Raw genomic sequence first — 112,607 nt, forward strand, 5'->3', positions numbered from 1 at the left:
CCAATGCGCGATCTAGGTGAGGACCCCCGGCCCGTCCGGGGCGCGGTACGCGAGATCCACTCCCTCGGCGACTCGGCCACCCTGTCCTACTCCCCCGACCTCGACGGCCTGGCCGACCCGGGGGAGATCGTCTGGGCCTGGGTTCCTTACGAGGAGGACCCGTCCCGCGGCAAGGACCGCCCCCTGCTGGTCGTGGGCCGGACCGGGCGCCGGCTCCTCGGCGTGATGCTCTCCAGCAAGGGCGACGACGGGCCCGACTGGGTGGAGCTCGGCGCCTGGGGCCGGGACGAGCGGGTGTCGTACGTACGGGTGGACCGGGTGTTCGTGCTGGACGAGGACGACATCCGGCGCGAGGGCGCGGTGCTCGACGGCGACCGCTTCGCGCGGGTGGCGGCCCGGCTCATGAAGGCCTACGGCTGGGACGCCGGCCGGTAGCCCCCGTCACAGCGCGTCAGCCCAGGAAACCCGCCTGGCCGAGCCGGTCGAGATACCGGTCCGTCCACGAACCGCTCGGAGGGCCGGGCGGGGCCCCGGCGAACCTGTGGCCGCCCGTGGCGTAGACGTGCATCTCGGCCGGGTGGCCGGCGGCGTGCCAGGCCGCGTACAGCGCGAGGGGATGAGTTCCATGGCGGTGCCTGCTCTCGAATGAAGATCAGGAGCGGACGGGGGTGACGGTTCCCGCGTCGCCGTCGACGACGACCCGCCGGCCGTCGGCAAGGCGCCCGGTGGCCGCGCCGGTGCCGAGGACGGCCGGGATGCCGTATTCGCGGGCGACGATCGAGCTGTGGCTGAGCGGGCCTCCGACGTCGGTGACCACGGCGGAGGCGAGCGCGAACAGCGAGGTCCACGCGGGGGTGGTGATCCTCGCGACCAGGACGTCACCCGGGCGCATCCGGTCGAACTCGTCGGGGCCGTGGATGATCCGCGCGGGCGCGGGCGCGGGCGCGGTCACGTGTCCCGGGCTGCCGGGCACGCCCTTGATGACGTCGGAGGAGCCGTCGTCGTGGTGCCCGGGCAGGAGCCGGGAGAAGTCGATGCCGAGCAGCTTCGTGCCGCCGTCGGCCGGGAGCGCGTGCGGCGGCGCGATCGCCTTCTGCGCCCGCCACGTGGCCCGCCGCTCCGCCACGACGGCACGCGAGTCGGCCGGGGAGCCCCGCCCGGAGTCCAGCACGCCCACGGCGGTTTCCAGCTCGTCCAGCCGCAGCCAGAACACGTCGTCCTGATCGGCCAGGGCCCCGGCGGCGACGAGGCGGCGGCGAGCTCGACGATGCGCTCCTGCAGGCCGTACGCCGCGACGAAGCGGCAGTAGGCGGCCGTCGTCACGTGGAAGCCCGGGGGCACGGGCAGCCCGGCCCCGGCCAGGCGGGCCGGCGAGGCGCCCTTGCCGCCGGCCCGGTCCAGGTCGGCGCGGTCGTCGTCCAGCGTCAGGACGAGTAAGTCGTCCTTCATGATCCCTCTCCTTCTTCCTCCACGTCTTCTGGGCCCAGCTCGGTGGCGAGCTCGGCGCGTACCTGTCTCAGGCCGCCGAGCAGCACCGCCTTGCCCTTCTCGAGGTCTCCGCCGTCCGCGGGGGCCAGAGCGCGATCGAGCAGGTCCGCGAGCGCCTCCAGCAGCTCGTCCGACGTCGGCTGATCGGGGTCCTGCGAGCCCGCCCGGTCGGCCGCGAACGTGCGCCGCAGGGCCGGGGTGAGGGCGTCGAGGATGTACGCCACCGCGCGGGTGTCCACGTCGTGCCGCACGGTGCCCGCCTGCTTCATCACTCGAGGAACTCGCGCATGCCGAAGGTGCGGGGCAGCCGTTCGAAGAGGTTGCCGGGCTTGCGCAGGTACTTGCCGAAGACCTCCGGATCCCGCGCGGCGATGGCGGCGGTCAGGGGGCGCTCCTTCAGCACGCCGCGATGCGGCGGCGGTGGTGGTCGTAGTCACCCGTGAAACGGCGAGCAGGCGGCAGCGCCGCTCATGCGCGCGGCCCCGCTGACGGGCGAACCCCCGAGCCGATCATGCATGCGGCCCCACTGATGGGCGCGCCGCCGGGCCGATCACGCGCACAAGGGGCACCCGCCTGCTGCGACGCCTTCGGAGGGCGGTGCGCACTGCGGCGCGGTGGGGTTACCTGGTGGAGGCGCGTGCCACCAGATCGGGCTGGAAGATCACCTGGCGGTGCTCGTGGCCGACCGGCCGGTTGGCCTCCTCCAGCAGCATCACGGCCGCCGTGTGGCCGAGCTGCTCGCGCGGCTGCCGGATGGACGACAGCGGCACGGCGGCCGCCGCGGCGAAGTCGATGTCGTCGTACCCGAGGATGGCCAGGTCGTCCGGGACCCGCAGCCCGCGCTGCGTCATCTCCTGCAGCACCCCGATGGCCACCAAGTCGTTGGCGCAGAAGACCGCGGTGGGACGCTCGGACGGCGGCCGGGTGGCGATCTCCTCGCCGGCCAGCCGCCCGGTGGCGATGGTGAGGTCGGGCAGGGGGATGACGGTCAGCCGATCGTCCGGCGAGAGCACGGCGGACAGCCCCTCGTGCCGCTCCCGCACCTGGCGGACGGTGAACGGCCCGCCGGCGAAGGCGATGTGGCGGTGCCCCCGCTCCCGTAGGTGCCGACCGGCCAGCCGCCCGCCGAGCACGTCGTCGACCGCGACCGCGCAGCCGTGGCTGTGCGGGGCCGAGCTGTCGAAGCGCACCACCGGGATGCCGCGCGAGACGAGCCGGCGCAGCCGCTCCTCCTCGGCGCTGTCGTTGACCGGCGTGATCAGCACGCCCAGCGGACGCTGCTCCTCGAACGTCTCCAGCAGCCCCGCCTCGCGGCCGGCGTCCTTGTTGCTGTTGAAGACCATCACGGTGAGCTCGGCCCGCTGCGCGGCGGTCTCGACGCCGCGCAGCACGTCGATGAAGAACGGGTTGGCCAGGTCGAGCGCGACCACGCCGATGGTCCGGCTGTGGCCGGCCCGCAGTTGCCGGGCGGAGCCGTTGCGGACGTAGCCGAGGCGGGCGATCGCGGCCCGCACCCGCAGCCGGGTGTCGGGGGCCACCATGTCGGGCCGGTTGAGCACATTGCTCACCGTGCCGACGGAGACCCCGGCGAGCCGGGCGACCTCTTTGATGCTCGACATCGTTCCTCGTCGCAGGCGTAATGTCGCTTTGATCATAACGCCTTCGACCAGGGGTTCGACACCAGATGCGACAACCTCCGTCCGGGGCCGCGGCCGGGTCGGTCGAGGAAGCCGGTGCACGGAGCCAGCACCTTGCCGTCACTGCCGTCCGACATCAACCAGGTCGTCGTCGAGCCCGGTAGCGGCGGCGGATCGCGATCACTTCCGGCACAATGGGCATGGTCCTGTCCGGGGGCGACATCTCCTGGACCACGTTCCGGTCGCCGGTCGGCCGCGCAACCGCTGCTGGGAGAGATGGTGGGGTGTCTGGCCTGCACGCCCGGAGCGGGCAGCAGTCAGCAGGCAGTTCATGAGGGTGTCACCCTGTACACCCAGTACATGAGCGCAGATCGGATCGGCGCCATCGTCTACGACGGAGCCGATCCCGCCGACGATCCACGATGGCGCCTTTCGGGAGCACACACCCGGGCGGAGTACGGCCGCTGGTGCCGGCACTGCTGCGGGATGGCCTGCCTGCACATGGCCCTTGATCATCGCGATGGCCACGCGCCGCCCCTTCTGGAGCTTCTGCGCGGCTGCCGCGACTACGGCGGTTATGTCGAGGACGACGACGGCCAGATCAAGGGCCTGATCTACGCCCCGTTCGCCGACTACGTGCGCGCCGAGCACGGCATGCCCGCTGACGTGCATCCGCATCTCGCCGCGGCCGAACTGCCCGACCTGCTCGCGGACGGGCACCTGGTGATCGCCTCCGTCCACAAGGAGATCCGCCGGCCCGAGGTGCCCGCACCCGGCCGCGGCGGGCACCTGGTCCTCATCACCGGCCACGACCACGGGCTGCTACATCTGCACAACCCATCCGGACACACCCCCGACGCCCGCCGGGCGAGGCTCCCCATCGAGGTGTTCGCGTCCTTCTTCGCCGGCCGGGGCATCGCCTTGAGCATGCGGCGCGTCTAGCCAGATCGCGTCGCCCGGCAAGGGGCGTTCTGCCAAGCCGGCCGCACCGCTCCGGAAAAGGCGCAGTGCGGCCGCGCGGCTATGACAGCGGTGGTCAGGTCATCGCCTCGAAGGAGTAGTGCAGGCCGTATTGGGTTCTGTCGTAGGCGTGCACGAGCATGGGCTCCCCCGCACAAGCATGGTCGGAGTAGACCAGGATCGGGCCGTCGGTTTCGTTGATCACGGCATGGTAGCCCGGGCCGAGGTCGTGGCAGTCGCCGGGCCGTGGGTCCCCGATCCCCCACGCAGGCTCGCCGAGGTTGCTGATGATCACGGCTCCCGAGGCGGCGGTGGCCGGGGTGGCGGTGAGCGTGACGGCCGTGGCGGCCACGGTCAGCAGGGCGAGGATGGAACGCATAGCGGATCCCTTCTGAGAAGACAACCCCCTAATCATGCACAGTCAGTAGTTGATTAGTCACTTAAGGCGAGCGACACGGCGACACGGCATGGCCCCAGATGGCGGGCAGAGGAACGCCTGCCGGTCGGGAGAGAGCGCGACACATGCCGCGTGGCGCGCCGGGCGCGAGGGGCGATCGCCGGGCTTGCGGTCGAAGCAGCCGGCGGGCCTGAGCGTGAAGCCGGTGTACTCCACGGGCATTACCAGGACGCGAGGTCGGCGATCAGCTCGGCGAACTGGCGGTCACGCACCGTGGCGGTGGTGCCGCCGCTCCAGTGGTGCGACTGCACGCCTTATGGCTCGGACCCGGACATTGGGGTCCCAGCCATAAGGCGGAGCGGGTCACCTTCCCTGGCGGGCGGCCTTGCCACCGGCACCGAAGAACAGGATGGTCGCGGCCACACCCAGCACAGCGACGAGCACGTCGGCGACCAGCGTGAGGGTGGGCAGGGTGATGAACAGGCTCACCACCTTGAACAGGACGGAGAAGATGACGATGACGGTGGCGAAGATCCGGACGGCGGTGCCGCCGCGCAGCGCCAGCCAGGCGAGCAGTACGAGCACGAGCGACCAGAAGATCGTGCTGTAGGCGAGCCCGGAGTAGATCATCTGGAGCCCCTCGAACCGGTCGCTCTGGATGTCGACCTCGTCGAGGCTCACGGGGGCAGAGCCCATGTCCGAATTCGCGGCGATCTGCTTTTTGATCGCCTCCGTGCCGGAGACGAGGATTCCGATGGCGCTGATCACGTTGAGCGCCGCCGTGGCGATGGCCGCGTACACCGCTCGGGTTAAGTTCGCCGGCCTCTGGGGGGCCATGGCGGCGCGCCGGTCTTCGAATTGGGTGGGGGCTTGCCGTTCGTACATGGACATGCGGATCCCTTTCCGGAACGTTGTGTGTCTCGACGACGCGGTGATTACTGACCTGTGTCAGGCACTCCGCGACCGTTAATGCCACGCGCATTTCGCGCGGCCTTGAGAGGTATAGCAGATTCGCCCGACATCTGCGGGCGGCGGCGAATTCTGGAACCGCTCCGATAGCAATCTTCTTCGTTCGCTCGGCGGATGAAAGCGGCTTCCGAGACGGTAATTCCATCGCTCACCTGCGACGGAAGACGGACAGAAGAAAAGCGGAAGAGTGGCACTCTAATGTCCTGCGACGTCAGCCGGGCTCACCCCAACGCCTCTTTGGAGCCGAATTTTTCGCGGCATCTCCGCTGAGTCGAGCTCACGGATGAATGACACGCAATAAATGTCTCTTAGGGCGTTCTGTCGAGGGCCTTGCAATCACGGGCAACGGCAAGAGCTATGACGCGACGGCGAGAACTCGGTCGGCGGCATCGTCGAGATGTGGCGTGCTGAGGGCGGGCAGGTGAGGGTCGAGGAGGGAAAGTTCCCGCCTGATCGTCCGGCTCGCCGCGCAGCCCCTGGCCGGCACCGACCTCACGAGTCGGCGCCTCGTGCCGCACACGCCGTCGGCCTGGCAGTGGGGGCGGTGAGTGTGACCCGGTGTACGTACTCGATGACGCCGCCCTTGGAGACCTCCCGGGCGCGGCGGAACTCCGGATCGAGGTCTTCGACGTTGAGGGGGAGATTTCCTCGGCCCGGGCGGCCGTGTCGTACAGGAGCCTCCAGAGCGCCCGCTCCCGCAGGGCGTGAGCAGGGTCGGTGAAGAGCGTCCCCAGTCCGGTCGCCGCGGCGGGCCGGGCCCGCCTGATCCGCCCGCCGGGGGAACGGGCGGCTCAGGAGGCGAGCGTCATGCCCGTCAGGGTCGGCCGACGCTGAGGTAGTGGTAGCCGGCGGCCCGCATCGTCGCCGGGTCCAGCAGGTTCCGGCCGTCGAACAGCACCGGCCGGCGCATCGTCGCGACGGCTTGCGTCCAGTCGACCTGGGTGAGCTGCGGCCACTCGGTGACGATGATCGCCGCGTCCGCGCCCTCCAGCGCCTGCTCCACGCTCGCATGGCGCGTTGTCGACGTCCAGGGCTCGGCCGCGGCCGGGCGGGCCATCGGATCCCAGCAGTGCACCTCGGCCCCCTCGGCGAGCAGCCGGGCCGCCAGGACGGTGCTGGGCGCCTCGCGCATGTCGTCCGTCCCCGGCTTGAACGTCAGGCCGAGCAGCGCCACCCGCGCACCCGCCAGCGTGCCGAGCTCGTCCTTGAGCTTCTGGATCGCCCGCCGCTTCTGCAGATTGTTGACCTCGATCACCGCTGACAGCAGCTGCAGGTGGTAGCCGGTGTTGTTGGCCAGCTGCCGCAGCGCCTCGCTGTCCTTGGGGAAGCACGAGCCGCCCCAGCCGATGCCGGGCCGCAGGAAGTGCGGTCCCAGGCGATGATCCAGTCCGACCGCGTGAGCCACCTCCTCGACGTCGGCCCCGGTCTTCTCGCACAAGGTGGCGATCTCATTGATAAAGCTGATCTTGGTGGCGAGCAGTGCGTTCGCCGCGAGCTTCACCATCTCCGCCGAGCGCACGCTCATCACCGCGACCGGCCCGTCCACGCCCTCGTGCAGCTCGGTGAGCAGCCGGGCGGTCGCTTCGTCGGACGTCCCGATGACGATGCGGTCGGGATGCATGAAGTCGGTGACCGCTCGGCCCTCAGCGGTGAACTCCGGGTTCGCGGCATAGCCGACGTGGCCGAGCCCGGCGGCATCCAGCGCGGCTCGCACCCGGCTGCCGGTACCCACCGGCACGGTGGATTTGACCACCACGGCCCGCAGGTGAGCGGCGTCCGTCAGGGCCGTCACCACCGACCAGACCCGTGACAGGTCCGCATCACCGGAAGCCGACGGCGGCGTGTCCACGCAGACATAGGCGATCTCGGCACCGGTGACGGCCTCATCCAGGTCCAGCGTGAAGCTCAGCCGCTCCTTGTTCCGGGCGATCATGTCGCCCAGGCCCGGCTCGTAGATCGGCACATCGCCGGCCTGCAACAGCCTGATCTTCTCCGGGTCGATGTCCCGGACCACCACCCGGTGGCCGAGGTCGGCGAGGCAGGCACCGGTCACCAGACCGATGTATCCCGCCCCGAACACAACAACGCGCCGGTAGTGCGGCTTTCCCACCATGCGGCAGCCCGTCCCCTTTCTCCGCAACGCGTGGCCGAGTAGAGCCGAGCGGCTCGGGCCCTGCGTGCCGGTGTCCCTTCACAAGCTTCACAAGGAGGTCCCACCATAGCCGCCAGCTCCTGCACGGCCCGGGCTGGCCCGTGTGACTTCGCGGGACCCGGCGAAGCGGCGCGGGTGGGCCTGACGCTCCATGTCGTCTTCATCGCCGGGTCGGCAGCGGAGGCGTTGGGAGGGTGGCCAGATGGTCTTGGAGTTCGGCGTGCCGGAATTGGTAGAGCGGGCCGACCGTGCGGAGCAGTCCGAGCCGGTGAGCGTCGTCCAGGAAGGACATCAGCGCGCGGGGAAGGATGCCGGCCAGGGCCAGGCGGGCGGTGGCGATCTGGTAGGCCATCCAGGCGTGGTGATGTCCGGCCGCGAGCCCGGCGGTGACGCCGAAGGTGAGCGCGTAGGTCAGCCCGACGGCGACTCCGAAGGCGGGGGTGTCGACGAGCCCGGCGGCGAGCCCGCCCGCCAGGCCGCCGGTCAGGGCGGCGGTGGCGCCGACGGTGGCGGCGCGGACGAGGTTGAGCGTGCGGTCCGCACGCCAACTGGTCAGGGGGGTGCTGGCCCTTCCGGCCGGGGACGGGGCCTCGGCCCATGCGGCGAATCCGGCCGCGAAACCGTGGACGAGGCCGACCGCCAGGCCGGAGGAGACCCCGGCGATGAGCACGGCGGCGAGGGAATCGACGGTGAGCCACATCATGACCACCATCGCCAGCCCGGTGGCGAGGCCGAGGAGCAGCCCTCGTACCGGCCTGAACCTGGGTCTGAACCGGCGCCCGCGTAACCGCAGGTCGGCGAAACCTGGTGACTGCCGCGCCCAGGAGCGCGCCGCGAACGCGATGACGAGGCCCGCGGTGAGTCCGAACGCCAGCCCGTAGACCAGGCCGAGGACAGGGAACGGTGCGAAGCCCTCGGCGAGCCCGGTCGCGACCGTGGCGACGGTCGCGATCATGAGCGCGACGATGAGCCCCAGGGCGAGCCGGATCACGGGGGTGACGGTACGGGTGCTGCCGGCCAGTCGCCACCAGGCCAGATCCCGCGTACGAGGGGTGCCGTCCGGGTTGCGGGGATGCGTGAGATGGTGGGCGAGGTAGCCGAGCACGTGCCGGACCTGGGCGGGGTCGTGGCGGCGCCGAGGCCGGAACAGGTCGGTCGGATGGGCACTGGGCGGGCGGGTGTCGATCAGCGCCGGGATGAGCCGGTCGAACAGGTGGGCACGCAGCGTGGCAGGTTCGGGGAACCGGGCGGCGTCGAGCAGGGCGGCCGGGTCGGCGTGCGGGGCGATGTAGACGGCTCTGAGCAGCCACAACCCGAGCGGGGTGGCGGTGACCCCGGCCAGCGTGCTGATCGGGTCCGCGGTATCGGCGGGGGCGCCGGCCAGTGTGCTGACGGGGTCCGCGGTGTCGGCGGGGGCGCCGGCCAGCGTGCCGACGGGGTCCGCCGTGTCGGCGGGGGCGCCCGTCAGGCCGGTGAGAATGTGCTCCCACGCCGGGTGTGGCCGGCCCGGCAGGCAGCGCCGCAGGTATCCGGCGGCCACGGCGGGGTCCAGCGGGTCGGGCTCGATGACCACCGCCGAGGTGAGCACGTCACCGGCGCCCTCGACGGCACTGCGGTAGTCGCGGGTGCGGCCGGTCACGATGAGCTGGTCGGTTGCCCCGAGTGAACGGTTGAGCGTGGTGATCACCGCCGCCCGGGCCGCAGCGGGGAGCTCGTCCAGGCCGTCCAGCACCGGCAGGATGTGTCCGCGTGCCGCCAGAACCGCGGACGCTTCGGAGCCCAGGCCCGTGGCGCGCAGCGCCGGGTAGTCCTGCGCGAGCCGCGCCGCCAGCCAGTCGTGCATCAGCGGGAAGACCGCGGTGTCCCAGTCGGCGACCGGCAACAGCACCGGCACCGGCTCTTCCTCATGATCGTGGCGGGTGGCCAGGAGTTCCAGCAGCAGCTGAACGGCCAGCGTGGTCTTGCCCGTGCCCGGGCCGCCCAGGATCACCAGGCGTTGGCGGCGCATCGCGCGTAACCGGCCGGCCAGTGCGGAGACGTCGTCGCTCGAGGCGGTCAGCGGCAACGAGGCGGGGGTGAGGTTGGCCGGATGGTCCATCAGCCGTAGGTCGTCGGTCAGCCGCCAGCGCACCGGGATGGGGTCGGGGTCGTCCAGCGACCGCAGCGTCGCCTCCACGCGCCATTGCTGCCCGACCAGCCCGGCCAGCACCTCCTTGGCGGCCGCTATCGCCTGCGCCGTCACCGGCGCGGGGCCCGTCCTGCGCCGGACGCGGAACGGCGGCGACGGCGCGGGCCACCACGCCGCCTCGGCCGCCGCGCGAACGGAGGCCGGACCGGCTGAACCGTGGCCGTCCCGGATCCGCTGCCCTGGGCCGTCGCCGACCGGTTCACCGGCGGGCCGCGCGGGTGCCTCCGGCATGGAACGCAGCCGCTTGGCGGCCTCGCCGGCCAGCCGCCTGTCGCTGCGGGTTTCGGCCAGTCGCACCAGCAGCTCCCAGTAGGCCGCGTCCCAAGCCTGGGGCTCGCTCAGCTCGGCGGGCAGGCTCCGGCCGGATTGCCGGGCGAGGCGCAGGCAGGTGTCGACGAAGACCTCGACATGCTCCTGCTCCGGCCGAACGGGGCGGGTCTGGCTGATCATTCCGGCGATCGTGCTGCGTTTCAGCGTCAACGGCGGCTGCCCGGCACGACGGCGCGGCGTTCGGCCGCTGGCCGCCTCCAGCTCGCGGACCGAGACCGCGGCGGCGTCCTTCAACGCCCGCAGCCGCCGCGCGAACGGCAGCCGGGGATCCGAATCGTCGAGCACCCGAGCACCTCGCCCCAGCCGACCGCCGACCCCACCAGGTGTCCGGCGGCACCGGACACCCCTCGTGCCTTGAAGCGTAGGCCATCACCTGCGGCTCCACGGCTCGCTCGGACGAACTGTCCGCGTCCGTTGCCGGACAACCTTCCGGACGCCGAATGTCACTTCACACCCCGGTCGCGGCCGTCGGGCGATCCCGCGGCCCTCACGGAAGGAACAACGCCATGAAGCACCCCGCTCCCTGGCTCATCATCGGCGGCCTGCTGCAGGCTGCGGCCGCCTTCGTCGCGGTCCTGGTCTCTCCGCTCGGTTTCGACAGCCGTTCACCCGCCTGGTGGACGGTGTGCCTGGCCGTCATGCACGTGCCCCAGGCGGCCGGGTTCTTCCTGCTGGCACGATCGGCATCCGGCCTGGTCGCCAGGGTCGGCTTCCGGACGACCGCCGTGGCCGTGGCCGTGTTCGTTCCGGCCGAGCTCGCGGCCCTCGTCTCGGCAGACGCGACCGGCATGATCTTCGCGATCGCCTCCCCGCTGTCCGGTCTCGGCCTGCTGGTCGCGGGCGTGGCCACCGTGCGCCGCCGCGACTGGCCGGGCATCGGGCGCTTCACCCCGCTGATCACCGGCCTGTACGTCTTCGTCGTCCTCACACCATCCCTGGCGATGCTCGGACCGATCGCCGCCGTGCTCGCCATCGGCGGCTGGGGCCTGTGTTTCGCCCTGCTCGGCGCCGCCACCCGCCGGCGGCTCCTGGCGGACCGCCTTTGCGCGGACCCGTCCGACTCGCCTCAGTCAATTGCTCGACCGGCCACGGAAAGCGAGTGATCTCTCATGCTTCGCACTCTCTCCGGCAAGGCACTCGCCGTCCTCGCGTCCCTCGCTCTGATCTTGACGCTGCACAGCCCCCGGCTTCCCGCGGCGACCGCCCGGGACACGGCCGCCTCCGTGGGGCTGCAGTGCCGGGATCTCTCCTGCCGGTACTACTTCAGCCGGGCACAGACCGCGAAGATCAAGACCACCCTGGATGCCAGGGAGTGGACCGCCCAGGCCGGGGCCCAGCTCATCTGCTCCAGGATCCCGCACAAGGTGGTCGCCGTCTTCTGCCTGCTGGCCTTCGCCTATCTGTACGACAGCGCTCGGAGCCGGCTCGTCAACGCGTACGAGATGGGCGGATGCCTCGTCGTGCGGGCCCGGTTGAGCTGGCGCAAATCGATCACGTTCGCCGGCGTTCCCCCGACCCACAGCAGATGTGTGTGACCGACATTTCCCGACGCCGCGCCGGTGAAGCACCGTCCGCCCGCCGACCGTCTCCGGCATCAAGCGTGAGCTGGGTGCCGGGGATGCTCTTGCCCGGACAAATCCGTACTCTCCCGAAATGCCAGTCGATGCGGCACGCACACCTCGTGCGCCTTGTCCGTCCCGCCGCTCAGCCGCTCGGCCAGCAGGTCCACCGCCGACTGCGCGATCAGCGCCTTGTCGGGCGCCACGGTCGACAGCGTGGGCGTGGCGAACCGGCCGTCCTGGATGTCGTCGAACCCCATCACCAGCACGTCGCCCGGCACCTCGTACCCCCGCTTGAGCAGCGTCCGCAGGGCGCCCAGCGCGAGCGTGTCGTTGAAGCAGAAGACCGCGTCCGGCGCGCCGGAGTCGAGCAGGCGGCTCATGGCCTCGGCGCCGTCGGCGCGCCCCCAGCGTGCGACCGGCGCGACCAGTGACGGGTCTGCGGGGAGGCCCGCCTCGGCGAGCGCCTGCCGGTAGCCCTTCAGCCGCAGGCGGCCCGTCGCGGCGACGGCCGTGCGCTGCACGCCGATGGCTGCGATCCTGCGCCTGCCGCGCTCGGCCAGGTGCAGGGTGGCCGCCCGCGCGGCGGCCACGTTGTCGATGCCGACGTGATCGTACGGCGAGCGGCCCGTCCCGATGCGCTCCCCGAGCAGCACCATCGGCGTACGCTCGTCGCGCCCGGCCAGGTCCTTGCCCGTGAGCGCGAGCGGGCTGAACAGCAGCCCGTCGATGAGATGGTCGCGGATCCCGGAGATCACCACGCGTTCCTTGGCCCGGTCGCCCTGGGTCTGGTCGATGAGCACGGTCCAGCCCCGCCGGTCGGCCGCCTCGATGACGTTCGTGGCCAGTTCGGCGAAGTAGGGGTTGTCCAGGTCGGGCACCGCCAGCGCGACCACGCCGGAGCGGCCCGCGCGCAGGCTGCGCGCCGACAGGTTCGGCCGGTAGGAGAGCTCGGCTATCGCCGCCTCCACCCGGGCCCGCGTCTCGCCACTGACATGGGGATAGTCGTTGACCACGTTGGACACGGTCTTGATCGACACCCCGGCCAGTTCGGCGACGTCCTTCAGCCTCGGCCGCACCATGCCCCCTTCGCCACCGGAACCCTACCTGGTTTACAACGATGTAACGAACTGGCGCCAGGCAATTTACAACGTTGGAACCAACGATGTAAAACGTCCGTAACCTCACGGGCAGGAGTGATCTGGCATGTCCCAAAACGACCTTTCCAGGCGGCGCGTACTGGGCCTGAGCCTCGGCGCGCTGGTCATCGGCGCCGCGGGCTGCGGCGGAGGCGGCGGTCCCAAGCAGGCGCAGGCGCCGGCCACCGCGCCGGCCACCACGGCGGCGCCCACCGAATACACCGGGCCCTCGGTCTCGCTGACGTTCTGGAACGGATTCACCGGCGGCGACGGCCCGGTCATGAAGAAGCTGGTGGACCAGTTCAACACCGAGCACCCGAACATCAAGGTGTCGATGAACGTCTACAAGTGGGAGGACTACTACGCGAAGGTCCCCGCAGCCGTCTCCGCGGGTCAAGGCCCTGACCTCGGCATCATGCACGTCGACAGCGTCGCCACCAACGCGGCCCGGCAGGTGGTCCTGCCCCTCGACGACGTGGCCAACGCGCTCAGCCTCACCGAGGCGGACTTCTCCCCGCCGGTCTGGAAGGCCGGCGTCTACAAGGGTGCGCGCTACTCGATCCCGCTCGACGTGCACCCGCTCGGCATGTTCTACAACAAGACGGTCATGAAGAAGGCCGGGCTCGACCCGGAGCAGCCGCCCAAGACCGGCGAGGAGTACATGGCGGCGCTGGAGGCGCTGAAGAAGGCGGGCATCCAGGGGCACTGGGCCACGCCGTTCCCGTTCACCGGAAGCATGCAGTTCGGGACGCTGCTCTACCAGAACGGCGGCCAGCTCTTCGCCGACGACGCCAGTGTCTCGCGCTTCGCCGAGGACCCCGGCGTGCAGGCCCTGACCTGGCTCGTCGACCTCGTCAACAAGGGCTACAGCCCCAAGAACGTCGGCCAGGACGCCGACTTCATCGCCCTGCAGAACGGCAAGGCCGCGTTCAACTGGAACGGCATCTGGTCCATCAACACGCTCAAGGAGATCAAGGACCTGGAGTGGGGCGTCGCGCCGCTCCCGCAGATCGGGTCGAAGCCGGCGGCGTGGGCGGGCTCGCACCAGTTCGTGGTGTTCAAGCAGCGTACGCCCGACCAGAACAAGCTGACCGCGGCCAAGGTGTTCATCAACTGGATCAGCGGCCACTCGCTGGAGTGGGCCAAGGGCGGCCAGGTGCCGGCGCGCAAGTCGATCCGCGACGGCGCGGAGTTCGCGGCGCTGAAGGAGCAGGCCACGATCGGCACCCAGATCGACTACCTGTACTTCCTGCCGTCGGTGGCGGGCATCGGGGACGCCTCCGCGGTCGTCGACCAGGCGATCAACGCGGCGATCCTGCTCAAGAAGAGCCCCAAGGACGCGCTCACGGAGGCCGCCGCCAAGGCCGACAAGATCCTTGAGGCCAACCGGAAGAAGTACGGCGCCTGATGGTCGCGATCTCGGCGGAAGAGACGCTGGAGCGGGAGGTGCGCGTTCCCCGATCGGGCAAGGCGACGCCGTACCTGTTCCTGGCGCCGTACCTGATCCTGTTCTCCGTGTTCGTGCTGGCCCCGGCCCTGTTCGGGATCTGGGTGAGCCTGCATGACTGGGACTACCTGCTCGAGGGCAAGCCGTTCGTCGGCCTGGACAACTACACGGCGCTGTTCGACGACCAGTCGCCCGTCTACGGCGACTTCTGGATGTCGATGCGGGCGACCGGGATCTTCACCGTGTTCAGCGTGCCGTTCCTGGTCGTGCTGCCGCTCGGGGTGGCGTTGCTGCTCAACCGGCCCTTCCGGGGCAGGACGCTGTTCCGGGGGCTGTTCTTCGCGCCGTTCGTGCTGGGCGTGGCGGTGGTGTGCCTGATGTGGCGGCTGCTGCTCGACCCGAACCTCGGCCTGGTCGACTGGATACTCGGCACGCCGATCCCCTGGACCACCGCGACGCCGTGGGCCTGGATCGCGCTGGTCGGGGTGACGGTCTGGTGGACGCTCGGATTCAACGCGGTGATCTACCTGGCCGGGATGCAGGACATCCCGCGCGAGCTGTACGACGCGGCGAAGGTGGACGGCGCGGGACGGTGGGGCGAGTTCGTCCACGTCACGCTGCCGGGGCTGCGGCCCGTCGCGCTGTTCGTGGTGACGACGACGATCCTGGCCTCGGCGAACATGTTCGGGCAGTCGTACCTGCTGACCCAGGGGGCGCCGGGCGGGGACACGCGGACCGCGATCATGTACATGCTCCAGCAGGGGCTCAGGGAGTACAAGATGGGCAGCGCCTCGGCCATGAGCTACCTGCTCACGCTGCTGCTGATCCTGGTCAGCGTGGCCAACTTCCGGCTGTTCAGGACCCGGTCATGAAGCGCTACACGGGCCTGGTGGCCCTCGCCGTGCTGTTCGTGGGGCCGCTGGTGTGGGCCCTGGGCGTGTCGTTCAAGACGCAGACCGAGGCCACCCGGGTGCCGCCCACGCTGCTGCCGGCCGAGCCGACGACGTCCGCGTACGGGACGGTCTTCCAGGGCACCACGGACACGCCGGTGCTGCGCTGGTTCGCCAACAGTCTCATCGCCGCCACCGGGCACATGCTGCTGGTGCTCGCGGTGTCGTCGCTGGCCGCGTACGCGCTGGCCAGGCTGGAGTTCCGCGGCAAGAAGCTGATGTTCGGGATGATCGTCGGCACGCTCCTGGTGCCGGGGTTCGTCTTCCTCATCCCGCAGTTCCTGATCGTCGACCAGCTCGGCTGGCTGGACAGCCTGACGGCGCTCATCGTGCCGGGGGCGGCGGGCGCGTTCGGGGTGTTCTTCCTGCGGCAGTTCTTCCTCGGGCTCCCGCGCGAGCTGGACGAGGCCGCGCTGATGGAGGGCGCCAACCACTGGCACATCTTCTGGCGGGTCACGCTGCCGCTGTCGCGGCCCGCGCTGGCCACGCTGGCCGTGCTGAGCTTCCTGTCCAACTGGAACGACTTCATCTGGCCGATCTACGTGATCTTCAGTCCCGAGTACTTCACGCTGCCGCCGGGCCTGTCGATCCTGCAGGGGGCGTACACGATCCACTATCCGGTGATCATGGCGGGCGCGGTGCTGGCCAGCATCCCCGTCCTGATCCTCTTCAGTCTGACCCAGCGGTACGTCATCGAAGGCATCTCTCGTAGTGGCCTGAAGGGCTGACACATGCACTTGGCTGTCATCGCCACACTGATCCTCTCCCTCTTCACCAATCCGGTGTCCGGCTCGTTCTCCGACACGTTCGCCGACCCGTCGGTGATCCGCGGGCAGGACGGCTACTGGTACTCCTACGGCACGTCGGACCCGCTGCGCGAAGGCGAGAAGGTCCTGCACAGGCTGCCGATCGCCCGCTCCGGTGACCTGGTCAACTGGACCTACGTGGGCGACGCGTTCGGGCCGGACAACCTGCCGTCGTACGCGGCGCCGGGCAGCCTGTTCTGGGCGCCGGACATCCGTTACCTCGACGGCCGGTACGTCATGTACTTCACCGTCACCGACACCGCCACCACGCCCGCCAACTGGGACTACTCGATCGGCGCCGCCACGGCCCCCACGCCGACCGGGCCGTGGACGCACATCGACGCCCCGGTCGTCGCCCCGCGTCCCTCGGGCAACTCGTACTGGAACACGATCGACCCCTCGCAGTTCACCGACGTGGACGGGCGCAAGTACCTGTACTTCGGCGGGTTCTTCGGCGGCCTGTGGGTGACCGAGCTGTCCGCCGACGGGCTGCGCGCCACCGGGCAGCCGCAGCAGGTCGCGATCGACAACAAGTTCGAGGGCGCGTACGTGGTGCGCCACGACGGCTACTACTACCTGCTCGGCTCCTCGGCGAACTGCTGCGCCGGGCCGACCACCGGCTACTCGGTGCTGGCCGGGCGCTCGACCAGCCCGCGCGGGCCGTTCGTCGACCGTGAGGGCGTGCCGCTGCTGGCCTCACGCGCCGGTGGCACCCCTGTCCTGGACCAGAACGGCAACCGCTTCATCGGCACCGGCCACCACGCCCAGCTCACCGACCTTTCCGGTCAGGACTGGATGCTCTACCACGCCATCGATCGAAGCGACCCGTTCCTGGACGAGCCGTACGGGATCAACGAGCGGCCCATGCTGCTGGACCGGCTGGACTGGGTCGACGGCTGGCCGGCCGTGCGTGCGGGGGCCGGGCCTTCCGAGCAGTCGCGGGAGACGCCGGTGACCCGCGGGGTCGTGGACGATCGGTTCGCGGGCGATCTGTCGGGCTGGCGGAACACGACCGGCTGGACCGTACAGGATGGATCTGTCCGTGGCCAGGGCACGCTCATCAGCCGCAAGTCGCTCGGCGGGGACGTCCGCGTCGAGACCGACCTCAAGACGGACAAGTCCGCCGGGATCCGCATCGGCGGCACGACCGCGGTCGTTTCGCCCGACGGGTTGACGCTCACCTCTGGCGGCGCGTCCCGTACGGTGGCGCTGCCCGGAGGGGCCGCGACCTGGCACAACCTGGCCGTCACCGTCAAGGGACGGACGATCACCGCCGAGGTGACCGAGGCCCGGCTCCGTGACCCGCAGGCGAGCGTCACCGTCACGGGCAGCGCGAACGGCCCGATCGGGCTGGTCTCCGACGGGGGCGCCGACTTCGACAACGTCTCCGCCGCCCCGCTGTTCAAGGCCGTCACCAAGGCCGCGCCGACGCCGCGCACGGGCAGGCTGCTGGACGCCGACGAGTTCGACGGGCCGCTCGACTCCCGCTGGACCTGGGTCAGGCAGGACGCCGCGGCCAAGAACGAGGAGGGCGTGCTGCGCTGGCCCGTCCAGAGCGCCGACCTGGTCGGGACCGGCAACAAGGCGTCGGTGCTGCTGCGCGAGGCCCCCAAGGGCGACTACGTCGTGGAGACCAAGGTCACGCTCGACCTGGGCGAGGACGCCGTACGCAACTACCAGCAGGCCGGGCTGGTCGCCTACGCCTCCGACGACGACTTCGCCCGCCTGTCCCAGGTCGCCATCTGGAACACCCGCCAGGTCGAGTACGGCCGCGAGCTGACCTTCGCCGGCCGCCTGTCCTACGGCGGCAACATCGTCGGCCCGCCCGCGAAGACCACCTGGCTGCGGCTGGCGCACCACGTGGACCCGGCCAACGGGGAGCACGAGTTCCGCGCCGGATCCAGCCGCGACGGCAAGACCTGGACCTGGGGCGGCGTCTGGACCTTCCCCAAGGACACGGCCGTGCGCATCGGCCTGGTCGCCCACGGCGGGGCCCAGCCGGCCGTCAACGCCGACTTCGACTACGTACGCGTCTACCGAGGAGCCTGACCTGTGCCACAAGCACACCTGACCCTTGACCCCTCTTTCCGCATCGCGCCCGTCAACCGGCGCCTGTTCGGCTCGTTCGTCGAGCACATGGGCCGGTGCGTCTACACCGGCATCTACGAACCGGGCCACCCGGCGGCGGACGACAACGGCTTCCGCACCGACGTGCTGGAGCTGACCCGCGAGATGGGCGTGAGCGTGGTCCGCTACCCGGGAGGCAACTTCGTCTCCGGCTACCGCTGGGAGGACGGCGTCGGCCCCGACCGGCCCTCCCGGCTGGACCTGGCCTGGCGGCAGATCGAGACGAACGCGTTCGGGCTCAACGAGTTCATGACCTGGACCCGGGCCGCCGGGGTGGAGCCGATGATGGCCGTCAACCTCGGCACCCGGGGCATCCAGGAGGCCTGTGACCTGCTCGAATACGCCAACCACCCCTCGGGTACGCGATGGTCGGACCTGCGGGTCAAACACGGAGTGACCGACCCGTACGGGATCAAGCTCTGGTGTCTCGGCAACGAGATGGACGGACCCTGGCAGATCGGCCACAAGACCGCGCACGAGTACGGACGGCTCGCGAACGAGACCGCCAAGGCCATGCGGCTCGTCGACCCCGACATCGAGCTGGTGCTGTGCGGCAGCTCCAACAGCGGGATGCCGACGTTCGGCGCGTGGGAGGCCACCGTGCTCGAACACGCCTACGACGCGGTCGACTACCTGTCGCTGCACAACTACTACGAGGAGAACGGCGACCTGCCCGGCTTCCTCTGCAGCGCCGTGGACATGGACCGCTACATCTCGGCCATCGTGGCCACGGCCGACCACATCGGGGCGAAGCTCCGGCGCAAGAAGAAGATCAACCTGTCCTTCGACGAGTGGAACGTCTGGTACCAGAGCCGGTTCGCCGGGCGCGAGCGCTCGCCGTTCCAGGAGGCGCCGGAGCTGATCGAGGACACCTTCACCGCCGCCGACGCCGTGGTGGTGGGGGACTTCCTGATCACGCTGCTGCGGCACGCCGACCGGGTGAGCATCGCCTGCCAGGCGCAGCTCGCCAACATCATCGCGCCGATCAGGACCGAGCCCGGCGGCCCGGCCTGGCGTCAGACGATCTTCCACCCGTTCGCGCTGACGGCCCGGCACGCGCGCGGCACCGTGCTGCGGGTGGAGCCGTCCGGGCCGCTCCTGGAGACCGAACGGTACGGCGAGGCGCCCGCGCTGTCGGCGGTGGCCACCGTCGACGGGTCCCGGGTGGCGCTGTTCGCCGTCAACCGGTCGCCCGACCAGGACCTCGACCTCACCGCCCGGCTCCCGGCGGCGGTCAGGCCGGTGTCGGCCTCGGTGATCGCCGCCGGGGACGACCCGCACCGGGTGGAGGCCCTTCCGCAACCGCTGACCGTGCAGGCTGACGGTGACCGGCTGACGGCGCGGCTGCCCGCCGCCTCGTGGACGATGATTCTCGCGGAGAGTGACGTGTAGACGGGAGACCTGCCCGGCTCGCTGCTGATCACCGGCGAGCCGGGCATCGGCAATCCGACGGCCTTGAGCGCCAGGGAGCCTGGGCGGACGCGGCAGAAGGGCCTTCATGCGATGGGCAGGGCCGTAAGCCATTCGGTCAGGAGAAGGTTGACCTCCTCGGGACGTTCCTGCTGGATCCAGTGGCCGCAGCCGTCCAGGAGGTGGGAGGAGACCAGCCCGGGAAGGGTGGCCGGGTAGGCGTTGATCGCGTCGGCCATCCAGGTCGTGGAGGCGTCCAGGCTGCCGCCGATGAACAAGGAGGGCTGCTTGATGGGGGCGCCGTTGAAGTCGGCGAGGTCCTTCCAGTCGCGGTCCATGTTGCGGTAGCGGTTGAGCGCGCCGGTCATGCCGGTGCGTTCGAACTCCCCGGCGTACACCTCCAGGTCGTCCTCGGTGAGCCAGGAAGGCAACCGGCCACTGGGGAACCGGTCGCGTAGCGTTGCGCCGGGGCTGACGAAGTGCGGGTCGGGGGCATCGGGGCCGGGCATGGTCTCGGCCGACAGCGCCGCGTAAAAGCCCGCGAGCCAGCCCCGCACGTCGGGTTCCATCTCGGCCTCGGCGCGGCCGGGCTCCTGGAAATAGGAGACGTAGAACTCCTGGTCACCGCCCAGCTGAGCGAAGATGCCGGTGGGGCGGGGGCCGCCGGGTGGCGCGTAGGGCACACTCAGCAGCCCCACCGCGCGGAAGACCTCGGGGTGCAGCAGGGCGGACGTGGCCGCGATGTTCGAGCCCCAGTCGTGGCCGATGATCACTGCGGACTCCTCGCCCAGGGCGCGCACCAGCGCGATGTTGTCCTCCACCAGAGCGAGCATCCGGTAGCCGTCCTCCGTGGCCGGCTTGGAGGATCGGCCGTAGCCGCGGACGTCGAGCGCGACCGCCCGGTAACCGGCCTGCGCGAGCGCCGGGAGCTGACGGCGCCAGGAGTACCAGGACTCGGGGAAGCCGTGGACGAGCAGCACCAGGGGTCCGCTCCCCTGCTCCGCGACATGAATCCGGCCGCCCGGCACGGGCACCGAACGATGCGTGATCTCTGCGACATGTTGCGACATGGGTCTCCTCCAGATGGCGTGCCGCTTCTGCCGGCGGCACCCGCTCCGCGTCCCCTTTTGCTCCGCGGGCGCTACCACCGATCATCCCGCCGACCTGGTCAGTCGCCTGAATCCTGTTGCCGGATCAGCAACTTCCACGATGCGACCCGCCCACCGTGCGCGATGCGACTGCCACCCGGCGGGGACGGCGCCGCGCTCCCGAAGCTTCAAGCTCGCACAGTAGCTGTGAGCCAGATCACGGTTGAGGTTGACCTTGGGTCAGGGTGGAAGCTCGGCGCAGCGGCGCGACGCCGACATAACAGATTCAAAGGACAAACCACCATGACGATCACCCTTTCCGACCAGGACAAGAGCACCCTGCGGATCGCCGCGTACGGCGCCGTGGCGTTGATGGCCGCGGCCGGCGCCGCCGGCAAGCCCCACAAGATCGCCACCTCCGGCAGCATCGCGCTGGGCTCGGCCACCGGCCTGATCGGGCATGTGCTCGCCGACTACCCTGAGGGCACGGACCTGGCCGGCAGGTCCGTGGCCGAGATCGCCGACCGCGTGCTGCCGGCCCTGACGGCGGCCATGAACCTCCTGAAGCAGCAAGATCCGGCCGAGGCCGGCAACTTCCGTGGCACCGTCCTCGTCGCTGTCGAGACCGCCCAGACGCACCAGGGTCGGCCGAGCCCTGCCACGGCCGCGATGGCCCGCAAGATCACCGAAGCCCTCGACGCCGCCGGGGCAGCCACCGCGGACAGCGGGGCCGTGCAGGAAGCCGCGGCCGGGCAGGATCGCCCGGAGCTGCGGAAGGCGATCGAGGAGATCGTCGAATCCGGATTCGTCGGGGTGTCGCTGCGCGTGCACGATGAGCGCGGCGAGTGGGCCGGCAGCGCCGGGGCACGCGCGCTGGGCGGGACCGCCAAGCCGCCGATCGACGGGCATGTCCGGATCGGCAGCAACACCAAGACCTTCACCGCGACCCTGGTGCTGCAACTGGTGGCCGAGGGCAGGCTCGGGCTCGACATCCCGGCGGCCGACTACCTGCCCGAGTTCGGGCTGGACCGGCGGATCACGGTGCGGATGCTGCTGCAGCACACCAGCGGGCTGTTCAACTTCAGCGGCGAGGTCTACGACGACGGGACGGTCGTGCCGGGGATCCCCATCCCCTACGGCACCACGGGCAAGGAGTGGGTGGACAACCGGCTCAAGACCTACCGGCCGCAGGAGTTGCTGGAGCTGGCGTTGTCCAAGCCGGCGCGGTTCGAGCCGGGGACGGGCTGGAGCTATTCCAACACCAACTACGTGCTGGCGAGGCTGCTGATCGAGAAGGTCACCGGCCGCTCGCTGGCCGAGGAGATGCGGCGGCGGATCCTGGGGCCGCTCAACCTGTCGGGCACCGTGGTGCCGGACGCCTCGCCGGAGATCCCCGAGCCGCACGCGCACGCCTACTACCGGTACGAGGACGCCGGCGAGCAGCAGACGATCGACATCACCCGCCAGAACCCCTCCTGGATCTCCACCGGCGGTGACATGATCTCGACCACCCAGGACCTGCACACGTTCGTCTCCGCGCTGCTGGGCGGCAAGCTCCTGCCGGCCCCGCTGCTGGCCGAGATGTGCACCCCGCACCCGACGGGCATCCCGAACATGGACTACGGCCTGGGAGTGTTCGTGGTGACCACGGACGACGGCGGCACGGTCATCTCCCACAACGGCGCCGCCGTGGGCCACGCGGCGCTGATGTACAGCGCCCCCGACGGCAGCAAGACCCTGACCGCCGCACTGAGCTGCGTGGACGACGCCGGCTTGTCCATCGCGGCGGCGTTCCAGAAGGCCCAGCAGAGGCTCCTCAACGAGGTGTTCGGCCGACGAGCTGAGCACCTGTGACCCGTACGCCTCAAGGGGCCACGCCGAGCTCGACGAGCTCGGCGTGGCCCGTCCACATGCTCGGCCGTGGCCTGCTTGGTCGCCGAGCTCGAGCGCAAGGCAGGATTGCGCAGATGAACGGAGTCACGATCGGGCAGGCGGCGGCGTTCGTCGGCGTCACGGTGAAGACGGTGCGGCACTACCACAAGCTCGGCCTGGTGAAGGAGCCGGAACGCGACAGCTCCGGCTACCGCAGGTACGGATCGGCCGAGCTGTTGCGGCTGGTGCAGGTCCGGACGCTGGCCGGCGCCGGAGTGCCGCTGGCCGAGATCGCGCCGATGCTCGACGCCGACCCCGCGCTGTTCGCCGCCGCGCTCGCCGACGTCGAGCGGCAGCTCACCGAACGGATCGAGGAGCTGATCGCGCGCCGTGACACGCTGCGCCGGCTCGCCGACGGAGACCGGGCCCTGCTGCCCGACCGTGCCGTGGCGCTGCTGGAGCGGCTGTCCGGCCTCGGCTTCCCCGCGGAGGAGGTGGCGGCCACCAGGGAGGGCTGGGTACTGGCCAGGGCCCTGGTCCCCGAGGGCTTCGACGACTACCTCACCCATGTGGAGCACGCCCTCGACGACACCCGGTTCATCGCCTTGATCAAGCGCGGCGCCGAAGCCGCGGCCTGGGAACCGGACGACCCGCGCATCGCCGAGCTCGCCACCGCCATGGCCGACCACTTCCTCGCCAACCCCGCACACCTGAAGATCGTGACCGGCCTGCAAGCCCGCACCGACGCCGCGACCCGGTACAAGCTGATCGCTCTCCACGGCGAAGGGCAGGGATCGGCTGCGGCCCGGGGAGTCGCGCTCGTCGAGGCCAAGCTCCGCGCCGCGGGCATCCATATCCCCAGACCAGGCACCCACTGACCGCGCCGTGCCGCAAACGTCGTCCGCCGTGCCTCAGGACGCGGGCACGCCGGTGACCCGGCGCATGAACGCGTCGAACGTGCGGTTGGGCAGCACACCGTGCAGGAAGATCATCGGCTTGGCGGCGAAGCCGACCGCGTACCGCGTCCTGGGACGGCGCGCCTTGACGGCCTTCACGATCGTCTTGGCGATCAGCTCGGGTGCCGAGAGGCGGCCCTCGTTGGCCTCGGAGCTGAGCGAATCGGCCACGGCGTTGCCCTGCGGCGCGTAAGGGCCGGTGCCGGAGACGGCGCGGACCTTCTGCGCGGCGATGCCGCCCCACTCGGACTTGACGCCGCCCGGCTCGACCACCACGACGTCGATCCCGAAGGGCTTGACCTCCATGCGCAGGCAGTCGCTGATCGCCTCGAGCGCGAACTTGGTGGCGTGGTACCACGCGCCGAGGGAGGTGTAGATCTTGCCTCCCATGGAGGTGATGTTCACGATCGTGCCCGACCGCTGCGCGCGCATGTGCGGCAGCACCAGCTGGGTCAGGCGCGCGGCGCCGAAGACGTTGACCTCGAACTGGTCGCGGGCCTCGTCCATGGGCACGTCCTCGAGCGCGCCATAGGAGCCGTAGCCGGCGTTGTTGACCAGCACGTCGATCCGGCCGGTCGCCGCGATGATCTTCTCGACCCCGTCCTGCATGGAGGAGTCGACGGTCACGTCCATCGCGAGCAGGCGGATGCCCGACTCGGCGAGGTGTTGCATGCGCTGCACCCGCCGCGCTGCGCCGTAGACGGTGTAGCCGGCCTCGTGGAGCTTGAGCGCGGTGGCCTCGCCGATGCCGGAGGAGGCGCCGGTGACCAGTGCGACCTTGGTTGCCATGGTGGTTCCTTCTAACGTGTCGGAGCTCGGTTGTCGTCGGCGCGCGGGCGCACCCGTCGTGCCGCTCCCGCCGGCCTTCCGAGGGGATCTCGACCTTCGCCACCAACGCTAGGAGCCCATCCGGGCTCATCGACTAGCACACCGCGCCGATCCACTTGCATCTGGCGCCACTGCACACCGTGACGTGATCGGCAAGCACGGTGGCGTGATCCGTAAGTACCATCGGAGCTCGCGGCCTCTAGGCTGGACCGATGAGCGGCCGGCGATTCACCCTCGACCCGAGCATCAAGGCGCTGCTGAACGATCTCGGCGTATCGCCGACGCGCGTGCTGCGCCGCGCCCAACTGCCGACCGACCTGTTCGGCCGCGGGCCGATCGCCCTCGCGCCCGAGGAGTACTTCCGGTTCTGGGAGGCGCTCGACGCCGAGGGCGGCGATCGCGATCTCGCTGTCGCGATCGGCCGGTCGATCTCGGTCGAGATGTTCAACCCGCCCATCTTCGCCGCTCTGTGCAGCGCCGACCTCGCGACCGCCGCGCAACGCATCGCGACGTACAAGCCGCTGATCGGCCCCATGCGGCTGGAGCTCGACCAGGGCGGCGACGGGTTGACGATCACCTGCCACTGGCCCGCGGGCATGACCCCGCCGCAGCTGCTGGCCACGGCCGAGCTGGTGTTCTGGGCCGCCCTGGCCCGGATCGCGACCCGCCACCACGTACGGCCGGTTGACGTCAGCGTCCCGCAACCACCCGCAGACCGCCTCGCACTCGAGGGCTTCTTCGGGGTACGCGTACGCACCGGGCCCGCCCACGCCATCACCTTCGACCGCCACGAGGCGCACCGCCCGTTCCTGACCGAGAACGAGCAGATGTGGCGCTTCTTCGCACCCGAACTGCGCAGACGCCTTTCCGACCTGCAGGCCGCGGCCAGCGTCGCCGACCGCGTGCGCGCGGCCCTGCACGAGACGCTGCCGGCCGGCGGCGCCTCCATGACCGAGGTCACCCGCCATCTCGCCGTCAGCGCGCGCACGCTGCAGCGACAGCTGCAACTCGAGGGCACCACCTTCCAAGAAGTCCTCGCCAGCACTCGCGAGGACCTCGCCCGCCACTATCTGAGCCACAGCGCGATGCGCACCGCCGAAATCGCCTACCTCCTGGGCTATGACGACTCCAACTCCTTCTACCGGGCGTTCCGCACCTGGACCGGGACAACCCCGGACACCCTCCGAGCCACCGCCGCCACCGGCGCCTGACCGGATCCGGTGCCGCCCGGCCAGGAGGCATGAGTTCGGCTACGGAGGCACCGGCCGCTCACAACGGCACGATCAGCGCCTGGGGACGGCCGGCGGGGAAGGCCCAGATGTGCTTGCCGGCCGCGACCACCAAGGCCAGGCGGGCCTTCAGCCCCAGCCGGACCACGCGGAGGGCGGGCCCCACGGCCGGGTCCAGCACGAACAGGTCGCGTTCCCCGCCCGCCAGCACCCCGTTCGCGCAGACCAGGAACGGCACCGGCCCCTTCGGCACCTTCACGAACCGGCGCTGCTCCCCCGACCAGGCGGACACCCGCTCCAGGCCGCCCGCCACGCTGATCCACAGGGAACCCGCGCAGACGGTCATGCCGCCGCGCTCGCGGGTCCAGAGGTCCACCTCCCGCGGGCCGCCGCGCAGCCAGGTGTCCCGCTTCGACGTCCACCACAGCCGCTCGCCCTCGACCGCGCACTGGTCCAGGCCGGGTAACTCCACCGGCTCGCCGAAGTCGCCGGGCGCGGTCAGCCTGCGTGCCCGCTCCGCGCCGACGGCCCAGATCTCGCCGCCGCCCGCCAGCACGCGGCCGTCGAAGGACGCGTCGGCGAGCGGGGCGCCGGTGGGATCGAGCCAGTGGACCCGGCCCTCCGCGGTCCCCGCCAGCGTTCCCCGCAGCGGGCTTTCGGATAACGAGCCCAGGTGGGGCGGCCCAGCGAACGTCCTGGGCACGACCACGGTCTCGGGCAACGTGCCCGGCAGGCCCGCCGTGCGCGGCACGGTCGCCGGGACCGCCGCCAGGGAGCTCAGCTCCGGCAGCCGCACCGACTCGCCGCCGTCCAGCGGTGTGCCGGAGGCGGTGTAGACCCGCATCCGGCCGGCCGCCGAGCACCAGACCGTGGTCCCGTCCGACGCGGCGACCCGGGCGGGCCACGGCAGGTCGATCCTCGTGACGGCGACATCCATGCGCTGACCATAACCGTCCGGGCCCCCCGCGCCAGCCCCCGCCCCGAGCGACATGCCCGAGCACTGAGAGGCCCGCGCGGGGGTATGCGGTAGGTAAGGGGGCGATCCCCGTATCAGCCGAGGCCAGGCGGACTGGGATCATGGGACGCATGCGTGTTGTGGTGATCGGGAGCGGCATCGTCGGGGCCGGTGCGGCCTACTACCTGAGCCGGCGGGGCGCCGCGGTGACCGTGGTGGACGGCGGATATCCGGGCGAGGCCACCCAGGCGGGGGCCGGCATCGTGTGCCCGTGGGTGGACCACCCGGAGGACGACGACTGGTATCAGCTGACCCGCGAGGGCACCCGCCGCTACCCGGGGCTGGTGGAGGCGCTGGGCGAGGACATCGGCTACGCCAAGGTGGGCGCGCTGCTGGTCGCCGCCGATCCGGTCGATCTGGAGCCGGTACGCGCGCTGCTGCGCCGCCGGCACGCCGGCGCGCCCGAGATGGGCGACGTCGTCGACGTGGCGACCCCGTCCGAGCTGTTCCCGCCGCTGTCCGACGACCTGAGCGCCATCCTCGTGCCGGGCGCGGCGCGCGTGGACGGCTGCTCGGTCCGCGACGAGCTCCTGCGCGCCGCCGTGGCGCAGGGGGCGGAGGTACGCGTGGGCGCCGCGCGGCTCACCCCGGGCGGTGAGGTGTTCGTGCACGCCCCGGCCGGCGAGGCACACGCCGAGGGCGAGCCGTGGATCCCGGCCCACGCGGCCGCGGGCGTGCCCGACGAGCCCCTCGATCAGGGCGGGTCCTGGCGGCAGGGCGCGCCCACCGCGCGGGCGGCCGAGCCTCCCGTGCCGACGGGGGCGCGCCGGTTCGCCGGCGAGGGCGAGCCGCTCGACGCCGACATGGTGATCGTGGCCGCCGGGGCCTGGACGGGCGAGGTGTGCCGGCCCTTGGGCGTGGAGCTGCCGGTGTTCCCCCGGCGGGGGCAGATCATGCACGTGACGCTGGAGGGCGTGGACACCGCGTGGTGGCCGATCGTGCTGCCGAGGGTCGGACCGTACCTGCTGGGTTTCCCCGACTCCCGCGTCGTGATCGGGGCGACCGTGGAGGACGTGGGGTTCGCCCCGCGGGTCACGCTGGGCGGGCTGGACGAGGTGATCCAGGCGGGGCTGCGGGTGGCGCCCGGGCTGTTCAACGCGACCGTCGCGGAGACCAGGGTCGGCCTGCGTCCCGTGTACGCCCCCGGCTCCCCCCTCATCGGGCCGCTGACCGGGCGCGTGGTGGTGGCGACGGGCCTGAGCGCGTACGGGCTGACGGCGGGCCCGTTCACCGGCGAGATCGCGGCCGCGCTCGCGCTCGGCGAGGAGCCGCCGATCGACATCACGCCGTACGCGCCCGCCGTCGGATAATCACAGCAAGCACTCACGTAACATCAGATTCCTCCCCACCGTGACGCCGTGGGGAGGCCGCGTTGCCGCTGCTCGCTCTCTGGATGTTGCTCCTGCTGGTGACCTCCTGCGCCTCCGCGCCGCCCGCCCCCCTACCTGCGCCCGTGCCCTCGCCCCCACCGAGCCGTCCTTCCCCGACCCCGAGGAAGCGGCCGCCCGCCAAGGAGGTGTGGGTCCCGTACGCCGCCTCGGGCCGGTACGCGGTCGTGCCCGGCGGCGCGCCGGCCCGGCCGGGGGCCGGGGAGGTGGTGCGGTACCTGGTGGAGGTGGAGTCCGGCCTGCCGTTCGAGCCGGCCGCGTTCGCCGCCGACGTGCATCGGGTGCTCAACGACGTACGCGGCTGGGCGCGCTTCGAACGCGTCGACCACGGCCCGGTGCAGGTCCGCGTCGCCCTGTCGAGTCCCTTGCTCACGACCCTCCAGTGCGAGCCCCTGCGCACGGGGGGCGAGTTGTCCTGCTGGAACGGCACCCGCTCGGTCATCAACGCCCTGCGCTGGGCGAAGGGCGTCCCGCAGTACCGCGGCGACCTGACCGCGTACCGGGCCTACCTGATCAGCCACGAGGTCGGGCACAGCCTGGGGCACGGCCACGAGCCCTGTCCCGGGCCCGGCCGCCTCGCCCCCGTCATGACCCAGCAGTCGAAGTCGCTGGACCGCTGCCGCCCCAACCCGTGGCCCTTCCCCGACCGGGGCCGTGAACCCGGGTGCGGCGACACCCCGCCCGGTGACGGCAGGGGCTGCCGCGAGGCGCGAGGATGACGACCGGTAGGTTCTTCCGGTCGATGAGGTCGCCGCACGCTGGGGAGCGTCGGCGAAACGATCGAAGCAACCTGACCTATCGCGATATATCGTAGGACGGGAACACCGGGGAATCCCGCTCGGTTGAGCGGGATGCACAGACTTTCCAGGGGAGTGTGGCTGATGGCAGGAATGCGTACGGCACGGCGGGTCCTCGCGGGCGGCGTGGCCCTGGCGGCTGCGGGCTGGGCGTTGCGCGATGTCCCCGCCGAGCTGGGCGTACGGCCTCTGACGTCGGGGCCGGACCGGGCGGCGCGGATGCGCCGCTCGCGGCAGTTCAGGGACGGCACGTTCTTCAACCCGATGCCGGAGCCGACCAACATGATGACGGCCCCGCCCGCCGGCCTGCTCGGCGAGCTGGCCAAGAACAAGGAGCAGCGCCGCCCCGCGGGCCCCATCCCGCTGCGCGTCCCGCCGTCCGGCCCGCCGCCGGCCGACGGCGTGCGCGCGATCTGGTACGGCCACGCCTCGACGCTGGTGGAGATCGAGGGCAAGCGGGTGCTGTTCGACCCGGTGTGGAGCAACCGGCCCTCGCCGTCGCAGTTCGTCGGCCCCAAGCGGCACCACCCGGTGCCCGTCGAGCTCGGCGAGCTGCCGATGGTCGACGCCATCGCGATCTCGCACGACCACTACGACCACCTCGACCTGGCGACCGTGCGCACGCTGCTCAGGACGCAGAAGGCCCCGTTCCTGGTGCCGCTGGGCATCGGGGCGCACCTGGAGCGGTGGGGCGTGCCGGCGTTCCGGATCATCGAGCTCGACTGGGAGGAGGAGGCCGAGGTGGCGGGGCTGCGCTTCGTCGCCACGGCGGCCCGGCACTTCTCCGGCCGGGCCTTCACCCGTAATGACACGTTGTGGGGTTCCTGGGTGGTGGCCGGGGCGAACAAGCGGGTCTTCTACGCGGGCGACTCCGGATACTTCGAGGGCTACCGGGGCATCGGGTCGGCGCACGGGCCGTTCGACCTGACGCTGATGCCGATCGGCGCCTACAGCCCCGCCTGGCCCGACATCCACATGAACCCGGAGGAGGCCGTCAACGCCCACCTCGACCTCGGCGGCTCGCTGCTGCTCCCCGTCCACTGGGCGACCTTCACGCTGGCCCTGCACCCGTGGTCCGAGCCGGTGGAACGGCTGTGGCGCGAGTCCAAGGCACGCGACGTCAAGATCGCCGTCCCCCGGCCCGGCGAGGCCGTCGACACCTCCGCCGCCCAGGTGGTGGAGGGCTGGTGGGAGATCCTCGGCTGAGCCCCTGCCCGTCGGCGGCGCCCCCGCTGCCCGTACAGTCATGGCGTGAGCAACCTGGAGCTTGACCCGCAGGAGATCCGCTGCGGCGCCGAGGCGGGCGCGGACGGCGAGGTGCTGGTGGGGCGCGAGGTGCCGCTGGGCGGGCCACGCGCGATGATGGTGAGCAGGACGCTGCCGGGCGTGCACCGGCGCATGATCGGCGCATGGTGTTTCGTGGACGCCTACGGGCCCCAGCGCGCCACGATGCGGGTGCCGCCGCACCCGCACACCGGGCTGCAGACGGTGAGCTGGCTGGTCGAGGGCGAGGTGCTGCACCGCGACAGCCTCGGCAGCCTTCAGGAGATCCGCCCCGGCCAGCTCAACCTGATGACCGCCGGCCGGGGCATCTCCCATTCGGAGGAGTCGCCGGAGACGGTGCTGCACGGGGTGCAGCTGTGGGTGGCGCTGCCCGGCGAGCACCGGCACACCGGGCCCGCGTTCGAACACCATCCGGCGCTGCCCGTGCTCGCGGGGCCCGGTTTCGAGGCGATCGTCGCCATGGGGTCGCTCGGCGGGGTCGAATCGCCGGCCACCGCGTTCAGCCCGCTGGTGGGGGCCGAGATCGCGGTGGACGGCACGTGCGAGGTGCCGCTCTCGCCCGGGTTCGAGCACGGCGTGCTGCTGCTCGACGGCGCGGTCGAGCAGCTGGAGCCGGGGCCGCTGGTGTACCTGCCGCCGGGGCGCTCCGCGCTGCGGCTGTCGGGGCGCGGCCGGGTCCTGCTGATCGGCGGCGAGCCCTTCGGCGAGGAGATCGTCATGTGGTGGAACTTCGTCGGCCGCTCCCACGACGAGATCGCCGCGTTCCGCGAGGACTGGATGGAGGGCGAGGGGTTCGGCGCCGTCGAGGGGTTCGACGGGGCGCCGCTCCCCGCGCCCGTCCTGCCCGCCATCCGGCTGAAGCCGCGCGGGCGGGTGCGCTAGCCCTTGCTGAACGTGTAGACGACCTCGATGTCGTCGCCCCTGGTCGGTACCTCGGCCAGGAGGCGCACCATCTTCCCGGTGAAGTCGATCACCTGGACCTGCTGCTTGTCGGAGCTGCCGTCCGGGCGCACCCAGCAGAGCAGGTGATCGTCGTCGAACCAGGCGGCCAGGCCGCCGCAGGCCGACTCGATCCGCTTCACCTCGGCGCCGGTGCGGCTGTCGTACACGCAGTTGTTGCCGCTCTCCAGACCCGGGCAGTCGGTGACGAACCGCCTGCCCGACGGCGAGAACAGCTCGTCGGCGATGCCGGCGCCGACGTTCGGGATGCGGCGGACGCGCAGGCCGCTCGCGTCGAAGAAGCGCAGGGCCTGCTGCTCGGCGTCGATCGACATGGCGACCACGCCGGTGTCGGTGTCGTCGAAGCCGTACCTGATGTCCTTCAGCGAGCTCTCCCTGAGGGAGGCGACCGTGGCCTTCCTGGTGGTCACGTCCACGATGGCGAAGCCGGTCGACTGCCAGGTGTCCTTGACGGGGTTGCCGACGTTGAGCAGCACGCGGGTGCTGTCGCGGGACCAGGCCTGGATGTACGCGCTGAGCGGCTGCCGCGAGGTCTTGACCGAGAACCGCTCGCCCGTCGTCTTGTCGGTGACCTCCACGGAGTCGTAGTGGTCGACGAAGTTCTTGCCGCGCTGGGCGAGGTAGCGGCCGTCCGGGGAGAGCATGCTCTCCCACTGGTCCTGATATTTCGTGAAACCTCCCGTCAGGGAGTCGCGGGCGTAGTACACCCAGTCCTTGGTCTTGGTGTCCTTGACCATGTACGTCGTCAGCCTGACCGGGTCGTCCGGGCTCTCGTACACGGTGGCGTCGGTGTCGGGGAGCCGGACCGGGGTGAGGTTCGCGGTCGGGACCGGGGACACGGTGGGGCTCGGGGACGCGGTCGCGGTGTTCGGAACGGGGGTGGGGAGCGCCTGCGGCTTGGGCGGCAGGTTGATGACGGTCACCACTACGATGGCGATCGCCGCCACCAGCGCCACGCCCGCGATGGCTCCGCCGATCAGCCAGTTCCTCCGGTTGCCGCCGGACGGGCGCGGGGGCGGGCCACCGTACGGGATGCCTCTGGGTGGGGTGCCCGGCTGCCGGAAGGGGGCGGGCGGCTCGAACCCCGGCCGGGCGCCGGGCGGCGGCGGCTGATCCCCGCCCAACGGCCGATACTGACCCGGGGGCGGCGGCGGGGTCGGCGGGGGATACGGCGGCTGAGGGTAGGGCTGCTGGGGGTACTGCGCCTGGGGATACGGCGGCTGGGGGTACTGCGCCTGGGGGTGCGGCGGCTGGGGGTGCGGCGGCTGCCCGGTCCACGCCTGCGGCCCAGACCCACCGGCCCGATCACCGCCCGGCGCCCGCCACGCAGACCCCCCACCCCCCGAACCCCCGCTTCCCACCGAGCCCGCACCACCACCCGGCACCTCGCCACTCGCCGAAGGCGCCCCGCCCGCCTGGGACCACCCACCCGGCGGGGTCGCGCCACCCGGCGGGGTCGCGCCACCCAACGGCGACCCGCTCGAAGGCACGCCGCCCGCTGAGGGCCCGCCACCCGCGGAAGGCCCCACCTCCGGCGAGTACGCGCCACCCGCTGGAGAGCCGTCACCCGGCGAAGCCGCGCCACCCACCGGCGGCCCGTCCCCGGCCGAAGGCTCGCCACCCGTCGGAGGGGTGGCGCCGAAGGCGGCGGCGGTCTGGTGGAGGGCGTCCGGGTTCGAGGTCGGGTGCTCCAGGAGGCGGTGGATCACCTGCTCGGCAGTCGGCCGCCGCCCGGGGTCCTTGGACAGGCAGGCCGCGACCAGTTCGCGCAACGTCCCCGCCAGCCGCCCCAGGTGCGGCTCGGCGTTGAGGACGCGCTGCACGGTCGCGGGCAAGGTGCCGCCCGCGAACGGCCCCGCACCGGAGGCCGCGTAGACGATGGTGCACGCCCAGGCGAACATGTCGGCCGCCGGCCCCGCGGGATCCCCCAGAAGCTGCTCGGGCGCCAGGAACGCCGAATCGCCCACGGGCACGGTCGTGTCGCCCGAGGTCACATCGAGCGCCCTGGCGATCCCGAACCCGATCACCCTGGGCCCCTCGCTGCCCAGCAGCACGTTGCCGGGGCTGAAATCGCGGTGCACGATGCCCGCCTGGTGGATCGCGGCGAGGGCGGTGGCGGTGCCGATGGCCAGCCGGTGCAGCGCGGGCCCGGTGCGCGGCCCCTCCTCGCGCACCGCGCGCTCCAGCGCCAGGCCGTCCACGTACTCGCTGACGATGTACGGGCGGCCCTCGTGCACGCCGCTGTCCAGCACCTTCGCGGTGCAGAACGGCGCCACCCGCCGCGCCGCCGCCACCTCCCTGGCGAACCGCTCCGCCGCCGCCCCGTCACCCGCCAGCTCAGGCCGCAGCCATTTGACGGCCGCCTGCCTCCCCTGCTCGTCGACGCCCAGATAGACGACACCCTGAACGCCTTCTCCCAGCCGTCCCCGGATCTCGTAGCCTCCGAGACCGGAGGGATCTCCTGCTCTGAGTTCAGTTATCGGCGGCATGCGCGCATTATGAGCGCCGAATCTTGCAAACGGCTTACATCAATCGTGAGCCTTCCTCCCGTCCGCGTGGCGGCAGAACGGCTCGCCTCACGTCAGCCGCTGCGCCTTGCTCAGCAGTCGCTGCGCCACCACGACCAGCGCCAGGAACATCCCGCTGACCACCTGCTGGAACGCCGACGTCAGGCTCCCGACCTGGTTGATCAGGCTCTGGATGACGCCGAGCAGCAGCACGCCGGCCACGGTCCCGGTGATGCCGCCCGCTCCCCCGGTCAGCAACGTGCCGCCGATCACCACGGCCGCGATGGCGTCCAGTTCGAGGCCGATGCCGAGGATCGTCACCCCGGAGGAGAGCCGGGCGGCGTTCAACGCCCCCGCGAGGCCCGCGAGGAGGGCGGACATCACGTACACGTAGACCTTCGTGCGCACGACCGGGACGCCCATGAAGGCCGCCGCCTGTTCGTTGCCGCCGATGGCGTAGACGTTCTGGCCGAAGCCGGTGCGTTGCAGCAGGACCATCGCCAGCAGGGCCAGGATGATCGTGATGTAGACGGGATACGACAGGCCGAGAAGCTCGCCCTGGCCAAGGGTGGCGAAGGCCCGATTTTTCACGAGATAGGTGGTGGCGCCCTCGTTCGAGATCGCGAGCATCAGCCCGCGCACGCCGAGCAGCCCCGCCAGGGTCACGATGAACGGCGCCATCCCCGTACGCGCGATGACCAGGCCCTGGAGCAGGCCGACCACCCCGCACACGGCCAGGGGCAGCAGCAGCGCCACGATCAGCCCGTACTGCGACCCGTACGCGGCGAGCACGCCGCCGAGCACGAACAGCGACCCCACCGACAGGTCGATCCCGCCGCTGATGATGACGAACGTCATCCCGATCGCGATGATCGCCAGGAAGGACGAGGACACGACGACGCTGGCCGCGTTCTCCGGCGTGGCGAACGAGTCGAACGCCAGGCTGCCCACGATCACCAGCAGGCCGAGCACCATCATGGCGCCGTGCTGCTGGAGGATGCGGCTCACCTGTTCACGGTTCATCGGCGCTCCCGGGTGGCGTAGACGGCGGCCAGGATGATGACCGCCTGTACCATCTGGGTCCACGACTGCGGCAGGTTGTGCTTGATCAGCGTGGCCGACAGCAACTGCATGAGCAGCGCGCCCATGACCGTGCTCAGCACCCTGATGCGGCCGCCGGTCAGCGGGGTGCCGCCGACCACGACCGCCGTGATCGCCGACAGCTCGATGAAGAGCCCGAGCGAGGTCGGGTCGCTGGCCTGCAGCCGGGCTGTGGCCAGCACCCCGGCCAGCGCCGCCAGCAGCCCCGAGATCACGTAGACGGTCAGGAGCACGCGTTTGACCGGCAGCCCGGACAGCTCGCTGGCCGACCGGTTGCCGCCGATCGCCACCACCTGCCGCCCGAACGTGGTCCGCCGCACCACGAACAGCACGACCACCGTCAGCGCCGCCGCGATGAGCACGATGACCGGGATCCCGGCGACCGAACTGCTGCCGAGCGCGATCAGGTCCGGGTTGCGGAACTCGACGAGCTGCGGCACCAGGACGTTCGCCAGCCCGCGTACACCGACCAGCAGCGCCAGGGTGGCCACGATCGGCTGCACCCCGACGTACGCGACCAGCGCCCCGCCCGCCGCTCCGACCACGGCGCCTCCGGCCACGGCCACGATCAGCGCGGGCAGCCAGCCGTACCCGAGGTAGAGCACGACCAGCGCGGCCGCGAGTGCCATCACCGAGCCGACCGACAGGTCGATGCCCTGGGTGCCGATCACCAGCGCCATCCCGAGCGAGACGATCACGATGGGGGTGACCTGGACGAGCTGGGTGCGGAAGTTCGCGGCGTCCAGGAAGTGCGGGGTGAACAGCACGTTGAACAGCAGCAGCGCCAGCACCGCCGCGTACACGCCGTAATCCTGGACCCAGGCGAACACGCGCGGTTTGAGCACCGCGACGCGCCCCTGCACGGTGAGCTCAGCCATCGCCCCGCTCCTCGCCCGCCTGACCCACGGCCGTGTGCTCCGCGATCGTCGCCATGATCCTCTCCTCGGTGACCTCGTCGCCCGACAGCTCCCCGACGACCGCGCCCTCGCGCAGCACCAGGATCCTGTCGGCGCCCTCGACCAGTTCCTCCAGGTCGGAGGAGATCAGCAGCACGCCCAGCCCCTCCTCGGCCAGCTCGTCGATCAGCGCCTGCACCTCGGCCTTCGCGCCGACGTCGATGCCCCGGGTGGGCTCGTCGAGCAGCAGCACCTTGGGCCGCACGGCCAGCCAGCGGGCGAGCAGCACCTTCTGCTGGTTGCCGCCGGACAGCTCGGACACCAGCTGATGCGGCGACGCCGCCTTGATCCTCAGCCTCCGCATGAAGATCCCGACCACCCGGTCGATCTTCGCATCGGACACCACGCCTGCCGTACCCAGAGTGGGGAGGGCGGCCAGCGCGATGTTCTCCCGTACCGAGAGGGTCGGGATGATGCCCTCGGCCTTGCGGTCCTCGGGCAGCAGGCTCACCCCCGCCCCGATCGCCGCCTTCGTCCCCTTACGGACGGGCCGGCCCGCCACCAGCACCTGGCCGCCGTCGAGCGGGAGCGCGCCGACGATGGCCTTCGCGGTCTCGGTCCGCCCCGCGCCGAGCAGTCCGCCCAGCCCGACGACCTCACCGGGCGCGATGGCCACGTCCACGCCGTCGAGGACGTGACGGCGGGTGAGCCCTCGTGCCTCGACCACAGGCGCACCCACCCCGACGCCCAGCCCATCGGACTCGAGCGGCGGCTCAGCCGAGGCGCCGCCGGTCATCGAAGCACCGGAACCGGGCACACCCGCAGCCCCCGCCGACACCGCAGACCCCTCGGAGGCCGCCGATGCTGTGGGACCCGGTGGGGAGGATGTAGACGATGCAAGGGTGGTGGTGCGGTGGCGGGTGCGGGAGAAGCGGGTGAGGCCGCCCGTACGGACCTCGTTCAGGTCGCGGCCCAGCATGAGCGAGATGAGCCGCAGCCGCTCCACCTCGGCGAGCGGCCCCGAGTGGGCGACGCGGCCGTCCCGAAGCACCGTCACCTGGTCGCACACCCGGTACAGCTCGTCCAGCCGATGGCTGACGTACATGACGGCGATCCCCGCGTCCCGCAGCCGCCGGATCACCCCGAACAGCGTCTCCACCTCCCGCGGCTCCAGCGAGGAGGTGGGCTCGTCCATGATGACCACCCGCGCGTCCACCGAGACCGCCCTGGCCAGGGCGACCATCTGCTGGGCCCCGACCCCGAGGGTGCGCAGCGGCCGGCGGACGTCGGTCGCGACCCCGTACCCGGCGAGAACGCGTTGCGCCTCCCCGTGCATCGCGGCCGCGTCGATCACCCCGAAGCGGCCGCGCGGCTCGCGGCCGAGCAGCAGGTTGCGGGCCACGCTCATCATCGGGACGAGGTTGACCTCCTGGTAGATGGTGGAGATCCCGGCGCGCTGCGCTTCCATGGGGGTGCCGAAGACGGCGGGAGCGCCCTGGTAGCGCAGCTCGCCGCCGTCCGGCCGGTACACGCCGGTGAAGACCTTGATCAGCGTGGACTTGCCCGCGCCGTTCTCGCCGACGAGGGCGTGCACCTCGCCCGGGCGGAGGGCGAGGGACACACCGTCGAGAGCGAGCACACCGGGGAAGCGTTTGCTGACCGCCCGGGCCTCGAGAACCGGTTCCAAGTCAGTACGCCTCACCGAGGGAGTCCTTGGCGTTGCCCGTGTCGTAGTCCCGGTCGGAGATGACCACCTTGTCCGGGATGGGCTGCCCGTCGAGGAACTTCTGCGCGGTCTCGAAGGCGAGCGGCCCGAAGCGGGGGTTCGACTCGATGACCGCGTGCAGCCAGCCGTCCGCGATGCCCTGGACGGCGCTGCGGGTGCCGTCCACCGACACGATCTTGATGTTGCCGGGCTCCTTGCCCGCGCCCTTCAGCGCGGTGACGGCGCCCAGGGCCATCTCGTCGTTCTCGGCGTAGATGCCGTTGATGTCGGGGTTGGACTGGATGAGCTGCTCGGTGACCTGCTGCCCCTTCTCACGGGCGAACTCGCCGGTCTGCTCGAACGAGATCGTGATCCCGGGCGCCTTCTCCTTGACGCGGTCCTTGAAGCCGTTCGTCCGCTCGGTGGTGACGTTGTTGCCGGGTGCGCCGAGGAGGATGGCGACCCTGCTCTTGCTGCCCTCGCCTCCAAGCGCCTCGATCATGCGGTCGGCGGCGCGCTTGCCCTGCTCGTAGAAGTCCGAGCCGATGAACGTCAGGTAGTCGCTGCACGCCTTGGCGTTGATCTTCCGGTCCACCGTGATGATCGGGATCTTCTTGGCGGCGGCCTGCTGGAGGACCGGCTCCCAGCCGTCGGAGTTCAGGGGCGCGATGACCAGGAGCCGCACGCCCTGGGCGATGAGCTGCTGCACGTCGGTGATCTGCTTGGAGAACTGCGACTGGGCGTTGGTGACCTTGAGGTTCGCGATGCCGAGTTTGGCGGCCTCGTCCTTGATCGATTTGGTCTCCGCGATGCGGAAGGGGTTGGCCTCCTTCTCCGACTGGGAGAACCCGACCGTGGCCGTCTTGAGGTCGAACTTCGTCCCGCCGAACTGATCCAGCGTGCACGTCGGCCCGGCCGAGCCGGAGGGCGACTGCACGACCTGCTGCCCCGCCGTGCTCGCGGCGGCGGGCGCGCTCTGCGGCGCCTCCGCCTTGGCGCACGCGGTCGCGGTGAGGAGGACGGCCAGTGTTAATGCGGCTGTCCGGATATGGGGGGTCATGGCGTTCCTTTCCTATCAGTCCCGGCGCCCGGGCCACAGGGGCCCGGGCGACCGGCGTTCACCCGTGAGCGCCGTATCCACGCCCGCGGTTGAGGCGGGGGTCGGCGCACGCGGTTCGAGCAGGATCTGCGCACGTGGCTCCCAGACGCGGTGTCCCACGCACGGTCTTCCACGCACGGTCTTCCACGCACGGTCTTCCACGCACGGTCTTCCAGGTGCGGTCTTCCAGGTGCGGCGTTTCAGGTGCGGCGTTTCAGGTGCGGCGTTTCAGGTGCGGCGTTTCAGGTGCGGCGTTTCAGGTGCGGCGTTTCAGGTGCGGCGTGTAACGGGTGCGGTGGTCCAGGTGGGGTGTTTCAGGTGCAGGTTGGGTTGATAGCGCTCGTCAGGGCCGTGTTGGCGTCGTGTACGCGCTTCACGTCCGGCTTCGTGACCGCCCGGTCGTATGTCATCAGGCCGTTCAGCTCGGTCTCCACGTCGGTGGTCTGGGTGTAGATCGCGGCGCTGAGCTGCTCGCAGGCGTGCAGTCGCTCGAGTTCCTTGACCATCCCGACGTACCGGGTGGTGAGGGCCTCCGGGTCGGGTTCGACCGCGTAGCCCCAGCCGCCGCCCGACCAGGTGTGGCCGATCAGCGGCAGGCCGAGCCCGCCGTACTCGCCGAGCACGTTCGCCCGCGTACCCGACGGCTTGCCGGGGTTGCCGGGGCCGGGGTAGATGTGGAAGTCCTTGACGTCGCCGTTGCCGCCGTCGACCGCGCCGCAGCAGTTGATCCCGCTCATGTTGTTCACCAGGCGCGACGGGTCCCAGCTCTTGACCAGATCGGCGATGCGCGCCTGGTCGTACTGGCCCCAGCCCTCGTTGAACGGCACCCACATGATGATCGACGGGCTGCTGCGGTGCTGTTCGACGAGTTCGCGCAGCTCGGCCTCGAACTGGGGTCTGTCATCCGTACGGAACGCCGCCGGCATGTCCTGCCAGACCAGCAGGCCGAGCTTGTCGGCGTGGTAGTACCAGCGGTCGGACTCGACCTTGACGTGCTTGCGGACGGCGTTGAAGCCGAGCGCCTTGGTCTGCTCCAGGTCGTACCGCAGCGCCTCGTCGGTCGGCGGGGTGTAGATGCCGTCCGGCCAGAACCCCTGGTCGAGGGGGCCGAGCTGGAAGACGGGCTGTCCGTTCAGCAGGATGCGGTTGCCGGAGACCGCGATGGAGCGCATCCCGAAGTAGGACTCGACCTTGTCATCCTTGAGTTTGACCTCCAGGTCGTACAGGTGCGGGTTGTCGGGGGTCCAGAGCTTGGGATTGGGCACCGGGAGTCTGAGCTCGCGGCCCACCGGGCCGGTCACCTTGCCCACGACGCGGCGGCCGTCCCTGGCGGTGACCGTCGCGTTGCCGCCGGTTCCCTGGATGGTCACGTAGAGCGCCTGGCCGCGCAGGTCGGGCACGGTGTCGACGCGGTCGATGCGCTGCTTGGCGACGGGCTCGATCCAGACGGTCTGCCAGATGCCGGAGTTCGCGGTGTACCAGATGCCGCTCGGGTCGAGCCGCTGCTTGCCGATGGCCTGGGTGCCGGCGTCGGTCGGGTCGTACACGCCGACGATCAGCTCCTGCGGGCCGCTGCGCCTGAGCGCGTCGGTCACGTCCACGGTGATCCGGCCGTAGCCGCCCTTGTGGGTGGTGACCTGCTTGCCGTTCACGTACACCGTGGACTGCCAGTCCACCGCGTCGAGGTGCAGCAGCAGCCGCTCGCCGCGCCACGAGCGGGGCACGTCGAACGTCCTGCGGTACCACATGCGCTCCTCGTGCCGGCCGATGCCGGACAGCTGCGACTCCACCGGGTACGGCACGACGATGCGCTCGGGCAGGTCGCGGCCGACGGGCGCGGCCTCGTCCGCCTTGGCGGGGGCGAACTGCCACTTGCCGTTGAGGCTGCGCCAGCGGTCCCGGACGAGCTGGGGCCGGGGATACTCGGGCAGCGGGCCGGCCGGGTTGACGTCGTCAGACCACTTCGTCCGCAGGATGTAGGCGGAGCCGTTGGCGACGTAGGCGTACGGGAAGGCTTCGACCGCGCTGCCGTCGGCGTAGGTGAGGCCGCCGGTGCCGTTGTAGGCGGCGCGGATGCTGCTGCCGGCCTTGGACGGGATCGGATATTTGAGCTTCAGCTCCACCGTTTGCGGATTTTTCAGGATTACGGAGCTTGTGGGCCACTTGGTGCCTGCGACCGTGATGTCCAGTTTGCTGAGGGCGTCCGCCGGCAGCGCGCCGAGGGGCTTGGCGAACGTCAGCGCCGCGACGTCACCGGCCGCGTTCACCCTGGCATCGGACGGTCCGGGCGGCGCGAACCCCCCGGGCAGCGTGAACGCCTCCGCGGGCACGATCTGCTTCGGCTGGCTCGGGCTCTGCCAGCGCAGCCGCAGGTTCGCGCCGCCGAAGTGCTCGAAGTACTCGACCTTGAAGTCGTACTTCTTGCCCGCCTCCAGGGCGATCGGGGTGCCGGTCTGCTCCCGGTCCCAGTCGTCCACCCAGTGGTCGATGATCGGCTTGCCGTCCACCCAGAGTCGGAAGCCGTTGTCGCCGATGATGGAGAAGGTGTACGTCTCGGAGTACTTGGGCTGGATCTGACCCGTCCACCGTACAGAGACGTCGTCATCCCTGCCGGCCAGCAGCCTGAACGTCGGATTCAGGTCTGTCAGCTCCAGGTTGGGGTCGACGACGCTGGCTTTCAGCTCGGCGAAGTCGAACTTCCCCGCCCCGGAGGCGAGGTAGTAGTCACCGCGCAGCCCGTTCGGGGCGGCGGCGGCCTGGTCGGGAGCTGCGGCGGTGGCGGGGAGCGACGGCTGCCATAACAGTGACATCAGTACGGCCAGCGGGAACGCGAGGCGCTTGCGCACGGGGGGTCCTTTCAAAACGCGGCGATCAGGTTCGGACAGCTTTTGACCCTGACACGCTCTCAAGTAAGCACCGATGGACCGAGCCGGTCAAGAATTCCGATCAAATTCGTTCTCATACGATCAGAGGTGAACTCATCTTGGCCTGTCCACTATGATCGGGACGTGAGCGACACGCAGAGCGACGGACGCCGACCCGTGTTCGCCGCTGAGCGCCGGCAGCGCATCCTGGAGCTGGTGCGCGCCAACGGTGCGGTGTCGCTGCGCGAGCTCGCCCAGGCCGTGCACTCCTCCGAGGTCACCGTCCGCCGCGACCTGCGCGCGCTGGAGTCGGAGGGCCTGCTCAACCGCCACCACGGCGGCGCCACCCTGCCCGGCGAGCTGTCGCGCGAGGCCGGATACGCGCACAAGGTGTCGCTCGAGTCGGCCGAGAAGGCCGCCATCGCCGACCTGGCCGCCGCCCTCGTCGAGGACGGCGACGCGATCGTGATCGGGCCCGGCACCACCACGCAGGAGTTCGCCCGCCGCCTGACCAGGCACTCCGAGCTGGCCGTGGTGACCAGCTCCCTGCTGGTCGCCCAAGTGCTGGCCGGGACGCCGCGGGTGGAGGTGATGCTCACCGGCGGCACGCTGCGCGGCTCGATCCTGGCCCTGGTGGGCAGCGCCGCCGAGCACTCGCTGGCGGGGCTGCGGGTGCGCCGGGCGTTCATCTCGGGCAACGGCCTGACTGCCGAGCGCGGCCTGTCGACACCCAACATGCAGGTGGCGGGTGTCGACCGAGCGCTGGCGGCGGCCGCGGAGGAGGTCGTGGTGCTGGCCGACCACACCAAGATCGGCGTGGACACGATGGTCCAGACGGTGCCGCCGGACCGGATCGACCACCTGGTCACGGACGACGCGGCACCCCGGGACGTGCTCGACGACCTGAGCGCCCGCGGCGTCCGCCTCCACATCGCCCAGTTCTGACCCCCTTCCGGCCGGCCGACCGAGCGCCCCGACGTCGCCCGTACACCGCCCCGGCCCCGGTGGGGGACATACGCGGGCGGAGGATCGGCACGGAGCAGGCGCGGCGACCATGGCCCGGCGAACGGCCGCGCCCAACACGGGCGCAGGCGGGCGCACGAAAGCGGACGAGCAAACGCAGCCGAACGCAGGCCGGCAAACAGGCGGACCGGGGACGGTTAACGCCCTGCTGGCGAACGGGCGCGGGCCGGCGGCAGGTGACCCAGGCGGGCGTGCGCGAGGAAGCGGACATGCGGGACGGGCCCGGGCGACGCTGCGGGCGAGCGCGGACGAACGGCAGGCGACCTGGGCGGGCGCGAGCGGAGGCGCAGGCGACAAGGTGGGCGGGCGCGGTAGCCGAGCGCAGGCGGACAGGCGCGGGAGGCGAGCCGGCGCGGTAGCCGAGCGCAGGCGGGCAGGCGCGGGAGACGAGCACAGGCGGGCAGGCGCGGGAGACGAGCACAGGCGGGCAGGCGCGGGAGGCGAGCGCAGGCGGGCAGGCGCGGGAGGCGAGCGCAGGCGGGCAGGCGCGGGAGACAGGCGTGTGGGCGCCGAGCAACGGCGGCCGGACAGCCTGCCGACGAGGCGACCGAGCACAGGGGCATGAGCAAGGCAGCCGAGTACAGGGGCGGGCAAGGTAATCGAGCACGGCGGCTGCCTGGAAACTGTACCGGTCAGCCGGTATAGTTTCCTCCATGCCGCGACCCAGCTCGAAAGAACGACTGCTCGACGCCGCGGCCGAGGTGTTGCTGTCCGAGGGGGCCGAGGCCCTGACTCTGGAAGCGGTGGCACGGCGGGCAGGCGTGTCCAAGGGCGGCTTGTTCTACCACTTCCCCACCAAGCAGGCATTGGTCGCCGCCATGGTCGACCGCCTGACCAAGGCTTTCGACCAAGCACTGGCCGAGACCGGTGCCGAGCCGGGCGACTTTCTGCGCGCTTACCTGAACGCGACGATCCCCGAACACCACACGGCGGCCAACGCTCCGGCCGACCGGGTGACCGCCGCGTTGCTGGCCGCGGTGCTCGTGGATCCGGCAGGGCTTGCGCCGCTGAGAGAGCGGTTCGGCGCCTGGCAGGCCAGATTGACCGACGACGGCATCGACCCGGCCGCGGCGACGGCGGTACGGCTGGCCATCGACGGCTGGTGGGCGGCCAGGCTTCTCGGACTCGGCGAACCGGACGCGGCCCTGCACGAACAGACCAGGCGCTACCTGATGGAGGAAATCGACCGTGCTACGCGTCACTAAGGCGTTGATGCTGCTCACGGATCTGGCGTTCGTCATCTACTTCACCATCACCGGGCTGGGCCTGATCCCGCCCGAATGGGCGTTCGCCGACTACACCAACCCGCTGATGGCCGATTGGAACTGGTCGTTTCTCTGGATCGACCTGCTGGCCAGCGCCACCGGCCTGGCCAGCCTGTACCTCCTGCGCCGAGGCTCGCCGTCCGGGCCGGGACTGATGCTGGTCTCGCTCGTGCTGACCATGGCCTCCGGCTTGATGGCGATCGCGTTCTGGACATTGCGCGGCGACTTCTCGCTGGTCTGGTGGCTGCCGAACCTCTACCTCATGCTCTTCCCGGTCCCCGCGATCCTCTCTCTCACGCGGTCCCGACCAGGCTTCACCGCCTCATAGGGATAGCCGCACGTGGGTGCCGGCGTTCGCCGAGCAGGTGGCCGGGTTGATTGGCCTGCCTGCCCGACCGATAACACGCCAGAGCCCGGGTTGGAGGCGCGGCTGGGGCTGCCGGTGGTCAAGGGGACGCCTTGCTAAGGATCGTCCGCATGCTGCCGAAGGAGCGAGCCCGGCGGGCCGGTGTGGGTGGTGGCAGTGGATGACGTGCGCTGTGCCGACGGGGTTCGGCCGTCGACCTTGGGACTCCGAGGGTGGACGGTTGGCGTCGTGGGGCCGGAGTGGGTGTGACGGGTTGCGCTCGTTTCTGATCGAATGTGACAAGGCCGTTACTGTAATGTTTCCTTCCTCGACCACGATCGAGGCGGAGGCAACCGTGCTACAGGTGGCAGGCGTTCTCAAGACGTTCCAGGGTGTCACCGCCCTCGACCACGTCACCCTGTCCGTACGCCCCGGCGAGGTGCATGCGCTGATCGGCGGCAACGGGGCGGGCAAGTCGACCCTGGTGAAGGTGCTCTCCGGGGTCCACCAGCCGGACGCGGGCGAGCTGCGCCTCATGGGTGAGCCGGTCAGGTTCGCCAGCCCGGCCGACGCCAAGCGGGCCGGGATCGCCACCGTCCACCAGGAGACGAACCTCGTACCGACCATGAGCGTCGCCCGCAACCTCCTCCTGGGGAGGGAGCCCAGGGGGCGGCTCGGGTTGATCGACTCCGCGGCCGTGCACGCGCAGGCCGAGCGGGTGCTGGCCACGTACGGGCTGGAGGTGGACGTGCGCCGGCCGCTCGGCGCGCTGGGCGAGGGCGCGCGCCAGCTCGTCGCGCTGGCCAGGGCCGCCTCGGCGGACGCGCGGGTGGTCATCATGGACGAGCCCACGTCGGCGCTGGCGCACGGCGAGCTGGAGACGCTGTTCGGGGCCGTGCGGCGGCTGCGCGAGGAGGGCCGGTCGGTCGTGTACGTCACGCACCGGCTGGAGGAGCTGTACGGGATCTGCGACCGGGTCACCGTGCTGCGCGAGGGGCGGGTCGTGCACACGGGACCGCTGGCGGGGCTCGACCGGTTACGGCTGGTCTCGCTCATGCTGGGACGGCCGTTCCACCCCGTGGAGCCCACCCTGAACACCGGCGAGCCGGCCGAGTCCGCCGACCTGCCCGTGCTCGAGGCCAAGGGGCTGACCCGCCATCACGTACTGGACGGGGTGTCGCTCGCGATGCGGGCCGGCGAGGTGGTCGGCCTGGGCGGGCTGCTCGGCGCGGGGCGCAGCGAGACGGCCCGGGCCATCGCGGGCGTGCTGCCGGTGGACGCGGGCCAGGTGACGGTGGCGGGGGCGCGTTCCCGCAAGTGGTCGATCAGGAACGCCATCCGCGCCGGCGTCGGCCTCGTGCCGGAGAACCGGAAGACCGAGGGCATCGTGCCCACGCTGTCGGTACGCGACAACATCGCGCTGGCGGCCCTGCCCCGGTTGTCGCGGGCGGGGATCGTGTCGGACGCGCGGGTGGACAGCATCGTGGCGACGTTCATGAAGCGGCTCGGGATCAAGGCCGTCTCCCCCCGGCAGCCCGCCGGGGAGCTGTCGGGCGGGAACCAGCAGAAGGTGCTGCTGGCGCGGTGGCTGGCCATGCACCCGAAGGTGCTGCTGCTGGACGAGCCGACCCGGGGCGTGGACGTGGCGACGAAGGTGGACATGCAGGCCCTGCTGGACGAGCTGGCGGTGGACGGGCTGGCGATCCTGCTGATCTCGTCGGACGTGAGCGAGCTGGTGGAGAACTGCGACAGCGTGGTCGTGCTGCGCGACGGGGCGATCACCGATCAGCTGGTCGGGCCCGAGGTCACGGAGGACCGGCTGCTGGCGGCCCTGGCCAAAGACGCCGAAGACTAGCTCGTTCTCCACGATCCGCATGTCTCATGGTGGGCTGGAGGGATGGCGGCCAAGTCCGGCTGATCGCGCTGCTGGCCATGATGACCGTCAACACCGCCTCCGGCACCGTGAAGCTGACCGTCACGATGATCGCCAACAACGGCTCGTACGGGGCGGCCTGGTGGTGGTATACGGCCAGACAAAGATACGAGGCCGTGGTGCGCAGCGACCACCCGCTGGCGGGCGAGGAGCCGCGACCGCGCCTGGAACGCCGGCTTGTCCTGACCGGCCCGGCCGGCTCTGGCACCCGAACGTCACCGCGATCCGTGACCTGTGCGAGAAGCACACCGCCGGCGTGTCATCTCCTGCGGCGAGCCTGCGGTAGGACCAGCCCCGGTGGACTTGCCCCTTGCCAGGTGCCGTCGGGCCCTCGATATCAGGTGCGGCCGAAGGTGGCGACGCGCAGTTCGAACGGGACGCGGCAGCCTCAACGCTCACCCGGCGAGACGCGTTTGCCGGGTTCATATGGTTGCATACGCTGGCTAACGCAGGAATAAATAGCACGCGTATGCAATTATTATGAGTGTTCTGCACAGCGCCGCGTGCGGGTGACGCGCCTCTCGCCCGGCGGCCGACCTCTCAGGCGCGTACCAGGAGTTTCGGCATGGCCTCTCTGTTCACCCCGGTCACCCTCAGATCGCTGACCATCCCCAACCGGATCTGGATGGCGGCGATGTGCCAGTACAGCGCGGAGCCGGAGGGCGAGACGGTGGGCGTCCCGACAGACTGGCACTTCGCCCACCTCGCCGCACGCGCCTCCGGGGGGACCGGCCTGATCGTCACCGAGGCCACCGCTGTCAGCCCCGAGGGCCGCATCTCCCCCTATGACCTCGGCATCTGGAACGACACTCAGGTAGCCGCGTTCCAGCGCATCACGGCGTTCCTGAAGTCGCAGGGCACTGTCCCCGCCATCCAGCTCGCCCACGCCGGACGCAAGGCGTCCACCGAGCGCACCTGGGTCGACGGCGGGCGCCCGATCACCCCGGACGAGCCGTACGGCTGGACTCCGCTGGGCCCCAGCGCGATCTCCTTCGCGCGCGCGTCGACGACGCCTGAGGAACTCACCACGGACCGCATCCGTGCGATCGTCCAGGAGTTCGCCGACGCCGCCCGGCGCGCGCTCGAGGCCGGATTCGAGGTCGTCGAGATTCATGGAGCCCACGGTTACCTGATCCACCAGTTCCTCTCCCCGCACAGCAACCACCGCACCGACGAATACGGCGGCTCGTTCGAGGGCCGGACCCGCTTCGCCCTGGAGGTCGTCGACGCCGTACGCGCGGTGTGGCCCGAGGAACTGCCGGTCTTCTTCCGCGTCTCCGCCACCGACTGGCTCACCGAGAACCCCGAGGATGACCGCGACGGCTGGACCGCGGCCGACACCGTCCGTTTCGCCAAAGAACTCCACGCCCGCGGCGTGGACCTGCTGGACGTCTCCACCGGCGGCAACGCTCCCGGCGCCAAGATCGTGACAGGCCCGCATTACCAGGTGCCCTTCGCCGAGCAGGTCCGCAACGAAACCGGAATGCCCACCGCGGCCGTCGGCCTGATCACCGACCCTGCCCAAGCCCAGCAGATCATCACCTCGGGCCAGGCGGACGCCGTCCTGCTGGGCCGCGAACTCCTGCGCAACCCCTACTGGGCCCGTCAGGCCGCAGCGGAGCTCGGGGGCCAGGTCACCACCCCCGTGCAGTACCACCGCGCTTGACCGCCCCGCGGGCGGGGCCGCGCTCGGCGTGGCGCGTCCACCCCGCCCTGCGCCCCGAACGTCATCGCCCCGAGGAACAGCTCCGGCAGCCCGTAGCGCATCGCCCGAACCCCCTAATAGACCGAAATATGGGGATGATCGTAGTGGTTCGCCGTCGTGCCACCCCGGTCCGACATGGTGCGCCAGGAGCCCGTTCTGGCGTGCCAGATCCGCTGCCGGTAGATGATGTACATGATCCCGAGCCGCTTCGAGTTCTTGATCGCCCACTCCGCGATCTCGTTGCCGCGCGCGACCTCCGCCCCGGACGGCATCGCGCCGCCGCGGCTCAGCATGAAGTCGCAGGCCCGCCCGAGCGGATGCTCGCCGCCGTCCTGGATCGCCCGGTAACACCCGATCCCGTTCGGGACGCCGAACCGCTCCTGGACGAGCTGCTTGACCAGCCGCATCCGGGGCGTGATGTTGTCGGCCCCGCCGGGCAGCTGCGGCACCCACGTGCCGTCCGGCCGCCGCACGCCCGGCCCGACGTACAGCTGGTCGATCTTCTCCTTGATCCGGTCGATCTGCTTCTCGGCCTTCTTCTTGCGCTTCTCCAGCTCGTCCACCGTCTCGGCGAGCTCCTTGGCGCGCGCGTCGGCCTCGTCCTTGGCCTGCTGGTGGGCGTCCCTGACCTGGGCGTAGCCGCGCAGCCGGGTCTCCTGGAGCACGACGAGGTGCTGGTTGAGCGCCATCCGGCCGAGCAGGGACGTCGGGTCCCGGTCGGAGGTGAGCATGGAGATCTGGCCGGGGTCGCCGCCGATGTACTGGGCGACGGCCATGGCGCGGAGCTCGGCGGACTCGCGGTCGTAGACCGCCTGGGCCGCGGCCAGCTTCTCCCGCGCCGACTTTTCCGATTTATCGGCCTTTTGCTGGGCGATTCTGCTGCTGTAGTAGTCGGTGATGAGCTTCTCCGAGTCCTTCTGCAGCGCGGCGAGCTCCTTCTTGAGCTGCTTCACCGTGGGCTTGGGCGCGGCCTGCGCCGGAGCCCCCGCCGTCAGCAGCGCCACGGCGAGCGTCGCCGCGGAGAGCGTACGGACCAGTCCGCGTAGCCGGTCGGCGCGGGACGCAACCGCCACACTTCTCCTCACCCCGAGCCGCAGGGCAGGTTCCGGTCAGCAGTAATCCAGGCCGGGGGGACGCCCTCTATCCGACTGCTGATAGTAGGGGATCATCCCGCTCCGCACACAACTCACAACTTTTCGGTATCGCGCGGCCGTCGTACCCTCCGCGCCACGATCTGCCGTCCGACCAATACCGAGCCCGGCACGACCACCATCCCCAGGAGGCTCGACCCCAGACCGAGGTCGATGTCGGCGTCCAGCAGCCCGTCATCGCCGCCGCCGCCGAGGATCGGCAGGTTCACCGACACCTTGACGGAGACGGAGATGAGCGGCTCCCGGTTCCTGGTCGCGGGCGGCGTGCCGGGGTCGGGCGGGCTCGTGGCCGGAGGCCGGGTGGCGGGCGGCTGGGTGGCGGGCGGCCTGGTCGCCGGGGGTCTCGTGGCCGGGGGTTCGCCGGTGGACGGCCGCGTGGTGGGCCGCTCGGTCGGCCGCTCGGTCGGCCGGCCGGACCGCGTCGGCTCCCGGGTCGGCTCCCGGGTCGGCTCCCGGGTGGCGGTGGGCGGCCGCGAGCCGGGGCCGCCCGTGGGAAGAGCCGTGGGAGGAGCCGTAGGGGGAGCCGTCGGCTGACCGGCGTACGTGACGGGCGGCGTCCCCGTGATCGACCCGCTCGGGGTGGGCTCGGCGGAGGTGGGCGGCGCGGAGGTCGGCGAGGCGGGCGCCGGGGTCCGCGACGGCTCCGGCGCGGCGGACGTGGCGGGCGGCAGCGCGACGCCCGGCCCAGGCCCCGGCTCCGGCGAGTCCCCCAGGATCACGAACGCCGACACGACCGCGGCGGCGGTCGCCAGCACCAGCCCGCCCGTCACCGCGAACTTGGCCGCCGGCGCCAGCGTGCTCTGCACCACGCTGGTGGTGCTCTCGGCAACCGGTTGCGGCTTCGGTAACAGCGCGGCCAGCGGCAGCATCAAGATGCCGAGCCCGGCCCGCCCGCGCGTCTCCCATTCCTCGCCGTACTCGGCGAGCGCGGCCCCCTCCAGCTCGGCCAGGAACGCCTCCGCCGACGCGGGCCGCCCGGCCGGGTCCTTGGCCAGGCCGTGTTCGAGCAGCGGCCGCAGCGGCTCCTCGACCTCCCCCAGCGGGGGCAGGATGTGCTGGTGCTGGTAGGCGAGCGCGGCCACGTTCTCACCCTGGAAGGCGCGGTGGCCGGTCAGGCACTCGAAGAACACCAGCGTGGCGGCGTACACGTCGGTCGCGGCGCTGGCCGGCCCGTCGTCCCACTGCTCGGGCGCCATGTACGGGGGCGTGCCGACGAGCGCGGCCGTCTCCCCGAAGTGGGCCGCCACGCCGAAGTCGACGAGCTTGCTCTGGCCGTCCTGGGTGATGATGACGTTCTCGGGTTTGAAGTCCCGGTGGACGACACCGCGCCGGTGCGCCTCGGCCAGCCCGAGCAGCGCGCCCTTCAGCACCACGAGCGCCGCCTCCGGGCCCGTCGCGCCCTCGTGCTCCAGCAGCCGCCGCAGCGTGACGCCGTCGACCAGCTCCATCACGATGACGGCGTCGTCCTGGCCCTCGACGTATTCGAGCAGGCGGGCGGTGTGCGGGCTGTCGATCTCGCGGATGACCTCGGCCTCCGCCCGGAACCGCTCGACGAACCCCGCGTCCGCGCGCAGCGGCTCGGACAGGTGCTTGATCGCGACGGCCAGCCCGTCTGAGTCCCGTACGGCGAGCATCACCCGGCCTGTCCCGCCGTGTCCGAGTTCCCGGATCTCGGTGTAGCCGGGAACTTCCATGTGGGACCTCCTGACCGGATAAAGATCCTTATGTCAGGACGCTAACCTGGGGTCACACCCCGTGTCGAGTCCCTTCGCGGGAGTAACCGGACCGCTGCCGCAATCGGTATTCTTACTACTTCGCATAGTAGGTTCGGTCAGGCCGCCTGCCGCGCCAGGTAGCCGTGGACGTTGCGCGCCGCCGCGCGTCCGGCGCGGTTCGCGCCGATGGTGCTGGCCGAGGGGCCATACCCGACCAGTTGCAGGGCCGGCTCCCTGACGGCCTGGGTGCCGTCCACCTTGATCCCGCCGCCCGGCTCCCTGAGCCGCAGGGGTGCGAGGTGGTCGAGGGCCGAGCGGAAGCCGGTTGCCCAGACGATCGTGTCCGCCTCCAGGTGGAGGCCGTCGGACCAGGTGACGCCGTCCGCGGTGATGCTCCGGAACATGGGGAGGCGTTCCAGCGCACCCTTGGCCAGGGCCTCGCGTACGACCGTGCTGTAGCCGAGGCCGGTGACGCTCACCACGCTCTGCGGCGGGAGCCCCGCGCGCACGCGCGCCTCGACCAGCGCGACGGCCTCGCGCCGGGCGTTCTCGCCGAAGTCGTCGTCCCGGAACACCGGCGGCCGCCGCGTCACCCAGGCCGTGGTCGCGGCGACCCCAGCGATCTCCGACAGCACGTGCATCGCCGACGCCCCGCCGCCCACCACGACCACGCGCCGCCCCGCGAACTCCTCCGGCCCCCGGTAACCCGCGTAGTGGAGCTGGCGGCCCGCGAAGTCCGGCGCGCCTGGGTAGTAGGGCCAGTGGGGCCGGGTCCAGGTGCCCGTCGCGTTGATCACGGCGCGGGCCGACCACTCCCCCGCGTCCGTGCCGATCACCAGCCGGCCGCCGTCGCCGTGCCGGACGGAGGCGACCCGCACCGGCCGTACGACGTCCAGCCCCAGCTCTTCCTCGTAGGCCGCGTAGTACGCGGGGACCACCTCGGCGGCGGGACGGCGCCCGTCCACGCCCGGGGGACGGGCGATGCCGGGCAGGTCGAAGATGCCGTGCACCTTGTCCATGGTCAGCGACGGCGACCGGTGGCGCCACGCCCCTCCCGCGCCGTCGGCCGCGTCCAGGACGACCGGCTCGAACCCGTACCGGCGCAGGAAGTACGCGCCGGACAGCCCGGCCTGCCCGGCGCCGATCACCACCACTTCGGTCTCTTCCACGATCAGGTGAAACCGCCGCCGGGCCCGCGCTCTTCCCTCACGTCTTCGCGCACACGTCCCGGTACGGCGTGGCACCCAGATACTCGTGCCACTCCTGGACACTGAGCGTGCGGCCGGCCCGCGCGCACACCTGGCCCACCATCGCCTCCGGCGCGACCGGCAGGTCATGAACCCGCTCCGACACGTCGACCACCCGCAGCAGTCTCCCGTCGCCGGTGAAGGCCATGAGGTGCACGCTGCCGTTGCTGTCGAGCCGGATCTCCCCGCCCAGCGGCTGCCGGGTCGCCACGTCCCACAGATGGATCCCACCGCCCGCGTCGGAGACGGCGACCACGTCCCCTCGGGGGGCGAACACGACGGCGTCGAACTCCTGGCCGGGAACGCGCAGGTCGGGTACGAGCAGCTGCCGGGCGCTCAGGTCCCACAGGCTGAGGCGGTGCCCGTCGTGCGTGGCCAGCCGCCGCCCGGCGGGATCGACGACCATGAAACCCTGGTTCCGCGCCGCGCCGAACCCGGTGCCGACGGGCTGGCCGGTCATGATGTCGTAGAACCGCCCGCTCGCCGACGCGATCGTCCTGCCGTCGGCGAGGAAGACGAAGTCGCGGGTGACGAACGGCAGTTTCACGCTGCTGACCTCCTTCCCGGTGCGCGCGTCCCACACTCGCAGGCGGAAGTCATCCTGTTTCTGATTGTTCTGGGCGAAGACCGCCGCGAACAGGCGGCCGTCCCTGCTGTAGGCCCCGCCCGTGGGGAGGAACGCCGGAATGCCCCCGAACGACCACAGCCGCCGCCCGTCGGTGAGGCTGTACGCGATGACCGCCTCCCCGTCCTGGAAGACCAGGCTGTCGTTGGCGGGGCTGAACAGCCACGGCGTCGGGTTGCCGGGATTGGGGTACGACGCGATCGAGCGCCGCGCGGCCACGTCCCACGTCCGGTACGCGGACGACGTGCTGATCAGCAGCCGGCGCGCGTCCGGGCTGATCGCTTCGATCCGCGCTCCGGAGGGCGCCCGGGCGCTCGCGGTGCCGGACCGCAGGGCGAGGCTGACGATGCGCTCGTCCACCCGGTAGCGCAGCGTCCGGCCGGTCGGGTCGAACCACACCTCGGTGACCTCGCCCGGCGCCTCGTATCTGAGGATCTCCTGGTGCGTGGTCACGTTCCAGACCCAGACGCGCTGCCCGCGCGCGCCGGCGACCAGCTGGTTGTCGGCGCTGAGCCGGACCGCCCACCGGGTGCCGGGGGCCGCCTGGCTCACCGCATCCCCCCAGGTCAGGCCATCCTCCTCCGCCTCCGAGTCGGCGACCAGCCTGCCCGAGGCGGTGTCCCGGAGCTGGAACCGCTCCCCGGCGCAGTACATGAGCCGGCTGTCCGCGCTGAATCCCACGACCGGTTCCATGCCGCAGCTCTTCTCGAGAGCGGGCACGCGCCGCATGCCCGGCAGCCGCCACACGCGGATCGTCTGCCCCGGGGGCGCCACGCTCGCGACCAGCCTGCCCGACGAGGCGACGGTGAACTGGGTGACCTCGCCCCACTCCCTGGTGGGGATCTCGCGGCCGCGCTCGGCGTCCCACAGGTCCGTCACGCCGTCGGTGACGCTGATCGACAGCAGCGAGTCCTGGTCGCCGAAATCGGGGCGGAGCAGCTCCGGGTCATCGCCCGGCTTCTTCTTGACACCGACGAGGCGGCCGGTGCGCGTCTGCCACACGGTCACGGCCTGGCCGGCCGCGACGGCCAGCAGCCGGCCGGTACGGCTCAGCGCCACCTGGTTCACGCCCTCGGCCAGCCGCGGCGAGGTCCAGGAGGCGACCTGGCGGCCGGTCGCGACCTCGTACACGCGCACTCCGCGCTCGCTCACGGCGGCGAGGACGCGGCCGTCGCCGCTGACCGCCCGCGTGGCCGCGCCCTTGTCGGCGGGCGGGCTGAACGACGTGGTCTCGCGCTGGTAGACGGCCGAGGTGAGGCTGGAGCGGGTGTCGGTGCCCGGGGCCAGCCGCCAGGCGGCGACGCTGAGCAGCATGGCCCGCACCGGGTTCACCGTGCGCAGGTCGGCGGCCTGGTGGACCAGCTCGCGGCCACGGGCGCGGTCGCGTTCGGCCGCCACCTGGTCGCGCTGCTCGGCGGCCTGGCGTCCCTGCTGGACCGCTACCCCGGCGCCGATCACCGCCACCACCAGCAGTCCCGCCAGCGCCACGGTGAGCAGGCGCCGGCGGCCGGCCCGGCGCCGGGTGACGCCGCTCGCGGCGCCCAGGAAGTCGCGTTCCAGCGGCGTCAGCGTCACCTGGTTCCGGCCGGTGGCGGCCCAGTCGAGCACGGCCTCGAGCCTGCTGCCCTGGAGCAGGTCGCCGTCCTTGCGGCCGTGGTCGTGCCAGGCGTGGGCGGCGCGGGAGATCTCGGGCAGGACGCCGAGCCCCTGCCGGTCGGCCTCCACCCAGCCGCGCAGCCGGGGCCAGGCGCGCAGCACGGCCGGGCGGACGATGCTCACCTCGCCGTCGCGTTCGGTGAGGATGTAGCCGAAGACGTCCAGGATGCGCCGCCGCTGCGCGGGCCGCTCGGGGAGCAGGTCGTCCACGGACGCGCGCCGTACGGTCTCCGTGCCGTCACCGTCGATCGTGATCAGCCGCAGCAGCAGGTCGGGCACCAGCTCGCGCTCCTCGGGGGCGAGCAGGTCGTACGCGTCCTCGGCCAGGGTGCCGAGCCCCGGGTCGGCCGCCGCGGCGCGCAGGCCCTCGCCGCGCTGGCTGCCCTCGCCGAGCGGGTCGATCGCGCCTCCGACCAGGGCGAGCAGCAGCCCGCGCGCGCTCGGCCGCCGCCCGGGGTCCTTGCTCAGCGCCGCCGCCACCAGCGGCCGCAGCGACGCGGGCAGCGTGTCCAGGTCGGGCTCGAAGGTGAGCACCCGGTGCATGACCCCCGCCAGGGTCTCCGCCCTGAACGGGTCCTGCCCGGTGGCGGCGAACACCATGATCCCGCCCCACGCGAACACGTCGGCCGCGACGCCGGCCCGGTCTCCGGAGAAGACCTCCGGCGCCATGTACGTGGGCGTGCCCGCGATGTAGTCGCCGGCCGTGCGCGACATCTCCTCGGTGCGGGCGATGCCGAAGTCGATCACGCGCGGCCCGTCGGGTCCGAGCAGGACGTTGTCCGGTTTGAGGTCCCGGTGCACGACCCCGGCCTCGTGGATCGCGGTCAGCGCGGTCGCCACGGCGGTGGCCAGCCGGTGCAGGTCGTCGCCCGCGAACCGCCGCCCGGCGCGCCGCAGGTCCACGCCCTCGACGTATTCGCTCACGATGTACGGCGGGGTGGCGGCCGGGTCGGCGTCGATCACCCTGGCGGTGCAGAACGACGCGACCCTGCGGGCGGCGGCGGCCTCCTTGGCCAGCCGGTCGCGTACCTCCGCGTGCAGCACCTTGAGCGCGTACCGGCCGCCGTCGTCGTCGTAGGCCTCATAGACGACACCCTGGCCGCCGGAGCCGAGCCGCCCGGCGAGCCAGTATTTGCCGATCTTGACCGGATCACCCGGCGCCAGACTCTCCACGTGACTTTTGATGCGGATGGGGCTCGATTGGTTGGCCTCACCCGGGCACGGGTGCCGTGGACCTGCGGACGATCAGCTCGGTGGCCAGCTCCACATGACGGGAGTCGATCCTCTCGCCGGCCGCCAGCCGCAACGCGGTGCGCAGCGCCATCCCGCCCATCTCCCGCAGCGGCTGGCGGACCGTGGTCAGCGGCGGCGAGGCCATCCGGGCGACCTGGGTGTCGTCGTAGCCCACGACGCTGAGGTCCTCGGGGATGCGCAGCCCGCGCGCCCGGGCGGCCTCCATGACCCCCAGGGCCAGCTCGTCGCAGCCCGCGAAGATCGCCGTCGGCGCCCGCGGCAGATCGAGGACGGCCGCGCCGCCCAGCAGCCCGTCGTGGTAGCGGAACTGGCCGGTCCACACGTAGCCGGGGATCACCGGCGCGCCCTCGGCCTCCAGGGCGGCGCGGTAGCCGTGCAGCCGGGCCTGGTTGCAGGCGGCGGTCGCCGGGCCGCCGACGTAGGCGATGCGGCGGTGGCCGAGCGAGAGCAGGTGGCGGGTGGCGGCCAGCCCGCCGGCGAAGTTCGTGGAGCCGACGCTGGTCACGCTGGCGCTCTGCAGGTTGAGCGGGTCGATCAGCACCAGCGGCAGACGGGCCCGCGCCAGCGCGGCCACCTGCTGGGCGGCCAGTTGTTCGCAGGTGACGGCGATCAGCGCGGTGCGGCCGGCGGCGACCAGGTCGCGGACCCAGGCGGTGCTGTGGCCGGCGTCCTTCTTGATGCTGACGACGATCCCGACGCCGATCTCGGCCCCGGCCTGCACGGCGCCCTGGATGATCTCGATGGAGTAGGCGTTCAGGTCGTCGTCGAACTGCAGCTCGACGCTCCCGCACGGCTCGCGCCGCGCCGTGGCCGGGACGTACTCGTGCTCCCGCAGCAGTGACTCCACCAGGGATCGGGTGGCGGGAGCGACGTCGCTGCGGCCGTTGAGCACCTTGGAGACGGTCGCGACCGACACGCCGGCCGAGGCGGCTACGGTGGCCAGAGTGGCGCGCCTGGGGGTGTCCGGCATCGTGCCTCCTCGCCTCGACGGGCGTGCCGCGGCCGGCCCGATCATCGGGGTGTCACAAGGGCGGACCGGAACGCGGGCTCGCAGCGGGCCAGGTGCGCCATGTCCGCATCGTAGAACCGGCCACAGCCCCGGACCACGTGGTTGACGCCGCCACCGGTCAGCACCTCTTCGTCGGCCACGGCCGCCTCCCGATCACCGCCGGGCCCGGACGATGATCTCCGGGGCCCGGCGGTCAGTGTGTCACGTGGCACCGGGACAGGGCATCCGAATAACGGCTCAGCGGCGGGAGCGGAAGGCCACGGCCGTCGTCGAGGTGATCGCCGACACCACCACGGTCATCACCAGCACGGTGTTGAGCGGGCTCTTGCGCCGGGCCGGGCCTGCCGCGGCCCGCTGGTAGCGCGTCAGCGGGACGGCCGCCTTCGGCTTGGGCGTCGTCTTCGTGGGGGTGGGCGTCGGTACCGGCACCGGCGCCGACCAGGGGGCGGACGGGCGCACCCGGCCCGCTCTCCTGCGCGGGCACTCCCCCACCTGAACATCCGCCGTGCACACGCCGTCCCGGTAGACCGTCACGTGCGGCAGCACGACCGCGGGGGGCGCCCAGCGCTTGCGGGGCGGCACCGAGATCGACACCTTGGGCCTGGGTGAACGCCGCGTCCGGACCCGGGGAACCGTCACCGTGGGGCCGACGGTCACGTTCTTCGGGGGCGCCGGCGGCGCCGGGGGACGTACGGTCACCCGCGGCACCGGGCGCGGCCACGGCACCCCGTCGGCCGCCGCGGGGCCCGCGACGGTCACGGCGGCCAGGGCGACGGCGAACAGCAGCGGAGCACGCCGGACGCCCACGCTCACACTCCCCCGCCGATGCGGGTGAACTCCTGCAGCGCCCCCTGGAACGCCTCGGGCCCGACGGCCAGCGGCCCGGCGAAGGCGTGGGAGATGTCCCACGTCAGGTAGATGCCGAAGCCCAGCAGCGCGGCCGTCGCCAGCAGCGGCAGCAACGCCAGCCCTCTCGGCCTGGCCCCCGCCAGGAACGGGAAGATGGTGACCAGAACCCCGGTGAGGATGGTCAGGTGCAGCAGCCCCGCGGGAGGCGTGGCGGCGGCGTCGGCGGTGCGCTGGGCCCGCGCGGTGGAGATCGCGCTGAGCTTCTCCAGCACGGCGCTCTTGGCGTCGTCCTGCTTGTCGCCGGTCACCTGCAGGTCGGTGACGCGGCCGCGCAGCTCGTCCATCCTGGCGGCGCCGACCGGGTCCATCCTGCCCTCGCCCATGAGCGGCCACTCGTCCCTGACCACGAACGTGATGTAGTCGCGCAGCGCCCTGCGCACGTCCTGGGGCGCGGTGCCCGGCAGTGCGTCGGCCGCCCAGTAGGCGTCGACGGCCGCCTGGCTCTCGGTGTGGGTGTTGAGGCGGGCGGCGTCGGCCGTGGTCCAGGGAACGATGATCGCGATGGCGAAGACCAGCAGGAACATCGCCGACAGCATCGCTCCCGCGTGCGCGACCGACGGCCCGCCGGGGTCGCGGTCCTCTTCGGCTCGTTTGACCTTCCTGAAGATCAGCGCGGTGAGCGCCACCGCGCCCACCGCCGCCACGACTGAGAGCGTGTACGCCACCATGAAGAATCTCCCGAAACTCATCGGATACGCAACGTCACATTACTATCACACAGTGCAATGATGGCGCGAAGCACAGATCGGTAAAGGCCCGGGCAACCGCGGGCCCGCGGCCGGGTCTGGCGCGAGTCGATGAACGGGATCGGGGCGGCCACCTGTGGCTACGCTCGTGACCGCCCCGCCGGGCCTCCCGTGTGGCGATGGTGACACGGGTCCGGGAGGCGTGCCCTCCTGCGCGGCGAGGACCGTGACCGCCCTGCGCGAACCGTCGGCAGCCCTCGCCCGCACCCCTCCCGATGAGGCCCGCCTCACATGATCCGCCGCCCCGGGGGCCCGCGCTTCAGGGAGCGCCCCGGGGATTTCCCCTGGAGTACGGGCCTTCGCGCCCGCGCGGCAGATCCGGCCACCCGTACGACGGCGGCGGGGACCCGGACCGGCCCCGGCGACCTGGGGATAACCCCTGGTTTTCGCGCGAACTCTGGACAAGGGGACAGGCAAGTCTTACTTGAGCCGCCCGCCCTGCCGCGCAACGTTGGATTTCCCAGCGTGCGGAGGCCGGTATGACGTTCGTCGGACGGGATCAGGAGCTCCGATGCCTGGCCGCGGAGTTCGAGCGCGCCCGCGCCGGACTGCCCAGGCTCGTGGTGGTCGAGGGACCGGCGGGGATCGGGAAGACGACGCTGGTCCAGCGGTTCCTGGAGACGTGCGGGACGGGCAACGTGCTGTTCACCGACGGCGACGAGGGTGAGGCGCTGCTGCCGTACGGGACGCTGACCAGGCTGTTCGGCGGGCTCCCCGCGCAGATCGAGGCGCCGGCCACGGCGGAGCCGCCCGATCCGCTCGCGGTCGGGGCGGCGCTGCTGCCGGAGCTGAGCGAGCGGCAGGCGAGCGAGCCGCTCTGCCTGGTCGTGGACGACGTGCACTGGGCGGACGCGCCGACGTTGCGGGCGCTGACGTTCTGCCTGCGCAGGCTGCGCGTGGACCGGGTCATGGCGGTGCTCATGCTGCGCGAGGCCGCCACGTTGCCGGGCCCCGAGGGGCTGCGGCGGCTCATCGCCGCCGACACCACCCACCGGCTGCGGCTGCGTGGGCTGCGGGAGCCGGAGGTGGCCACGCTGGTCGGCGGGCGGGTGTCGCAGCGGGCCGTGGCCAGGCTGGTCGCCCACACCGAGGGCGTGCCGCTGCACCTGCGGGCGCTGCTGGAGGAGGTGCCCCTGGAGGCGCTGGACGACCTGGCGCAGCCGCTGCCGGCGCCCAGGTCGTACACGATGCTGGTGCTGGCCAAGGTGGCCCGGTGCGCGCCGCCGGTGCGCGAGCTGGTCGGCGCGGTCAGCGTGCTGGGCATGTCGTGCCCGCTGCACCTGGCGGCGCGGGTGGCCGGGGTGGCTGAGCCGCTGCAGGCGCTCGAACAGGCCGTGCGCGAGGGCGTGCTGCTGGAACGGTCCTCTTCGCGCGGGCCCGTGGCGGCGTTCGCGCATCCGCTGATCCGCGCGGCCGTCTACCGCGACCTCGGCCCGGCGCAGCGCTCGGCCCTGCACGCGCGGGCGGCGCTGGTGGCGGAGGGCGAGCAGGCGCGGCTGCGGCACCGCATCGAGGCGGTGGCGGGCCCGAGCCCGGAGCTGGCCGCCGAGCTGGCGGAGCTGGGCCGGGCGCAGGTACGGCTGGGCGCGTTCGGCGGCGCGGCCGAGCATCTGAAGGCGGCGGCGGAGCTGTCGGGCGACCCCGCGCCGCTGGCCGCCGAGGCGGTGGAGGCGCTGCTGCTGGACGGCCGGGTCGACGAGGCGGCCGGGCTGACCGCGAGCCTGCCCGAGGACGCGCACCCGGCGGTGCGCGGCTACGCGCTCGGCCACCTGGCCATGGTGCGCGGCCAGGTCGAGGAGGCGCGGGCGCAGCTCATCACGGCATGGGAGCAGGCGGGGCCGCCCGAGTCGGGCCTGGCGGCGCGGGCGGCGCAGCAGCTCGCCATGCTCTGCCTGGTCAAGGCCGAGGGCGGCCAGGCCGCCCGCTGGGCCGAACGCGCCCGCGACTCCCCCGGCTACCGCCTCAGCATCGACTACAACCGCTTCACCCAGCTCACCGGCCTGGCCGTCTCCGGCGAGATCGACGCGGCGCTGGCCGCGACCGCCGACCTGCCGCCGCCCGCGTCGGCCACGATCGCCGACCTGGACGCGCTGCTCGGCCGCGGGCTGCTGCGCACCTGCTCCGACGACCTGGCGGGCGGGCTGGCCGACCTGTCGGGGGTGGTGGCGGCGTGCGGGGAGCGTTCGGTGCCGTTCCGCATGCTGGCCATGGCCATGCTGGGGCAGGTCGAGTACCGTTCCGGCCGCTGGGACGACGCCGCCCTGCACACCGAGACCGCGGCGTCCGTGGCCGACGACGCCGACCAGCGGTGGCTCTCGCCCATCTGCCACGGGCTGGCCGCCCTCGTCCCGGCCTCGCGCGGCGACTGGCCGCTCGCGGAGTCCCACGTCCGGGCTGCCGTCGCCGGCGCGGACTCGATGGCGGCGCTCGCGCACGGATGCAGCGCCGCCGCGCACCTGGCCGCCGCCAGGGGCGACCACGCCGCGACAGTGGCGGCGCTGGAGCCGCTGCGGGCGGTGGAGGTGCACGACATCGTGTACGAGCCCGGCGTCGTGCAGTGGCTCGACCTGTTCATCGACGCCCTGGTGGGGCTGGGCGAGCTGGACCGGGCCGAGACCTGCCTGGTCGCGGTCGAGCGGCTGGCGGGGCGGCGCGGCAGGCGTTCGGCGCTGGCCACGGCGGCCCGCTGCCGGGGCGGCCTGCACGCGGCCCGCCACGAGAACGCCCTGGCCGACACCGCCTTCACCACCGCTCTCGCGCACGCCGGGGCGGGGGCCGGGCTGCCGTTCGACGAGGCCCGGCTGCGGCTGGCGTACGGGCGGTTCCTGCGCCGGCTGGGCCGCCGCAGGCAGGCCCAGTCCCACCTGGAACTGGCGCTCGGGCTGTTCGCCAGACTGGGCGCGGCGCCGTACGTGGGGCGGTGCGAGCGGGAGCTGAGCGCGTGCGGGCTGCCGCGCGCCGGGTCGGGCACCTCGCCGCTGCTGCGGCTGACCCCGCAGGAGCAGGCGGTGGCGCGGCTGGTGGCCACCGGGATGACGAACCGGCAGGTGGCCAGGGAGCTGGTGCTGAGCGTGAAGACGATCGAGTACCACCTGGGGAACGCGTACGCCAAGCTGGGGGTGAGCTCACGCGTGGCCCTCACCACCAAGCTCATGCGCTGACCCCGGTGCAGGCGTTCGCCGGGGCCTCGCCCACCCGTCGGTGGTCGGGGTTCCGCTACGAGCGTTCCATGAGCAACTCCGACAGGCGATCCGCGAACTCGACGAGCCAGTCCAATCGCGGTCCACCGCGGGCGATGCGGAACCCGTGACGCCGACCCCAGAACGCGGCCTGGACGGCGTGGAACTGGGCCCAGCGCCGAGTGCGTTCGCGATCGAGCTCCGCCTCCTCGGCGAAGACGTCCAGCGTACGGTGGAGGGCCTTGCGCAGGTCGTCCGCTTCGAGGAGGGTCAGCGCGCGCGACTTGAGCAGCGTGCCGCCGTCGTAGGCGGGGTCTCCCGCGTGCCCCTTGGGATCGACGGCCAGCCATGGCTCGCGGTCGGCGCGCAGGATGTTCCTGGGATGGAGGTCCCCGTGGATGAGGACGTCCGGCTGGACGGAGCCCAGCTCGCGTACGGTCGCCACCGCGGCGTCCACCACGTGGCGCGGCAGTGTGTGCGGCAGCTCCTCGGCGTCCTTGCGCAGCTGCTCCTCCCAGGAGCCGGCCCGCTCCCGCAGCCGGGGCAGGCCAGGGGGCGCGGGGATGGCCAGGCGGCGATTGATCTGCCCCGCGACCCTGACGACCTCGTCGCCGTCCTCGGCCTCCGCCAGGGTCGACGCCTGGACCCGTTCGAGCAGCATGGCGAAACGCTCGTCGTCGCGCTCGTACAGCCGGACGGCTCCACGCCCGTCCCACGCCGCGAACGCGTCCGGCTCATGAACGTTGCCCGGGTGCGGGAACGACACCTTCAGCACGGCGTCCACCTCATCACCACGCCGCCGCACCGGGACGACGACCCCGACACCCCCGTGCATGACCTCGCCGTCCGGCACGCATCCCCAACGCTCCAGCAGTTCGTCCACGATCCCCGGCAGTTCGGCGAGCCACGCCGCGCCCGGGTCTCCCTCACGCTCGGCCGTGCTCCGCGCGAACACCTCCGGTATCCCGATCATCCGGGCACCCTACTCGCCGCTGCCACCACCCGGCGCGAGCTCGGTCGGGGTATAATCAGCTTGTCCTGAGCGGTTGGCCGCCCGGGATTTTGCTTTTCATGCCCACTCCTCATCGCATGATCCTGAACGCGGCCGCGCCTCTCTTCCTGTCCATGAGCGCCGGGGTCATCGCCCAGCTCGTCGGCACCTCCCTGCTCGGACACCAGGCGACGGTTCAACTGGCGGCCTTCGCCCTCGTCGGCGCGGTGCTGACCCCCGTCACCGCGGCCGTGTCCGGCGGCCTGCGCGGCATGGCCCCGTTCGTCGCGGCTTGCCGCGATCGTCCCGCCGAGGCGCTGCCCATCCTGAAAGATGCGCGTTGGCTGTCCCTCGTGCTCGGGGTGATCGGCGCAGGCGTCATGCTCGGCGTCCCCCTGATCGCGCGGGTCGGCGGGGTGTCTCGTGAGGTGACGGCCGAGTTCGGGGCGGTGCCTCAGCTCTTCGCCCTCCAGGTGCTGCTGGCCGCCGCGGGCGGAGGCGCCAACGGAGTGCTGATCGCGCTGGGACGCAGCCGGCTGGTGCTCTGGTCCAGCCTGTCGAGCACGGCCGTACAGGTGACCCTGCTCCTCCTCCTGGTGCCCAGGATGGGCATCCACGGCACCGCCATCGCGCTCCTGACCTCCACAGCCCTGGCCGTCACCGTGTCCAACGTTCTCCTGCTGCGCCTGCCGGGACTGGCGGGAGGATCGCCGTGGCCCGGACGCCTCCGCCCGCGGGAGATCTGGCGCATGGCCAAGGTGGGCCTCCCGATGTCGGCCACGGTGGTCATCAAGTTCACGGTCATGGGTGGCGCGGCCTACGCCGCCGCCCGGACAGGGGTTCAGGGCGCTGCCGCCCACGCGATCCTCACGTCGCTGGCCGGACCCCTCGGCCTGACCGCCTTCGCCGTCGGGCAGGCCGCGACGCCGGAGATCGCCAGAGCGACCTCCCCCGGCGAGGCCCGCCGCGTCAACCGGGCGGCCCTGACGGTCGCGGCCATCGGCGTGCTCACCAGCGCGCTCATCGTCCTCTCGCTGGGCGAGCCGGTGTTGGGCCTGTTCACCTCCGATGCCCGGGTGCTCGCCCTGACCCTGCCCCTGTTACCGCTGCTGGCGGCCTACACCCTGGCCGACAACTGCGGGATCGTGATGGCCACCGGCCTGACGGGTCTCAAGCGCTCGACCTGGACCCTGGGCTCGGCCATTGTGGGGAACGGCCTGCTCGCTCTGGCCATGACACCGGTGACGACGGCCTGGGGCCTGGCGGGCCTGTGGATCGCGTTGACCGCCAGTCGCCTGCTCGTTCTGGTCACGCAGACCGTCGGTTTCATGCGGCACAGCGCACGCGATCGATGACAGACTCAGCGGCTCGACGGCACGTCGAGGCCCATCAGGGGCAGGCAGGGCTCAAGCCCGTCGATCTGGACGGGAACGGTGCGGTGCCGCTCCCACGCGTCCCTGGTCAGGCGCAACCGGTGCTCCACGACCATCTTCCCGTCCAGCGCGTGCCGCCAGTGGCCGTCGGGCTCGTAGCCGAGCTTGCGGGAGACGGCCAGGGAGGCGACGTTGTGCTCGAGCGCGCCTGACAGCGCCACCTCGGCGTCCAGACCGGCGAAGGCGAGGTGGAGTACGGCCGCCCGCATCTCGGTGCCGATCCCCTGCCCCTGGTGGCGGCGCCCGAGCCAGGAGGTCGTGCGTACCTGACGCGTGATGCCCAGGTCCCGGGCAGAGAGGCTCTGCTGCCCGGCCACCACACCGTCCCGGAACACGGTGAGGTCGAGCGACCACTCCTGCGGCGTCCACGCGCCGAGCTGCCGCCAGTGGTGGTGGACCACGCTGCGGGCGGCCTCGGCGGGCGGCGCGTCGGTCCACCGTACGAGGAACGGCGAGGCGTCGGGGTCATGGACGCCGTCGGCGGCCAGCCCGGCCAGCTCGGCCAGCTCCTCGGGCGAGGGCAGCCGCAGCTCGAGCCGCGGCGTGGTCAGCCGCAGCCCGGCCGGCGGAAAGTGATCGACCAGCATGACCCCTATCGTGATCGCTGACCGGGCGGCACGTCATCCGAGTTTCCGCCCCTGCCGACACCACGTTCGGCGGCACCTTCATTCGCCTCGAGGGGCCAGGGGCCATCATGATGGTGGTGTCCGAGCTGACGGCCGGCACCGATGGGCTCGGCTGCCGGCTCACAAAACGCTGCCGGAGCGTGGCCCCGTCCTGGCCTGACGCTGACAGGCGGCCCTCGCCGCGGCTTCTCTTCGACACGGAAAGCATCGCAGCGAGATCCGCCGATACTTCAGGTTCCGGGAGTGCGCACTCGCCGGCTTGGACAAGGCGGCCTCGCGGCTGGCCGCGAACGTGTGCGACAAGGAGCGGCAGACCGACCGGGTTCGGGAGGCGCTGCTGGTTCACCCGCGGGAGGAGAAGCTCGGACAGCCCGCTCCGGATCGGATCCGCCGCGGTTTCGGGGCTGTGGACAGGTCTTTCTGCACGCGATCTGCACCTCCCGCCCGCAGGGTTCTGCTCGCAGACGTGCAAGCATGCCCGGCGTGCGCAGATATGTGATGATCGCCGTGTTGGCGCTGCTGGCGGCGGGTTGTGGTTCGGGAGCGAAGACCGCTCCCGAGGTCGCCGGATATGTCGAGACGTATTTGCAGGCGCACCCTGACGTCAAGCGGATGGCGAAGAAGGGGGCCCAGAGCGCCACCGTGGTCATCAAGGGGCAGGACCAGGATGTCTCCGCCGATCTGGGCGATGGCTTGCGCGGACGGCTCATCCGGACGGGCGGTGCCACGTATATGCAGATGCTGGAGGAGGAAGTGGCACCGGGCAAGACCTGGGACAAGATCACCAAAGAGCACGAGCCGTACAATCTCTTGGGCATCAGCGTGGCGACAAGCCAGGCTACGACGCTGGTGAACAGTCACCGGGTGCATGCACTGCTGGCAGCGCGGGGACGAGCGAGCGGCCCCGTACTCGATGGCGGGCTCGACCGTTACACGGTCACCATCGACGTGCGGGCGGCACTCGACGGATTGGACCTCAGCGCGTTCCTGGAGGTGTACGACCCGCTGCCGATGCTGCAGGACACCGAGGACGAGTACGCCATGGTCCGGGCCGGCGACAAGGCGGCGCAGGGGCGGCTGCTCGACAAGTTGCTCGAGGAGTTCGGCGCGCAGGCCACGTACGAGCTCTGGCTCGATGGCCAGGGGCGGCCAGTGCGGCAACGGCTGACCGCGAAGACGCCGATGGAGATCACCTTCTCCAACTGGGATGACACGACGGTGGCCGCTCCTCCGGCCGATCAAGTCCGGGTGCTGGCGAAGTGACCCCGCACCAATGTGACGGTGTCCCGATGCCGGTGAGCTGGGTGGGCTGGCTGACGAGTGCCGGGTTGAGCGAAGCCATGAAGCAGCACCGGTTCATTCCAGATGGGCAGGAGGCGCTCCGCCGGTACCTCGAGGCACGTTCGGCTTCACCTGGCTCGGCCCGGTGACGCTCCCCTACGCCATCGCCCTGGCGAACGAAGGGGTTGGGGAACGCCCTCACCGTCCCCCGAGGCCGGGCGATCTGCTCACACCGTCGCCGAGCGGCCCGGTGCGAATTGCCGGATACTGGCCTCGGTGGCACCGTCCGCCAGGAGGTCGCCCAGGGCCTCGCCGATCGCCGGTGCGTACTTGAATCCTCCGCCCGAGAATCCGACGGCGACCGCGACGTGCGCCGCGCCCGGGAGCAGCCCGACGACGGGGCGGCCGTCCGCTGTGTACGACTCCACGTGCACCGAGGTCTGCACCGGACGCGGGTTGAGCCCGGGTAGCCGGCGCCCGACGACATCGCGGATCTCCGCCAGGTGGTCGGCGGCGAGGTGGGGATCCGGGCGCGCCGGGTCGGCCACCTCCGGGTGCGGGCGGCTCTTCACGCCGATCTTCACCGTTGCCCCGTCCAGGCTGGGAAAGCCGTAGATGGAGGCGCCGTCCGGCATGGCGACGCGTTCGAAGACCGGAAAGCGTTCCGCGCCGTACAGCGAGAGGTCGTCCGGTACGAACCAGGTCTGCGCCAGCCGGCGCGCGGTCAGCCCGGCCACTCCGATCGCCTCCCGCAGCCCGTCCGGCAGCAGCGTGGCCGCCCAGGCGCCGGGGGCGACGACCACCGCGTCGAACGTCTCGCTGTGCGGTCGGTCCGCGCCGCTTCGGTAGGTCAGCCCGACGGTCTCGGACCTCACGTCGATGTCGAGGACCTCGGTGTCGTGGCGCACGGTCGCCCCGAGCGTCGTGGCCTGTTCGATCGCGGCGAGGATCGCCGGCTCGGGACGGAGAAAGCCGGTCGCCGGGTCATGGACGGCGATGTCCTCATCCTCGACGGCGTGCTGGGGGAAAGCCTGCCGCACGTCGTGTGCGTCGAGGACGCGATGGGCCAGCCCCCAGTTCTCGCAGCTGGTCACGGCCTTCCGAACGGAGGTGCTGCCGGCGGGGCCGAGGATCAGTCCGCCGGTCTGCTCGAGCAGCCGCCGTCCGGTCGCCTCCTCCAGCCGGCGCCACAGCTGCTCGGCCCGGAGGACCAGCGGCGGCAGGTCCGGGTCGCCCATGCTGATGACCGCGAACCGGCGGCTCTGCCCGCCGGAGGCCCCGCGGTGGTGCGGGACGCCCCAGCGATCGAAGGCATGCACCTCCAGGCCGCGCTCGGCCAGCTGCCAGGCGGCCATGCTCCCCACCGCTCCGGTCCCGATGACCGCCGCCCTCCTTCGAGCGGTTCCGGCGAGTCTCATGAGGCCAGCGCCGGGGCGGCGAGGTACTTGAGGTTCTGGTATTCGACGAGTCCTTCGGCGCCGCCCTCCCGGCCGAGCCCGGACTCCTTGATCCCGCCGAACGGCGCGGCCACGTGGGACAGCAGCCCCCGGTTGATGCCGACCATGCCGCTGTCCAACCGGCCGGCGACCCGGGCGATCCGGTCGCTGTCGCGCGCCACCAGGTACGCCGCGAGCCCGAACGGGGTGTCGTTGGCCAGCGCCACCCCCTCGTCCTCCGTCCGGAACCGGCGGATGCCCGCGACCGGGGCGAAGACCTCCTCCTGCTGCAGGAGAGCGTCGGCGCTGAGGTGGTCCAGCACCACAGGGGCGAACCAGCTGCCGGGACCGCCGGGTGCGTCGGCACGCCCCAGCAGCGTCGCCCCCTTCGCGACGGCGTCGTCGACCAGCCGGTCGGCCTTGGCCACCGCGCGGTCGTCGATGAGCGGGCCGAGGTCGACGTCCGAGGTTCCCAACCCGACCCTGATCGCGGTGAGCGCCTCGGTGAGGCGGGCCGCGAACTCGTCGGCCACCGGTTCCTGGACGAGGAACCGGTTGGCGGCCACGCACGACTGGCCCCCGAGGCGCATCTTGGCGATGACCGCCTCACGGACCGCGAGGTCGAGGTCGGCGTCGTCGAAGACCAGGAACGGGGCGTTGCCGCCGAGTTCCATCGACGTGCGCAGCACGTGCGCGCCGGCCTGCTGCAGCAGCAGTTTCCCGACGGGGGTGGACCCGGTGAAGGACACCTTCCGCAGTCGTGGGTCGGCGATGAGCGTGCCGCAGACCGACCCCGGGTCCGTGGTGGTGACCACGGTGAGGACTCCTGCCGGGACGCCCGCGTCCCGCGCGAGTTGTGCGAAGGCCAGCGTGGTGAGCGGGGTGAGTTCGGCCGGTTTCAGCACGACCGTGCAGCCGGCGGCCAGGGCGGGCGCGACCTTGCGGGTGGCCATCGCCAGCGGCACGTTCCACGGGGTGATGAGCAGGCAGGGGCCGACCGGACGCGGGGCGGTGACGATGTGCCAGCTGCCGTCGGGGGTCGGGGTGCTGCGGCCGGAGCTGCGGACCGCCTCCTCGGCGTACCAGCGGACGTACTCGGCGGCGTAACGGACCTCGCCGCGCGCCTCGGCGAGAGTCTTGCCGACCTCGAGGGTGATGAGGGCCGCCAGGCGCTCCTCGTCGGCGAGCATCGCCTGGTAGAGCCCGTACAGGATGTCCGCCCGCCGCCGGGTCGGGGCGGCCGCCCAGGCGGGGAACGCGTCGTTCGCCGCGGTCAGCGCGAGCAGGGCGTCACCCGGCTCGCAGTCGGCGACGGCGGCGACCGGCCGGCCGAGCGCGGGATCGGCGACGTCGAAGGTCCGCCCGGAGCGCGGCGCCGTCCACTCGGCGGCCAGGAAGCCGCCGGGCAGCGACGCGGCCGCGGTCTCCGTGAGGTCGCGGTGCCGGGCGATGTCAGCCGGCCGCAGCGCCGACGCCTGCGCGGGCTCAGGCGGATTCGAGGGTACGGGCACGGTCGAGAGCGGACTTGAGGACGTCGGCGGCACGGGAGATCTCCTCGGCGGTGATGACGAACGGGGGACTGACGTGCAGGGAGTTGTCGGCCAGCAGCCGGGTGAGGACGCCCCGCTCCCGCGCGGCGCGCAGTACGGGCCGTGCGTCGACGTCGGGGGCGAGCTGGACCGCCGCGAGAAGTCCGGCACCGGCCCGGACGTCGACGACGGCTTCGTGGTCGCGCAGCGGGGTGAGGGCCTGGGCCAGGACGGGCTCGAGGTCCAGGACGCGCTCCAGCAGACCTTCCTCCTCGAGGATGCTCAGGTTCACCTCGGCGGCGACGCAGGCCGCGGCGTGGCCCGAGTACGTCAGACCGTGGCGGAACGTCGGGGCGCCGGGGGTTTCGGCGAAGAAGGGCTCCCAGACGCGCCGGGACACCAGCACGCCGCCCAGCGGCAGGTAGCCGGAGGTGATGCCCTTGGCCATGGTGAGGAGATCCGGCTCGATGCCGAAGCGCTGGCAGGCGAACCACTGCCCGACCCGCCCGAAACCGGTGATGACCTCGTCGGCGATGAGCAGGATGTCCAGGCGGCGGCACAGTTCGGCCAGCCCGGTGAGGTAGCCGGGCGGGGGCAGCAGCACGCCCCCGGTGCCGATGATCGGTTCGGCGATGACGGCGGCGACGTTGTCGGGTCCGAGCCGGAGCAGCTCCGCCTCGGTGGCGGCCAGGTCGTTCCACGGGACGCGGGCGGTCTCGGGGATCAGCGAGTCGCTGCCGTACCCGTCGCGGTTGCTCTGGATGCCCGTGATGCTCGTACCGAACCCGTGCAGACCGTGGTAGGCGTGCTGCCGGGAGACGATGACGCGCTTGCCGGGCCGCCCGGCCAGCTGCCAGTGCCGGCGCGCGAGCTTGCAGGCGGTGTCGACGGAGTCGGAGCCGCCGCTGGTGAGGAAGACCTTCGCGTCGGGGATGGGGCTCAGCTCCGCGAGGCGCTCGGCGAGCCGGATGGCGGGGCGGTTGGCCATGCCCTGGAACAGGTGGTACGTCTCCAGAACGTTCATCTGCTGACGGACGGCGTCGGCGATGCGGGTCCGGCCGTGTCCGACATTGGCGTGCCACAGGCCGGCCGGCAGGTCGAGCAGGTCCTGGCCGTCCTCGGTACGCACCGAGGCTCCCCGCCCCGACGCGATGACCGTGAGGGTTTCCTCGATGGTGGACATCGCGGTCTGCGGATGCCACAGGCTGGTGCTCGTCAAGAAAGGCTCCTCATCACATCGGGGTGGGGACTACGGGTGGGGAACGGTGCAGGTCAGGCGGCGACCACGACGTCCTCGACGACCTCGGCGTGGATGTGCAGCATCCGGGCCACCAGGCCGTTGCCGCGGGTGAACCGCAGGTCCTCCGGCGCCACGGGAGCGTCCGCGCCGGTGAAGAACGCGGCACCCTGGTCGATCGACTTGTCGGACTTGTCATCGGGGTAGAGCGGGTTGATCGTGTTCTCGATCTTCGGCCACAGGGCCCGGGCGGCCTCGGTGCTCTCGAACTCCAGCGTCATCACCAGCGTGTTCGGGATGAGCTCGCCGGCGCACTCGCGCAGGACCGAACCCCCGAGGTAGCCGGGGTGGCCCTCGAGGCTGCGCAGCCAGTCGACGAGGCTGGTGCGGGCATCCTCGATCTTGGTGGGCTCGGCAACGAAGATGAAGACGTCACGACGCTTGGACATGGTGTTCTCCTGTCTCGCCAGTGCGGTGGGGGTGGCTGTGAGGACTGCGCGGCAGGTCGTAGAAGACCGCGCCGCTGGCTCCCTGCGTGTCGTCATGGACGAGCCGGGCGCCGAAGGACTCCCAGAAGGCGATGGCGCCCGGGGAGTGGCGATAGGTGTGCAGAGCGATGGCCTCGTAGTGCCTCTCCTGGTCCGCGCGGTCGAGCACCGCGCGGACCAGGGCCCTGGCGATGCCGCCGCGGCGGGCCTCCTTGCGGACGTAGACGCGTACGAGCTGGCCGTGCCGGCCGTCCTCGTACCGGTCGACGACGTGTTGCGGGGTGAGGCCGGGCTTCAGCCGTCCGCTGCGGATGCCGCCCGTCGCCAGGACCTCACCCGTGCCGTCGTCGGTCACCACCAGGAGGAAGGGGCCGTTTCCCGGGGCGTAGTGGGTCATGGGGTCGTCGACGTCGGCGTGGATCCGCGGGTCGTAGGCGTCGCCGAAGTCCTCGGCGATGCTGCGCCGCATCACCGACTGGGCGCCGGGCAGGGTGCGCTCGCTCAGCGGGTGGATCGACCATTCCACGGGAGTCACCCCGCTCCCTGCGTGGCGAGCTTCGCCCGGTACGCCTCCCTGGCCTCCTTCGAGGCGTGGTGGCCGGACAGCTCGTGGAGGTCGTCGGGGATCACGCCGTCGAAGGTGGGGTGGACGTGGACGGTGACCCGGTCGAGGTTGCCCACCGCGTGCATCAGGGAGTGCTGCACGTTCTCGGCCACGGCGTGGGCCTCGATCATGCTCAGCCCGGAGTCGAGGCCGATCTCGGCGTCTCCCTCCATGCGGTGACCCGACCAGCGGACGCGGACCTCGCCGACGGACACGACGCCGTCGACGCCCGCGATGGTGGTGCGCATCCGGTCGATCGTTTCCGGCTCCACACCGTCCATGAGGCGGCGGACGATGATGATCAGGGAGTTGACCAGGATGCCGCTGATCGCCACGGCGATGAGGAGGCCGACGATGGCGTCGGCGCGGTCGAACCCGAGCCACACGCCGACCACACCGGCGATGACGGCGATCGAGGTGTATCCGTCGGCGCGGGCATGCTGGCCCTCGGCGATCAGCGCGGCCGAGCCGATGCGACGGCCGGTCCGGATGCGGTACACGGCCACCATCTCGTTGCCGAGGAAACCGACGAGCCCCGCGGCGAAGACCCACCACAGGTTGGTCAGCGGGTGCGGGTTGATCAGCGCGTCGATCGACTCCCAGATGATCAACCCGATCGAGGCGACGATGACCAGGGAGATGAACAGCCCGACCAGGTCCTCGGCGCGCCGGTAACCGTAGGAGTACTTCTTGGTCGCCGCGCGCCGGCCCAGCCGGAAGGCGATGATCAGGGGGATCGTGGTCGCGGCGTGCCCGAGGTTGTGGATGGTGTCGGCCAGCAGGGCGATCGAGCCGGACACCGCGACGATGACCATCTGGCCGATCGCGGTGGCCATCATGCCGGCCAGCCCGATCCAGGCCGTGCGGATCCCGTCCTGGGCCGACTCCTCGGCGCTCTGGATCGCGTCGTTGGCGTCGTGGGCATGCGGGATCAGCGTGTGCTTGACCCTCGCCCACAGGCCGGTGCCGTGGTCGTGGCCGTGGTCGTCGCCGTGGCCATGTCCGTGCCCATGTCCGTGGCCGTGCCCGTGGCCGGTGGCGGCCGAAGCCTCGGGCTCGTGGTGGTCGTGCCCGTGCCCGTTCACGGCGGCGGCGGGAGCGTCATCGTGCGGGTGGTCGTGCCCGTGCCCGTGGCCGTGGCCGTTAACGGGGGCGGCGGGAGCGTCATCGTGCGGGTGGTCGTGGCCATGTCCGTGTCCGTGGCCGTGGCCGTGATCGTCTGGGGTCGTGGAAGCTCGCATCGAGAGTCCGTTCATGCCGGCGGAGGGTGAGTCGCGGGACTGGGTGAGTGAGTCGCGGGGGCCGGGAGGGGGGTCGCGGGGCCGAGAGGGTGAGTCGCGGGACCGGGAGAGGGGCGGTCGGCTGCCGAGTGGCGTCTGCCGCGCCATCACATCTTGTCCACAACAGCCAGCGACGGTCAACTGTTGTCAACAATCTTCCGGAGACGAGGAGCGTACGGGCAGTGAAAATCAGCACCAATACCAGGCAATCAGCTCCTGAAGATCGACAGAAGCTGGGGAAACATACTCTTTACAAGCAGGCGGCTCGGAATTGTTGACAGCAGAGAATCGGATGCTTAGCGTTCCAGACACCACACGGCCAGTCGCCTCAGGCGGCTGACACCGAGCGTGACATCTCGCCGCTCGCACCGACGCTCCCACTCCCACCGGACCGACCCCCACCGGAGGAACTGCTCGTGGACCTGACCAGCGTGCGCCCCAAATACATCACCTTCGACTGCTATGGGACCCTGACCAGCTTCGATCTCAACCTCACCGTCAAGCCGCTGGTCGCCGACCGGATCTCCGAGGAGGACATGCCGCTCTTCCTCAAGGACTACCGCGCGTACCGGATGGACGAGGTGCTCGGCGAGTTCAAGCTCTACCCCGACGTGCTCAAGGACTCCTTCAGGCGCACCTGCGAACGCTGGGGCATCGGCTACCGCCCCTCCGACGGCGAGGCCATCGTGGCCTGCGTGCCGACCTGGGGTCCCCATGCGGACGTACCCCCGGCCCTGGCCAAGCTCGCCGACGCCTACCCTCTGGTGATCCTCTCCAACGCCGTCGACGAGGCGCTGCGGCACAATGTCGACCAGCTCGGCGCCCCCTTCCACAAGGTGTTCACCGCCGAGCAGGCCAAGGCTTACAAGCCGCGCTACCAGGCCTTCGAGTACATGCTCGACCAGCTGGGCTGCGAACGCGACGAGATCGTGCACGTCTCCTCGCACATCTGGTACGACCTGATCCCCGCCCACGAGCTGCGGATCCCGCACAAGGTCTACGTCAACCGCGGCTACGACCCCTCCACCCCCTTCTACCGGTACGCCGAGACCGCCGACCTGTCCGGCGTCCCCGCTGTGCTGGGTCTCTGATCGGGAGGAGGACGTCGTGAAGCTGACCAGCTACTGGCTCGACACCGCCGAACCGGCCGGCGACTTCCGCCGTGCCGAACTCCCCGAGCAGGTCGACGTCGCGGTCATCGGCGCCGGGTTGACCGGCCTGTCCGCCGCGCTGCACCTCGCCCGCCGCGGCGCCAGCGTCGCCGTGCTGGAGTCGCACACCGTGGGCTGGGGAGCCTCCGGCCGCAACGGCGGCATGGCCACGACCGGCCTGGCCATCTCCTTCCCCGCCGCGGTCAAGCGGTACGGCGCGGAGCGTGCGACGGCGATGTTCACCGCCTACGACGACGCGATCGACACCGTCGAGAAGATCGTCACCGACGAGGAGATCGCCTGCGACTTCGTGCGGTCCGGCAAGCTCACCCTGGCCGCCAAACCGGCGCACTACGCCGCGCTGGAGCGGTCGGCGGAGATGATCGAGAGACTCATCGGCCGCTCGGTCCAGCTGGTCCCCCGCGGCCGCATGCGGGACGAGCTCGGCAGCGACCGCTATCACGGTGCGCAGGTCGACCCGAACGGGGCGGGCGCCCACGTCGGGAAGCTGGTCATGGGGCTGGCCCGCGCCGCGGTCGGCCACGGGGCCCTGGTCGCGGAGAACGCCGCGGTGACCGGCGTCCGCCGCGTCGGCCCGGGCAACGGGCATCGGGTGCAGACCACGCGCGGCGTCCTGACCGCCTCCGACGTGCTCATCGCCACCAGCGGGTACACGGGGTCGCTGACCCCGTGGCTGCGCCGCCGCATCGTGCCGGTGGGCAGTTTCATCGTCGTCACCGAACCCCTGCCGGACGACCTCGTCGCCCAGCTCATGCCGCACCGGCGGATGGCGTCGGACACCAAGAACCTGCTGTACTACTTCCGTCCCACGCCGGACAACAGGTTGCTGTTCGGCGGGCGGGCCCGGTTCGCCCTGTCGGACGCCCAGTCGGACCTCAAGAGCGGCGAGATCCTGCGCAAGGCCGTCACCGAGGTGTTCCCGCGGCTGCGTGACGTCCGGCTGGACTACTGCTGGGGCGGGCTGGTCGACATGACGATGGATCAGATGGTCCACGCCGGCGTACGGGACGGGATGCACTACTCCGTCGGCTACAGCGGCCACGGGGTCCAGATGGCCACCCACATGGGCAAGGTCATGGCCGACGTCATCGGCGGCGACCCCACGGTCAACCCCTGGAAGGGGCTGGCGTTCCCGCCGGTTCCCGGCCACTTCGGGCCGCCCTGGTTCCTGCCGGCCGCCGGGGCGTTCTTCCGCGCGCTCGACGCCGTGCGCTGATCGATCCGCGAACGTGTGACGACCCGGAGGTACCCGAGTGTTGTACGTGCTGAGACGGTTCGCCGTCCTCGTGACGACCCTGCTGGTCGCCTCTTTCCTGGTGTTCCTCATCCCCTACGTCACGCCCGGCGACCCGGCCGCGCGGATCCTGCGGGCCAGGGTGGGCGACCTGGTCCAGGACCCGCAGACGCTGGCCCGCCTCCGGGTCGAGTACGGGCTGGACCGGCCGCTGCTCCAGCAGTACCTGTCCTGGCTGGGCTCGGCGCTGCAGGGTGATCTCGGCCGGTCGTTCACCAACGGCACGGAGGTCCTCCCCCAGCTGATGCGGGCGTTGTCGGTCACCGCCTCGATCGCCGTCATCGCCCTCCTGCTCGCCCTGTTCGTGGCGGTCCCGCTGGGAGCCGTCTGCGCGGTACGGCGCGGGACCCCGCTCGACGGGGCGATCACCGGCGTCACGCAGGCGTTCGTGGCCGTCCCGGAGTACTGGCTCGGCCCGGTCCTGGTCCTGGTGTTCGCCCTGCAGCTCGGCGTCCTGCCCTCCTCCGGCTGGCACGGGGTGGAGTCGATGGTGCTTCCCTGCCTGACCGTGGCGCTGCGGCCGATGAGCTACTTCACCCAGGTAGCCCGCTCGTCGATGATCGAGGTGCTCGAGGCGCCCTACATCACCGCCGCCCGCGGGCGCGGGCTGAGCTTCGCCCAGACCATGCTGCGACACGGGCTTCGCAATTCCGTTCTGCCGGTCCTGACCCTGTTCGCGGTCTGGCTGGCCGGCCTGCTCGGCGGGTCGGTCGTCGTCGAGGTCATCTTCGCCGTACCCGGAGTCGGGCGGCAGATGTACGACGCGGTCATCAACAACGACGTCCCGCTCATCCAGGGTGGGGTCGTGGCGGTCGTCGGCCTGGCCGTGCTCATCACCACCCTCACCGATGTCCTTTACACCGCCATCAACCCGAACGCGAGGACGAGCCGTGTCCGTGCTTGACGTCTTCGGCGACGACGCCCGTCGCGACGAACCCGGCGCCGCGCCTCCGCCGTCACCGGCCGAGACCGCCACCGCCCCGGCACGCCGCGGGCGCGGAACGTGGCCGCCGGCACTGCTGGCCGGGTCCATCCTGTTCGGGGTCATCGCCACGCTCCTGCTGCTGGCACCGTGGCTGGCGCCCTATCCGCCGGCGCAGCAGGACCTCGTCGCGCGCCTGGAAGGCAGCTCCGCGGCCCACCTGCTCGGCACCGACCACCTGGGCCGCGACGTGCTCAGCAGGCTGCTGGACGGGGGCCGGTTCTCCCTGGCCATCGCCTCGGTCACGCTGTTGATCTGCGCCGTCACCGGCACTCTCGTGGGGTTCGTCGTCGCGCGGCGAGGTGGCTGGCTCGACACCGTCGTCATGCGCGTCACCGACATCCTGCTGGCCTTCCCCGAGATGGTGGTCGCGCTCTTCCTCGTCGCGATCCTCGGCACCGGTGACCTGACGCTGGTGCTCGCCCTGACCATCGGCGGGTGGACGCCGTTCTGCCGGCTGGCCCGCGGCGTCGCGCTGGAGATCAACGGCCGTGACTTCATCGAAGCGGCTCAGGCTCTGGGGTGCTCGGGGTGGTTCATCATCCGCCGCCACCTGCTTCCCAACGCCCTGCCTCCGTTGCTGGCCCACGCGGCAGTGCGCTTCGGCCACAAGCTCATCACCGTCGGCGCCCTGTCCTTCCTGGGACTCGGCGTCCAGCCACCGTTCTCCGACTGGGGGTCGATGTTGTCCGAGGCCATCCCCTACCTGGACCGCTTGCCCATGCTGGTCCTGGCCCCAGGTGCCGCGATCTTCATCGCCGCCCTCAGCGTCACCCTCGCCGGTCGCGGCCTGGAGACGCGCCGGGCCCGGGCAGGGCGGTCCACATGAGCTGCGGAGTCCCGCCGCACCCGCGCGGCGGTCACACTGGAAACGATCACGCGCTCCTGCGACTGGAGAGCGCGAGCGGTGGGAACGGAACACGAACCCGGAGAAGCACACTCATGAGCCAACAGACCCCGGCCCCGGCGGGCAGGACCTCGAAGCGGACGCTGACGGAGGTGGTCACCGGGCTGTTGCGGGACCGCATCCTCGGCGGGGAGTTCCCGCCAGGGACCCAGATGAACGAAGTCGAGCTCGCGGCGTACTTCGAGGTCTCGCGCGGCCCGTTGCGCGAGGCGATGCAGCGTCTGGTGCAAGAAGGCCTGCTGGTCAGCTACCCCCGCCAAGGGGTCTTCGTCCCCACCCTGACCGCAGAGGACCTGGAGGACATCTTCGTCGCCCGCCAGGCGATCGAGCGGGAGGCACTGCGCCGGGTCACCGCCCGAGGGGTTTCCGCGGGCCTGGTCGCCGACCTCGAGGTGATCGTCGCGCGGATGAGGGACGCCGTCGGCCACGCGGACGAGAGCGCGCTGGCCGCCCTGGACCTCGCCTTCCATCGCCGGCTGGTCAGCGCCGCCGGCAGCACCCGGCTGGACCGGCTGTACGGCCTCATCGCCAACGAGATGCAGCTGTGCTTCCGGATGATCGTCGACAGCTACAGCGACCGTTCCAAGCTGTGGGCCGAGCACGAGCAACTGCTGCACGTCATCGCCAGCGGTGACAGGTCCGCCGCCAAGGCGCTTCTGGACCGTCACTTCGCCGAGGCCGGCGAGCTCCAGCCGGGGGCATCGGACCAGCCGCCCAAGCAGCGCCTTCGCCCTCACTCGCATCGCCACCAGGATGCGTCGGCCTCTCACGAACACGCCGACGGCTACCGCCACGGCGACGACCAGGAAGCCCCACCGCATCCCCGGGAGCAGACATGAGCGCGCGTCTGGAGGTCCGCGACCTGACCGTTCACGCCGGGCGGCCCGGACAGGCCCCACCCATCCTCGACCGCATCAGCCTGACCCTCGATCCCGGCGAGGTGCTGGCCGTGGTCGGCGAATCGGGGTCGGGCAAGAGCATGACCGCCCACTCGGTGCTGCGCATGCTGCCGGCCGGGTTGCACATGCACGCCGAGGGCCTGCGGCTGGGCGACCTGGACCTGCTCGCCGCCTCCTCACGGGCGTTGGACGGCGTACGCGGCCGGCGGATCTCCATGCTCTACCAGCAGCCCAAGCGCATGCTCGACCCGACCGCGACGGTCGGCAGCCAGGTCGCCGAGCCGCTGCGCAGGCATCTCGGCATGAGCAGGCAGGCCGCCCGCCGCCGGGTCGTGGAGCTGCTCGCCGCGGTCGGGATCCCCGATCCCGACCGCCGCGCCGGTGAGCATCCACACCAGATGTCCGGCGGCATGGCCCAGCGCGTCATGATCGCCATGGCGCTGGCCGCCCACCCGGACGTCCTCATCGCCGACGAGCCCACCACCGCCCTCGACGTCACCGTCGAAGCGCAGATTCTGCGGCTGATCGCCGCCATGCAGGTCGAGACCGGGATGTCGGTCCTGTTCATCTCCCACGACGTCACCACCGTCGCCTCCATCGCCGACCGCATCGCCGTCATGTACGCGGGCCGCATCGTCGAGGACGGACCGGCCGCCGAGGTCATCACCGCCGCCGAGCACCCTTACACCCAGGCGTTGTTGCGCTGCTCCACCCTGCAGACCGACGACACCGGCCATCTGCACACCATCCCCGGCAACGCCACCGCGGCACGCGCGGTCAGTCATGGCTGCCGCTTCCGCCCGCGCTGCGACGTCGCGGCCAGTGACGGGGAACTGGGCTCCCACTGCGACACCGAGGAACCCGATCTCGCCGGCTGCGGCACCCGTCACAACTCACGCTGCTGGGTCACCATCGACCCCCGACGACAGGTCCCGGCATGAACGACCCCGCGCAGAACTCCGGCATGAGCTCCGACATCGCCGTCATTGACCACGTCACCAAGCACTATCCGTTGGCGCGGAACGGCTTCGGGCGCCGGCCGCACGTGCACTCCGTCGACGACGTCTCCCTGACCATCCGCGAGGGGGAGGTACTGGGGCTGGTCGGCGAGTCGGGCTCGGGCAAGAGCACGCTGGCCCGGCTCCTGCTCGGCCTCGTCCCGGTCGACTCCGGACGGATCGAGGTCGATCGGCTGAGGGTCGGCAGGCTGCGCGGCGCCCAGCTCCGTCAGCTGCGCCGGTCGGCGCAGCTGGTCTTCCAGGACCCGCACTCCGCGCTGGACCCGCGCATGACGCTGCGGGAATCGCTGCTCGCCCCCCTGCAGCAACACCGCATCGGCACGCCGCAGGAACGCCTGCGACGGGTGACCACCGCGCTGGCAGAGGTCGGCCTGGACCACAGCTTCCTGGAGCGCCGGCCGGGCGACTGCTCCGGAGGGCAGCTGCAGCGGGTGGTCATCGCCAGAGCTCTCCTGCTGGAACCCAAGCTGCTCGTCTGCGACGAGCCCGTGTCGGCCCTGGACGCCTCGGTGCAGGCGACCATCCTGAACCTGCTGGTCGATCTGCGCCGGTCGCGCGGGCTGAGCATGCTGTTCATCTCCCACGACCTGAGGGTGGTGAAGTTCCTCGCCGACCGGGTGGCGGTTCTCTACCTCGGGCAGATCGTGGAGATGGCCACGCACGACGACATCTTCACGGGCGCCCTGCACCCCTACACGCTGGCGCTGCTGCACTCCGGTCAGGGACACCGCATCGACGCCGGTGAGCCGGACCAGCTGAAAGGCGAGCCGCCCAGCCCCGTCTCCCCGCCTCCCGGCTGCCGCTTCAACACCCGCTGTCCGCTGGCCACCGACCACTGCCGCACCGAGCAACCCGACCTCGTCGACAACGGAAACGGCCACCACGTCCGCTGTCACCGCTCCGCGGAGAGCCGGAGCCGGCTGGTCGTTGAGGAGATCCCCGCATGAGCCTGATGACCGGACAAACCGCCCCGTCCGCCGCCACCCGCTGGACTCCGCCCGGTAAGGCGTTCGCCGGCGGACGCTGGCGGGAGAGCGAACGGCACACCGCCGTCGTCGACCCCGAGACCGGCGCCTTCCTCGGCGAGGTCGCCGACAGCACCGCCGCGGAAGTACGCGCGGCCGTCGACGCGCTCGTGGACACCTTCCGGGCCGGCGCCGCCGCCGACCGTGCCGACTGGCCGCTGTGGCAGCGCCGGGAGGCCCTGCACCGGGCCGCCGACCTGCTGAGGCAGCATGCCGAACGGTTCACCGCCATCGTGGGCTCCGAGGGCTGCAAGACGATCAGGGATGCCCGCCGGGAGGTGGCCCGGGCGGCGGAGACCCTGCAGCTGTCCGCCGGTGCGGGACACGCCCTTCAGGGCGCCAGCGTGCCGTTCGAGGACACCTCCCGTGGCGCGGACCGGCTCGGGTGGAGCAGCAGGGAACCGCTCGGGGTCGTCGCCGCCATCACCCCGTTCAACGACCCGCTGAACCTCGTGGCGCACAAGGTCGGCCCGGCGCTGCTGTCCGGCAACGTCATCGCGGTCAAGCCCCACGAGGCGACACCGCTGTCCGCGCTCGCCCTCGCCGAGCTGCTCCTCGAGGCGGGCGTTCCCGGCGACCGGATCGCCGTGCTGCCGGGCGGCCCGACCGCCGGGCGGGAGCTGGTGTCGCACCCCGGCGTCGACGTCGTCTCCTTCACCGGTGGGATCCGCACCGCCGACGAGGTGGCCCGCCTGGCCGGCGCTCGGACCCTGCTGATGGAGCTGGGCGGGTCCAACCCCGTCATCGTCGACCACGGCGTGGACCTGATGGCGGCCGCGCGGGCCATAGCCGAAGGGGCGTTCGGGTGCGCGGGACAGAACTGCCTGTCGGTGCAGCGCGTCTACGTGGTCGCCCAGCACTACGACGAACTGCTCGGCCACCTGACCCATATGACCGCTCACCTGAGCGTCGGCAGCAAGCATGACGAGACGACCGACGTCGGGCCGCTGATCGACGCGGCGGCCGCGCGCCGCGTGGAGCGCCGGGTCGAGGAGGCCGTCGCCCGCGGCGCCGTCGTACGCGCGGGAGCGGTCCGCCAGGACGCCACGTACCAGCCGACCATCCTCACCGACCTCGCCCCCGACGACCCCATCGTCACCGACGAGATCTTCGGCCCCGTGGTCAGCGTGCTGCCCGTGGCCGATCTCGACGACGCCGTGAACCAGGCCAACCGCGCGGCCACCGGCCTTCAGGCCGGGGTCTTCACCCGCGACACCACCGCGGCCCTGCGCACGGCCCGCCGGCTGCGGGCCGGCGCCGTAATGATCAACGACACCTCCGACTTCCGCATCGACGCCATGCCGTTCGGCGGTTTCCACCGCAGCGGCATCGGCCGGGAAGGCGTCACCAGCGCCGTCGTGGCGATGACCGCACCCAAGGTCATCGCGGCCCGGCTGACCTCCATCAGCTGAGCTCCCTCACCGGCAACTCGTCATCCACTGCCCATCCGACCGGGACACACGAGCGTCAACCGGTCATGTCGTGGTGCCCACTCCCTTGCTCTCCCCCCAACGACGTTCAGAAGGAACACCAGCATGGCACGCACCTGGAAAACCCTCGCCGGCATGTCGACAGCCCTCGTCGTGCTCGCCGGCTGCTCGTTCGACTCCGGCAGTCCCGAGCCCACCGCGAGCGGCGGCGGCTCCAAGCTGATCATCGCCGACCTGTGGGCGCCCGACTCCGGGTACGCCCTGGAGACCGACGACGCCTTCACCCTCACCCGCGCCGGCTGCCTGGAGACCCTGGTGGCCGTGGACAAGGACAACCACGCTCAGCCCGCCCTGGCGACGGAATGGAAGCAGACGGAGCCCAAGTCCTGGACGTTCACCATCCGTGACACCAAGTTCCAGAACGGCACCGCGCTCACCGCGAAGGTCGTCGCCGACGATCTCAACCGGCTGCTGAAGGCCACGGCGCCGCCGCGCAGCTTCGCCCCCAGCGTCATTTCCGCGGTGACCGCCGTCGACGACCGGACCGTACGGATCGACACGCCGGAGGAGGACCTGTTCCTGCCGCTGCGGGTCAGCGTCCCGAACACCGGGATCCTCGCCCCTGAGGCGTTCTCCGGCACCACCACGAACCCGGTCGGCACCTGCACCGGACCGTTCAAGATCACCAACATCGGCACCGGCCAGTCGCTGTCGCTGGCCGCCAACGACGGCTACTGGGGCGGGGCCGTCGCCCTCGGCAGCGCGGAGATCCGCTACGCCGAGAGCGGCGCCACCCGCGCCACGCAGCTGCGTGCCGGTGAGGTGTCGGTGGCCGCCAACCTCCCCGTCACCACCCTCACCACCCTGAAGGGCGACAACAACATCACCCTGCAGCAGGTCGCGCTGCCCCGCACCACCGGCCTGTACCTCAACACCCGCAAGCCACCCTTCGACAAGGTCGAGGCGCGCCGCGCGATCCAGAAGGCCATCGGGCTCGACGCCATCGTCAAGGCGGTCTACGAGGGCACCGCCACCGCGGCCGCCGGACCGTTCACGCCTGACGAGCCGTGGACACCGGCCGGGCTGCAGCCCGTGCAGGGAAACGCCGCTGACGCCAAGGCCGCCATGGCCGCCGCCGGCATCGACCCCGGCTCGCTCGGCTTCGAGCTCATCGCCTATTCCGACCGGCCCGAGTTCGCCGACCTCGCCCAGGTGATCCAGGCGCAGCTGGCCGAGGCCGGCATCACCGTGAAGATCCGCACCGGGGACTACGCCTCGGTCGAGGACGACCTCATGGGCGGCAACTTCCAGGCGACCCTGCTGTCCCGCAACCACCTCATCGACCTGCCCGAGCCCATCAGCGTTCTGCGCTCGGACGAAACCTGCAAGGGCAGCTTCAACCTCGCCGGTTACTGCAACCCGAAGGTCGACGAGCTCGTCAAGGAGGCCGGAAGCACGGCGGACTCGGCCAAGCGCCACACCCTCTACGGTCAGATCGCCACCCAGCTGGCCACCGACGTGGCCTTCGTCCCGCTCGTCCACGAGAGCCTCACCATGGGCGTCGCGGACACCGTCAAGGGCCTGCCGACCGACCCGCTGGAGCGGACCCTGCTCACGAAGGACACGAAACTGTCGTGACCACGACCTCCCAGGAACACACCGGCCCCGGGACGGCACGGCGCTACGTCGTCGACGTCGTCCCGGGTGACGGGATCGGCACCGAGGTCGTCCCCGCCGCCGTGCGCTGCGTCGACCACCTGGCCGCGACCTTCGGGTTCACCGTCGAGTGGCGCGAGCGCGCGTGGGGGTGCGACCACCACCGGGCGCACGGGCGCATGATGCCCGTGGACGGCCTCGAGCAGCTCGCCTCCGGCGACGCCATCCTGCTGGGCGCCGTCGGCGCGCCGGACATCCCCGACGACATCACCCTGTGGGGTCTGCTCATCCCCATCCGCCGGGAGTTCGTCCAGTACGTGAACCTCCGGCCGGTCCGATCGCTGCCCGGGATCCGCTCGCCGTTGCGCTCGGACGCCCCGATCGACCTGGTCGTCGTACGCGAGAACGTCGAAGGCGAATACAGCGAGGTCGGCGGCCGGGTCAACCGCGGCCGGCCCGGCGAGTTCGCCGTCCAGGAGGCGGTCTTCACCCGGGCCGGCATCGAACGGGTCGCGCGCTTCGCCTCCGACCTGGCCCTGCGGCGTTCGGGCCGGCTGATCTCGGCGACGAAGTCGAACGGCATCATCCACACGATGCCGTTCTGGGACGAGGTGGTGGCCGAGGTGGCCGACGGCAGCGGGGTGCGGCTGGAGAAGGTCCTCATCGACGCGCTGGCCGCACGACTCGTGCTGCGTCCGGAGAGCGTCGACGTCATCGTCGCCTCCAACCTGTTCGGCGACATCCTCTCCGACCTCGCCGGCGCCCTGGCCGGGTCGATCGGGGTCGCGCCCAGCGCCAACCTCGACCCGACCAAGACGTACCCGTCGATGTTCGAGCCGGTGCACGGATCGGCGCCCGACATCGCCGGCATGGGCATCGCCAATCCGGTCGGCACCCTCTGGGCGGCGGCCATGATGCTGGATCATCTCGGCGAATCCGACGCCGCGGCCGGTCTCGTGTCCGCCTTCGAGCGCGTCCTCCGTGCGGGGACCGCCACCCCCGATCTCGGCGGCACGGCGAGCACCGAGCAGTTCACGACCGCCGTCGTCCACGCCCTCGCCGCTGGAACATCGTGAGCACGCGCCGACGATCCGGGGCCCTGCCGGATCCGCTGGACGCGACCGCCGTCCGGCGTCAGCTGCACCGGCGGCCCGAGGTCGGCTTCCTGGAGATCGAGACCGCGGATCTCGCCTGGAGCCTCCTGTCCGACCTGGGCTGGCGGCTGCGCGGCGGCGGCGACCTCGTCGACGTGCACGATCACCCCGGCGTGCCGGGCCGCGACGAGCTCGACGCCGCCGTCCGGCGGGCCGCCGCGCAGGGCGTGCCGGCGGAGTCGGTGCACCGTTTCCGTGACGGGAACACCGCCTTCGTCGCGGAGCTGCACGGCACTCGCCCGGGTCCGCTGGTCGGCCTGCGGGTGGACATGGACGCCCTGCCGATCCAGGAGAGCCGCTCCGGTGGCCACCACCCCGCGGCCGGGGGTTTCGGCTCGGACATCGACGGCGCGATGCACGCCTGCGGGCACGACGGGCACGTGGCCATCGGGCTGCGGGCCGCGGCCCTGCTGTCCGACAGGCAGTTCGCCGGCACCGTACGGCTGCTGTTCCAGCCCGCCGAGGAGGGCGTCCGCGGCGCCGCTCCCATGCTGGCCGCCGGGCTGGTCGACGACGTCGACGTCCTGCTGGCCGTCCACCTCGGCTTCGGCACCCCGGACGGATGCGTCGCGGCCGCGACCGAGCTGTACGGGACCTCGAAACTGCGGGCGGAGTTCACCGGGATCGCCTCCCACGCCAGCGGGGCGCCCGAAGCGGGCCGCAGTGCCCTGCTGGCGGCGGCGTCCGCCGTTCTGGGCCTGCACGCTCTGCCCCGTTACGCGACGGCGACGACCCGCGTCAACGTCGGGACGCTGCACGCGCCCGGTGCGCCGAACATCGTCAGCGCCCTTGCCGTCCTCGGCGCGGAGGTCCGGGCCGACGCCGCCGCCGAGCACGACGATCTGGAGCAGCGGGCCCGCGCCGTCCTCCACGGCGCGGCCGCCATGCACGGTGTCACCGTGGACATCGCCAGAACCGGCTGGGCGACCAGCGCGACCACCGACGGCGCGATCCTCGCCAGGATCGAGACCCTCGCCCCGAGCCACGGCCTGCGGCTCCTGCCGCCGCGTCCCCTGCGCGCGAGCGATGACGCGACGCTGTTCATGCGGCGCGTCCAGGAACGCGGCGGGCTCGCCGGATACCTGCTCGTGGGCGCCGGAACGTACGGACCGCATCATTCGCCGGCCTTCGACCTGGACGAGGCCGCGCTGGCCCCGGCCGCCGACCTGCTGGCCGCGCTCATCCGATCCTGGTGACCTCGCCCGGGCATGGCGACCGCCCGTCAGCGGGCGGTCGCCGTCCGGCCTTCAGCTCTGAGGGGCCGGCCGGACCTCGAAGGCCGTCTCGGGGTCGAGCGTGCCGCGGATCAGCAGCACGTCGGGCCCGTAGGCGTTCGACACCGCCACGACGCCCTCCCCGTTGCGGATCCGCGGGTCGTCGGGCAGGTCGCCGTACTGGAACACCATGCGACCGTCGGGGTGGAGCACCGCCTCGAAGGTGAGGCGCAGGCCGGTGCCCTTGAGCAGGACGCCGCGCCACTCGACGACGAACGCGCCGTTCACCGTCGCGGTGCGCACCGAGGACTGGTCGTCGTAGTCCAGGTTGTCGGTGTACGGCGCGGCCCAGGACCACTCGCCGGTCAGCGCGTCGTAGAAGAGCAGCATGCCGAGACCGGTGACGCCCACGCTGGTGAAGGTGTCGCCGGAGAGCGGGAAGGAGAAGGGCAGCGGCACCATCTCGCTGGTGGTCGCGTTGACGTTGCGCACCTCGGTGCCCTCGACCCACGCGCGTGGCTTGCGCGTGCAGGCGAAGCCGGAGTCGTCGACGGGCATGCCCTGGGTCAGGTCGACGACCAGGTCGCCCGTGACCGTCAGCCGTTTCTGGACGATCACCTCGCAGGCCCGGGCGAACGCCTGGATCCACTGGGTGCCACCGTGGACGCCGGTCAGCCGGTAGGCGCCGGTCTCGTCCGTGGTCGCGGCCGCGATGTTGCGGTCCATGACGGCCACGCTCACCCCGGGGAGGGGTTTGCCCGAGCTGTCCCTGATGACGCCGGAGATGTCGCTGCTGCTGGGATACAGGGTGATGTCGAGGTCGATGACCTGCCCCTCTTCGCCGAGCGTGACCTTGGAGGAGTAGTACTCCCAGTCGGCGGCGGCGATCGACACCGTGTACTCGCCCGGCAGGGGGAACAGGCGGTACGCGCCGGTGGCGTCGGTGACGGCCTGCTCCATGAGCGTCGAGTCGTTCGGCATCGCGTAGCCGACCTCGATGCCCTTGAGAGGCGTGCCGGCGGGGTCGCGCACCACGCCCTGGACGACGCCCGCGCCGTAGAAGCGGATGCCCATGCCCGAGCGCAGCACGGGCACGTTGCTGGAGTACTCGAAGCCGAGCGTCCCCGTGCTGTTCTCGATGCCGATCGTGGCCGAGGAGCCGCGTGGCATCAGGCCGCTCGACAGCGACTTGTACTGGATGAGGATCTGCCCGTTCTCGTGCAGTTCCGCGGAGAAGGTGAGGCGTGCCGTGGGCTGGGAGACCAGGGTGACGTTGCGCCACTCGACGAGGTAGCGCCGGTTGGGCGCGGCGCCGAGGGTGGCGGTGAGCACCTGCGCCGAGGAGTCCACGACGAGGTCGTCCCAGAAGGCGTAGATCGCGGAGTTGGGCAGGCCGCCGCTCGGGATCGCGCTGTTGATGGACAGGGTGCTGAGCCGCTGGAAGTTGATGAAGCCGTTGGTGGAGATCCACGCCTTGGTGTACGGCTTGCCGTACAGCGGGAAGGAGAAGGGCAGGGTGACCGCGACGCCCGCGTCGTCACCCGTCAGCGCCAGCGGGGTGGTGCCCGGCTCCCAGGTGAGCGTCGGGATGACGTCGCACTTGTTGTTGAAGGCGTCCTTGCGCAGCGGGGTGTCGATCTGGAGGACCTCGTCGGAGTCGACCACGAGCGTCACCGTGGTGGAGGCGCCGCACCGGGCTCCCCGCACGTTCACCCGCCAGGTGCCGACGGGGACGCCGAGCATGGCGAAGGCGCCGTCCGACTCGGTGGTGACGGGGTCGTAGGGGGTGCCCTCGATGCTGACCACCGCGCCGGGCAGCGGCTCGCCGCCGGACTGCCGGACCTCTCCGTAGACGTCGTAACGCGGGACCGTGGCCAGCGACAGGTTACGGGTGGTGGTGGCGCCGGCGACCACGGTCGCGGTGCCGGTGGCGGGCGCGAAGCCGAAGGCCCAGGCGGTGACCTCGTAGGAGCCGGGAGGCAGCGGGATGCTGAAGGTCCCGTCGGCGCCGCCGGTCAGGGTCCGCTTGACGCCGGAGGCGGTCAGCGTCACGGTCGGCTTCGGCACGGCCGCGCCGGTGGCGTCGCGGACGGTTCCGGCGAGCGTGCCGGTCTGGCCGCGCGGCGCGAAGGTGACGGCGGCGAAGGCGTCCAGCCGCCCCTGCCCCCACACCCGGTTGTTCGCGCTGTCGCCGCCGCAGCTGTAGTCGGTCACGTCCACGGCGGTCTCGTCCAGCGCCCGCCTGGTGGCGGCGATGTCGCCGCGCAGGGTCGGCGCGGCGGACCACAGCAGCGCCACCGCTCCCGCCACGTGGGGCGTGGCCATGGACGTGCCGCTGTAGGCCGAGTAGCCGCTGCCCGGCACGGACGAGCGGATGGCCACGCCGGGCGCGGCGATGTTGGGCTTGATCGCCGTGCCTTCCGGGTCGCCGCGGCTGGAGAAGTCGGCGATCTTCCCGTCGGACTGGTAGGCGCCGACGGCGTAGGTGTTGGCGTAGTCGCCGGGCGAGTGCGCGGTGGCGCACTCGGGGCCGGCGTTGCCCGCGGCGAAGAGCGGGAAGATGCCCGACGCCACCCAGGAGTTCACGATCTCCTGGTAGAAGGGGTCGCCCGCGTCACCGCCCCACGAGTTGCTCACCAGGTGCGGTGCCAGGTCGGGGCGCGGATTGTTGCCTTCCAGGTCGGTGGGCGCCAGCATCCACTGGCCCGCCTCCAGCAGGAAGACGTCGCTGCACCTGCTCGTCTCGCAGCCCTTGGCGCTGATCCAGGTGGCGCCGGGCGCCACGCCGATCCCGCCCGCGCCGACGATGGTGCCCATGGTGTGGGTGCCGTGCCCGTTGTTGTCGCACGGCGTCGCCGAGGGGACGCCGCAGACCAGCGTGGGGTCGAACCAGTTGTAGTTGTGGTCGTAGCTCCCGTCGGCCTTGCGCCCGCGGTACTGCCCGGCCAGGGCGGGGTGGTCGTACTGCACGCCGGAGTCGATCGTGGCGACGACGATGCCCTCGCCCTTGGCGCCGAAGCCGGACCAGACGCGCGGGGCGCCGACGGAGTCCACGCCCCACTCCACGCCCGCGACCTGGGCCGCGGCCTTGGCCGCGCGCTCGGGCTCCGGCAGCGAGACGCTGCCGGCCGGCCGTACCCGGGCCACGTCGGGCCGCTCGGCCAGCCGCTTGACCAGGCCGGCGTCGGCGCCGCGCACCAGCACGGCGTTGACCAGCCAGTACGGCGTGAAGATCGCCTTGGAGTCCTGGAGGAAGGAGCGCAGGCCGCGCTGGCTGCGCTCGGCGGTCGAGCGCAGCGTGCGGAACCCGTGCTCGGCCTTGGCGGCATGGCCGCGTAGCGACTTCCCGCCGGACAGGTCCGCCTTCTCCTTGAGCATCACGAACACGTCGGTGGTGTCGTGCTCGGCGAGCTTGGCGGCGACCGCGCGGTCGAGCCGGTCGGGCAGGGGGTCGTTCGCGGCGGCGGCCGGTACGGCTGAGCCCAGCAACAACGCGGGCACCAGCCAGAGGGCCGTCAGGAGGCGGCGGCGCATGTGTTTCCTTAGTCGAAGAGTGATTCGAGGTAGGCGTACGCCTCGTTGACCGACATGCCGACCATCGACTGGATGTTGGCGTACTCGAGTTCCGAGCGGGCCAGGGCCGTCCAGGTGCCGTCGCTGCCCGCGTCGAGGTCAGCCTCGAGGTAGGCGTCGACCAGCGCGTTGATCTCGTCGATCTGCCCCTGCGTGACGGTCGTCAGGTCGCCCTGCGGCGTGTTGACCGTGCGGAAGGCCGGTTCCATGCTCTGCATGAGGTGGGCGGTCTGCCTGCGGAGCGTGTCGCTGGTGGTGAGGAGTTCCATGGCGCGGCTGTTGGCCCGGGCGTACAGCTGCGCGTAGTGCATGACGGCGCCGGACTCGGCGTTCTCGAAGATGTCGCGGACGCGCAGCAGGCCGGCCACGGTCGCATCGGTGCCGGCGCCGTCGGGGTCCAGCGCCTCCAGGCCGACGCCGGTCAGCGACTCGTCGGCGAAGCACATGCACTGCTGGCGCGGCGACTCGTAGTTGCCGTCGATCCCGACCGCGCCGAAGGCACGCCAGGCCTCCAGCATCTCGGGCGAGTTCTTGCCGTACAGGTCCGAGGCCGCCTGGATGGCGCCGGCGCGCGTGTCGGAGAAGCGCGAGCGCGGGCCGAGCTGGGTGGTGAGGTCGCGGTAGGCGATCTCCTGGGTCTTCTCGATGCCGATGCGGGTGGCCAGGATGTACCAGGCGTGGCTGGGGATCAGGCTGTTGAAGTGGACCCAGCCGCCGTCTGCGCAGCCCAGCCAGTACTTGCTGTAGTGGTCGGGGTGCGGCTTGCCGTCATAGCTGAGCGCGCTGGGGTTGGCCAGGTCGCGGATGACGCCGAGCGAGCTGCCCTCGCCCGCCTTCCAGTTGGTGCTGCCCTTGACCTTGTACTCGGTGAAGGCCGCGAAGACGTCGGAGAAGCTCTCGTGGAGCGAGCCGCCCTGGAAGAAGGAGAACAGGCCGGCGCTGGAGTGGGTGACGCCGTGCTGCCACTCGTGGGAGACGATGGTGAGTGTGGCGGTGCCCTCGCCGAACATGGTCTCGCCGGTCAGCGGGTCGAAGAAGGCGTTCTTGACCGGCTGGTGGTTGCGGTCGTTGGAGTAGCGGGCGTAGGAGTTCATCCTGGCGCCCTCGCCGTCCCAGCTGTCGCGGCCGAAGGTGCTCGACAGGTAGTCGTAGAAGCGGCCGCTGTGGTCGTAGACGGCGTTGACGTCGGGCTCGGACACCGGGCCCTCGCCCTCGGTCCTGGCCGGGCCGCCGCTGGGGCGCGGGTTGTTGTTCAGGTCCCAGACGCTGCGGTTCTTGTACTCCAGGTGGCCGGGCTCGAACTTGACGATCCGCCCGGTGCTGAGCGCGTCGACGTAGAAGACCGTCGAACGGCCGTCGTCGGCGGCCATCGGCACCCGCCAGACCAGCGTGGCCGCCACCGGCTTGCCGGGGTCCGGTTCGTCGGGCAGCAGCAGGAGCTCGGGCGCCGCGCCCGCCTTCGCGCCCGGCATGGCCCGGCCGGCGGCGGTCACGGCGGATCCGGCGTCGAGGGTCGGCTTGGTGCCGGTGGGGGCCAGGTCGGGGATGAAGTTGTTGGTCAGGCTGAGCACGGTCTTGCCCTTGGCGTCGCGGTGGACGCCGACCCGGGCGCCGTACACGGGCACGCCGTCGACCTGCTGCTGGAACCAGTCGTGCTTGAGTCCCAGCGGGTCCTTGGGCCTGGCGGGCAGCTCCGTGAGCTGGGCGACGGGGTCCTTGGACGCCAGGAGCCCGGCGTTGGCGCGCAGCCAGCTCTTGACGTCCTTGCCGGTGGGGCTCTGCAGGCTCAGCATCGTGGGCACGCCCAGCCAGGGGTCCTTGGCCATGGTGACGCCGGTGTCGGCGGCGATCTTCGCTCCGTCGGCGGCGTTGGAGACCCCCACCTTGGCGAGCGCCTCGGTCACGCCCGGACGGAGGTAGCCGACCGGGGCGGGCTCGGGCGGGCCCGCGGCCGCCATGGTCACCGGCAGCTCGGTCCTGGCCTTCGCCGGAGGGGCGGCGACCGCGGAACCGGAGACGGAGAGCTGCGCGAGCAGCAGGACGGCCGCGCCGGCGGCCACGACCTTCACGCGGCGCGCCGCCTGGCCGGCCAGCCCCACGGCGAAGCACCAGGCCAGGGCCAGCACGAACGCGATCGGCCAGGGCGTGCTGACGGCCGCGAGCTCGCCGGGCGCCACCAGGGCGGTGACCGTGGCCGTGGTGGTGATCACGGCGGCGTACCCGGCCGAGGCGGCGAGCAGCCGGGCCCTGCCCCGGGTGAGCAGGCCGGCCGTCAGACCGGCCGCCACGGGCCCGAGCGCGAGCAGCACCATCGGCGAGCCCTGGAGCAGGAAGCGCAGCGGCCAGATCCGGCCGCCGGAGGAGAGCGTGGCCGACCACCAGTCCACCGGCCCGCCCGTGGCGGCGGCCGCCGCGGTGGTGACCCCGTTCACGCTCCTGGCCAGGAAACTCCCGACCAGTCCTTCCGCGCCGCTCACGAGCAGCGCCAGCATCCCCCAGGTCACCGCGACGCAGGCCGCGGCTGCGAGCCCACCCGCCCATAAGGCACGGAAAACGTTTTTGGCCAAGCGCATGGCATGCTCCACACAGGTGCGGGGGGTAACGGGAAGGGTGCAGACCGCCAGCACACAGGCATGCGTAGACCAGTGCTCACGGGGGCTGTAGGGAGGCCAGGGGATTGATCACCTGGAGTATTGAGCCTCCGTCATGTTCCGTCAATATCCATTTTTCGGACTTGACCGCGTACGTGTTGATGTATACGTTTTCTCCGCTTTGATCTTGGTGTCGCTGGTCCCGGCCCGCCGTGACACGAACGCCCGGAGCGAAGTCCGTTCTCACGGCCCGACCCAGCCTGGAGCAGCCGATGCGCCGCAGGTTCTTATTGGTCATGCTCGCCGTCGCGATGGCAGGGACCGGAATGACCGCCCCCGCCCCCGCCCTCGCCGATCCCGTCAGCCCCTCCCCCGCCACGTCCCCCGCCACGTCCCCCGCCGCGCCTTCCTCGGAGCGCCACACGATCTCCGTCGGCAGGCCCGCCGACCGCAAGACCGCCCGCGAGCGCGCCGCCAAGGCACGCGAGGCCCGGAAGACCCGCTCCGCCGACGTCACCACGCTGGACGTCGACGCGGGCAGCGTGACCCCGGTGGACACCGGCGCCGACGGCGCCAGGGCGCTGGCCGGCGCCCTGGTCGGCGACAGCAGCCTGGTCACGGCCTCCTACGTCACCACCCCGCCCGCCACCGGGACCAACGGCCTGGGCACCGGCATCGGCGGCCTCTCCGGCACCGGCGCCCTGCTGACCACGGGCGACGCCACCCTCGCGCCGCAGGCCAACCAGTTCCAATCCGACGGGCGCGACTCGGGCGGCGGCAAGGTCCGCGGCGACAGCGCCTACGACGTCACCGTGCTCCGGGTCGACCTGGACGTCCCGTCCTGGGCCAAGTGCATGACCTTCGAGGTCAAGTACTTCAGCGAGGAGTTCCCCGAGTTCGTCAGGTCCGCCTACAACGACGGCTTCGTCGCCGAGCTGGACCGCAGCACCTGGACCACCAACGAGTCGACCATCCTGGCGCCGGACAACTTCGCCTTCGACCCCTCCGGCAACGTCATCTCCACCAACACGACCGGCCTGCTGGCGATGACCGCCTCGGCCTCGGCCGGGACGACGTACGACGGGGCCACGCCGCTGATGAAGGCCTCAACCCCCATCACCGGCGGGTCGCACAAGCTGTACCTGTCGATCTTCGACCAGCACGACGCGGTCTACGACTCGGCCGCGCTGGTGCGCAAGCTCACCTACACCCAGGACGAGCCGGCCGAGTGCGGCACCGGCGCCAAGCCCGTCACCAAGCCGGTGATCTTCGTGCCGGGCATCATGGGGTCCAAGCTGAGGGACGCCAGCACCGAGTACTGGCCGGGCACCCTGACCAAGCTGCTCAGCCTGAGCGACTCGCACCTCGACAACATCATGCTGAACGACGACGGGGAGACCGACGCCAAGGGCAACGGCGTCTACGCCCCCGAGGTCATCATGAAGATCCTCAACATCAAGTCCATCTACGCGGGCACCGTCAGCCACCTGCAGAACGCCGGGTACGTGCTGGGCGACATCGAGAACCCGCAGCCGGGCGAGAACCTCTTCCTCAACCCCGTGGACTGGCGCAAGTCGTCGAACCACAACGCGGACCAGCTGCTGGACCGGATCGAGTCGGTCCTGCAGGCCACCGGCGCCGACCGGGTCAACATCATCGCCCACTCCCAGGGCGGGCTGGTGACGCTGGCCGCCACGCGCATGCAGCGCTCGGTCGGCAAGATCAACCGGATCTCCACCATCGCCACGCCGTACCTGGGCGCCGCGAAGGCGCTGGGCGTCATGCACTACAAGACGCCCTGCGTGATCGACCTGACCGCCGGCCGCTGCCTGCTCAACAGGAACCAGGCCGCGAAGATCACCAAGAACTTCCCCGGCTTCCTGGAGCTCCTGCCTTCCGACAACTACCACACCGTGGTCGAGCCACCGGTCAACCGCGTACCGGGCGGCCCGCTCACCCCCGACCAGGTGCGCGACATGCTCAGCGACAAGAACCTGGCGCTGATCGACAAGGCCCGCGCCTGGCACCGGGCGTCCGACGCCTGGAATCCCGCCGAGTCCAGGGTCGGCCTGACCCGCCTGGTGGGCACCGGCGTGACCACCCCGGTGAGCTTCGACGAGTTCCCCGAGGCGCACTGCAACGAGAAGAAGGGCTGGTGGGACGGCTGCGTCAACGGCACCGGCGTCATGATCAACTGGAGTGACCTCGGTGACGGCACCGTGCCGCTCGGCTCGGCCCGGCTCACCGCGGGGCTGCGCGGCAACTCCGTGGTCCAGCCCGCCTACTCCGGCATCGGCCACGTCGAACTGCCCAACGAGTCGCAGGTCGTCTACGACGCCGTCAACGCCGTCCAGGGCGAAGGACCCGTCACGGCCGCCCTCGCGGCGCAGCAGGACGACAGCGTCCAGGCGGCCGCCGCCGGCGGGCTCACGGGCACCGAAGTGGAGATCAGAGGCCCGGTCAACCTGCTGCTCACCGACGCGGGCGGGCTGCGCACCGGGTTCACCGACCCGGCGACCGAGGTCGAGCTGGAGGACATCCCCGGCAGCTCCTACGCCGCGGGCGTCGGCCCGTACAAGCGCATCTCCGCCTTCCTCCGCCAGGGCAGGGCCGCGGCCACGATCACCTCGACGGACTTCGGCTACGTCTACCTCCGGCTGCGCACGTACGAGAACGGCGTCATCACCTCGACCATCCCGTACGAGCCCATCCTCATCGGGCCGAACGACCACATCACCCTCAACGGCGGCGGCGTCACGGTCCCCGCGACCCGCGTCTCCGTCACGCCGTGCGACTCGGGCTGCCCGGCCCAGGACCCGCTGCCCACGGTGACCGGTTCGGCGGCGGACGACGAGACCCCGCCCGACACCGACGTCACGCTCGGGTACGACGAGTACGACGGCAGGAAGCGGGTGCACGTCGACGCCTCCGCGACCGACGCCGGCGGGTCGGGCGTGGGGCGGATCGAGTGGGCCATCGTGTCCAGCGATCCGGACGACACCCCGCAGTACTCCACGTACGGCCTGCCGTTCTACTGGATGAAGCCCACCGGTTCCACCGGGACCTGGACGCTCCACCTGCGGAGCATCGACAAGGCGGGCAACATCGACGGCTCGTACGTGAAGATCCCGCTCAACCTCTGACCGGGACCCCACCGGGACGCTGACCCGGCCCGCGGCGACGGTCCCGGGTCAGCGTCCCCCACACCCGACCCGGCGAAGGTCCGGGTCAGCGGCCGGGCGCCCGGCCCGGCGCGCGTCCCGGGTCGGCGTTCGCGGGCTGCTGTCAGGCCGCGCGGGAGGACACCAGCTCGCACAGGGCCTCCAGGACCTGCTTGGCCGGGCAGTCACGGAGCCGGCCGGCGGCCGAGCGCGCCTCGGCCGCGTACCTGGCCGCCTCCGACCCGGCGGCGGCCAGGCCCGCCGACGAGCGCAACAGCTCCAGCGCCTCGGCGTGCAGTTCGGCGTCCTGGAGCGGGCCGGCGGCCAGGAGCTCGCCGAGCCGTCCGCCCTCGCGCAGCGCCAGCAGGGCGGGCAGGGTCAGCACGCCGGCGCGCAGGTCGGTCCCCGCCGCCTTGCCCGCCCTGTCCGCGCCGGAGACGATGTCGATCAGGTCGTCGGACAGCTGGAAGGCCACGCCGAGCGCTTCGCCGTACTCCCCCAGCGCCGCGACCGTGCCGGCGTCGGCGCCCGCGCAGATGCCGCCCAGCCGTACGGACAGCGCGATGAGGGAGGCGGACTTGTCGCGTACCACCTCCAGGTGGTGCGCGACGGGATCCTGGCCGGGACGCGGGCCCGCCACCTCCCTGATCTGCCCCATCACCAGCCGCTCGAACGCCTCCGCCTGAGCGCGGCGCGCCTGCTCGTCCAGGCCCAGGCTGAGCGTGGCGGCGCGGGCGACCAGGTGGTCGCCGGCCAGAATCGCGATCTTGTTGTTCCAGCGGGTGTGCGCGCTGGGCACCCCGTGGCGCAGCGGCGCCTCGTCCATCACGTCGTCGTGGTACAGCGAGGCGGCATGGACGAGCTCGACGACCGCGGCCGCGTCCAGCACCGAGTCGCGCTCCGGGTCGCCGAACTGGGCGCCCAGCAGCACCAGGAGCGGGCGCCACCGCTTGCCGCCCGCGCCCAGGAGGTAGCCGGCGGTCTGGCTCACCAGGGGGTCGGGCGATTCCGCGGCTGCCACGTGCAGCCTGGCCTCCACTTCGGCCATGCTCTTGCGCAGGTGTTCCGCCAGGTCAGGGTCGGTTAACTTCAGCTGCTCGATAGCCGACATATCCGCCTTCTCCGTGATATTTCATGATCCGGCAGACTCTAACCCTGAGATCCGCGTGTCACGAGGCCGCCCTGCGGTGACGGCTGCCCCGACGGCGATGCCGGCGGCAGGAAGGGCCACGGCCGCGATGACGCTGCCCATGATCAGCGCCGTGGTCATCCACTCCAGCGCGTAGACGCTCCACGCCAACAGCCCGTAACCGGTGAGGGCCGCCACGCACACGACGGAGAAGCCGACGGCGCCGGTCCGGCGGCCGCGCTGATCAAGGGGGGACGTCATAGCGCCGATGATCGCATGTCATCGCGCCCTTCACGGGATCATGGACAGCCTCGGGCGAGAAAATTAGGGTGGAGATCGCTGGCCGACACGTGGCTGACCCGGGGACCGGTGATATGGGGATTTTGCGGCAGATCTGGCCGGCCGTTCCCAGCCGTCACCCCCGCCCGGATACCGTACGCGCACTCGCCGCCCAGCTCGCGACCCGGGACGGCCATGGCCGCTGACCGGCTCATGGGCGGCAACGACCAGGCCGTGGTGCGGATCGGCGCCACGGTGCGGCGGCCGGTGCGCGCGTGGTCGGCGTCGGTTCACGAGCTCCTGCGGCACCTGGAGCGCAAGGGGTTCGGCGGCGCTCCCCGCGTCCTGGGCGTGGACGCGGAGGGCCGGGAGATCCTCACCTACCTGGTGGGCGAGATCGCCGGCGCGCCGCCGTGGCCCGCGTGGGCGTGGAGCGAGGACGCGCTGGTCCAGGTGGCCCGCTGGCTGCGCGACTACCACGAGGCCGTGGCCGACTACGTGCCCGCTCCCACGGCGCGCTGGCGGCTCGGCGGGTCCTGGACACCGGGAACGATCATCGCGCACAACGACGCCGGGCCGTTCAACGCCGCCTGGCACGAGGGCAGGCTGACCGGCTTCTTCGACTGGGACTTCGCCGGGCCGGTCACACCGGACTCGGACGTGGCGTGGGTGGCCATCGCCTGGGTGCCGCTGTACGCCCGGCGTGCGGCGACGGCCGACGGATTCCGCGACGAGGCCGCCCGGCCGGAGCGGCTGCGCCTGTTCCTCGAGGAGTACGGCTGGCGCGGCGGCCCCGAGGAGATCGTCCGCGAGGCGCAGGCGCGCCTGCGCGTGCGGGCCCGCCAGATACGCAGATATGGCCGCGGCCCCGACGAGCTTTACGTCCAGCTGTACGAAGGCGGCGTCGCCGACGACCTCGACCAGGCGATTCAGGAGTTGTCCGAGTTTCCCTTGTAAAAAATTCTGTCCTGGAGAGAATGCAGTGAAGGAATCCGTCCGGACGTAAGGTGGGGCCATGCGAAGACGTCCTGTCATGGTGAAGCTCGAAGAGACGAGCATGCGCGTCGGCGCCGTCACCGCGTCGAATTCCGCCGGCAACTGACAGCGTGCGGGTGAGGTGTTTTCACCTCACCCGCACTCGGAGGAACACGTGACGGATTGGCGCCCCCGCCTGCGGGAAAGCGTGATCGTCCAGACCGAGGGCGACGAACTGCTCTTCCTCTGCACGGCGGACAGAACGGTGAAGAGATTCGCCGCCGACGCCTTTGTGAAACGGGTGATAACACTTCTGGACGGCACTCGTACATATGCCGAGATCGAGCGGTCCGTCGGTGACTCGCAGCCGCTCGGCGAGGTGCTGCAAATCCTCACGGAAGAGAGGCTGCTGAGCCGGGTCGGTCACCTCGAGGGGTCGTTCGCGCGGCTCGGCGACGATCGCGCCCAATTCTACGACCGCCAATTGCGGCTGCTCCAGGATTTCTGCGACCAGGGCCTCACCGACCTTTCCAGCGGCGTGCAGTTGCAGGAGCGCGTCGACCGCTCGACCGCGGTGGTGTGCGGGGTCGGCGGGCTCGGCGGCTGGGTCGCGCTCTCCCTGGCGAACGCGGGCGTCGGCACCATCCGCTTATGTGACTTCGACCGGGTCGAGCCGTCGAACCTGACCCGGCAGACCCTGTTCTGCGTCGCCGACGTGGGAGCGTCCAAGGTCGAGGCGGCCGCGGCCAGGCTGCGGGCCGCCAATCCCTTCGTCACGGTCGAGACGTTCGACCGGCGCGTCACCTCCGCCGCCGACCTCGCCGACCTGGTAGACGGCGCGGACATCGTGATCAACGCGATCGACCTGCCCACGCCCAACGACACGTCCACCTGGGTCAGCGAGGCCTGCTGGCCGGACGTGCCGCACATCCTGGGCACCGGGTACGCGTACCACATCGGGGTGCTCGGCACGACGGTCCTGCCCGGGGAGACCGCGTGCTGGACCTGCGTCCGCGCCGAGACCTTCGCCGACCACGGGCGCGGCCGGATGGAGTCGCTGGTCGGCAAGAGGCAGAAGGCGGGCGCCATCGGGGCGCTGTGCGGGCTGGTCGGCACGATTCTGGCCTGGGAGGCGATCCGGGTCCTGACGGGGTTGCCCCCGGCGCTGAGCGGGCGGTGGAGCGAGGTGGACTTCTGGCCGCTGGAGATCCGCTCGCGGCCCATCCCGAAGCGGCCCGACTGCCCGAACTGCGGAGAACGGCTCTCTGACGAGAAACGGGAAACAACGCCGTGAATCCGGGTCGAGAAACCTCGCCGAATGCCGCTCTTCATACCAGAATAGATTTCCATGGAGGTCGTCGGCGACGGAATGATTGCCCGGGCGTTCGCCAATTCACCGATGAAGATGGACGGCACGGTGGTGTTCGCCGCCGGGGTGTCGCGGTCGACCACCACCGAAGCGACGGAGTTTCACCGGGAAGCCGCTCTGCTCCATGAGGCGATGGGCAACGCCCGCCGGCTCCTCTATTTCTCCACGGCGTCGGCGCATCTCTACGGGAACGGCGACGGATCGCCGCGTTCGGAAGAGGACCCGGTTCATCCCACCACCGCGTACGGGCGCCACAAGGTGGAGATGGAGAAAGCGATACGGGCGTCCGGGGTGGACCATCTCATCCTCCGGGTGACGGAGGTCGTCGGGCCCCACCAACGGCGGCATCAGCTGCTGCCCGCACTGGTTTCCCAGGTCAACGAGGGTGTGGTGACCGTCTACCGGGGAGCGCGCCGCGATCTCATCGACGTCGCGGACCTCGTGACCATCGCCGCCGAACTCCTCTCCTGCGGCCTTCGTCACGCGACGGTCAATATCGCCTCGGGCCATCCGGTGACCGCCGAGGAAATCGTCTCCTATCTGCTGACATTGTCCGGCCGGGCCGTCACCAAGGTCTATGTCGACACCCCGGCCAACGACTACAACGTCTCGACGAAGAGAATGGCGCAGCACGCGCCGTCCACGGCCCGGATGGGTTTCTCGCCGACCTACTATCGAAGCGTCATCGACCGCTATTACCGTTTCTGAAGAAGCTCAGGCGTGCGCGGCGGCGTGAATACCGTAGAGGTCCGCGTACATGCCGTTCCGGGTGAGCAGTTCGTCATGCCTGCCGCACTCCACCAGCTTTCCCGCCGCCATCACCAGAATGAGGTCGGCGTCGGCCACGGTGGAGAAACGGTGGGAGACGATGACGCTGATCGCTCCGTTCAAGGCCGCGAGTTCGCGGGAACGCCGCGCGTAGCGGCCGAAGATGGCGTGCTCGCTCGGGGCGTCCAGGGAGGCGGTGGGCTCGTCCAGGACGAACAGCAGGGGCCGGGCCCGTGCGCCGGAGCGGGCGAGCGCCACCTTCTGCCACTGGCCCTCCGACAGCTCGATCCCGCCGAAGCGGCGGCCGAGCTCGGTGGCGGGGCCGTCTGGCAGGCGGGAGACCAGTTCTCCGGCGTCGGCGTCGCGCACCGTGGAGTTCAGATCGCCCCGGCCGCCCATCAGGACGGAGTCCTCGAAGGTGGTGCAGTAGCGGCCGAAGTCCTGGAAGGCGGCGCTCATCGAGGCCCGCCAGCCGGCGGTGTCCAGGGCCGACAGCTCCACGTCGTCGACGAGGATGCTGCCCGAGTCGGGGGCGTACATCTTCGCCAGGAGCTTGACCAGCGTGGTCTTGCCTGAACCGTACTCGCCGACCACCGCGACCACCGCTCCGGCGGGCAGGTGCACGGACAGGTCCTCGAGGACGGGCTCGGTGGTCCCGGGGTAGGTGAAGGACACGTTCCGCAGCTCGATCCCGCGCCGCAGCCGGACGGGCGGGGCCGCGTCGGCGGTGTCGCGGTGCGTCCGGGCGTACTCCATGAGCCACAGGTAGGGCCGCAGCAGCCGGCGGTACCCGCCGACCTGCATGGATCGGTGCAGCGCGTGCTCGACCACGTTGCGGAACTGGACGCCCATGGAGACGGCCAGGATGATGTCCCCCGGGTGGCCCGACGCGGTGACCAGGAAGATCGCCAGGGTGAAACCGGCGCCGAAGACCAGCCAGCCCGCCGACGACCAGCCGGCGGCGACCAGGGCGGCGCGGGCGCGTGAGCGCGTCACCCGGTCCCAGGCTTCGGCCTGCAGCTTGAGCGCCTCCGCCGCCGCGCCGTAGACGCGCAGTTCCTTCAGCGCGGCCGGGTTCACGCAGATGTCGTCGTACAGGTCCCGGTGGAGGCGCAGGTCCTCGGCCGACTCCAGGTCCTCTTCGGCGATCTTCTTGCGGCCGTGCCGTTCCATGGCCAGCTGTACGGCGGCGCACGGCAGCAGCGCGAGCAGCCAGGGGTTCACGCCACCCAGCACCGCGAGCGCCACCAGCAGTCCGATCGTGGCGGCGACGGCCTGAAGGACCGCCCACGCCCAGTCCACCACCGCGCCGGACTGGCCGCGCAACGTGGTGACCCGGTCCAGGAACTCGGGCTCCTCCAGATGTCCCACCTGCGGCAGTTCGGCGCAGGCGCGCAGGATCCGGGGCTCCACCTCGGTCAGGCTGATCCGCTCCACCAGGTGGATGGTCCGCAGGTAGGCGATGTGCTCGACGCCGAGGTTGAGGGTGAGCACCAGCGCGGCGCCCAGCGCCGCCACGCCTATCGCGGTGGCGGTGCCCGCCTGGGTGGCCTCCACCAGCGCGCGCAGCGTGAGCCCCACCGCCGCGAACATGACCGTCGAGGCCACGTGCCAGCCGATCAGGAAGGCCGTCGCCCCGGGATGGCGTTGCCGGCACAGCACGATCAGCTCACGCCACAGGCGCGCGTACTCCCTCACGCGAGATCTCCTTCGTCCAGCCGGTCGTCGTATCCCTGGCTGAAGCGCTGGGCTTGAAGCGCGTACATGGTGGCGTACTGCCCGCCCTCGGCCATGAGCTCCTCGTGCGTCCCGGACTCGGTGATCCGGCCGCCGTCGAGCAGCACGATCCGGTCCGCCTGCCGTACCGTCGAGAGGCGGTGCGAGATCAGCACCACGCTGATCCCCTCGGTGATGTCCGGCAGCCGCTGGAACAGGTCGTGCTCGGTGCGGACGTCCAGGTGGGCCGTGGGCTCGTCCAGCACCAGGATCCTGGCCCCCCGGCGGGTGGCGTAGAGCGCGCGGGCGAGCGCGACCTGCTGCCACTGGCCGCCCGACAGGTCCACCCCCGCGGTACGGCTGCGCGACAGCGGCGTGTCGTACCCGCCGGACAACCGGCTCACCACGGGGACCAGCCCGGCGTCCCGGACGACGCCGGAGAGCAGATCGGGGTCGGCGGCCCCGAGGGCGATGTTGTCGCGCAGGGAGAGGGGGTACTTCAGGAAGTCCTGGAACACCACGCTCAGCCGGGACTGCCAGTCGGGGATGTCCGCGATGTCCGTCCCGTCGGCGAGGATCCTGCCCGAGTCGGGCCGGTACAGCCCGGCCAGCAGCTTGGTCAGCGTCGACTTGCCCGCGCCGTTGAGCCCGACCAGCGCCAGCGACTCCCCCGGCCTGATCTCCAGGTCGACGCCGTTGAGCACCTGCCGGCCCGGGTAGCCGAAGCGTACGTTCTCGAAGCGCAGCAGCGGCGGCGGGCCCGCGGGGGTTTCGGCGTGCGCGCGCAGGGGGATCGGCGCGGGGTTGATCCGCTCCAGCTCACCGGCGGCCCGCCTGACCGGCCGGGCCCCTTCCAGGGAGATCACGTCGTCGGTCCTGATGGCCACGCTGAACACCGACCAGGCCGCGGTGACCACGGCCACCTCCAGCGCGATGCTGCCCTGGCCGGCGGCCGTGCCGAGGGCCACCCAGGTGAAGGCCACGGTGCATCCGGCCAGCGGGAGGAGCAGCGCCAGCCACAACTGGCGCAGCACCCGCCGATCGTCCTCCCACACGGGATCCACGTGGGTGCGCATGTCACGCGTGTAGTGCCCGAGCAGCCATTCGCCCGCTCCGAAGACGCGCAGCTCCCGGCCCGCCGCCGGCGTGGTGGCGACCTCGCCCCAGTACTTCCACCGCCGGTGGTACAGGACGCCTTCCACCCAGATCCGGAAATGCCGGACCCACTGGCGGCCGTGCATCATGCGGAAGCACACCGCCGGGATGACCGTCGCCGGCACCAGCCACCACGACCACCAGGCCAGCACCACCGCGGACGACGCCATCCCGACGGCATGGCCCACCAGCTCCAGCTGGCTCACGGCGCCGTCGCCCGACGTCCTGTCGACCCAGTCCCGCGGCTCCGCCGTGGTCGTCTTCACCCGGTCCTGGACGTCCTGCCTCTCGGCCACGTCCACGGTCGGCACGCCCATCACCAGGGCGGCGATCCGCGTGCGGTGCGCGCCGTCGATGCGGTCGGCCGCCAGCCGTCCCACGGGGAGCCGGAACGCCAGCGCCAGCTGCCCGGCCAGGACCACGCCGCTCATGAGCAGCACCGGCGCGAGTGCGGATCGGCCGTCCGCCGCCACCAGTTCCTGGACGGCGATCGCGATGCCCGCGGGCACCACCGCATCGATGAGAACCATCACGGTCAACGCGATGGACACCGCCGGGCCCGCGTAGCGGAAGAGCCTCAGCAGGTCCAGCCTTTCTCGCATGGGCATCCCTCAGGCAAGGCCGATGAAAACTTTCCATTCCCTCGCGAAATCTTGCGCAGCGTATGTCCGATTCCGCGGGTCGGTCAATGGAGCTTTCCCGTGCGGCGGCACCCGCTCCATGTCCTTGACAAGGCTTCCGATGGCTCTTGACGATCAAAAAATGCTCACATACGCTCCGGCTAGCTTATCGGGGGCAGTCCGAAATTTTCGGCGGCTTGGGCTCTGCGATGGGCTGAATGCAGAGGAACAAGGTCCTTCGGTCCACGCGAAGCACGTGTCTGCGAGGGTGATCTGCGTCGATGCCGAATGTCTTCACCGCGCTCACTCACGAGCTCACGCTGACGGAGTGCGAACCGATCGCCGTCTCCTTCCAGGGCGATCGCGCCGGTGACGGGCCCCTGACCCTCGGCCAGCTGAACATCCTGCGCTGGCTGGACGGTTTTCCCGATTCGCACGGCTGGATGCGGTGGGCGCTGGAGCTGCCCGAGGGCACCGAGCTGGACGACGTCACCGAGACCTTCGCCGTTCTGCTGGCCCGTCATGAGGGGCTGCGCTCCACCTACGCGGCCGGCCCTCCCCCGGCCCAGCGGGTCGCCGCGGCGGGTGAGCTGATCATCCACCGCTTCGACGCCGGCGCCGGGCCGGTGGAGTCCGCCGCATTGGCGGCGGAGCTCGGAACCCTCCTGGACACGCGCCCGCCGTACAGTCCCAAGACGCATCCGCTGCGCGTCGCCCTGGCCACGCGCGGCGGCAAGGTCCTCGCCGGCGTCATGGACCTCTCCCATCTGACCGCGGATTTCCTCGGCCTCGCCGTCTTCGGCCGCGAGTTCGCGCACCTGGTGCGCCACCCCGCGGAGCGTGAGATCGGGCAGGCCCGTCATCAGCCGCTGGACCAGGCCTGGGCCGAGCGGCGTCCGCCGCTGGCGCGCCGTACGGCGAGCGCTCTGGCGCTGTGGGAGAGCGTGCTGAACCGGGCGCCGCACCACCTCTACACGGCCGCCTCCACGGGCTCGCCGCGCGACTCGGTCGCCGCCGAACTGTGCTCGCAGGCGGCGGCGACGGCCTTGGCCGAGATAGAGGCGCGCGTCGGATTCGGCCGGCCGGCGATCGTCCTGGCCGCCATCTGCGCCGTGCTCTCCCAGCGCACCGGGCGCTGCGCCAGTGACTTCCTGACGCTTTCCAGCAACCGGTACGACAGCCGTTCGGCGGGCTACCTCGGGACTCTGGTGCAGTCGGCCCTCATGCGCGTGGACCTGGAATCCATGAGTTTCGACAGATGTGTCCACCAGGCCTGGCTGGCGACCGTGAAGGCGGGCAAGCACGGGATCTACGACGTCGAGAAACGCTCGCAGATCTCCGAACGAGCCGAGCACCGGCGAGGTGTCCGCTTCTGCTTCGAGCCCCTGTTCAACAATCTCGTGGTGGGCCGGATCGACTCCCAGCCTCCGGAAGCGCCGGCCGAGACCGCTCTCACCTGGACACCGATGGTGGAGACCGACGTCATGCTCAGGTTCGACCTGTTCGCCGCGGAGGAGACGCTCCGCCTGCGGCTGTGGACCGGTCACCTGGACCGGGTCCCCAGGGACGAGCTCGAACGGATCCTGCTGGCGATCGAGCGCCTCCTCCTGGCGGCGGCCTCGGAGGATCTGAGCCGCCCGCGGATGGACGAGGTCACCGGGCTGGGCCCGCTTCCACGGGACGGCGACTGGCTGCTGGTCGACTCGTGCTGGATCCAGGTCGGCGAGGTGCAGCGACTCCTGGACGAGGTCCTCATGCCGCTTCCCGCCCGGGTCTTCCCCGAGGTCCGGGGTGAGCCGCTGGTGGCCTTCCTCGCCCGTGGCCCGCGGGTCCGATCCGCCGAGGAGGCGCACGCGCTCTGCATGGAGGGCCTGCGCCGCCGTCCTATTGCGATGACGCCCCGCCGCTATGTGCTCTGCGATCATGCCCCGGACGACGTGGGCGACCTGGACGCCTGGCTGGGCCGCCCCGTGGTGGCGGAAGGCGCGGGCCGTACGACAGGGCAGCCGGGATGACCGGCGTCGTCGGCCGGTGGATGCGCCACGTTCGGGCCCATCCCCAGGACATCGCGATCCACGGCAGAAAGCGGGTCGCCACGTACCACGACCTCGCGGTCCGGGCCTCGGGACACCTGGCGGAACTCGACACCGTCCCAGGCGGCGACCCGGTGCTCATCGCGTGCGCCGATCCGGTGGAGACCGTCGCCGCGATGCTCGCGGCCATGGCCTGCGGCCGCGTGTTCGCTCCGGTGGACGTACGAACGCCGCCCGCGCGGCTGGCCATGGCCATCGACGACCTGCGGCCGGGAGCCGTCGTCGTCGACCGGGCCGGAGCTCCGGTCCTGGCCGGAACCGGCCGGAAAGGGTTCCGGACCCTGGACGCCCGGGACGTACGAGACCAAGCGGTGGATCCGGCACGATGGGACCCCGGCGAGCCGGACGGCCCCGGCTACGTCTACTTCACCTCGGGAACCACGGGCCGGCCGAAGGGGGTCGTGGGAAGCCTCCCGGCGATCACGCATTTCGTCACCTGGGAGATCGACCTCGTGGGCGCGGGCAGGGGGACGCGCGTCTCCTCGCTCACCTCCGCCGGGTTCGACGCCTTCCTGCGCGACGCCTTCGTCCCGCTGTGCTCCGGCGGGACGATGGTCGTGGCCCCGCAGAGCGCCCGCAGCGGCCAGGGGCTCGCCCACTGGCTGGAGACCAACCGCGTGCAGATCCTCCACTGCGTCCCCACGGTTTTCCGCACCCTCCGAGCGGCGGACCTGACACCCGGGTCGCTGCGCGAACTGCGCGCCGTCCTGCTGGCGGGAGAGCCGGTACGTCCCTCCGACGTCCGCTCCTGGCAGGAGCTCTTCGGGACGGAGAAGGAGCTGATCAACCTCTACGGCCCCACCGAGACCACGATGACCAAGCTCTTCCACCGGATCACCGCCGCGGACGCGACGGCGGAATCGGTCCCCGTCGGCGAACCCCTCCCAGGTGTGACGGTGCGGCTCCTGGAGTCGGGCGAGGTCGAGCTGCGCACGCCGTTCCCGCTCCACGGCTACCTCGGAGGACGGCAGGGCGGCTTCGACCCGTCCGATCCGCACCGGTTCCGGACGGGCGACCTCGGGCGGTTCCGGCCGGACGGCTCCCTGGAGCTCCTGGGCAGACGCGACCGGCAGGTCAAGGTGAACGGCGTGCGCGTCGAGCTCGACGACGTGGCGAACGTGCTCATGCGCTCCCCCGGGGTCCACGACGCCCACGTCGTCCTCGTGGATGAGAAGCTCTGCGCGTACGTGGTCGCCGATGACGGCCGCCACGAGCAGGAGGTGCTGCGCCATCTGCGCGAGCATCTCCCGCCGGGCGTCGTCCCCACCGTGTTCGTGTGGCTCGACGAGCTGCCACGGACCTTGAGCGGGAAGGTCGACCGCCCCCGGCTGCCCCAGCCTCCGGAGAAGACCCGCGGAAGAGAAAGAGCCGATGCGTTTTAGTCTGTTCTACTTCGCCGACGACAGCACGCAGCCTTCCGCCAACCGCTACGAGCTGCTCCTGGAGGGGGCACGCTACGCGGACGCGCACGGCTTCACGGCCGTGTGGACGCCGGAGCGGCATTTCCACGCGTTCGGCGGGCTCTATCCGAACTCCGCGGTGACCGGCGCGGCCGTCGCCGCGGTCACCGAACGCGTGGCCGTCCGCGCCGGCAGCGTGGTCGCCCCGCTGCATCACCCGATCCGCATCGCGGAGGACTGGGCCGTGGTCGACAACCTGTCCGGCGGGCGGGTGGGGGTGTCCTTCGCCTCCGGGTGGCACGCGGTGGACTTCGCCTTCAACCCCGACAGGTACGCCGACAGGACCCGCGTCACCGTCGAGACGCTGGAACAGGTCCGCCGGTTGTGGCGGGGGGAGGAGGTGAGCGTCGTCACCGGGGTGGGCGAGGAACAGCGGGTCCGCATCTTCCCGCCTCCCGTCCAGCCGGAGCTCCCGGTCTGGCTGACGAGCTCCGGCAGCGTCGGGACGTTCCGCACGGCCGGCACCCTCGGCGTCGGCGTCCTGACCAACCTGCTCAGCCAGAGCGTCGACGAGCTGGCACTCAAGATCAAGGAATACCGCGCGGGACTGGACGGCAGGCCCGGTGACGTGGTGGTGATGCTGCACACCCACCTCGGGCCGCCGACCGACGCGGTGCGGGAGGCGCTGACGGCGTACGTCCGGAGCTCGGTCGGCCTGCACCTCGGTTCGAGCGCCGGCTCGGCGCGCAACGTCGACCCCGCCGCGCTCGGTCCCAAGGGCGTCGAGTTCATGACGCGCAGGGCCGTCAAACGGTTCTTCGACGAGGCGGGCCTGCTGGGCGAGCCGGCCGTCGCGGCGGAACGGGTCCGCCGGCTGGCGGCGATCGGCGTGGACGAGATCGCCTGCCTCATCGACTTCGGCCTGGAGACGTCCGCGGTCCTCGGGAGCCTGGACCTGCTGGGCAAGCTGCTGGACAGCGGTGATCACTGATGGACGCGCACACCAAGAGGCGCCTGCCCGAGGCCGAGGTCAAGGGGCTCGTCCAGCGCGCCCTCGGACGCCGCGCCGTCGCCGCGCGAGAGCTGGGAGCGGGTACGTTCGCCGCGCTGTGGCGCGTCCGGCTGGACGACGGTTCCGAGGTCGTCCTCAAGCTCAGCCCTCCCGGCGATGCCGGACTCCTCGCCTACGAGCGGGACATCATCCGGACGGAGGCGCTGTTCTACCCCCTCTCCGAGGGGGCCGGCGTCCCGCAGCCCCGGTTGCTCCACGCCTGCCTCGATGGCCCCGTACCGCATCTGATCATGACCGCGGTCGAGGGAGTCCCCTGGTCGGACGCGGCCGAGCGGCTGGCCGAGGAGGAGTCCCGGCAGTTGCGCTCCATGCTCGGGCAGTACGTCGCCGCGCTGCATGGCATCAAGGGGACGGAGTTCGGCTACCCGCATCTGCCCGGGATGAGGGCCGCCACCTGGCGGGAGGCCTTCCTGGCCATGGTCGACGGCCTCCTCGCCGACGCCGTCCGGTTCGACGCCGACCTTCCCTGGCCGGCCGACGAGATCGCGCGTGCCGTACGGGCCGACGCCGGCGCGCTCGACGAGGTCACCGAGCCCGCCCTGGTCCATTTCGACCTGTGGCCCGGCAACATCCTGCTGGACCTCGACCGCCGGCCGCCGCGCATCGCGGCGCTGATCGATCACGAACGGGCGTTCTGGGGGGATCCGCTGGCCGACTTCGTCTCCCTCGACGTGTACGGCCGAGCCGAGCACGACCCGGACCTGCTGCGGGGCTACCGGCAGGCCGGCGGGCGCCTCGAGCTCACCGGGAGCGCGCTCACCCGGCTCGCCCTCTACCGGACCTACCTCTACCTGATCATGATCATCGAGGAGAAGCCCCGTGGATTCGATGACGCCGACCGCCATGACCGCGTCGTGAAAGTGCTCCTCGAACAGCTGATCCGCTGAACCGCGCAGGGAGATGACCAAGGTGGAAAGAAAGCTGACGGAGAATCGATCCAGCAGGACGCTGACCCCGGCCGAGTTCGCCGACGTCCGGCGCAAGCTCACGGTGCGGTCGCGGACCAGGAGGGGGGTCGGAGCCGATCCCGGCTATGCGACCGACCTGCCCGGTGAGCTCAGCCTGCAGCTCACCTACTCCTGCAACCTGCGCTGCGACCACTGTTTCCAGTGGAACGACCAGGGCTTCCTGCGCGACTACAGCAGAGACCGGGTCACCGCCGAGCTGGACATCGAGGTGCTCGAACGGCTGCTCCGCGAGACGGACGCGACCAGGCCCAAGACCTGGCTGTGGGGCGGCGAGCCGCTGATGTACCGCCGCCTGCCCGAACTGGTCGAGCTCCTTCTCCGCTACCCCCGCAAGGTCAACATCTGCACGAACGGCCTGCTCATCGAGCGCAACCTGGAGCACCTGCTCAAGCTCGGCAGCAACCTCAACCTGACGGTCAGCCTCGACGGGCTCGAAGCCGACCACGAGGCGCTGCGCGGGCCGAGGTCGTTCTCCAGGACGGAACGCAACCTCAAGACCCTGCTCGACCTGCGCAGGAGCGGGGATTATCAGGGCGAGGTCACCGTCAACTCCATGGTCAGCAACGCGACGGCGGGCCGCCTGTACGAGTTCATGGAGTGGGCCGAGGAGCTGGAGCTCCACTCGGTCTTCTTCCAGCTGCCCTGGTGGATCACTCCCGAGGCCGCCGCGCGGATGGACGAGGTGTACGCGCGCGACTTCGCCTGGCTCAACCCGCCGCCCCCGCCCGGGCAGGCCACCTGGCACTCCTACACCTACCACCTCGAACCGGACAACATCCCCGTCCTGCTGGAGTCGATGAGAAGGCTCGCCGGACGCGTGTGGAAGCCCTGGATCCGCTACACGCCCGAGGTGACGCTCGACGACGTCACCGACTTCGCCCTCGGCCGCAGCCGGCTGGTCGCGGGCAAGTCCACCTGCCTGGCGGTCTCCAGCCGGTTGGAGGTGCACGCCGACGGCAAGGTCAGCTCGTGCAAGTTCTTCCCCGAGTTCATCGTCGGGGACATCAGGGACGGGACGCTGGCGGAGGTCTGGCACAGCCCCGCCTTCCGCCGGGTGCGCACCACGCTGCGCGCGACGGGCCTGATGCCCGTCTGCTCGAAGTGCTCATCGCTCTACGAAAACGGAGTGTGAACGAGATGGACGACCTCCTGCCGCAGATCAAGTCGATGCTGGCCGAGGCCCTGGGCGACGACTGGGCCGCGGAGGAGCTCGGCGACGACGCGGACATCATCCGCGAGCTGGGCATGGACTCCATCCAGTTGATCAACTTCCTGTTCATGGTCGAGGAGAGGTTCGACGTCGAGCTCGACTTCGACCGGCTGGACATCGAGGGGCTGTACTCCATCCGCGCCTTCTGCGGTTTCGTCCTGTCGCATGTCAACGCCCTGGCATGATCGCGATCCTGACAGGCGGCCCGGGGCTCGGCGCCCACGTCACCGGCCTGCTGCTCAGGCGGCGGCTCAAGGAGCTCGGGGCGTCCGGCGAGGTCTTCCTGGCCGAGGCCTTCTGGCAGCCCGAACGGCGCGACAGGATCTCCGCGAGCAAGGAGGCGTACCAGCGGGACTTCCGTCTCGCCCGGGTCGGCCAGCGCCTTTTCCGCAACCTGTCGGACGCCTTCGACCCGATGCTGATCGAATCGGCGAAGAAGCGCTGGCATGACGGCGCGGTCCACCGTTTCGTCGTCTTCAGCGGTCTCTGGCTGCCCGTCGTGGAGAGTTACGCGGAGGAGTTCGGGGCCGTACCCGTTGACGTGTGCCACGCCGACTCGGCCAACTCGCCGTCCTTCGCCCGCCGGGCCGAGTCGCTGGACAGGCATCGGGAGGTGTGGCTGTTCGACTCCGCCGGCAACGACATCCCCTGGACGATCAGGGCCACCACCGAGCCGCCGCTGCGCTGGGAGGATCGGGACAGGCGTGTCCTGGCGCACGGCGGCGGCTGGTCGATGGGCACGTACCTGGAGCGGGCCGCCGAGCTGAACGCCGCAGGCCTGCCCCTCGACCTCGTGGTGCGCGACGTCGGCGAGGCTCCCGACCTCGCTCCCGGCTCGCGTCGCTTCATGATGGATCCGTCCTGGAATCCCTGGCACGACGACGGCTTCCCGCCCTTCGGCGAGATCGTCGCCGGCGCGCCCCCCGTGTACGAGCAGGCCGAGGACCATCACCAGGCACTCGACCTGACCAGGCACGCCGTGGCGATCATGGCCAAGCTGGGCGGAGGCACGATCCTCGATGCGTTCACCGCGGCGACGCCGATCATCTGCCTGGAGGGGTACGGCGAGCACGAGGATCGTAACGTGCAGTTCTGCGTTGACCTGGGCATCGGCATCACGTTCGAGGCGTGGCGGGACACCGGCTTCTCGCTGGAACCGCTCGCGCGGATGCACCGCCGCCTGCTCGACCTGCACGACCGGCCCCGTGATTACGCGCGGGAGTTGGCGGCGCTTGCCTGCTGATCGCCGTGCTCGCTCCCCCGTCACGAGCCGCCTAGCATTACCTCGGGCAGCTCCGGGGGCCGCTGTCCTGCCCGGCGCCGACGACGGTGACCTGGCCAGGGGTTTCCGGTGCCAGGGCGGCGGCCGTGCAGACGATCTGGTCGATGGCCAGTGCGGGCAGTTGGCTTGGCGGGGTGGACAGGGTCACCACCAGGTGGCCGCCGGGTTCGGCGGTCATCGAGAACGGGCCGGCTTCGGGTGGGACGTCGGTGGTGAGCCCTTGCGTCCGTTCTCTAGGGGTGGGTCCGGCTGCCAGCAGCGCGAGCGCGTCCGCTGGGGACAGTCGGTAGCCGGGTCGCGTCACCGTGCTGAGCCGGCCGTTCTTGACCAGGTAGAGGGTGACCTTCAGGGGTAGTGCGATGGGTCCGCTGGGCGGGTCGCCGGCGGAGATGGCGTCGCTGGGTTGCACGCCGCAGCCGGCCGCGAGCGTCAGCAGGGCCGCGGCGAGCAGGCGGCGGGTGGGTCCGGCCGTCACTCGGGGCCCCCGTCGGGAGCGTCCGCCCGGCGTGGCAGGCGCAGGGTGAAGAGGGCGCCGCCGTCGGGGGCGTTGGTGACGGTGAGGTCGCCTTGGTGCAGGCGGGCGTTCTCCCGGGCGATGGCCAGGCCGAGGCCGCTGCCTTCGGATCTGGCCCGGGCGGCGCTGGCCTTGTAGAAGCGGTCGAACACGTGCGGGAGCACCGCCTGGTCCAGCCCTGGTCCGTGGTCGCGGACCTGGAAGGTGATCCAGTGCGGGTCGGCGGTCAGGTGTAGCGTCACGGGTGGTTGGCCGTGGCGTAGGGCGTTGCCGACCAGGTTGGCGAGGATGACGTCGACGCGGCGTGGGTCCAGTCGTGTGGTCACGGCGGGTGGGAGGTCGGTGTGGACCTGCTGGGTCCAGCCTCGGACGCGCAGGGTGGCGGAGACGAGTTCGGCCACGTCGACCTCGTTGAGTGCGAGGGCGGCGACGCCGGAGTCGAATCGGCTGATCTCGATGAGGTCGTTGACCAGGGCGGTGAGGTTGAGGGTTTCCTGGCTGACCAGCCGGGCGGCTCTGCCGGCGGGCTCGGGCAGCCGGGCGGCCTCCTCGTCCAGGATGTCGGCGACGGCGGTGAGTGCGGCCAGCGGGGTGCGTAGTTCGTGGGAGACGTCGGCGACGAATCGGCGGGCGTCGGCCTCCATCTCGCGTAGTTGTTTGACGTGTCGTTCGAGTTCGGCGGCGGTGTTGTTGAAGGTGTGTGCCACCTCGGCCAGCTCGTCGGAGCCGTGGACCGTGATTCTGGTCCGTAGTTCGCCTTGGCCCAGCAGGCGTGCCGCGTGGCCGAGTTCGCGTACCGGGCGTAGCACGCCGCGGGTGGCCAGCGATGCCAGGACGACCGCGAACGCCAGGGCGGCCACGCCGATGAGCCAGGCACGTACGGCGAGCTCGTCGATGCTGCGCTGTTCGGCAATCAGGCTACGCGCGGCGTAGACCTCGATGCCGGAGGCCCGCGTCGTGCGGTCCCCCTCGACGACCAGCAACGGCGTGCCGATGATCAGCCAGGGCACGCCCTCCCGCACCACGCGTTGCCACGCGATGTTGCCGTCGGCCACCATCTGCCGCAACTTTGGTGAGATCACCCCGAGTTCCGAGGCCAGCACCCTCCCGCCCGGCCTCAAGCGCCCCGGCGGGGCGACCGGCGAGTACATCTCGCGGTAGACGGCGACCGCGAACTCCACGCTGTTCTGGTCGGGCACGGCGGTGGCGATGTCGTCGAGCTCGTCGGGGCCCGGCGCCGGAGTCCGCAACGGGTAGAGCGCCTGCAGGCGGCTCTTCATGGCCTGCACCGTGGCATCCTGGGTCCGTTGCAGGATGTCGTTGCGGGCCTGGACGTAGAGCCCGCCGGCCACCGCAGCCGCGGTGACCACGCACAGCAGTGCGAATGCCAGCAGCAGCCGGGTTTGCAGCCCCAGGCTCGGCCGAGGCGTCACCGGCCGCTTCACACCGGCCCGAACCGGTACCCGAACCCGCGCACCGTCTGCACATAGACAGGCGCCGCCGAGTCGTCCTCGATCTTCGCGCGCAACCGCTGCACACACGCGTCCACCAACCGCGAGTCACCGAAATACCCGTGCTCCCACACCGACTCCAGCAACTGCTGACGGCTGTACACCCGACCCGGCGCAGCCGACAACTCCAGCAACAACCGCAACTCGGTCGGCGCCAGACCCACCACCACCCCACGATGGGCGACCACCAACCCGGCCCGATCAATGGTCAGCTCCCCATACCGCTCCAGCTCCGCCTGATCCCGCCCGATCCGCCGCAACACCGCCCGAATACGCGCCTCCAACACCCTGGGCTGCACCGGCTTGACCACATAATCATCGGCACCCGCCTCCAACCCGGCCACCACATCCATGTCATCACCCCGCGCGGTCACCATGATGATCGGCACCTGCCCGACAGCCCGGATACGACGACACACCTCGAACCCGTCCATCCCCGGCAACATCAGATCAAGCACCACGACATCGGGAAGATGCGCCCGCAGCCGCTCCAGCCCCCGCTCACCGGACTCCACCGCGCTCACCCGATGCCCATGCCGGGTCAGGGCCAGCTCAAGCCCCTCCCGCACAGCCGGGTCATCCTCGATCAACAACACCCGCGACACGCCGCTCATCACAGCACGCTCCGTACCTCACCCGCCGATCCACCCCGT

At 71.4% G+C, this 112,607-nt stretch carries 90 protein-coding genes and 1 pseudogene (1 of these 91 running past the window's edge); 47 read left to right on the forward strand and 44 right to left on the reverse strand.

Going from position 1 to position 112,607, the window contains the following annotated elements; translation table 11 throughout:
• Both AB0J87_RS25430 and AB0J87_RS25435 read left to right on the forward strand, forming a co-directional pair.
• Window positions 1-20, forward strand: partial view of a glycosyltransferase family 1 protein gene (locus AB0J87_RS25430; RefSeq protein WP_363968878.1) — the 3' portion only. 1,147 nt of this gene lie to the left of the window's left edge; 20 of the gene's 1,167 nt are visible here — the last part of the coding sequence; its start codon lies off the left edge, out of view; its stop codon occupies window positions 18-20.
• A complete protein-coding gene (locus AB0J87_RS25435) occupies window positions 4-435 on the forward strand; it encodes a type II toxin-antitoxin system PemK/MazF family toxin (RefSeq protein ID WP_363968880.1) in 432 nt (143 codons plus the stop codon). The genes AB0J87_RS25430 and AB0J87_RS25435 overlap by 17 nt, the downstream gene beginning before the upstream one ends.
• A 217-nt stretch (window positions 436-652) precedes the next feature.
• On the opposite strand, the gene AB0J87_RS25440 is transcribed toward AB0J87_RS25435, so the two are convergent.
• The 5 genes and pseudogenes from AB0J87_RS25440 to AB0J87_RS25460 all read right to left on the reverse strand — a co-directional run bounded on the left by AB0J87_RS25440 (window position 653) and on the right by AB0J87_RS25460 (window position 3,107).
• Window positions 653-1,213, reverse strand: coding sequence for a PEP-utilizing enzyme (locus AB0J87_RS25440; RefSeq protein WP_363968882.1), 561 nt, complete (start codon window positions 1,211-1,213; stop codon window positions 653-655).
• 50 nt (window positions 1,214-1,263) lie between these two features.
• Window positions 1,264-1,449: pseudogene (locus AB0J87_RS25445) on the reverse strand (PEP/pyruvate-binding domain-containing protein); the annotation flags it as partial.
• The gene (locus AB0J87_RS25450; protein ID WP_363968884.1) at window positions 1,446-1,757 is read right to left on the reverse strand and encodes a hypothetical protein; all 312 of its coding nucleotides are present in this window, start codon (window positions 1,755-1,757) and stop codon (window positions 1,446-1,448) included. The gene AB0J87_RS25450 and the pseudogene AB0J87_RS25445, both read right to left, overlap by 4 nt.
• Window positions 1,757-1,891: a hypothetical protein gene (locus AB0J87_RS25455; RefSeq protein ID WP_363968886.1), complete on the reverse strand. Its 135-nt coding sequence runs from the start codon at window positions 1,889-1,891 to the stop codon at window positions 1,757-1,759. The genes AB0J87_RS25450 and AB0J87_RS25455 overlap by 1 nt, the downstream gene beginning before the upstream one ends.
• 217 nt (window positions 1,892-2,108) lie before the next feature.
• Window positions 2,109-3,107, reverse strand: a complete 999-nt coding sequence (locus tag AB0J87_RS25460; protein ID WP_363968888.1) for a LacI family DNA-binding transcriptional regulator — start codon at window positions 3,105-3,107, stop codon at window positions 2,109-2,111.
• Window positions 3,108-3,485: 378 nt separating this feature from the next.
• On the opposite strand from AB0J87_RS25460, the gene AB0J87_RS25465 reads away from it, so the two are divergent.
• Window positions 3,486-4,067, forward strand: coding sequence for a peptidase (locus tag AB0J87_RS25465; protein ID WP_363968890.1), 582 nt, complete (start codon window positions 3,486-3,488; stop codon window positions 4,065-4,067).
• 94 nt (window positions 4,068-4,161) lie between these two features.
• Here the strand turns inward: AB0J87_RS25465 and AB0J87_RS25470 are convergent, their stop codons facing one another.
• The 4 genes from AB0J87_RS25470 to AB0J87_RS25485 all read right to left on the reverse strand — a co-directional run bounded on the left by AB0J87_RS25470 (window position 4,162) and on the right by AB0J87_RS25485 (window position 10,406).
• On the reverse strand, window positions 4,162-4,464 hold the full coding sequence (locus AB0J87_RS25470) for a hypothetical protein (protein ID WP_363968892.1): 303 nt from the start codon (window positions 4,462-4,464) through the stop codon (window positions 4,162-4,164).
• 381 nt (window positions 4,465-4,845) lie between these two features.
• Complete coding sequence (locus tag AB0J87_RS25475; RefSeq protein WP_363968894.1) at window positions 4,846-5,283, reverse strand: hypothetical protein; 438 nt, start codon at window positions 5,281-5,283, stop codon at window positions 4,846-4,848.
• A gap of 982 nt (window positions 5,284-6,265) precedes the next feature.
• The gene (locus tag AB0J87_RS25480; RefSeq protein WP_363968896.1) at window positions 6,266-7,564 is read right to left on the reverse strand and encodes a UDP-glucose/GDP-mannose dehydrogenase family protein; all 1,299 of its coding nucleotides are present in this window, start codon (window positions 7,562-7,564) and stop codon (window positions 6,266-6,268) included.
• A gap of 199 nt (window positions 7,565-7,763) precedes the next feature.
• Window positions 7,764-10,406, reverse strand: a complete 2,643-nt coding sequence (locus tag AB0J87_RS25485; RefSeq protein ID WP_363968898.1) for an NACHT domain-containing protein — start codon at window positions 10,404-10,406, stop codon at window positions 7,764-7,766.
• 221 nt (window positions 10,407-10,627) lie between these two features.
• On the opposite strand from AB0J87_RS25485, the gene AB0J87_RS25490 reads away from it, so the two are divergent.
• Window positions 10,628-11,224: a hypothetical protein gene (locus AB0J87_RS25490; RefSeq protein ID WP_363968900.1), complete on the forward strand. Its 597-nt coding sequence runs from the start codon at window positions 10,628-10,630 to the stop codon at window positions 11,222-11,224.
• A 6-nt stretch (window positions 11,225-11,230) separates the two neighbouring features.
• Window positions 11,231-11,656, forward strand: coding sequence for a hypothetical protein (locus AB0J87_RS25495; RefSeq protein ID WP_363968902.1), 426 nt, complete (start codon window positions 11,231-11,233; stop codon window positions 11,654-11,656).
• A gap of 59 nt (window positions 11,657-11,715) precedes the next feature.
• On the opposite strand, the gene AB0J87_RS25500 is transcribed toward AB0J87_RS25495, so the two are convergent.
• A complete protein-coding gene (locus AB0J87_RS25500) occupies window positions 11,716-12,762 on the reverse strand; it encodes a LacI family DNA-binding transcriptional regulator (protein ID WP_350734835.1) in 1,047 nt (348 codons plus the stop codon).
• A 124-nt stretch (window positions 12,763-12,886) separates the two neighbouring features.
• On the opposite strand from AB0J87_RS25500, the gene AB0J87_RS25505 reads away from it, so the two are divergent.
• The 5 genes from AB0J87_RS25505 to AB0J87_RS25525 are packed head-to-tail and all read left to right on the forward strand — an operon-like array spanning window position 12,887 to window position 19,541.
• On the forward strand, window positions 12,887-14,227 hold the full coding sequence (locus AB0J87_RS25505; RefSeq protein WP_363968904.1) for an ABC transporter substrate-binding protein: 1,341 nt from the start codon (window positions 12,887-12,889) through the stop codon (window positions 14,225-14,227).
• Complete coding sequence (locus AB0J87_RS25510) at window positions 14,227-15,138, forward strand: sugar ABC transporter permease (RefSeq protein WP_363968906.1); 912 nt, start codon at window positions 14,227-14,229, stop codon at window positions 15,136-15,138. Before AB0J87_RS25505 ends, AB0J87_RS25510 begins: the two co-directional genes overlap by 1 nt.
• The gene (locus AB0J87_RS25515) at window positions 15,135-15,944 is read left to right on the forward strand and encodes a carbohydrate ABC transporter permease (RefSeq protein WP_355199121.1); all 810 of its coding nucleotides are present in this window, start codon (window positions 15,135-15,137) and stop codon (window positions 15,942-15,944) included. The genes AB0J87_RS25510 and AB0J87_RS25515 overlap by 4 nt, the downstream gene beginning before the upstream one ends.
• Window positions 15,945-15,947: 3 nt before the next feature.
• Window positions 15,948-18,071 (forward strand): family 43 glycosylhydrolase, encoded by a 2,124-nt coding sequence (locus AB0J87_RS25520; RefSeq protein ID WP_363968908.1) that lies wholly within the window; start codon window positions 15,948-15,950, stop codon window positions 18,069-18,071.
• A gap of 3 nt (window positions 18,072-18,074) precedes the next feature.
• The gene (locus AB0J87_RS25525) at window positions 18,075-19,541 is read left to right on the forward strand and encodes an alpha-N-arabinofuranosidase (protein ID WP_363968910.1); all 1,467 of its coding nucleotides are present in this window, start codon (window positions 18,075-18,077) and stop codon (window positions 19,539-19,541) included.
• A 104-nt stretch (window positions 19,542-19,645) separates the two neighbouring features.
• Here AB0J87_RS25525 and AB0J87_RS25530 read toward each other — a convergent pair whose 3' ends face one another.
• Window positions 19,646-20,629 carry an alpha/beta hydrolase gene (locus tag AB0J87_RS25530; protein WP_363968912.1) on the reverse strand — a complete coding sequence of 328 codons (984 nt, stop codon included), beginning with the start codon at window positions 20,627-20,629 and terminating at the stop codon, window positions 19,646-19,648.
• 321 nt (window positions 20,630-20,950) lie between these two features.
• Here AB0J87_RS25530 and AB0J87_RS25535 point away from each other — a divergent pair, with 321 nt between their 5' ends.
• Both AB0J87_RS25535 and AB0J87_RS25540 read left to right on the forward strand, forming a co-directional pair.
• Window positions 20,951-22,501 carry a serine hydrolase domain-containing protein gene (locus AB0J87_RS25535; protein ID WP_363968914.1) on the forward strand — a complete coding sequence of 517 codons (1,551 nt, stop codon included), beginning with the start codon at window positions 20,951-20,953 and terminating at the stop codon, window positions 22,499-22,501.
• Between the two features lie 113 nt (window positions 22,502-22,614).
• A complete protein-coding gene (locus AB0J87_RS25540; RefSeq protein ID WP_363968916.1) occupies window positions 22,615-23,397 on the forward strand; it encodes a MerR family transcriptional regulator in 783 nt (260 codons plus the stop codon).
• A gap of 33 nt (window positions 23,398-23,430) precedes the next feature.
• Here AB0J87_RS25540 and AB0J87_RS25545 read toward each other — a convergent pair whose 3' ends face one another.
• The gene (locus AB0J87_RS25545) at window positions 23,431-24,264 is read right to left on the reverse strand and encodes an oxidoreductase (protein WP_363968918.1); all 834 of its coding nucleotides are present in this window, start codon (window positions 24,262-24,264) and stop codon (window positions 23,431-23,433) included.
• A 251-nt stretch (window positions 24,265-24,515) separates the two neighbouring features.
• Between AB0J87_RS25545 and AB0J87_RS25550 the strand changes: the two genes are divergently transcribed.
• Window positions 24,516-25,514, forward strand: a complete 999-nt coding sequence (locus AB0J87_RS25550; RefSeq protein ID WP_363968920.1) for an AraC family transcriptional regulator ligand-binding domain-containing protein — start codon at window positions 24,516-24,518, stop codon at window positions 25,512-25,514.
• A gap of 58 nt (window positions 25,515-25,572) precedes the next feature.
• Here AB0J87_RS25550 and AB0J87_RS25555 read toward each other — a convergent pair whose 3' ends face one another.
• On the reverse strand, window positions 25,573-26,469 hold the full coding sequence (locus AB0J87_RS25555) for a hypothetical protein (RefSeq protein WP_363968922.1): 897 nt from the start codon (window positions 26,467-26,469) through the stop codon (window positions 25,573-25,575).
• 149 nt (window positions 26,470-26,618) lie between these two features.
• On the opposite strand from AB0J87_RS25555, the gene AB0J87_RS25560 reads away from it, so the two are divergent.
• From AB0J87_RS25560 to AB0J87_RS25575, 4 genes are all read left to right on the forward strand, one after another.
• On the forward strand, window positions 26,619-27,857 hold the full coding sequence (locus AB0J87_RS25560) for an FAD-dependent oxidoreductase (RefSeq protein WP_363968924.1): 1,239 nt from the start codon (window positions 26,619-26,621) through the stop codon (window positions 27,855-27,857).
• Between the two features lie 62 nt (window positions 27,858-27,919).
• The gene (locus tag AB0J87_RS25565) at window positions 27,920-28,654 is read left to right on the forward strand and encodes a DUF3152 domain-containing protein (RefSeq protein WP_363968926.1); all 735 of its coding nucleotides are present in this window, start codon (window positions 27,920-27,922) and stop codon (window positions 28,652-28,654) included.
• A gap of 162 nt (window positions 28,655-28,816) precedes the next feature.
• Window positions 28,817-29,938: an MBL fold metallo-hydrolase gene (locus AB0J87_RS25570; RefSeq protein WP_363968928.1), complete on the forward strand. Its 1,122-nt coding sequence runs from the start codon at window positions 28,817-28,819 to the stop codon at window positions 29,936-29,938.
• 45 nt (window positions 29,939-29,983) lie between these two features.
• Window positions 29,984-30,898 (forward strand): pirin family protein, encoded by a 915-nt coding sequence (locus tag AB0J87_RS25575; RefSeq protein WP_350740339.1) that lies wholly within the window; start codon window positions 29,984-29,986, stop codon window positions 30,896-30,898.
• Here the strand turns inward: AB0J87_RS25575 and AB0J87_RS25580 are convergent.
• The 6 genes from AB0J87_RS25580 to AB0J87_RS25605 all read right to left on the reverse strand — a co-directional run bounded on the left by AB0J87_RS25580 (window position 30,895) and on the right by AB0J87_RS25605 (window position 41,130).
• A complete protein-coding gene (locus AB0J87_RS25580) occupies window positions 30,895-33,465 on the reverse strand; it encodes a serine/threonine-protein kinase (RefSeq protein WP_363968930.1) in 2,571 nt (856 codons plus the stop codon). The genes AB0J87_RS25575 and AB0J87_RS25580 overlap by 4 nt on opposite strands.
• A gap of 87 nt (window positions 33,466-33,552) precedes the next feature.
• Entirely contained in the window at window positions 33,553-34,506 is a 954-nt protein-coding gene (locus tag AB0J87_RS25585; protein ID WP_350740333.1) for an ABC transporter permease, read from the reverse strand.
• On the reverse strand, window positions 34,503-35,462 hold the full coding sequence (locus tag AB0J87_RS25590) for an ABC transporter permease (protein WP_192783201.1): 960 nt from the start codon (window positions 35,460-35,462) through the stop codon (window positions 34,503-34,505). The genes AB0J87_RS25585 and AB0J87_RS25590 overlap by 4 nt, the downstream gene beginning before the upstream one ends.
• On the reverse strand, window positions 35,455-37,167 hold the full coding sequence (locus AB0J87_RS25595) for a sugar ABC transporter ATP-binding protein (RefSeq protein ID WP_363968933.1): 1,713 nt from the start codon (window positions 37,165-37,167) through the stop codon (window positions 35,455-35,457). Before AB0J87_RS25595 ends, AB0J87_RS25590 begins: the two co-directional genes overlap by 8 nt.
• 1 nt (window position 37,168) lies before the next feature.
• Window positions 37,169-38,122 (reverse strand): ABC transporter substrate-binding protein, encoded by a 954-nt coding sequence (locus AB0J87_RS25600; RefSeq protein ID WP_363968935.1) that lies wholly within the window; start codon window positions 38,120-38,122, stop codon window positions 37,169-37,171.
• Between the two features lie 476 nt (window positions 38,123-38,598).
• On the reverse strand, window positions 38,599-41,130 hold the full coding sequence (locus AB0J87_RS25605; protein WP_363968937.1) for a PA14 domain-containing protein: 2,532 nt from the start codon (window positions 41,128-41,130) through the stop codon (window positions 38,599-38,601).
• A 162-nt stretch (window positions 41,131-41,292) separates the two neighbouring features.
• On the opposite strand from AB0J87_RS25605, the gene AB0J87_RS25610 reads away from it, so the two are divergent.
• The 5 genes from AB0J87_RS25610 (at window position 41,293) to AB0J87_RS25630 (ending at window position 47,381) form a co-directional block, all read left to right on the forward strand.
• On the forward strand, window positions 41,293-42,093 hold the full coding sequence (locus AB0J87_RS25610; protein ID WP_350740321.1) for a DeoR/GlpR family DNA-binding transcription regulator: 801 nt from the start codon (window positions 41,293-41,295) through the stop codon (window positions 42,091-42,093).
• A gap of 731 nt (window positions 42,094-42,824) precedes the next feature.
• A complete protein-coding gene (locus AB0J87_RS25615) occupies window positions 42,825-43,376 on the forward strand; it encodes a TetR/AcrR family transcriptional regulator (protein WP_363968940.1) in 552 nt (183 codons plus the stop codon).
• Complete coding sequence (locus tag AB0J87_RS25620; RefSeq protein ID WP_363968941.1) at window positions 43,360-43,764, forward strand: DUF5360 family protein; 405 nt, start codon at window positions 43,360-43,362, stop codon at window positions 43,762-43,764. Before AB0J87_RS25615 ends, AB0J87_RS25620 begins: the two co-directional genes overlap by 17 nt.
• 382 nt (window positions 43,765-44,146) lie before the next feature.
• A complete protein-coding gene (locus AB0J87_RS25625; protein ID WP_363968943.1) occupies window positions 44,147-45,637 on the forward strand; it encodes a sugar ABC transporter ATP-binding protein in 1,491 nt (496 codons plus the stop codon).
• 643 nt (window positions 45,638-46,280) lie between these two features.
• A complete protein-coding gene (locus AB0J87_RS25630) occupies window positions 46,281-47,381 on the forward strand; it encodes an NADH:flavin oxidoreductase/NADH oxidase (RefSeq protein ID WP_363968945.1) in 1,101 nt (366 codons plus the stop codon).
• 113 nt (window positions 47,382-47,494) lie between these two features.
• Here the strand turns inward: AB0J87_RS25630 and AB0J87_RS25635 are convergent, their stop codons facing one another.
• The 8 genes from AB0J87_RS25635 to AB0J87_RS25670 all read right to left on the reverse strand — a co-directional run bounded on the left by AB0J87_RS25635 (window position 47,495) and on the right by AB0J87_RS25670 (window position 57,675).
• Entirely contained in the window at window positions 47,495-48,493 is a 999-nt protein-coding gene (locus tag AB0J87_RS25635; RefSeq protein ID WP_363968947.1) for a hypothetical protein, read from the reverse strand.
• 113 nt (window positions 48,494-48,606) lie between these two features.
• On the reverse strand, window positions 48,607-50,265 hold the full coding sequence (locus AB0J87_RS25640) for a protein kinase (protein ID WP_363968949.1): 1,659 nt from the start codon (window positions 50,263-50,265) through the stop codon (window positions 48,607-48,609).
• 137 nt (window positions 50,266-50,402) lie between these two features.
• Window positions 50,403-51,455, reverse strand: a complete 1,053-nt coding sequence (locus tag AB0J87_RS25645) for an NAD(P)-binding domain-containing protein (protein WP_363968951.1) — start codon at window positions 51,453-51,455, stop codon at window positions 50,403-50,405.
• Between the two features lie 37 nt (window positions 51,456-51,492).
• Window positions 51,493-54,987: a WD40 repeat domain-containing serine/threonine-protein kinase gene (locus AB0J87_RS25650; RefSeq protein ID WP_363968953.1), complete on the reverse strand. Its 3,495-nt coding sequence runs from the start codon at window positions 54,985-54,987 to the stop codon at window positions 51,493-51,495.
• 37 nt (window positions 54,988-55,024) lie between these two features.
• Window positions 55,025-56,038, reverse strand: coding sequence for a substrate-binding domain-containing protein (locus tag AB0J87_RS25655; RefSeq protein WP_363968955.1), 1,014 nt, complete (start codon window positions 56,036-56,038; stop codon window positions 55,025-55,027).
• Window positions 56,039-56,079: 41 nt separating this feature from the next.
• Entirely contained in the window at window positions 56,080-56,217 is a 138-nt protein-coding gene (locus AB0J87_RS25660; protein WP_363968956.1) for a hypothetical protein, read from the reverse strand.
• Window positions 56,218-56,314: 97 nt separating this feature from the next.
• Window positions 56,315-56,884 (reverse strand): hypothetical protein, encoded by a 570-nt coding sequence (locus AB0J87_RS25665; protein WP_363968958.1) that lies wholly within the window; start codon window positions 56,882-56,884, stop codon window positions 56,315-56,317.
• Window positions 56,885-56,886: 2 nt separating this feature from the next.
• A complete protein-coding gene (locus AB0J87_RS25670) occupies window positions 56,887-57,675 on the reverse strand; it encodes a hypothetical protein (protein WP_355199184.1) in 789 nt (262 codons plus the stop codon).
• 536 nt (window positions 57,676-58,211) lie between these two features.
• On the opposite strand from AB0J87_RS25670, the gene AB0J87_RS25675 reads away from it, so the two are divergent.
• Window positions 58,212-60,893: an AAA family ATPase gene (locus tag AB0J87_RS25675; RefSeq protein WP_363968960.1), complete on the forward strand. Its 2,682-nt coding sequence runs from the start codon at window positions 58,212-58,214 to the stop codon at window positions 60,891-60,893.
• A gap of 55 nt (window positions 60,894-60,948) precedes the next feature.
• Here the strand turns inward: AB0J87_RS25675 and AB0J87_RS25680 are convergent, their stop codons facing one another.
• Window positions 60,949-61,884, reverse strand: coding sequence for an aminoglycoside phosphotransferase family protein (locus AB0J87_RS25680; protein ID WP_363968961.1), 936 nt, complete (start codon window positions 61,882-61,884; stop codon window positions 60,949-60,951).
• Window positions 61,885-61,982: 98 nt separating this feature from the next.
• On the opposite strand from AB0J87_RS25680, the gene AB0J87_RS25685 reads away from it, so the two are divergent.
• A complete protein-coding gene (locus tag AB0J87_RS25685) occupies window positions 61,983-63,257 on the forward strand; it encodes an MATE family efflux transporter (protein ID WP_363968963.1) in 1,275 nt (424 codons plus the stop codon).
• A gap of 5 nt (window positions 63,258-63,262) precedes the next feature.
• Here the strand turns inward: AB0J87_RS25685 and AB0J87_RS25690 are convergent, their stop codons facing one another.
• Window positions 63,263-63,922, reverse strand: a complete 660-nt coding sequence (locus AB0J87_RS25690) for a GNAT family N-acetyltransferase (RefSeq protein WP_363968965.1) — start codon at window positions 63,920-63,922, stop codon at window positions 63,263-63,265.
• Window positions 63,923-64,444: 522 nt separating this feature from the next.
• Between AB0J87_RS25690 and AB0J87_RS25695 the strand changes: the two genes are divergently transcribed.
• Window positions 64,445-65,224, forward strand: a complete 780-nt coding sequence (locus AB0J87_RS25695) for a hypothetical protein (protein WP_363968967.1) — start codon at window positions 64,445-64,447, stop codon at window positions 65,222-65,224.
• Window positions 65,225-65,469: 245 nt separating this feature from the next.
• On the opposite strand, the gene solA is transcribed toward AB0J87_RS25695, so the two are convergent.
• The 6 genes from solA to AB0J87_RS25725 are packed head-to-tail and all read right to left on the reverse strand — an operon-like array spanning window position 65,470 to window position 71,777.
• Entirely contained in the window at window positions 65,470-66,660 is a 1,191-nt protein-coding gene (gene solA / locus AB0J87_RS25700; RefSeq protein WP_363968969.1) for an N-methyl-L-tryptophan oxidase, read from the reverse strand.
• A complete protein-coding gene (locus AB0J87_RS25705; RefSeq protein ID WP_363968971.1) occupies window positions 66,657-68,189 on the reverse strand; it encodes an NAD-dependent succinate-semialdehyde dehydrogenase in 1,533 nt (510 codons plus the stop codon). The genes solA and AB0J87_RS25705 overlap by 4 nt, the downstream gene beginning before the upstream one ends.
• Window positions 68,164-69,426 carry an aspartate aminotransferase family protein gene (locus AB0J87_RS25710; RefSeq protein WP_363968973.1) on the reverse strand — a complete coding sequence of 421 codons (1,263 nt, stop codon included), beginning with the start codon at window positions 69,424-69,426 and terminating at the stop codon, window positions 68,164-68,166. The genes AB0J87_RS25705 and AB0J87_RS25710 overlap by 26 nt, the downstream gene beginning before the upstream one ends.
• 53 nt (window positions 69,427-69,479) lie before the next feature.
• Entirely contained in the window at window positions 69,480-69,893 is a 414-nt protein-coding gene (locus AB0J87_RS25715) for a hypothetical protein (protein ID WP_350740211.1), read from the reverse strand.
• A complete protein-coding gene (locus AB0J87_RS25720; protein ID WP_363968975.1) occupies window positions 69,877-70,467 on the reverse strand; it encodes a GNAT family N-acetyltransferase in 591 nt (196 codons plus the stop codon). The genes AB0J87_RS25715 and AB0J87_RS25720 overlap by 17 nt, the downstream gene beginning before the upstream one ends.
• Window positions 70,464-71,777, reverse strand: a complete 1,314-nt coding sequence (locus AB0J87_RS25725) for a cation diffusion facilitator family transporter (RefSeq protein WP_363968977.1) — start codon at window positions 71,775-71,777, stop codon at window positions 70,464-70,466. Before AB0J87_RS25725 ends, AB0J87_RS25720 begins: the two co-directional genes overlap by 4 nt.
• A 455-nt stretch (window positions 71,778-72,232) precedes the next feature.
• Between AB0J87_RS25725 and AB0J87_RS25730 the strand changes: the two genes are divergently transcribed.
• The 11 genes from AB0J87_RS25730 (at window position 72,233) to AB0J87_RS25780 (ending at window position 84,550) form a co-directional block, all read left to right on the forward strand.
• Window positions 72,233-72,907: a haloacid dehalogenase type II gene (locus AB0J87_RS25730; RefSeq protein ID WP_363968979.1), complete on the forward strand. Its 675-nt coding sequence runs from the start codon at window positions 72,233-72,235 to the stop codon at window positions 72,905-72,907.
• A gap of 16 nt (window positions 72,908-72,923) precedes the next feature.
• Window positions 72,924-74,204, forward strand: coding sequence for an FAD-binding oxidoreductase (locus tag AB0J87_RS25735; RefSeq protein ID WP_350740199.1), 1,281 nt, complete (start codon window positions 72,924-72,926; stop codon window positions 74,202-74,204).
• Between the two features lie 46 nt (window positions 74,205-74,250).
• Window positions 74,251-75,186, forward strand: a complete 936-nt coding sequence (locus tag AB0J87_RS25740; protein WP_363968981.1) for an ABC transporter permease — start codon at window positions 74,251-74,253, stop codon at window positions 75,184-75,186.
• Window positions 75,173-76,093, forward strand: coding sequence for an ABC transporter permease (locus tag AB0J87_RS25745; RefSeq protein WP_363968983.1), 921 nt, complete (start codon window positions 75,173-75,175; stop codon window positions 76,091-76,093). The genes AB0J87_RS25740 and AB0J87_RS25745 overlap by 14 nt, the downstream gene beginning before the upstream one ends.
• 113 nt (window positions 76,094-76,206) lie before the next feature.
• Window positions 76,207-77,010, forward strand: a complete 804-nt coding sequence (locus tag AB0J87_RS25750; RefSeq protein WP_363968984.1) for a GntR family transcriptional regulator — start codon at window positions 76,207-76,209, stop codon at window positions 77,008-77,010.
• Window positions 77,007-78,011 carry an ABC transporter ATP-binding protein gene (locus AB0J87_RS25755; protein ID WP_363968986.1) on the forward strand — a complete coding sequence of 335 codons (1,005 nt, stop codon included), beginning with the start codon at window positions 77,007-77,009 and terminating at the stop codon, window positions 78,009-78,011. The genes AB0J87_RS25750 and AB0J87_RS25755 overlap by 4 nt, the downstream gene beginning before the upstream one ends.
• Window positions 78,008-79,036, forward strand: coding sequence for an ABC transporter ATP-binding protein (locus AB0J87_RS25760; RefSeq protein WP_363968988.1), 1,029 nt, complete (start codon window positions 78,008-78,010; stop codon window positions 79,034-79,036). The genes AB0J87_RS25755 and AB0J87_RS25760 overlap by 4 nt, the downstream gene beginning before the upstream one ends.
• A complete protein-coding gene (locus AB0J87_RS25765) occupies window positions 79,033-80,526 on the forward strand; it encodes an aldehyde dehydrogenase family protein (RefSeq protein WP_363968989.1) in 1,494 nt (497 codons plus the stop codon). Before AB0J87_RS25760 ends, AB0J87_RS25765 begins: the two co-directional genes overlap by 4 nt.
• A 123-nt stretch (window positions 80,527-80,649) precedes the next feature.
• Complete coding sequence (locus tag AB0J87_RS25770; RefSeq protein ID WP_363968991.1) at window positions 80,650-82,182, forward strand: ABC transporter substrate-binding protein; 1,533 nt, start codon at window positions 80,650-80,652, stop codon at window positions 82,180-82,182.
• Window positions 82,179-83,276, forward strand: coding sequence for a tartrate dehydrogenase (locus AB0J87_RS25775; RefSeq protein ID WP_363968993.1), 1,098 nt, complete (start codon window positions 82,179-82,181; stop codon window positions 83,274-83,276). The genes AB0J87_RS25770 and AB0J87_RS25775 overlap by 4 nt, the downstream gene beginning before the upstream one ends.
• Entirely contained in the window at window positions 83,273-84,550 is a 1,278-nt protein-coding gene (locus AB0J87_RS25780; protein ID WP_363968995.1) for an amidohydrolase, read from the forward strand. Before AB0J87_RS25775 ends, AB0J87_RS25780 begins: the two co-directional genes overlap by 4 nt.
• Window positions 84,551-84,601: 51 nt before the next feature.
• Here the strand turns inward: AB0J87_RS25780 and AB0J87_RS25785 are convergent, their stop codons facing one another.
• Window positions 84,602-88,102 carry a carboxypeptidase regulatory-like domain-containing protein gene (locus AB0J87_RS25785; RefSeq protein ID WP_363968997.1) on the reverse strand — a complete coding sequence of 1,167 codons (3,501 nt, stop codon included), beginning with the start codon at window positions 88,100-88,102 and terminating at the stop codon, window positions 84,602-84,604.
• A gap of 8 nt (window positions 88,103-88,110) precedes the next feature.
• Window positions 88,111-90,714, reverse strand: a complete 2,604-nt coding sequence (locus AB0J87_RS25790) for a M4 family metallopeptidase (RefSeq protein WP_363968999.1) — start codon at window positions 90,712-90,714, stop codon at window positions 88,111-88,113.
• Between the two features lie 290 nt (window positions 90,715-91,004).
• Between AB0J87_RS25790 and AB0J87_RS25795 the strand changes: the two genes are divergently transcribed.
• A complete protein-coding gene (locus AB0J87_RS25795; RefSeq protein WP_363969001.1) occupies window positions 91,005-93,875 on the forward strand; it encodes a choice-of-anchor L domain-containing protein in 2,871 nt (956 codons plus the stop codon).
• Between the two features lie 142 nt (window positions 93,876-94,017).
• Here AB0J87_RS25795 and AB0J87_RS25800 read toward each other — a convergent pair whose 3' ends face one another.
• A complete protein-coding gene (locus AB0J87_RS25800; protein ID WP_350740162.1) occupies window positions 94,018-95,004 on the reverse strand; it encodes a polyprenyl synthetase family protein in 987 nt (328 codons plus the stop codon).
• 21 nt (window positions 95,005-95,025) lie between these two features.
• Window positions 95,026-95,283: a hypothetical protein gene (locus AB0J87_RS25805; protein WP_363969003.1), complete on the reverse strand. Its 258-nt coding sequence runs from the start codon at window positions 95,281-95,283 to the stop codon at window positions 95,026-95,028.
• A 213-nt stretch (window positions 95,284-95,496) separates the two neighbouring features.
• Between AB0J87_RS25805 and AB0J87_RS25810 the strand changes: the two genes are divergently transcribed.
• From AB0J87_RS25810 to AB0J87_RS25820, 3 genes are all read left to right on the forward strand, one after another.
• Entirely contained in the window at window positions 95,497-96,258 is a 762-nt protein-coding gene (locus tag AB0J87_RS25810) for a phosphotransferase (protein WP_363969005.1), read from the forward strand.
• A 193-nt stretch (window positions 96,259-96,451) separates the two neighbouring features.
• Window positions 96,452-97,570, forward strand: a complete 1,119-nt coding sequence (locus tag AB0J87_RS25815) for a ThiF family adenylyltransferase (protein WP_363969007.1) — start codon at window positions 96,452-96,454, stop codon at window positions 97,568-97,570.
• 54 nt (window positions 97,571-97,624) lie between these two features.
• Window positions 97,625-98,353, forward strand: a complete 729-nt coding sequence (locus AB0J87_RS25820; RefSeq protein WP_363969009.1) for an NAD-dependent epimerase/dehydratase family protein — start codon at window positions 97,625-97,627, stop codon at window positions 98,351-98,353.
• 6 nt (window positions 98,354-98,359) lie between these two features.
• Here AB0J87_RS25820 and AB0J87_RS25825 read toward each other — a convergent pair whose 3' ends face one another.
• Window positions 98,360-100,111, reverse strand: a complete 1,752-nt coding sequence (locus AB0J87_RS25825; RefSeq protein ID WP_363969011.1) for an ABC transporter ATP-binding protein — start codon at window positions 100,109-100,111, stop codon at window positions 98,360-98,362.
• Window positions 100,108-101,886 carry an ABC transporter ATP-binding protein gene (locus AB0J87_RS25830; protein ID WP_355199285.1) on the reverse strand — a complete coding sequence of 593 codons (1,779 nt, stop codon included), beginning with the start codon at window positions 101,884-101,886 and terminating at the stop codon, window positions 100,108-100,110. The genes AB0J87_RS25825 and AB0J87_RS25830 overlap by 4 nt, the downstream gene beginning before the upstream one ends.
• Window positions 101,887-102,185: 299 nt before the next feature.
• Here AB0J87_RS25830 and AB0J87_RS25835 point away from each other — a divergent pair, with 299 nt between their 5' ends.
• From AB0J87_RS25835 to AB0J87_RS25865, 7 genes are read left to right on the forward strand one after another with little or no spacing between them, the layout of a single operon-like run.
• Complete coding sequence (locus AB0J87_RS25835) at window positions 102,186-103,919, forward strand: condensation domain-containing protein (protein WP_363969013.1); 1,734 nt, start codon at window positions 102,186-102,188, stop codon at window positions 103,917-103,919.
• Window positions 103,916-105,379, forward strand: a complete 1,464-nt coding sequence (locus AB0J87_RS25840; RefSeq protein ID WP_363969015.1) for an AMP-binding protein — start codon at window positions 103,916-103,918, stop codon at window positions 105,377-105,379. The genes AB0J87_RS25835 and AB0J87_RS25840 overlap by 4 nt, the downstream gene beginning before the upstream one ends.
• Window positions 105,369-106,388, forward strand: coding sequence for a MupA/Atu3671 family FMN-dependent luciferase-like monooxygenase (locus AB0J87_RS25845; RefSeq protein WP_363969017.1), 1,020 nt, complete (start codon window positions 105,369-105,371; stop codon window positions 106,386-106,388). Before AB0J87_RS25840 ends, AB0J87_RS25845 begins: the two co-directional genes overlap by 11 nt.
• Window positions 106,388-107,356 carry a phosphotransferase gene (locus AB0J87_RS25850; protein WP_363969018.1) on the forward strand — a complete coding sequence of 323 codons (969 nt, stop codon included), beginning with the start codon at window positions 106,388-106,390 and terminating at the stop codon, window positions 107,354-107,356. The genes AB0J87_RS25845 and AB0J87_RS25850 overlap by 1 nt, the downstream gene beginning before the upstream one ends.
• A gap of 22 nt (window positions 107,357-107,378) precedes the next feature.
• A complete protein-coding gene (locus AB0J87_RS25855) occupies window positions 107,379-108,569 on the forward strand; it encodes a radical SAM protein (protein ID WP_363969020.1) in 1,191 nt (396 codons plus the stop codon).
• A 5-nt stretch (window positions 108,570-108,574) separates the two neighbouring features.
• Window positions 108,575-108,832: an acyl carrier protein gene (locus AB0J87_RS25860; RefSeq protein ID WP_350740127.1), complete on the forward strand. Its 258-nt coding sequence runs from the start codon at window positions 108,575-108,577 to the stop codon at window positions 108,830-108,832.
• Window positions 108,829-109,890, forward strand: coding sequence for a hypothetical protein (locus AB0J87_RS25865; protein ID WP_363969022.1), 1,062 nt, complete (start codon window positions 108,829-108,831; stop codon window positions 109,888-109,890). Before AB0J87_RS25860 ends, AB0J87_RS25865 begins: the two co-directional genes overlap by 4 nt.
• Before the next feature lie 37 nt (window positions 109,891-109,927).
• Here AB0J87_RS25865 and AB0J87_RS25870 read toward each other — a convergent pair whose 3' ends face one another.
• From AB0J87_RS25870 to AB0J87_RS25880, 3 genes are read right to left on the reverse strand one after another with little or no spacing between them, the layout of a single operon-like run.
• Window positions 109,928-110,404 (reverse strand): hypothetical protein, encoded by a 477-nt coding sequence (locus AB0J87_RS25870; RefSeq protein ID WP_363969024.1) that lies wholly within the window; start codon window positions 110,402-110,404, stop codon window positions 109,928-109,930.
• Window positions 110,401-111,876 (reverse strand): HAMP domain-containing sensor histidine kinase, encoded by a 1,476-nt coding sequence (locus tag AB0J87_RS25875; RefSeq protein ID WP_363969026.1) that lies wholly within the window; start codon window positions 111,874-111,876, stop codon window positions 110,401-110,403. The genes AB0J87_RS25870 and AB0J87_RS25875 overlap by 4 nt, the downstream gene beginning before the upstream one ends.
• Window positions 111,877-111,884: 8 nt before the next feature.
• Entirely contained in the window at window positions 111,885-112,559 is a 675-nt protein-coding gene (locus AB0J87_RS25880; protein WP_363969046.1) for a response regulator transcription factor, read from the reverse strand.
• Between the last annotated feature and the right edge of the window lie 48 nt (window positions 112,560-112,607).

Source organism: Nonomuraea sp. NPDC049625, assembly GCF_040675285.1.
Taxonomy (GTDB): domain Bacteria; phylum Actinomycetota; class Actinomycetes; order Streptosporangiales; family Streptosporangiaceae; genus Nonomuraea; species Nonomuraea angiospora_A.

Coding starts and splice junctions, on each gene's coding strand:
- AB0J87_RS25490 (WP_363968900.1), top strand. CDS start 10,628: ATGAAGCACCCCGCTCCCTGGCTCATCATCGGCGGCCTGCTGCAGGCT.
- AB0J87_RS25680 (WP_363968961.1), bottom strand. CDS start 61,884: ATGATCGGGATACCGGAGGTGTTCGCGCGGAGCACGGCCGAGCGTGAG.
- AB0J87_RS25655 (WP_363968955.1), bottom strand. CDS start 56,038: ATGCCGGACACCCCCAGGCGCGCCACTCTGGCCACCGTAGCCGCCTCG.
- AB0J87_RS25450 (WP_363968884.1), bottom strand. CDS start 1,757: ATGAAGCAGGCGGGCACCGTGCGGCACGACGTGGACACCCGCGCGGTG.
- AB0J87_RS25515 (WP_355199121.1), top strand. CDS start 15,135: ATGAAGCGCTACACGGGCCTGGTGGCCCTCGCCGTGCTGTTCGTGGGG.
- AB0J87_RS25790 (WP_363968999.1), bottom strand. CDS start 90,714: ATGCGCTTGGCCAAAAACGTTTTCCGTGCCTTATGGGCGGGTGGGCTC.
- AB0J87_RS25685 (WP_363968963.1), top strand. CDS start 61,983: ATGCCCACTCCTCATCGCATGATCCTGAACGCGGCCGCGCCTCTCTTC.
- AB0J87_RS25560 (WP_363968924.1), top strand. CDS start 26,619: ATGCGTGTTGTGGTGATCGGGAGCGGCATCGTCGGGGCCGGTGCGGCC.
- AB0J87_RS25535 (WP_363968914.1), top strand. CDS start 20,951: ATGACGATCACCCTTTCCGACCAGGACAAGAGCACCCTGCGGATCGCC.
- AB0J87_RS25630 (WP_363968945.1), top strand. CDS start 46,281: ATGGCCTCTCTGTTCACCCCGGTCACCCTCAGATCGCTGACCATCCCC.
- AB0J87_RS25835 (WP_363969013.1), top strand. CDS start 102,186: ATGCCGAATGTCTTCACCGCGCTCACTCACGAGCTCACGCTGACGGAG.
- AB0J87_RS25495 (WP_363968902.1), top strand. CDS start 11,231: ATGCTTCGCACTCTCTCCGGCAAGGCACTCGCCGTCCTCGCGTCCCTC.
- AB0J87_RS25585 (WP_350740333.1), bottom strand. CDS start 34,506: ATGAACCGTGAACAGGTGAGCCGCATCCTCCAGCAGCACGGCGCCATG.
- AB0J87_RS25465 (WP_363968890.1), top strand. CDS start 3,486: ATGAGCGCAGATCGGATCGGCGCCATCGTCTACGACGGAGCCGATCCC.
- AB0J87_RS25805 (WP_363969003.1), bottom strand. CDS start 95,283: ATGACGTCCCCCCTTGATCAGCGCGGCCGCCGGACCGGCGCCGTCGGC.
- AB0J87_RS25545 (WP_363968918.1), bottom strand. CDS start 24,264: ATGGCAACCAAGGTCGCACTGGTCACCGGCGCCTCCTCCGGCATCGGC.
- AB0J87_RS25850 (WP_363969018.1), top strand. CDS start 106,388: ATGGACGCGCACACCAAGAGGCGCCTGCCCGAGGCCGAGGTCAAGGGG.
- AB0J87_RS25795 (WP_363969001.1), top strand. CDS start 91,005: ATGCGCCGCAGGTTCTTATTGGTCATGCTCGCCGTCGCGATGGCAGGG.
- AB0J87_RS25770 (WP_363968991.1), top strand. CDS start 80,650: ATGGCACGCACCTGGAAAACCCTCGCCGGCATGTCGACAGCCCTCGTC.
- AB0J87_RS25820 (WP_363969009.1), top strand. CDS start 97,625: ATGGAGGTCGTCGGCGACGGAATGATTGCCCGGGCGTTCGCCAATTCA.
- AB0J87_RS25830 (WP_355199285.1), bottom strand. CDS start 101,886: ATGCGAGAAAGGCTGGACCTGCTGAGGCTCTTCCGCTACGCGGGCCCG.
- solA (WP_363968969.1), bottom strand. CDS start 66,660: ATGAGACTCGCCGGAACCGCTCGAAGGAGGGCGGCGGTCATCGGGACC.
- AB0J87_RS25785 (WP_363968997.1), bottom strand. CDS start 88,102: ATGCGCCGCCGCCTCCTGACGGCCCTCTGGCTGGTGCCCGCGTTGTTG.
- AB0J87_RS25690 (WP_363968965.1), bottom strand. CDS start 63,922: ATGCTGGTCGATCACTTTCCGCCGGCCGGGCTGCGGCTGACCACGCCG.
- AB0J87_RS25760 (WP_363968988.1), top strand. CDS start 78,008: ATGAACGACCCCGCGCAGAACTCCGGCATGAGCTCCGACATCGCCGTC.
- AB0J87_RS25580 (WP_363968930.1), bottom strand. CDS start 33,465: ATGCCGCCGATAACTGAACTCAGAGCAGGAGATCCCTCCGGTCTCGGA.
- AB0J87_RS25615 (WP_363968940.1), top strand. CDS start 42,825: ATGCCGCGACCCAGCTCGAAAGAACGACTGCTCGACGCCGCGGCCGAG.
- AB0J87_RS25550 (WP_363968920.1), top strand. CDS start 24,516: ATGAGCGGCCGGCGATTCACCCTCGACCCGAGCATCAAGGCGCTGCTG.
- AB0J87_RS25480 (WP_363968896.1), bottom strand. CDS start 7,564: ATGGTGGGAAAGCCGCACTACCGGCGCGTTGTTGTGTTCGGGGCGGGA.
- AB0J87_RS25435 (WP_363968880.1), top strand. CDS start 4: ATGCGCGATCTAGGTGAGGACCCCCGGCCCGTCCGGGGCGCGGTACGC.
- AB0J87_RS25520 (WP_363968908.1), top strand. CDS start 15,948: ATGCACTTGGCTGTCATCGCCACACTGATCCTCTCCCTCTTCACCAAT.
- AB0J87_RS25715 (WP_350740211.1), bottom strand. CDS start 69,893: ATGTCCAAGCGTCGTGACGTCTTCATCTTCGTTGCCGAGCCCACCAAG.
- AB0J87_RS25810 (WP_363969005.1), top strand. CDS start 95,497: ATGGCCGCTGACCGGCTCATGGGCGGCAACGACCAGGCCGTGGTGCGG.
- AB0J87_RS25840 (WP_363969015.1), top strand. CDS start 103,916: ATGACCGGCGTCGTCGGCCGGTGGATGCGCCACGTTCGGGCCCATCCC.
- AB0J87_RS25755 (WP_363968986.1), top strand. CDS start 77,007: ATGAGCGCGCGTCTGGAGGTCCGCGACCTGACCGTTCACGCCGGGCGG.
- AB0J87_RS25675 (WP_363968960.1), top strand. CDS start 58,212: ATGACGTTCGTCGGACGGGATCAGGAGCTCCGATGCCTGGCCGCGGAG.
- AB0J87_RS25800 (WP_350740162.1), bottom strand. CDS start 95,004: ATGTCGGCTATCGAGCAGCTGAAGTTAACCGACCCTGACCTGGCGGAA.
- AB0J87_RS25540 (WP_363968916.1), top strand. CDS start 22,615: ATGAACGGAGTCACGATCGGGCAGGCGGCGGCGTTCGTCGGCGTCACG.
- AB0J87_RS25470 (WP_363968892.1), bottom strand. CDS start 4,464: ATGCGTTCCATCCTCGCCCTGCTGACCGTGGCCGCCACGGCCGTCACG.
- AB0J87_RS25530 (WP_363968912.1), bottom strand. CDS start 20,629: ATGTCGCAACATGTCGCAGAGATCACGCATCGTTCGGTGCCCGTGCCG.
- AB0J87_RS25555 (WP_363968922.1), bottom strand. CDS start 26,469: ATGGATGTCGCCGTCACGAGGATCGACCTGCCGTGGCCCGCCCGGGTC.
- AB0J87_RS25845 (WP_363969017.1), top strand. CDS start 105,369: ATGCGTTTTAGTCTGTTCTACTTCGCCGACGACAGCACGCAGCCTTCC.
- AB0J87_RS25570 (WP_363968928.1), top strand. CDS start 28,817: ATGGCAGGAATGCGTACGGCACGGCGGGTCCTCGCGGGCGGCGTGGCC.
- AB0J87_RS25725 (WP_363968977.1), bottom strand. CDS start 71,777: ATGCGAGCTTCCACGACCCCAGACGATCACGGCCACGGCCACGGACAC.
- AB0J87_RS25505 (WP_363968904.1), top strand. CDS start 12,887: ATGTCCCAAAACGACCTTTCCAGGCGGCGCGTACTGGGCCTGAGCCTC.
- AB0J87_RS25865 (WP_363969022.1), top strand. CDS start 108,829: ATGATCGCGATCCTGACAGGCGGCCCGGGGCTCGGCGCCCACGTCACC.
- AB0J87_RS25860 (WP_350740127.1), top strand. CDS start 108,575: ATGGACGACCTCCTGCCGCAGATCAAGTCGATGCTGGCCGAGGCCCTG.
- AB0J87_RS25510 (WP_363968906.1), top strand. CDS start 14,227: ATGGTCGCGATCTCGGCGGAAGAGACGCTGGAGCGGGAGGTGCGCGTT.
- AB0J87_RS25750 (WP_363968984.1), top strand. CDS start 76,207: ATGAGCCAACAGACCCCGGCCCCGGCGGGCAGGACCTCGAAGCGGACG.
- AB0J87_RS25590 (WP_192783201.1), bottom strand. CDS start 35,462: ATGGCTGAGCTCACCGTGCAGGGGCGCGTCGCGGTGCTCAAACCGCGC.
- AB0J87_RS25765 (WP_363968989.1), top strand. CDS start 79,033: ATGAGCCTGATGACCGGACAAACCGCCCCGTCCGCCGCCACCCGCTGG.
- AB0J87_RS25640 (WP_363968949.1), bottom strand. CDS start 50,265: ATGGAAGTTCCCGGCTACACCGAGATCCGGGAACTCGGACACGGCGGG.
- AB0J87_RS25670 (WP_355199184.1), bottom strand. CDS start 57,675: ATGAGTTTCGGGAGATTCTTCATGGTGGCGTACACGCTCTCAGTCGTG.
- AB0J87_RS25500 (WP_350734835.1), bottom strand. CDS start 12,762: ATGGTGCGGCCGAGGCTGAAGGACGTCGCCGAACTGGCCGGGGTGTCG.
- AB0J87_RS25460 (WP_363968888.1), bottom strand. CDS start 3,107: ATGTCGAGCATCAAAGAGGTCGCCCGGCTCGCCGGGGTCTCCGTCGGC.